The organism is Microcoleus sp. S1D4 (assembly GCF_036700765.1).
GTDB lineage: Bacteria > Cyanobacteriota > Cyanobacteriia > Cyanobacteriales > Microcoleaceae > Microcoleus.
This window is the reverse complement of record NZ_JAUBPP010000002.1, coordinates 288,357-383,359: the sequence shown is the minus strand read 5'-3', so window position 1 is coordinate 383,359 and position 95,003 is coordinate 288,357. Positions and strand designations below refer to the sequence as shown.

The 95,003-nt window shown below is 45.5% G+C and carries 93 protein-coding genes and 3 pseudogenes (1 of these 96 only partly in view); 38 read left to right on the top strand and 58 right to left on the bottom strand.

Going from position 1 to position 95,003, the window contains the following annotated elements; genetic code table 11:
- A pseudogene (locus QT998_RS03990) lies at positions 1-196 on the top strand (IS701 family transposase); the annotation flags it as partial.
- Between the two features lie 34 nt (positions 197-230).
- Here QT998_RS03990 and QT998_RS03985 read toward each other — a convergent pair.
- On the bottom strand, positions 231-455 hold the full coding sequence (locus tag QT998_RS03985) for a type II toxin-antitoxin system HicB family antitoxin (RefSeq protein WP_333114267.1): 225 nt from the start codon (positions 453-455) through the stop codon (positions 231-233).
- 206 nt (positions 456-661) lie between these two features.
- Here QT998_RS03985 and QT998_RS03980 point away from each other — a divergent pair, with 206 nt between their 5' ends.
- A complete protein-coding gene (locus QT998_RS03980; RefSeq protein WP_333114265.1) occupies positions 662-1,855 on the top strand; it encodes a DNA cytosine methyltransferase in 1,194 nt (397 codons plus the stop codon).
- On the opposite strand, the gene QT998_RS03975 is transcribed toward QT998_RS03980, so the two are convergent.
- Together QT998_RS03975 and QT998_RS03970 are read right to left on the bottom strand one after the other, a co-directional pair.
- Positions 1,818-2,549: a restriction endonuclease gene (locus tag QT998_RS03975; protein WP_333114263.1), complete on the bottom strand. Its 732-nt coding sequence runs from the start codon at positions 2,547-2,549 to the stop codon at positions 1,818-1,820. The genes QT998_RS03980 and QT998_RS03975 overlap by 38 nt on opposite strands.
- Complete coding sequence (locus tag QT998_RS03970; protein ID WP_333093261.1) at positions 2,546-2,794, bottom strand: helix-turn-helix domain-containing protein; 249 nt, start codon at positions 2,792-2,794, stop codon at positions 2,546-2,548. The genes QT998_RS03975 and QT998_RS03970 overlap by 4 nt, the downstream gene beginning before the upstream one ends.
- A gap of 140 nt (positions 2,795-2,934) precedes the next feature.
- Here QT998_RS03970 and purB point away from each other — a divergent pair, with 140 nt between their 5' ends.
- Both purB and QT998_RS03960 read left to right on the top strand, forming a co-directional pair.
- Complete coding sequence (gene purB, locus QT998_RS03965; protein WP_333114290.1) at positions 2,935-4,230, top strand: adenylosuccinate lyase; 1,296 nt, start codon at positions 2,935-2,937, stop codon at positions 4,228-4,230.
- Between the two features lie 183 nt (positions 4,231-4,413).
- Complete coding sequence (locus QT998_RS03960) at positions 4,414-5,139, top strand: M15 family metallopeptidase (RefSeq protein WP_333114261.1); 726 nt, start codon at positions 4,414-4,416, stop codon at positions 5,137-5,139.
- A gap of 123 nt (positions 5,140-5,262) precedes the next feature.
- Here the strand turns inward: QT998_RS03960 and QT998_RS03955 are convergent, their stop codons facing one another.
- Positions 5,263-6,105, bottom strand: a complete 843-nt coding sequence (locus QT998_RS03955; RefSeq protein WP_333114259.1) for an SH3 domain-containing protein — start codon at positions 6,103-6,105, stop codon at positions 5,263-5,265.
- A gap of 241 nt (positions 6,106-6,346) precedes the next feature.
- Here QT998_RS03955 and QT998_RS03950 point away from each other — a divergent pair, with 241 nt between their 5' ends.
- Positions 6,347-7,714, top strand: a complete 1,368-nt coding sequence (locus tag QT998_RS03950) for an NACHT domain-containing protein (RefSeq protein WP_333093264.1) — start codon at positions 6,347-6,349, stop codon at positions 7,712-7,714.
- Positions 7,715-7,878: 164 nt separating this feature from the next.
- On the opposite strand, the gene QT998_RS03945 is transcribed toward QT998_RS03950, so the two are convergent.
- Both QT998_RS03945 and QT998_RS03940 read right to left on the bottom strand, forming a co-directional pair.
- Entirely contained in the window at positions 7,879-8,412 is a 534-nt protein-coding gene (locus tag QT998_RS03945) for a Uma2 family endonuclease (protein ID WP_333093265.1), read from the bottom strand.
- A gap of 15 nt (positions 8,413-8,427) precedes the next feature.
- Positions 8,428-8,577, bottom strand: coding sequence for a hypothetical protein (locus QT998_RS03940; RefSeq protein ID WP_333093266.1), 150 nt, complete (start codon positions 8,575-8,577; stop codon positions 8,428-8,430).
- A gap of 211 nt (positions 8,578-8,788) precedes the next feature.
- On the opposite strand from QT998_RS03940, the gene QT998_RS03935 reads away from it, so the two are divergent.
- Together QT998_RS03935 and secD are read left to right on the top strand one after the other, a co-directional pair.
- Positions 8,789-9,772: an alpha-ketoacid dehydrogenase subunit beta gene (locus tag QT998_RS03935; RefSeq protein ID WP_333114257.1), complete on the top strand. Its 984-nt coding sequence runs from the start codon at positions 8,789-8,791 to the stop codon at positions 9,770-9,772.
- A gap of 148 nt (positions 9,773-9,920) precedes the next feature.
- Positions 9,921-11,312: a protein translocase subunit SecD gene (gene secD / locus QT998_RS03930; RefSeq protein WP_333114254.1), complete on the top strand. Its 1,392-nt coding sequence runs from the start codon at positions 9,921-9,923 to the stop codon at positions 11,310-11,312.
- A gap of 73 nt (positions 11,313-11,385) precedes the next feature.
- Here secD and QT998_RS03925 read toward each other — a convergent pair whose 3' ends face one another.
- Positions 11,386-11,538 carry a hypothetical protein gene (locus QT998_RS03925; RefSeq protein ID WP_333093269.1) on the bottom strand — a complete coding sequence of 51 codons (153 nt, stop codon included), beginning with the start codon at positions 11,536-11,538 and terminating at the stop codon, positions 11,386-11,388.
- 3 nt (positions 11,539-11,541) lie between these two features.
- Here QT998_RS03925 and secF point away from each other — a divergent pair, with 3 nt between their 5' ends.
- Together secF and QT998_RS03915 are read left to right on the top strand one after the other, a co-directional pair.
- Complete coding sequence (gene secF, locus QT998_RS03920; RefSeq protein WP_333114252.1) at positions 11,542-12,510, top strand: protein translocase subunit SecF; 969 nt, start codon at positions 11,542-11,544, stop codon at positions 12,508-12,510.
- 151 nt (positions 12,511-12,661) lie between these two features.
- Complete coding sequence (locus QT998_RS03915) at positions 12,662-13,048, top strand: hypothetical protein (RefSeq protein ID WP_333114251.1); 387 nt, start codon at positions 12,662-12,664, stop codon at positions 13,046-13,048.
- 363 nt (positions 13,049-13,411) lie between these two features.
- On the opposite strand, the gene QT998_RS03910 is transcribed toward QT998_RS03915, so the two are convergent.
- The 4 genes from QT998_RS03910 to QT998_RS03895 form a co-directional block, all read right to left on the bottom strand.
- Entirely contained in the window at positions 13,412-14,959 is a 1,548-nt protein-coding gene (locus tag QT998_RS03910) for a sensor histidine kinase (protein ID WP_333114249.1), read from the bottom strand.
- A gap of 588 nt (positions 14,960-15,547) precedes the next feature.
- Entirely contained in the window at positions 15,548-15,691 is a 144-nt protein-coding gene (locus QT998_RS03905) for a hypothetical protein (protein ID WP_333114246.1), read from the bottom strand.
- A 24-nt stretch (positions 15,692-15,715) separates the two neighbouring features.
- Positions 15,716-16,048, bottom strand: coding sequence for an AAA-like domain-containing protein (locus tag QT998_RS03900; protein ID WP_333114244.1), 333 nt, complete (start codon positions 16,046-16,048; stop codon positions 15,716-15,718).
- Positions 16,049-16,328: 280 nt separating this feature from the next.
- Positions 16,329-16,454, bottom strand: coding sequence for a hypothetical protein (locus QT998_RS03895; protein WP_333093276.1), 126 nt, complete (start codon positions 16,452-16,454; stop codon positions 16,329-16,331).
- Positions 16,455-16,894: 440 nt separating this feature from the next.
- On the opposite strand from QT998_RS03895, the gene QT998_RS03890 reads away from it, so the two are divergent.
- Positions 16,895-17,293: a DUF4342 domain-containing protein gene (locus QT998_RS03890; RefSeq protein WP_194010291.1), complete on the top strand. Its 399-nt coding sequence runs from the start codon at positions 16,895-16,897 to the stop codon at positions 17,291-17,293.
- Between the two features lie 87 nt (positions 17,294-17,380).
- On the opposite strand, the gene QT998_RS03885 is transcribed toward QT998_RS03890, so the two are convergent.
- The 7 genes from QT998_RS03885 to QT998_RS03855 all read right to left on the bottom strand — a co-directional run bounded on the left by QT998_RS03885 (position 17,381) and on the right by QT998_RS03855 (position 26,099).
- The gene (locus QT998_RS03885) at positions 17,381-18,766 is read right to left on the bottom strand and encodes a hypothetical protein (protein ID WP_333114242.1); all 1,386 of its coding nucleotides are present in this window, start codon (positions 18,764-18,766) and stop codon (positions 17,381-17,383) included.
- Between the two features lie 330 nt (positions 18,767-19,096).
- Positions 19,097-22,261, bottom strand: coding sequence for a type I restriction endonuclease subunit R (locus tag QT998_RS03880; protein WP_333114239.1), 3,165 nt, complete (start codon positions 22,259-22,261; stop codon positions 19,097-19,099).
- Positions 22,258-23,457, bottom strand: a complete 1,200-nt coding sequence (locus QT998_RS03875; RefSeq protein WP_333114235.1) for a restriction endonuclease subunit S — start codon at positions 23,455-23,457, stop codon at positions 22,258-22,260. The genes QT998_RS03880 and QT998_RS03875 overlap by 4 nt, the downstream gene beginning before the upstream one ends.
- A 182-nt stretch (positions 23,458-23,639) precedes the next feature.
- Positions 23,640-23,945 (bottom strand): type II toxin-antitoxin system RelE/ParE family toxin, encoded by a 306-nt coding sequence (locus QT998_RS03870; RefSeq protein WP_333114233.1) that lies wholly within the window; start codon positions 23,943-23,945, stop codon positions 23,640-23,642.
- An 8-nt stretch (positions 23,946-23,953) separates the two neighbouring features.
- Positions 23,954-24,211 carry a ribbon-helix-helix domain-containing protein gene (locus tag QT998_RS03865; RefSeq protein WP_333114231.1) on the bottom strand — a complete coding sequence of 86 codons (258 nt, stop codon included), beginning with the start codon at positions 24,209-24,211 and terminating at the stop codon, positions 23,954-23,956.
- 50 nt (positions 24,212-24,261) lie between these two features.
- Entirely contained in the window at positions 24,262-24,528 is a 267-nt protein-coding gene (locus QT998_RS03860; protein WP_333114229.1) for a ribbon-helix-helix domain-containing protein, read from the bottom strand.
- A gap of 8 nt (positions 24,529-24,536) precedes the next feature.
- Positions 24,537-26,099: a type I restriction-modification system subunit M gene (locus tag QT998_RS03855; protein ID WP_333114228.1), complete on the bottom strand. Its 1,563-nt coding sequence runs from the start codon at positions 26,097-26,099 to the stop codon at positions 24,537-24,539.
- Between the two features lie 27 nt (positions 26,100-26,126).
- Here QT998_RS03855 and QT998_RS03850 point away from each other — a divergent pair, with 27 nt between their 5' ends.
- The 4 genes from QT998_RS03850 (at position 26,127) to QT998_RS03835 (ending at position 30,324) form a co-directional block, all read left to right on the top strand.
- Positions 26,127-26,438 (top strand): hypothetical protein, encoded by a 312-nt coding sequence (locus QT998_RS03850; RefSeq protein ID WP_333114224.1) that lies wholly within the window; start codon positions 26,127-26,129, stop codon positions 26,436-26,438.
- Positions 26,439-26,568: 130 nt separating this feature from the next.
- The gene (locus tag QT998_RS03845) at positions 26,569-28,122 is read left to right on the top strand and encodes a metallophosphoesterase family protein (protein WP_333114222.1); all 1,554 of its coding nucleotides are present in this window, start codon (positions 26,569-26,571) and stop codon (positions 28,120-28,122) included.
- Positions 28,123-28,220: 98 nt separating this feature from the next.
- The gene (locus QT998_RS03840; protein WP_333217925.1) at positions 28,221-29,063 is read left to right on the top strand and encodes a DUF3891 family protein; all 843 of its coding nucleotides are present in this window, start codon (positions 28,221-28,223) and stop codon (positions 29,061-29,063) included.
- A 301-nt stretch (positions 29,064-29,364) separates the two neighbouring features.
- A complete protein-coding gene (locus tag QT998_RS03835) occupies positions 29,365-30,324 on the top strand; it encodes a YegS/Rv2252/BmrU family lipid kinase (protein WP_333114218.1) in 960 nt (319 codons plus the stop codon).
- A gap of 577 nt (positions 30,325-30,901) precedes the next feature.
- Here QT998_RS03835 and QT998_RS03830 read toward each other — a convergent pair.
- From QT998_RS03830 to QT998_RS03810, 5 genes and pseudogenes are all read right to left on the bottom strand, one after another.
- Positions 30,902-31,099, bottom strand: coding sequence for a hypothetical protein (locus QT998_RS03830; protein WP_333114215.1), 198 nt, complete (start codon positions 31,097-31,099; stop codon positions 30,902-30,904).
- Positions 31,100-31,380: 281 nt separating this feature from the next.
- Positions 31,381-31,554, bottom strand: a complete 174-nt coding sequence (locus tag QT998_RS03825; protein ID WP_333114213.1) for a hypothetical protein — start codon at positions 31,552-31,554, stop codon at positions 31,381-31,383.
- Entirely contained in the window at positions 31,555-31,839 is a 285-nt protein-coding gene (locus tag QT998_RS03820) for a hypothetical protein (protein WP_333114210.1), read from the bottom strand.
- Positions 31,836-32,240, bottom strand: a pseudogene (locus QT998_RS03815) (DUF4277 domain-containing protein). The gene QT998_RS03820 and the pseudogene QT998_RS03815 overlap by 4 nt, the downstream one beginning before the upstream one ends.
- A gap of 348 nt (positions 32,241-32,588) precedes the next feature.
- Positions 32,589-34,442: a polysaccharide biosynthesis/export family protein gene (locus QT998_RS03810; protein WP_333093100.1), complete on the bottom strand. Its 1,854-nt coding sequence runs from the start codon at positions 34,440-34,442 to the stop codon at positions 32,589-32,591.
- Positions 34,443-34,775: 333 nt separating this feature from the next.
- Here QT998_RS03810 and QT998_RS03805 point away from each other — a divergent pair, with 333 nt between their 5' ends.
- A complete protein-coding gene (locus QT998_RS03805) occupies positions 34,776-35,459 on the top strand; it encodes a class I SAM-dependent methyltransferase (protein ID WP_333093099.1) in 684 nt (227 codons plus the stop codon).
- Between the two features lie 39 nt (positions 35,460-35,498).
- On the opposite strand, the gene QT998_RS03800 is transcribed toward QT998_RS03805, so the two are convergent.
- Together QT998_RS03800 and QT998_RS03795 are read right to left on the bottom strand one after the other, a co-directional pair.
- Positions 35,499-35,789, bottom strand: a complete 291-nt coding sequence (locus tag QT998_RS03800; protein WP_333093098.1) for a type II toxin-antitoxin system RelE/ParE family toxin — start codon at positions 35,787-35,789, stop codon at positions 35,499-35,501.
- On the bottom strand, positions 35,777-36,112 hold the full coding sequence (locus QT998_RS03795) for a hypothetical protein (RefSeq protein WP_333093097.1): 336 nt from the start codon (positions 36,110-36,112) through the stop codon (positions 35,777-35,779). Before QT998_RS03795 ends, QT998_RS03800 begins: the two co-directional genes overlap by 13 nt.
- Before the next feature lie 130 nt (positions 36,113-36,242).
- On the opposite strand from QT998_RS03795, the gene QT998_RS03790 reads away from it, so the two are divergent.
- The 3 genes from QT998_RS03790 to QT998_RS03780 all read left to right on the top strand — a co-directional run bounded on the left by QT998_RS03790 (position 36,243) and on the right by QT998_RS03780 (position 39,971).
- Entirely contained in the window at positions 36,243-36,881 is a 639-nt protein-coding gene (locus QT998_RS03790; protein ID WP_333114206.1) for a histidine phosphatase family protein, read from the top strand.
- Positions 36,882-36,996: 115 nt separating this feature from the next.
- A complete protein-coding gene (locus QT998_RS03785) occupies positions 36,997-37,764 on the top strand; it encodes a YebC/PmpR family DNA-binding transcriptional regulator (protein ID WP_333093095.1) in 768 nt (255 codons plus the stop codon).
- Between the two features lie 122 nt (positions 37,765-37,886).
- Positions 37,887-39,971 carry a restriction endonuclease gene (locus tag QT998_RS03780; protein WP_333114203.1) on the top strand — a complete coding sequence of 695 codons (2,085 nt, stop codon included), beginning with the start codon at positions 37,887-37,889 and terminating at the stop codon, positions 39,969-39,971.
- A gap of 115 nt (positions 39,972-40,086) precedes the next feature.
- Here the strand turns inward: QT998_RS03780 and QT998_RS03775 are convergent, their stop codons facing one another.
- The 5 genes from QT998_RS03775 to QT998_RS03755 all read right to left on the bottom strand — a co-directional run bounded on the left by QT998_RS03775 (position 40,087) and on the right by QT998_RS03755 (position 49,855).
- Positions 40,087-41,955 (bottom strand): adenylate/guanylate cyclase domain-containing protein, encoded by a 1,869-nt coding sequence (locus tag QT998_RS03775; protein WP_333093093.1) that lies wholly within the window; start codon positions 41,953-41,955, stop codon positions 40,087-40,089.
- A gap of 158 nt (positions 41,956-42,113) precedes the next feature.
- A complete protein-coding gene (locus QT998_RS03770; protein ID WP_333114200.1) occupies positions 42,114-45,422 on the bottom strand; it encodes a PAS domain-containing sensor histidine kinase in 3,309 nt (1,102 codons plus the stop codon).
- A 639-nt stretch (positions 45,423-46,061) separates the two neighbouring features.
- The gene (locus tag QT998_RS03765) at positions 46,062-49,181 is read right to left on the bottom strand and encodes an AAA family ATPase (protein ID WP_333114197.1); all 3,120 of its coding nucleotides are present in this window, start codon (positions 49,179-49,181) and stop codon (positions 46,062-46,064) included.
- 64 nt (positions 49,182-49,245) lie between these two features.
- Positions 49,246-49,587: a type II toxin-antitoxin system PemK/MazF family toxin gene (locus QT998_RS03760; RefSeq protein WP_333093090.1), complete on the bottom strand. Its 342-nt coding sequence runs from the start codon at positions 49,585-49,587 to the stop codon at positions 49,246-49,248.
- Positions 49,580-49,855, bottom strand: a complete 276-nt coding sequence (locus QT998_RS03755; RefSeq protein ID WP_333093089.1) for a hypothetical protein — start codon at positions 49,853-49,855, stop codon at positions 49,580-49,582. Before QT998_RS03755 ends, QT998_RS03760 begins: the two co-directional genes overlap by 8 nt.
- 11 nt (positions 49,856-49,866) lie before the next feature.
- Between QT998_RS03755 and QT998_RS03750 the strand changes: the two genes are divergently transcribed.
- Positions 49,867-50,019: a hypothetical protein gene (locus QT998_RS03750; protein ID WP_333114194.1), complete on the top strand. Its 153-nt coding sequence runs from the start codon at positions 49,867-49,869 to the stop codon at positions 50,017-50,019.
- Here QT998_RS03750 and QT998_RS03745 read toward each other — a convergent pair.
- The 4 genes from QT998_RS03745 to QT998_RS03730 all read right to left on the bottom strand — a co-directional run bounded on the left by QT998_RS03745 (position 50,010) and on the right by QT998_RS03730 (position 51,945).
- Entirely contained in the window at positions 50,010-50,198 is a 189-nt protein-coding gene (locus tag QT998_RS03745) for a hypothetical protein (protein ID WP_333114192.1), read from the bottom strand. The two genes, QT998_RS03750 and QT998_RS03745, sit on opposite strands and share 10 nt — an antisense overlap.
- A 36-nt stretch (positions 50,199-50,234) precedes the next feature.
- Entirely contained in the window at positions 50,235-50,474 is a 240-nt protein-coding gene (locus tag QT998_RS03740) for a type II toxin-antitoxin system VapC family toxin (protein WP_333114189.1), read from the bottom strand.
- Entirely contained in the window at positions 50,475-50,738 is a 264-nt protein-coding gene (locus tag QT998_RS03735) for a hypothetical protein (protein WP_333093085.1), read from the bottom strand.
- 187 nt (positions 50,739-50,925) lie between these two features.
- Positions 50,926-51,945 (bottom strand): outer membrane protein, encoded by a 1,020-nt coding sequence (locus tag QT998_RS03730; RefSeq protein ID WP_333093084.1) that lies wholly within the window; start codon positions 51,943-51,945, stop codon positions 50,926-50,928.
- Between the two features lie 723 nt (positions 51,946-52,668).
- Here QT998_RS03730 and QT998_RS03725 point away from each other — a divergent pair.
- On the top strand, positions 52,669-53,211 hold the full coding sequence (locus QT998_RS03725) for a cyclic nucleotide-binding domain-containing protein (RefSeq protein ID WP_333093083.1): 543 nt from the start codon (positions 52,669-52,671) through the stop codon (positions 53,209-53,211).
- A 106-nt stretch (positions 53,212-53,317) separates the two neighbouring features.
- Here the strand turns inward: QT998_RS03725 and QT998_RS03720 are convergent, their stop codons facing one another.
- On the bottom strand, positions 53,318-53,731 hold the full coding sequence (locus tag QT998_RS03720; protein WP_333114185.1) for a hypothetical protein: 414 nt from the start codon (positions 53,729-53,731) through the stop codon (positions 53,318-53,320).
- Positions 53,732-53,974: 243 nt separating this feature from the next.
- A complete protein-coding gene (locus QT998_RS03715) occupies positions 53,975-54,835 on the bottom strand; it encodes an FAD-binding domain-containing protein (protein WP_333114183.1) in 861 nt (286 codons plus the stop codon).
- A gap of 187 nt (positions 54,836-55,022) precedes the next feature.
- Between QT998_RS03715 and ribD the strand changes: the two genes are divergently transcribed.
- Together ribD and QT998_RS03705 are read left to right on the top strand one after the other, a co-directional pair.
- Positions 55,023-56,198, top strand: coding sequence for a bifunctional diaminohydroxyphosphoribosylaminopyrimidine deaminase/5-amino-6-(5-phosphoribosylamino)uracil reductase RibD (gene ribD / locus QT998_RS03710; RefSeq protein WP_333114181.1), 1,176 nt, complete (start codon positions 55,023-55,025; stop codon positions 56,196-56,198).
- Positions 56,199-56,250: 52 nt separating this feature from the next.
- Positions 56,251-56,847, top strand: coding sequence for a hypothetical protein (locus QT998_RS03705; RefSeq protein ID WP_333093079.1), 597 nt, complete (start codon positions 56,251-56,253; stop codon positions 56,845-56,847).
- A 199-nt stretch (positions 56,848-57,046) separates the two neighbouring features.
- Here the strand turns inward: QT998_RS03705 and QT998_RS03700 are convergent, their stop codons facing one another.
- The gene (locus QT998_RS03700) at positions 57,047-57,961 is read right to left on the bottom strand and encodes a PPC domain-containing protein (RefSeq protein ID WP_333114177.1); all 915 of its coding nucleotides are present in this window, start codon (positions 57,959-57,961) and stop codon (positions 57,047-57,049) included.
- A 93-nt stretch (positions 57,962-58,054) separates the two neighbouring features.
- Here QT998_RS03700 and QT998_RS03695 point away from each other — a divergent pair, with 93 nt between their 5' ends.
- The gene (locus QT998_RS03695) at positions 58,055-59,758 is read left to right on the top strand and encodes a flavin monoamine oxidase family protein (RefSeq protein ID WP_333114176.1); all 1,704 of its coding nucleotides are present in this window, start codon (positions 58,055-58,057) and stop codon (positions 59,756-59,758) included.
- A gap of 58 nt (positions 59,759-59,816) precedes the next feature.
- Here the strand turns inward: QT998_RS03695 and QT998_RS03690 are convergent, their stop codons facing one another.
- Positions 59,817-60,572, bottom strand: a complete 756-nt coding sequence (locus QT998_RS03690; RefSeq protein WP_333114174.1) for a Uma2 family endonuclease — start codon at positions 60,570-60,572, stop codon at positions 59,817-59,819.
- A 171-nt stretch (positions 60,573-60,743) separates the two neighbouring features.
- Here QT998_RS03690 and QT998_RS03685 point away from each other — a divergent pair, with 171 nt between their 5' ends.
- Entirely contained in the window at positions 60,744-61,226 is a 483-nt protein-coding gene (locus QT998_RS03685; RefSeq protein ID WP_333114172.1) for an FxLYD domain-containing protein, read from the top strand.
- A gap of 311 nt (positions 61,227-61,537) precedes the next feature.
- Positions 61,538-63,265 carry an ABC transporter ATP-binding protein gene (locus tag QT998_RS03680; protein WP_333114168.1) on the top strand — a complete coding sequence of 576 codons (1,728 nt, stop codon included), beginning with the start codon at positions 61,538-61,540 and terminating at the stop codon, positions 63,263-63,265.
- Between the two features lie 211 nt (positions 63,266-63,476).
- On the opposite strand, the gene QT998_RS03675 is transcribed toward QT998_RS03680, so the two are convergent.
- The 3 genes from QT998_RS03675 to QT998_RS03665 are packed head-to-tail and all read right to left on the bottom strand — an operon-like array spanning position 63,477 to position 68,663.
- The gene (locus QT998_RS03675; protein ID WP_333093073.1) at positions 63,477-63,920 is read right to left on the bottom strand and encodes a type II toxin-antitoxin system VapC family toxin; all 444 of its coding nucleotides are present in this window, start codon (positions 63,918-63,920) and stop codon (positions 63,477-63,479) included.
- Positions 63,908-64,147, bottom strand: a complete 240-nt coding sequence (locus tag QT998_RS03670; protein WP_332974168.1) for a hypothetical protein — start codon at positions 64,145-64,147, stop codon at positions 63,908-63,910. The genes QT998_RS03675 and QT998_RS03670 overlap by 13 nt, the downstream gene beginning before the upstream one ends.
- Positions 64,148-64,166: 19 nt before the next feature.
- Positions 64,167-68,663: an NACHT domain-containing protein gene (locus tag QT998_RS03665; RefSeq protein WP_333114165.1), complete on the bottom strand. Its 4,497-nt coding sequence runs from the start codon at positions 68,661-68,663 to the stop codon at positions 64,167-64,169.
- Positions 68,664-69,042: 379 nt separating this feature from the next.
- Between QT998_RS03665 and QT998_RS03660 the strand changes: the two genes are divergently transcribed.
- The 3 genes and pseudogenes from QT998_RS03660 (at position 69,043) to QT998_RS03650 (ending at position 70,764) form a co-directional block, all read left to right on the top strand.
- A complete protein-coding gene (locus QT998_RS03660) occupies positions 69,043-69,390 on the top strand; it encodes a hypothetical protein (RefSeq protein ID WP_333114160.1) in 348 nt (115 codons plus the stop codon).
- Positions 69,391-69,574: 184 nt separating this feature from the next.
- Positions 69,575-69,979: pseudogene (locus QT998_RS03655) on the top strand (DUF4277 domain-containing protein).
- The gene (locus QT998_RS03650) at positions 69,976-70,764 is read left to right on the top strand and encodes an IS1634 family transposase (RefSeq protein WP_442921935.1); all 789 of its coding nucleotides are present in this window, start codon (positions 69,976-69,978) and stop codon (positions 70,762-70,764) included. Before QT998_RS03655 ends, QT998_RS03650 begins: the two are co-directional and overlap by 4 nt.
- A gap of 503 nt (positions 70,765-71,267) precedes the next feature.
- Here the strand turns inward: QT998_RS03650 and QT998_RS03640 are convergent.
- The 6 genes from QT998_RS03640 to fraC form a co-directional block, all read right to left on the bottom strand.
- Positions 71,268-72,002 (bottom strand): SGNH/GDSL hydrolase family protein, encoded by a 735-nt coding sequence (locus tag QT998_RS03640; RefSeq protein WP_333091859.1) that lies wholly within the window; start codon positions 72,000-72,002, stop codon positions 71,268-71,270.
- A 181-nt stretch (positions 72,003-72,183) separates the two neighbouring features.
- Positions 72,184-73,011, bottom strand: coding sequence for an ATP-dependent sacrificial sulfur transferase LarE (larE, locus tag QT998_RS03635; RefSeq protein ID WP_333114155.1), 828 nt, complete (start codon positions 73,009-73,011; stop codon positions 72,184-72,186).
- Positions 73,012-73,227: 216 nt separating this feature from the next.
- Positions 73,228-73,965, bottom strand: coding sequence for a Uma2 family endonuclease (locus tag QT998_RS03630; protein ID WP_333114154.1), 738 nt, complete (start codon positions 73,963-73,965; stop codon positions 73,228-73,230).
- A 160-nt stretch (positions 73,966-74,125) separates the two neighbouring features.
- Complete coding sequence (locus tag QT998_RS03625) at positions 74,126-74,899, bottom strand: ABC transporter permease (protein ID WP_333091864.1); 774 nt, start codon at positions 74,897-74,899, stop codon at positions 74,126-74,128.
- 350 nt (positions 74,900-75,249) lie between these two features.
- Positions 75,250-76,248 (bottom strand): DUF5357 family protein, encoded by a 999-nt coding sequence (locus tag QT998_RS03620; protein ID WP_333091866.1) that lies wholly within the window; start codon positions 76,246-76,248, stop codon positions 75,250-75,252.
- A 5-nt stretch (positions 76,249-76,253) separates the two neighbouring features.
- Positions 76,254-76,775, bottom strand: a complete 522-nt coding sequence (fraC, locus tag QT998_RS03615) for a filament integrity protein FraC (RefSeq protein ID WP_333091868.1) — start codon at positions 76,773-76,775, stop codon at positions 76,254-76,256.
- Between the two features lie 415 nt (positions 76,776-77,190).
- Here fraC and QT998_RS03610 point away from each other — a divergent pair, with 415 nt between their 5' ends.
- Both QT998_RS03610 and QT998_RS03605 read left to right on the top strand, forming a co-directional pair.
- A complete protein-coding gene (locus tag QT998_RS03610) occupies positions 77,191-77,415 on the top strand; it encodes a cob(I)yrinic acid a,c-diamide adenosyltransferase (RefSeq protein ID WP_333114286.1) in 225 nt (74 codons plus the stop codon).
- Positions 77,416-78,041: 626 nt separating this feature from the next.
- On the top strand, positions 78,042-79,985 hold the full coding sequence (locus QT998_RS03605; protein ID WP_333114153.1) for a calcium-binding protein: 1,944 nt from the start codon (positions 78,042-78,044) through the stop codon (positions 79,983-79,985).
- 559 nt (positions 79,986-80,544) lie between these two features.
- On the opposite strand, the gene QT998_RS03600 is transcribed toward QT998_RS03605, so the two are convergent.
- Together QT998_RS03600 and petN are read right to left on the bottom strand one after the other, a co-directional pair.
- Positions 80,545-80,733, bottom strand: a complete 189-nt coding sequence (locus QT998_RS03600) for a CsbD family protein (protein WP_194066876.1) — start codon at positions 80,731-80,733, stop codon at positions 80,545-80,547.
- Between the two features lie 152 nt (positions 80,734-80,885).
- On the bottom strand, positions 80,886-80,975 hold the full coding sequence (gene petN, locus QT998_RS03595) for a cytochrome b6-f complex subunit PetN (RefSeq protein WP_071883976.1): 90 nt from the start codon (positions 80,973-80,975) through the stop codon (positions 80,886-80,888).
- 447 nt (positions 80,976-81,422) lie between these two features.
- Between petN and QT998_RS03590 the strand changes: the two genes are divergently transcribed.
- Entirely contained in the window at positions 81,423-81,926 is a 504-nt protein-coding gene (locus tag QT998_RS03590; protein ID WP_333114150.1) for a hypothetical protein, read from the top strand.
- A 113-nt stretch (positions 81,927-82,039) separates the two neighbouring features.
- Here the strand turns inward: QT998_RS03590 and QT998_RS03585 are convergent, their stop codons facing one another.
- The 6 genes from QT998_RS03585 to QT998_RS27390 form a co-directional block, all read right to left on the bottom strand.
- Entirely contained in the window at positions 82,040-82,717 is a 678-nt protein-coding gene (locus QT998_RS03585; RefSeq protein WP_333114148.1) for an SDR family oxidoreductase, read from the bottom strand.
- A 153-nt stretch (positions 82,718-82,870) separates the two neighbouring features.
- Positions 82,871-83,488, bottom strand: coding sequence for a class I SAM-dependent methyltransferase (locus QT998_RS03580; protein WP_333114146.1), 618 nt, complete (start codon positions 83,486-83,488; stop codon positions 82,871-82,873).
- A gap of 135 nt (positions 83,489-83,623) precedes the next feature.
- Positions 83,624-84,667: a biotin synthase BioB gene (gene bioB / locus QT998_RS03575; RefSeq protein WP_333114144.1), complete on the bottom strand. Its 1,044-nt coding sequence runs from the start codon at positions 84,665-84,667 to the stop codon at positions 83,624-83,626.
- A gap of 17 nt (positions 84,668-84,684) precedes the next feature.
- On the bottom strand, positions 84,685-85,989 hold the full coding sequence (bioA, locus tag QT998_RS03570) for an adenosylmethionine--8-amino-7-oxononanoate transaminase (RefSeq protein ID WP_333114283.1): 1,305 nt from the start codon (positions 85,987-85,989) through the stop codon (positions 84,685-84,687).
- Positions 85,990-86,181: 192 nt separating this feature from the next.
- Entirely contained in the window at positions 86,182-87,594 is a 1,413-nt protein-coding gene (locus QT998_RS03565) for an adenylate/guanylate cyclase domain-containing protein (protein ID WP_333114142.1), read from the bottom strand.
- 284 nt (positions 87,595-87,878) lie between these two features.
- Positions 87,879-89,345: an adenylate/guanylate cyclase domain-containing protein gene (locus QT998_RS27390; RefSeq protein WP_442921563.1), complete on the bottom strand. Its 1,467-nt coding sequence runs from the start codon at positions 89,343-89,345 to the stop codon at positions 87,879-87,881.
- 304 nt (positions 89,346-89,649) lie between these two features.
- On the opposite strand from QT998_RS27390, the gene QT998_RS03550 reads away from it, so the two are divergent.
- Positions 89,650-90,399 carry a class I SAM-dependent methyltransferase gene (locus tag QT998_RS03550; RefSeq protein ID WP_333114140.1) on the top strand — a complete coding sequence of 250 codons (750 nt, stop codon included), beginning with the start codon at positions 89,650-89,652 and terminating at the stop codon, positions 90,397-90,399.
- Positions 90,400-90,750: 351 nt separating this feature from the next.
- Here QT998_RS03550 and QT998_RS03545 read toward each other — a convergent pair whose 3' ends face one another.
- Positions 90,751-91,140 carry a hypothetical protein gene (locus QT998_RS03545; protein WP_333091889.1) on the bottom strand — a complete coding sequence of 130 codons (390 nt, stop codon included), beginning with the start codon at positions 91,138-91,140 and terminating at the stop codon, positions 90,751-90,753.
- 216 nt (positions 91,141-91,356) lie between these two features.
- Positions 91,357-92,247 (bottom strand): ABC transporter permease, encoded by an 891-nt coding sequence (locus tag QT998_RS03540; protein WP_333114137.1) that lies wholly within the window; start codon positions 92,245-92,247, stop codon positions 91,357-91,359.
- Between the two features lie 203 nt (positions 92,248-92,450).
- Here QT998_RS03540 and QT998_RS03535 point away from each other — a divergent pair, with 203 nt between their 5' ends.
- From QT998_RS03535 to QT998_RS03510, 6 genes are all read left to right on the top strand, one after another.
- A complete protein-coding gene (locus QT998_RS03535) occupies positions 92,451-92,813 on the top strand; it encodes a hypothetical protein (RefSeq protein ID WP_333114281.1) in 363 nt (120 codons plus the stop codon).
- The gene (locus tag QT998_RS03530) at positions 92,803-92,916 is read left to right on the top strand and encodes a type II toxin-antitoxin system PemK/MazF family toxin (RefSeq protein ID WP_333114134.1); all 114 of its coding nucleotides are present in this window, start codon (positions 92,803-92,805) and stop codon (positions 92,914-92,916) included. Before QT998_RS03535 ends, QT998_RS03530 begins: the two co-directional genes overlap by 11 nt.
- 65 nt (positions 92,917-92,981) lie before the next feature.
- Complete coding sequence (locus QT998_RS03525) at positions 92,982-93,182, top strand: hypothetical protein (protein ID WP_333091894.1); 201 nt, start codon at positions 92,982-92,984, stop codon at positions 93,180-93,182.
- Positions 93,173-93,583 carry a type II toxin-antitoxin system VapC family toxin gene (locus QT998_RS03520; protein WP_333114132.1) on the top strand — a complete coding sequence of 137 codons (411 nt, stop codon included), beginning with the start codon at positions 93,173-93,175 and terminating at the stop codon, positions 93,581-93,583. The genes QT998_RS03525 and QT998_RS03520 overlap by 10 nt, the downstream gene beginning before the upstream one ends.
- Positions 93,584-93,770: 187 nt before the next feature.
- On the top strand, positions 93,771-94,250 hold the full coding sequence (locus QT998_RS03515; protein WP_333091898.1) for a DUF433 domain-containing protein: 480 nt from the start codon (positions 93,771-93,773) through the stop codon (positions 94,248-94,250).
- A complete protein-coding gene (locus tag QT998_RS03510; protein ID WP_333091900.1) occupies positions 94,240-94,602 on the top strand; it encodes a type II toxin-antitoxin system PemK/MazF family toxin in 363 nt (120 codons plus the stop codon). Before QT998_RS03515 ends, QT998_RS03510 begins: the two co-directional genes overlap by 11 nt.
- A gap of 58 nt (positions 94,603-94,660) precedes the next feature.
- On the opposite strand, the gene QT998_RS03505 is transcribed toward QT998_RS03510, so the two are convergent.
- Positions 94,661-95,003: the 3' portion of a GUN4 domain-containing protein gene (locus QT998_RS03505; RefSeq protein ID WP_333091902.1), read on the bottom strand. Its footprint extends 116 nt past the window's final position; only the last 343 of its 459 coding nucleotides appear in the window; its start codon lies off the right edge, out of view — the gene reads right to left on this strand; its stop codon occupies positions 94,661-94,663.

The window sequence follows — 95,003 nt, the reverse complement described above, 5'->3', positions numbered from 1 at the left end:
CTTTCTCGCCTTCTGGGCATATCTAGCATCGGGAAAAACTACCTTGCCATATTGGGGAGAGGCGGCGCTACTGGCGAAAGAAACTTTGTTGGCATCTCTAGTAGTTTTGGGGCTGTTAATTAATATCGATCGCACCCAGAGTTTAGCTCGTCAGCAAGGTTTTGACATCACTGTTAGTGGTTGGCAGTATGGCTAATTGAGAATGGTGCAAGATCTCAGTTTAAACAAATTCATGCCACCTGAAATAATCGTTCTAGCTTCTTAGTTGCTGGCAAGGGTTTACCTTCAGCTTGACAGCTTTCGATTAGTAACTCTATTACCTCTCGCGCATTGTAGATAGCTTCTTCATAAGAAGCTCCGTGAGTTACCGGCTGCATTACATCCTCAAATTCAGGCAAAAACACGACAAAGCACCGATCGCCTTCTGACCATTGGATAACAACTGTATATTTCATGGTTCTGTCTCCTCTGCTTCGATTTGCCTAAGCACATCAATTGTTTTGTTGACTAATTTATCTAAATATAGTTTAGCATCATTGTCTTGCATCCCCTCGCAGATGTACAATGGTTGGATCGCACCCCTTGACTAACAACCACAATAAAGCCATACACTCGATCCAAAACAAGCAACATCAGATAGAATTCAGTAAAAAACTAGAAAATGGAAGCAATACAACTGTCTTTGTTCTCAAAAGAGTCAGAATTAATTCCTGCCAAAAAGCAGAAAAAAGCAAAATTAGGGCGTTACGAACGCATCCAACGCGAACTAGAAGCCAATGACTGCGACCCGTACAAGATATTCATTGATATTGAATCTCAGTCGCTGCCCAAATCAGACTATACATTTGTCGATATTTTCTGCGGTGCGGGCGGCATGACCCAAGGTTTATTGCAAGCAGGTTTCCGACCAGTAGCAAGTGTTGAAATTAATCCCATCGCCTCGGCAACTCATACAAAAAACTTTCCCGATTGCCATCACTTGTGCGACGATATAAAAAACTTAAATCCCCAACAGTTGCTCGCTGAAATTGGTTCGCCAGAAGTTCATGTTGTTGCAGGTGGCCCGCCATGTCAAGGCTTCTCAGTAGCCGGGAAACGCGACCCCAACGACCCTCGAAATCGCTTATTTAGAGAGTTTGTCCGCGTTGTCTCTGAAATACGTCCTTGGTATGTTGTCATGGAAAACGTACCAGGAATATTGACTATACAAAAAGGAGCTGTTAAGCAAGCGATTTGCGAGGCTTTTGAGGAAATTGGCTATCCCCACGTTTCCGTTGCGGTGCTGGAATCAGCCGCCTATGGAGTTCCGCAAATCAGGCCGCGAGCTATTTTTATTGCTAACAGATTTGGGATGCAAAATCCCTATCCGAAGCCGCAATTTTTGCCCGAACAATACAAAGCAATTGAGTCAGCAATTGATGATTTGCCAGAGTATACTCGCATACCAGAAATTAATCACGAGTGGACTCGTCATTCTGCTGAGTATATGGAAAGACTTGCTAAAGTTCCGCCTGGAGGTTCTTTGTATGCAAGCTATGCAGATGCTTTCAAGCGACAGTATCCAGGAAAACCGAGCATGACTGTGAAAGAAAATCACGGCGGCACTCATATTCATCCTTATCTGAATCGCGTTATTTCAGCCCGTGAAATGGCTAGATTGCAAACTTTCCCGGATTCATTTATTTTTGAAGGTTCGATGAAAAAGGCAATGTGGCAAATTGGAAATGCCGTGCCGCCGCGCTTAGCAGAGTGTATCGGTTTTGCACTTATTCCATACTTGACTGATATTGCTTTGAACAAGTCTAGCAAAATTACTCTTAACCATCGGAAGCAGATTCAGCTAGTTTTTGATTGAGAACTTTTCTCCAAGTTTCAAAATCATACCAGCCACATCCCACGCAGCCTTCCTCAGCTTCTGCACCGCGCTGATGTATGGAAGGCCAGTCTTCCCCTCCTTCATACCAAAAGCTGATACCGAAAGGTTCGCCCCTTTTTCCTGTTTTGATGCAGCGTTCGCAACTTCGAGATTTTAGAAGATTGTGATTGCCTGAAGCATCCTTCTTGAGCAACTGAAATTTTTTATTTATTTGAGATTCGCTCATAGATGTCAGGTGTGGCGGCTCATTTTCTCCCCAGCGTTCCATCGGGAATCTATGGTCAATTACTAATTCATGGGCTGCTCGTTTCCTCTGTTCGATTACATCTGTATAACCAGAAACTTCGAGTATTTTTTTTACTAGAGTATCGGGTATGTTAGCAGCAGAATTTGCTGATTTTATCTCTCCTGTCCAGCGATCGCCCAAGCGCATTCCCTGACAAGTTTGACAGTACCTCTTTTCTCTTTCAATAACCAGACCGGGGCGCTTCCTGGTTCCGCGCTGCAATCCCTGAATCCCTCCGCCACCAGCATATTGACCTGATGCTATCTGTTTTCCTTCGCACTCCCGACAGTGCCATTGTTGGTCTGAAAGGAGATTCAAGACTTTTAATTGCGTTGAGTCTTGTTTTAATTGAGCTTTAATTGTGGTTGCTAAATCTTGATTGCTCACTCTATATTTTCGGCTTCTATTTCTAGTTTTTCGAGAAGATTGGAAACTGTTGTGCCTAAGCCGCTAGCCAGACTTACAATTGCAGTTATGGACGGATTTCTGACTCCGCGTTCTACTCCAGATATATAAGTGCGGTCTAAGTTAGCGCGCATTCCGAGCTCCTCTTGCGAAATTCCTAACACTGTTCTGCGTTGCCTGACGAGATCACCTAAAGCACGCAGAATTTTCCGTTTCGATCGACTCATTTGCCAATTTTCAGTCTCTGCGGACTATCCGTCTACGGACGATGTGTCACATTTCGGGGAAGTTCGCCCCCGCCAACCAGACCTATCCCCAGTGCCACACAGATGTACAATGGTGGGATCGCATTCCCCAATTCCCAACCGTGATAGAGCGCTACACCTTGCCCGAAATGGGCAACATCTGGACTGAAACCGCCAAACTCAAAAGCTGGCTGCAAGTAGAAATCGCTGTCTGCGAAGCTCAAGCCGAACTCGGCTACATCCCCGCCGCCGCAGTCGAAGAAATCAAAGCTAAGGCTAATTTTGACCCGAAACGAGTCCTCGAAATTGAAGCCGAAGTCCGCCACGACATGATCGCCTTCTTGACAAATGTCAACGAATATGTGGGCGATGCCGGCCGCTACATTCACCTCGGTTTAACCAGTTCCGATGTGCTCGATACTGCTTTGGCGCTGCAATTAGTCGCTAGTGTCGATATTTTGTTAGAACGTGTCGAAGATTTGAGCCAAGCTATTCGCTATCAGGCCCAACAACACCGCAATACTGTGATGGTTGGCCGATCGCACGGAATTCACGCCGAACCCATCACCTTTGGCTTTAAACTAGCAGGATGGCTGGCGGAAGTGTTTCGCAACCGTGAAAGATTAGTCAACTTGCGATCGTCCATTGCAGTCGGCAAAATCTCCGGCGCAGTCGGCACCTATGCTAATATCGATCCGCGAATTGAAGCCATAGCCTGTCAAAACCTCGGACTCGAACCCGATTGTGCATCGACTCAAGTCATTTCGCGCGATCGACACGCCGAATACGTCCAAACCTTAGCACTGTTAGCAGCATCGATCGAGCGTTTCGCAGTAGAAATCCGCAACCTCCAACGCACCGACGTGCTCGAAGTCGAAGAATTCTTTTCCAAAGGGCAAAAAGGCTCATCCGCCATGCCCCACAAACGCAACCCAATTCGCTCCGAAAGACTGACAGGAATGGCAAGAATTGTCCGCGCCAACGCCGTCGCAGCCTTAGAAAACGTGGCGCTTTGGCACGAAAGAGACATCTCTCACAGTTCCGTAGAACGGATGATTTTACCCGACAGTTCTACAGTAACTCACTTCATGTTAGTAGAAGCCACAGACTTAGTAAAACACCTGCTAGTCTATCCCGAAAACATGAAGCGAAACATGAACCTTTACGGCGGAGTAATCTTCAGCCAGCGCGTGATGTTAGCCTTAGTAGAAAAAGGCACGAGTCGCGAAGACGCATACACAATTGTCCAATCTTGCGCTCACGAAGCCTGGAACAAGCCAGGGGGCGATTTCTACAATTTGATTGCTAAGGACGATCGCGTTACTGCTAAAATGACGAGCAAAGAAATTGATGATTGCTTCGATCCGCAGTATCAATTGAGGCATTTAGATTTAGTGTATCAGCGCTTGGGAATTTGAGGAAAATTAACAACTACAAGAGAGCGATCGTTCTCGCGCTTGTCGGATAGTCTGACAGTCGAAGATTCCGCCGGGGGTTTCAACCCCTGTCGGTATGGCGGGCAGGAAAACAGCACGAAAAGTGTGAAAATTCCCCAAGATATGAAATGTAAAAACTCTATTAAATATGCACTGAACCGAGTTATGAAATTAAACCGATTTACCAAATATTTAATTGTATTCGCTATAACATTACTATCTACAACCGCACTCAATTATACAATATTTGTCCGCGCCCAGGAGCCGCCAGAAGTGCAATCTCCCCAATCAGAAGCAAGCCCAGTAGCGCCTGAAAGCATTTTCATGAGTCAACTTCCCAGTTGGGCGCGCCTTGTTGACATCCGCAAAGTAAATCCCAACATTCGCCTCGATATCCGCTACGCCACGGCGAACAATTTCTTGAAACGAAAGCTTTACTCTCAAGCCAAATGCGCTTTGAGAAGTTCTGTCGCTCAAAAATTAGCGCTAGTTCAAACAGATTTAGAAAAAATTGGATTGGGTTTGAAAGTTTACGATTGCTACAGGCCTTTTTCTGTGACTGAGCAAATGTGGAAAGTTATGCCCGATCCGCGCTATGTTGCTAATCCTGCTAGGGGTTCGCGGCACAATCGCGGTGCTGCTATAGATTTGACTTTAGTCGATCGCACCGGCAAAGAATTAGAAATGCCCACACCTTACGATGATTTTACCGAAAAAGCTCACGGAGATTATCAAGGCGGCAGCGCCCAATCTCGGAAAAATCGTCAAGTGCTTAAGGATGCGATGAAAAAACACGGATTTATCGGTATTACAACAGAATGGTGGCACTTTGATTCGGAAGATTGGCAGAAATTTGCAATTCTTGATATCTCGCTTGGAACAATTCCTTGATTAGCTAAGCATCAAGACCAAAGAAACCGGGTTTTTTAGTGAATCTGTGGTTTACTGCGAAAATACTTCGCAAAAAACCCGGTTTCTCGCCACCCGTACATCAAGGACTATAAACGGCGAACTTTATCGGACTCGCACATAAAATTCGTATTCATATCCCCGGAAATTTGAGTTTAGTTCAAATGTGTAATTGCCAGTAGCAGGGATTTTTCCAGTCCACTCTGTTTCATTGCCTGTATAATTATCTCCCGTCAAATCTTTGCCATTAGAAGTCAGAATTAGTGGAAAAACACCTCTCCGATTCTTAACAGTCATTGTTTGATTCTTGGCGGCTCGAATCTGGTAAGAGTGACTGCCACCGCCAATAATTCGACCTTTAACAATGGCTTCATTTCCCCCAGGCAGAAAATTAATTTGCTGGTTCACATTCACACAACTGCTTTCGGTGCGATTTTTGGCAATCCAACCGGGCGGTTCGGTAATTCGCAGCCAACCGTTTTGTTCTTCGGCGACTGAAACAAAGGTATTATTTTTGAGTTTTCCTACTATGTTGCTGCCCCTTACTTGTGGGCGCGATCGTACATTTAGCGGTGGATTCGGATCGCTGACTACAGCCTGAGTAATTTTACACCCGGAATTGGGAGGTGTGACAACTACTGGGCGAACTTTTTGCGGAGAAACTGCGACGATTTGCGGTGGTTGAAGTGCGGGGCTTTGGGCTGGTTGAGATGGATATGGGGGAGATTCTGCAACCTGGGTTTCGGCTTGCAGGGGTTCTGGTTGCAGAGATTGGGGGTTGTTCGCCGACAGCGCTGCAATGGGGTTTCCGGTTGCTGCTGGCGATTCTGCAACGGGAGGAGGGGATTGTTTCATCGCGCCAGACTGTATAGTTGCAGCAGCGACTCCCACCGCTGTTGCAAGTCCTGCTAAGCTGACTGTGATGATTTGACTGTTGGTAAATGACATAATTGACCTCTCTGTATTTATACTAATAATTTTTGTTTCGGAGTTGGGGCGATCGCCAGTTTATTTATAGTGGAAATACCTAGTGCGAGCCGCTGGGTCAGGATTTTTATCTAAAATTTCAGATGGATAATTGCCGCAATAATTTCCGTCAATATATACTGGATGCCTTTACTGATGGTAATCTTGCTTGTCATTTGCGCGCAAATCTGGCAAGGTAAGTGTTCAGCACGAGGTGTATAAAATGTCAAGATTGATTCCTCTGAGATTACAACCGCCCCGCGATCGATTGTTGGAGGAGGTGAAGCAGGAAGTTGTCGCCGCGATCGCGCAGTCTTTGCACGCTGCTGTGCTGGCTAACTTCAGCCCAGACTCGCAGCCTCTGGGTGCTAGCCGCTGTTGGGATGTGGAAGTGAAAGCCGGCAACCGTCCGAGTTTTCGCCTTCCTCCCAAAGCTAGCATTTCTAAAGTGTTCGATCGCAGCGGTGGCAAATTGGTCATTTTGGGAGCGACGGGTTCCGGCAAAACCACGACCCTGCTAGAATTGGCTCTGGTGTTAGTTTCCCGCGCCCAAAAAGATGCTAGTTTGCCTCTACCAGTGTTGTTTGAACTCGGATCGTGGAAAGCCGAATCCGGGGCGATCGCCGATTGGTTAATTGCTCAACTTCAGTACAAATATGGCATCTCTCCCGCTGCGGGCAAAAAATGGCTCGCCGAACAAAAATTGTTACCTCTCCTCGACGGTTTAGACGAAGTAGAAACCCATCGCCAAAACTTGTGCATTCAAGCAATCAATCAGTTTCTTGAAAGCGAAATTAAACCAAAACATTTAGTAGCTTGCAGCAGTTTTGAAGTTTACAAAAACTGCCAAACTCGATTTAAACTCCAAGCAGCAGTTTTGCTAAAACCTCTGACAGAAATTCAAATTCAAAATTATCTGCAAGCAGCCAGAAGCCGCGAACTTTGGTACAGCATCGAGAAGGAACCAGAATTGTTGAAACTGGCAAAAGTTCCCTTATTATTGAGCATGATGGCTTTGGCTTACGACGATATTTTAATCGAAGCTTGGAAGCGCATAACTTCAGCAGAAGAACAGCGCAAATATCTGTTAACTGCCTATATTCGCCACCAAATTAGCCGGGAAGTCAAGCAGTATCCGAGAAACAAGGAACTGCGGCCCGAACAAATTCGCCACTGGCTGGGATGGTTGGCCAGAAGGATGGAACAGCAAGGACTTCAAGAATTTTACCTCGATCGCATACCGTCTGGCTGGCTGCAAACAGGCGAGGAACGGCGCAAGTATCAGTTTGGAGTTAAGTTGCTTGGCGGGCTGATTTGGGTGATTTTGGGATTAATTTTTACCCTAGTCTCCGGGTCGATTTGGGGGTTGATTGCGGGTGCTGTTGTGGCGGTAATTAGTGTTTTCTTGCCGGGAATTCCGGGGATTGAAAGTTTTATTTTGCACCTTGTACTGTGGTCTAGCGGTCATATTCCTTGGGATTACCAGCGTTTTTTGGATGCTGCGGGCGATCGCCTGCTGCTGCAAAAAACTGGCGATCGGCGCTATCGATTTATCCACGATTTGTTACAAAAACATTTTGCTGAAATATAAATGCTTAGGTAAATCCACTGAATTTAGCATAAAACATAGATTGCTGCTAAAAAGCTTGCTGTGTATTTGTTCTTGCCTTCTTCGTTCTTTGTTCTTCCTTACTGTACTGTATCGATCGCCCGTACTTGAAACAGCATAACGAGCGATCGAATTACTGACTGTAATTAGTTTATATTTTCTGGTTCTACTCCCAAAGCCTGCAATTGTTGAGCTAATTGTTCGACACGTTGAGCTAATTGTTGGGCGCGTTGCGATTCCTGTTTCACCTGTTCTTCTGGTGTCAGATAGCGTTTGCCATCGCTGTCATACCAATACAACCACTCTCTTGTCACCCCAGAATAATTTCCCCTTTCACAACCAATTACCAAACCAATTTCTGGCATCCAAACTGGACTTTCTGACTGTAATTCATATTTGCCATTGACTAACTTGTGTACTTCCAAATGAGGTTTACGGCGGCGGCGGGAAGAATAAATAATGTAATAAAGTACACCTAAAGCTTGATAGTCCTCCAATTTGGTGCTGTATTCCTTGCGATAATTTGGAGAAACAACTTCCAGTACAAACAGCGGCAGGACATTTTCATCCCAGAGCACGTAACTGGGACGCAATTCTTCGTCGTAAAACCTTTCTACTCCTAAACTTAAGAAGGCATCAGGGACGATGGGCGGTGTTTCTGGGTGATAGTAAATACCCATATCAATTCCAAAAAACTAGTCCATTCGTTCCGACCAGAGTATCAACAAGATTGCTTTTAACAACCCCGGTATTAGTTCTTGCAGTTCATTATCCACAGGCGTTTCATCAGAATCTAACAGTTCGTCGGGTGAGGGCAAGTTCCTCGGTAAGTTGTAATGTAACATTGTGGCTTTCCTCAAAACTAATTCATATTATAGAAACACAAATTACTATTGAACAATGGAATATTTTTCAAAAGATTTGACAAAAAGAGCGAAAGATGATAGATGAGAGATTTTATACTATCCAAGTGCAAACTGTACGATCGCATCCTCATCCGCACCCCAAAAGGTTAAGATTCTAATCTGACCTCCTGCAATCATTGCTTCACCTCCTATGGCAGAAACCTTACTGTTCAACGCCCTCCGCGAGGCGTTAGACGAAGAAATGGCCCGCGACTCAGCCGTATTCGTACTCGGCGAAGACGTAGGCCAATACGGCGGTTCCTATAAAGTCACCAAAGACCTCTACGAGAAATACGGCGAACTCCGAGTGCTCGACACCCCGATCGCCGAAAATAGCTTTACAGGCATGGCAGTCGGCGCAGCAATGACCGGATTGCGGCCGGTCATCGAAGGCATGAACATGGGCTTTTTGCTGCTGGCGTTCAACCAAATATCCAACAACGCCGGAATGCTGCGCTACACCTCCGGCGGCAACTTCAAAATGCCGATGGTGATTCGCGGCCCCGGCGGCGTGGGCCGACAACTCGGCGCGGAACACTCCCAGCGTCTAGAAGCCTATTTCCAAGCAGTACCGGGTTTGAAAATAGTCGCCTGTTCGACTCCCTACAACGCCAAAGGACTCTTAAAATCAGCCATCCGCGACGATAACCCCGTTCTGTTCTTCGAGCACGTCTTGCTGTACAACCTCAAGGAAAATTTGCCAGAAACAGAATATTTAGTGCCGTTAGACAAAGCGGAAATTGTGCGATCGGGCAAAGATGTCACCATCTTGACATATTCCAGAATGCGGCACCACGTCCTGCAAGCCGTGCCCGCACTGCTAAAAGAAGGTTACGATCCCGAAGTAATCGACCTAATTTCTCTCAAACCCCTGGATATGGAGACAATTGGCGAATCCATTCGCAAAACCCACAAAGTAATTATTGTGGAGGAATGTATGAAAACCGGAGGCATCGGTGCCGAACTAATTGCTTCGATTAGCGATCGATTTTTTGACGAACTCGACGCACCAGTTTTGCGCCTGTCTTCGCAAGATATTCCCACACCTTACAACGGTAATTTGGAAAGACTGACAATTGTCCAGCCCAACCAAATTGTCGAAGCCGTCCAAAAAATGGTAGCTTTGCGAGTATAAATAGTTATTGGTAATTTGTAATTTGTTGTTGGTTATTTGTTATTTGTTATTTGAAGACCGAAAAAAAGCTCGGGACGAACTAATAACCAATAACCAACAACCAATAGCCAATAACTAATAACCAATAACCAATAACCAATAATTAAATATGCAAAAACAGCGTTCAATATTAGCCCTAATTTTTGTTTTGATCGTGGCAGCCATTACTGTAATAGTAACAATACCGACGCGGTTGGGATTAGACTTGCAAGGAGGGTCGCAACTCACGATTCAGGTAAAAACTACCCCCACAATTCCCAAAATTGAGCCGGGAATGTTAGAAGCAGTGCGGCGGATCGTCGAAAACCGCGTCAACGGTTTGGGCGTTTCCGAAGCATTAGTCCAAACAGTAGGAGAAGACCAAATTCTCGTGCAGTTGCCGGGAGTAAATGACCCGCAGCAAGCAGAACGAGTTTTGGGCGGCACCGCCAAGCTAGACTTTCGGGAACAACTGCCGGGAACAGAAGCGCAATTAGGCATTGAAAGGCAGTTGCAGCAAGAATTGCTGGCAAAGCAAAAAGAATTGAGAAACAGCAAAAATGAGGCGGCAATTAAAGAAAATCAGGCTGCTTTGAAAAGAAGCAATGAGGCGATCGCCAAACTCTACAAAAGTAGCGGACTCGGCGGCGAAAACCTCAAAGATGCTCAAGCTCAACCCACTGGTAACGAGTGGAATGTCGCTCTCCGTTTCGATACTAAAGGAGGCGAATTATTTGGGGAACTCACTAAAAATTTAGCAGGAACCGGACGGACTCTCGGCATTTTTCTAGACGAAAGAATGATCAGTTCTCCTGTCGTAGGTGTTGAATTTGCCCAAACAGGAATTACTGGCGGCAATGCCGTAATTCAAGGTCGGTTTACAGCGCAAGAAGCGAATGATTTAGGAGTGCAATTGCGGGGCGGTGCTTTACCTGTGCCGGTGGAAATTGTCGAAAACCGCACCATCGGTGCCAGCTTGGGACGAGATAGCATTCAAAGCAGTATTAATGCGGGTATCGGCGGCTTAATTTTAGTCTTGATGTTCATGGTTGCCTACTATCGACTACCAGGCGTAATTGCCAATATTGCTCTGTTAATTTATGCTTTGTTAACTTGGGCCGCTTTTGTGCTGTTGGGGGTGACATTAACCCTGCCTGGAATTGCTGGTTTTGTACTCAGCATCGGGATGGCGGTAGATGCTAACGTGCTGATTTTTGAGCGCACCCGCGAAGAGTTGCGGGCGGGGAAGACGCTTTATCGATCGGTCGAATCGGGTTTTTACCGAGCTTTTTCCAGCATTTTAGACGGCAACGTCACCACAGTTATTGCTTGTGCTGCTTTGTTCTGGTTGGGCGCTGGTTTAGTTAAAGGGTTTGCTGTAACTCTGGCATTGGGCGTGGTAGTGAGTATGTTTACTGCTATTACTTGCAGCCGCACTCTACTTTTGGTAGTGTTGGGCTTTCCGGCGCTGCGAAAACCTCAGTGGTTCTGTCCCGGTTTGTCTAAAACTGCTAATAGTTAACTGTTAACGGTTGACAGTTGACAGTTAACTGTTAACGGTTAACTGTTAACGGTTGGCAGTTGGCAGTTAACTATTAGCAGTTGACAGTTGGCAGTTGACAGTTAACTTCTTCCCTCTTCCCTCTTCCCTCTTCCTTCTTCCTTCTTCCTTCTTCCTTCTTCCATCCATCCGTTACATCCGTTACATCCGTTACAGAATCCGTTGCCGAACTTTCCTCTTCCTTCAAATTATGAAATTCAGTGTAATCAAATATCGATCGCTCTGGTGGAGTATTTCCGCCGCGATCATCCTTGCAGGTATAGTATCGATGGCGATTTCTTGGACTCGTCCCGACATCCGCGCACCGCTGCGCCCCAGTTTAGACTTTATCGGCGGCACTCGCCTGCAATTTGAACTCGACTGCACGAAACCGGAAAATTGTAAACCCATCGATCTTGCTGCTGTCCGCCAAGTCCTCGATACCCAAGGTTTAGCTGGTAGCAGCATTCAAGTTATCGGCAAAGAACAGCGCGGTTTGTCGCTGCGGACAAAAACTTTGGATGTCGAAAAGCGGACTGAGTTGCAAAAAGCTTTGAGCGAAAAACTAGGCGCTTTTGCTCCTCAATCTATTCAAATAGATACGGTTGGGCCTACCCTCGGCAAACAGTTGTTTACTTCTGGTTTGCTGGCTTTGTTGCTTTCCTTTGCAGGCATTACTCTTTATCTGACATTCCGATTTCAGTTAGATTATGCCTTTTTTGCCTTCGTTGCTCTGTTTCACGACGTGTTAATTACTGTTGGTGTTTTCTCGTTTTTGGGTTTAGTTCTAGGGGTAGAAGTAGACAGTTTATTTGTGGTCGCGCTCTTGACAATTATCGGTTTTTCTGTTAACGATACAGTGGTAATTTACGATCGCGTGCGGGAAGTAATTAAGCTAAATCCCGGACTGTCGATCGATCAAATTGTCGATGATGCGGTCATGCAGACGCTGGGAAGGTCAATTAACACGACGATGACAACGCTGCTGACATTGTTTTCAATCTTTTTGTTTGGCGGCGAAACCCTCAAATACTTTGCTTTAGCTTTGATTGTCGGCTTTATTGCGGGTGCGTATTCGAGTATTTTCATTGCCAGCACGCTGCTAGCTTGGTGGCGCAGTCGCACGGGCAACTCCATCCCCCTCCCCGCAGAAGGAATCAACCCATCAGAAGAAGTTTAACGATTGTTGGTCATCAGTCATTAGCGATCGGGCTGCTGACTACTGTTATAGCAACCGTGCAAAGACGGTTAGGAAGTTCTTATTGCACTTTCCCCATGCAGTCGATTGCAACTTCGGTCTTCCTTCTTCCTTTTTCCTTCTTCCTTCTGCTATGACTAATGAAAGCGACCCAATTTTTCAAAGAGAAGTCCAAAGGCTTCACAAACTAACAGTTTACGGCCGCTGGTTAACTGTGATATTGCTATGGATTAGCGTCGGTTCTTTCAGCATTTGGAGTTTGCGTCGCGAAATCGGTTTGTGGTTAGAACACTTCACTTGGGCCGCGGTGTACTACGGTTTATACTTTCACCGCTGGCCGACTCTCGGCCTCGGTTTGTGCTTAGGAATGACTTTAGCAGTGATAACTTGGCAAACTCGCAATGCGTTGCGAGGATTGCCCCTGCAGGAAAAACAGGGTTTAGAAAAACAAGTGCGCCGCATCCGCCAACAGGGGCCGAGTCATCCTTTGTGGAAGTGGGTTTGCAAAAATTCGCAGTAGGCGGCGGGCTTGATTTTTTAGTCTCAAGCAAGAGAAACGAAAGTTTGACAAGAAGCGGTTTAAACTGCCGAATCCCTAACTTTTATTGCTTCTTCCTTCTTCCTTGTTCCTGATGAAGTTGGACGGAAAGATCGGGGGGGGACAGCACTAATGACTAATGACTAACAACTAACAATTAACAACTAACAAATGAGGGCGGACACGCACCATCCACCGCCCCTACCAACTAACAACCAATAACTAACAATTAACAAATAACAACTAAGAGGGCGGGCACGCACCATCCACCGCCCCTACCAACTAACAACCAATAACAACTAACAACTAACAACTAACAACTAATGACTAATGACTTCTTATGTATCAAGCAAAGCGAGGCAAAATCTGTGCTGGCGAAGACTGTTGAAGCGGAATCTCGATCGCAAATTCGGTTCCTTTTCCCGGTTCCGAAACGCACTTCAATTCGCCGCCGTGTTGGTTGACAACAACTTCATAGCTAATGGATAGTCCCAAACCAGTTCCTTTACCGACCGGCTTCGTAGTAAAGAAAGGGTCAAACAACCGCTTCCGAACAGCTTCTGTCATTCCCGGGCCGTTGTCAAAAATTCTAATTATTACCTTTTTTCCCTCGGTTAATTCCGTGCATATCCGAATAGTAGGAGTCAGGTAAGTAGAGTTATTAATTGAGGATGTAGTGTTTGTTTTGTAATGACTTTGCTCGCATATTTGCGAAGAGTGAGGGCTTTTGTTTTCAAAAATTTCGTGTTTATTACACTCAACTATGGCGTAAATAGCATTAACTAAAATATTCATAAATACCTGATTTAGCTGTCCGGGATAGCACTGCACCAGCGGCAAATCGCTGTATTCTTTATGAATGGCGATCGCCTCCTGGCCCGGTTTGCCTTTAAGCTGGCTTTGCAAAAGCATAATCGTGTTGTTGATACCGTCGTGAATGTTGACCAGCTTCATTTCGGCTTCGTCTAACCGGCAAAAATTCCGCAGCGACAAAACGATATCGCGCACTCTTTCTGCACCTTGCTGCATGGAATTTAATACTTTCGGCAAATCTTCCAGCAAATAATCGAGTTCGATTTTTGCTGATTCCGCTTCAATGGCTGGGATAGATTCGGAACTGTGCTGCTGGTAGAGATAAAGCATCCGTATCAAACATTCAGTATACTCTTTCGCATGGTGTACATTGCTGTAGATAAAGCCGATAGGATTGTTGATTTCGTGAGCTACTCCTGCTACCAACTGCCCCAAAGAAGACATTTTTTCTGTTTGAATTAGCTGAGTTTGAGTGCGCTGAAGTTCCAGCAGAGCAAGTTCAAGCTGTTGGGCTTGATGCCTCAATTGTGCTTGGGATTCGCGCATCGCTACGGTTGCTAACTCGTGAATTTGCAACTGAGAAAGCAGCAATTCGTGCACGTCTAAAAGTTTGTAATTTTCCGGCTCTACCTGCACTACAATGGGTTCGTGGATTAGTTGTGGCGATCGCTCCAAAGACTGCCGCACTGCCGTCATAATTGAGGTTTCGCGATCGAGAACCAACATATCAGTTTTAGTAAAGCGGTAGAGTATCAACAAAGGCTGTTGAGAAAATAACTCCAAACTGTAGGGGCGGCTCATATGTTCAAAAAAACGCCGGCGCGAAATCATCCCTATAAACTTTCCTTGCTGAGTGATGATAATGCCGGGAAGTAAAGGGTTTGCTTGAAAAATTTGAGAAACTTCGTCACCCACACAGTCAGACTCTAGAAGAAAATCGTACAGGGTTAATTCTTGTAGAGTCGATCGCAAACCAAGCGGCGATTTAAGGGGACTCAACCCGTCAGTTTCATACACTGCTCCCTCCTTTGGTAATTGGCAGTTGTGGTTGGCTGCTGGAGTATTGCGTACTATTTGCACTGCATTTTATACTCTTTTTATAGTTAGGCAATCAACTCTACTCGGCTCGATCGCATATAGTTAATTCAGCAAGATTTTTTTTTGCTTAAATCGCGCTAATTTCACCCGAAACGATATTGCAGGTTAGATTAATTTAACAGCAGACACCCCTTTGAAACCTGACTGTAGCAATTCTAAATCAATTTAAATAACTGTTTCCCAGGAAGAGCCAGGGAACTGATGTCACTCGCTGCATTGCCTCGGGACGCAATTGGGTAGGCTTTTCCTCGCTCCAGAAGCGTTACTTTCGCTCGAACTGGTAACGAGTAGTCCTACAAATCCTGCAAAGATTACTATATTTAGTAAATTTCATCTATCCAAGATTCGACTAACCAGAATATAGCAATTATAACTACCTTTAATTTTTCATATAGTTAAAGGTAGTTCAGATTGATAGACATCCGCGACCTGAGCCCGAAAATTGCCTATTACCCCTTACTGAAAATTATATGACAATCAGACAAGAGAAGCGATAAATCGGGAGCCGATCGCCCGCCGTGACAATTCAAGCAAAACCCGTTGCGGAGAATTGCCAAGAAATATCAACAGTCATTTGGTTTCGCACAAATGCCGATCGCTCTCACCACCGGGATTGTATCGCAGGTAGTCTTCCAGCCAGCCACAGCCGACTGCGACCAATTTGTCAAGTTCCACAGATTCTACTTTAGCAGACTCAAGACTCCAAAGCTTCACCGACGCACCTTTGCGATTAAAGCTCTAGCTGGAGAAGTTGAGGGAGAAGTTGAGGGAGAGAATGCTGTCAATTTCGTCGATAAAAATGACGATCGGACGATCGCTCGCAGGAAGCAATACTTGTTCGATAAATTCATTTAATCGGAGGACTGGCGGCAAATGTTCTCGCTCGCGCCACCAATTCCTGACATTCATTTTTATTTTAAAGCTGTTGGCGAGATTGGCTGTAAAGCCCGCATACCACTGGAGGGGAGTTATTTCGGCAGTGCCAATTCCCGTGATGTCAACAAGTGAGCAGGCGGTGTTTTCGGCTTGCAAGCGACGTGCTGTTTGCACCCGCAAACTCGATTTTCCCATTTGCCGCCCGGTGAGCACGTCAAAATTCGCCGGCTTTTAATGCGTCGTAAAGTTCGCGATCTGCCGCTCTCGTGACGTAAGTAGGAGCATTCGCCGGCAAACTTCCGCCAACTTGATATTCAAATTCTGTAGCTGTCAAATCGGACAAGGCCAATAAAGGGGAAGCAGAAGCAATTAATTGTATTTTACCTAACTTTTCCTCAAGTTCAACTTCTCTTTGAGGAATTTGATTTTTTTGGGATAATTTGGCGGTGATAATTACTTCTTTTTTCCCTTGATTTTAGGCAATTCTCATGAGAAACTCTAAGATATTCATGGGATGAATGTCTGGGGGCTGGGTTTTGTTTGGTATCGCCCGCTTGCTAGAGAGAAAGGACATTTGAGGAAAGTAAGCGAGGGTTTCCATGTGCGGTTTGCCAAACGAGATGTGTTAAGTATATAAACGGTGGGCCGATCGCACTTTCAGTACAATGTCACTATTTCAACCTGTACATCCGCTGACTCTCTAACTCTGAGTGGGTGAATATCTCTACAATCCTTTGGCTGTCTGGGTTAGGAGTGTTTTAATATAGGGGCGCGCCGGCCGGCGATCTGCAGACAGTTAGCGTATTGGCACAAGCAAAGCGAAGCGGGGGAGAGTTTGTTGCTTGTTGCTCCTTCCCTCTTGGGAGAATCGAGCCACCGGAGGACAAATTTTGGGATTTCGCCCTCAAAGATGAAGAGAAAAAATAGAGCCAGCCGCAGCAATATCAACCAAAAGAATGATTCACAGACAAAAAGTTGCGTGTTATCTTTACGAGATACTTCATATACAAAAAAATTTTTTAGCTAAAAGGAGAGCAAAAAATGGAAACACCTACAGATCGCATACAAGAACCGGTGGGGACAAGAGAACTCGAATCAACACCTGTATCTAAAACAGTTTCGGCCCAAAAAGTGGCTGAGGTTAACTTTGAAACGACTCCTTTAGAAACACCTGCTTATGCTCAGCAGAAAGTTACCGTCGAAGAGTTGAAGATTAACGGCAACGATTTGGTTGCTAAGGTTAAAGAACTGATTCACGAAGGCAATATCCGCCGCATCATTATCAAAAATGAAGAAGAACGGATATTAGTAGAAGTCCCTCTGACTGTGGGAGTAGTCGGCGGAGTAATCGGTGCGGCTTTGTTTCCTGTGATTGCAGCAGTAGGTGCGATCGGTGCATTAGTCGCTCACTTGACTATCATCATTGAAAGAACGGATTAAAAAAAATCAGCGGTGAGAAGACCGGGCGGTTTCAACCGCCGTCTTCCTTTGATAAAATTTGGTTGAAGCCGCCGTCTGATCTATACCCTAAGAAACAGCTTGGTGAGCTAACTTAACTTTCCCTAAAGCCATCTTCCTGCTGTCAAAGAGTTTCATAACTCCCGAAGAAATGGTGTCGATGACATCAGGAGCACAGTAAGACAGAAACTCTTCCGACGTAATACGCTCTGCAAAAAAATCTTGAGCTTTCTTCAGGAAGTTTTCAGTTTCAGCAAAGCCGATAGATTTGATAATAAAGGTAGCTACGGGGGAGTTTTTAATATCATAGGGAGATTCTTGATTGCGTCCTATTGCTAACAAATCTAAAACCTCTTTTTCTAACTGACTTTCTAAGGGGTAGGCGATTTGTCTGTTGGGCAAATAATCCTCTAGAACCGATGTTTTAAAGCCGGGTGCGCGCAATTCTCCCATCATCGTTGAAAGGGGAATGTCGCGGCCCAAACGGTAGGAAAGAGCTTCTAAGATGGCGATGGTAATTAGTTTGATTCCGAGATAAAGTTTGGCAGCGGCGATATTTTTTCGTGTTTGGGCAATCATGTAAGTGTAGGTTTCATCGTCCGGTTCTTGCATGAACTGCTGGAAAACGAGTTCGGGTTTGAGAAAGTTTAAAAATCCTTCCATTTTTTGCAGAGATTCGCGGTATCCGCCAACAGTATAGGAATTGACATTGCTCAATTCGTGGTTGGTTTCCGGCATTAAGTTCCAGGTATTGTCTAAGAAATCAGAGGAATTTGGAGAGGCAAAATTCTCTACATCCCGATTTGATAGCCTTACAGAACGCTTGACAATTTCTACAGTTTCGGCATCAGTCCATCCGAAATCAAAATCGCGATTTATAATTACTAACCGCTGGTGCAAAAGTTCGATCGCGCTGAAACCCGAGGGCGACACCGGACGAAAAGGAATAGTAGCTTCGATGCAGGCGGAAATTTCGGCGATCGTACTAGCTGGCAAAAAAGGCTCTAAAGATTTGGCAGCAATCACAGCGCTCAAAAATTCGTTTTGGCCGCCAAAGGGCGAGAGAGCCTTACCGGGAAGGAACCCAAAGACACTGGCCACGAGCTGATACATGGTATCGTCGGGCAGTTCGGTTTCATCTTTAATAATTAACTGCGATCGCACTTCTTTGAGAAAAGGACAAAGGGCGCTGCTAATATTGAAACTTACGCCCTGATCGACTTGCACGTACACGAGGTCGTGAAATAGCGCAGCCAGCACCTCGATCGGATCGACTGACCCCCCAACCTCAAAAATGTGTTCCGACGTGTGAAAGAAGCGCCAAGGCCCTCTCATCGTTTGAATGATTAACTCAGCTATCTGTTCGAGCTTGGGAATGTCTGCTCGACCTCCCAATTGCTCGATCGACGTGACTAAGCAATCCAAACACCGTTTTTGTTCTCCCAAAAGCTCCATTTACGCACCTCCAGTGCATTCCCTGATTGTCTTGGACGCTTATTGCATGGTATCAAAACACGCTGCGATCGTGCCATGATTCGTGACTCAAAAATTGCAAATTTTAGGGTGAAAGAGGGGAGGGGGAGAGGGAAAGAGGGAGACGGGGCGAGGGGGAGAGAGGGAGAGGTAGGAAAAGGGAGCTCGGGAAATTAAATATTAAAAATTCCGCATTTGTGGCGATCGGCGGCAATTGGGCGGTTGGTATCATAAATTACAGTAAAGCTAATAAAAATTGGTAAAGTTTTGATGAAATTTTGATACAAGCTGTGGGTTGCTGACTATTCAGGTTTAAGCTGCTGCGGTGTAAATGCTGCGTCCGGCCTCAGCATAAGACTCGTAAACGTGCTGGTAAATTTCTTGACATTTGCGCTGGTACGCTGCGGTTGAGTAGCTTTCGGGCAGTTTATCTAACATTTCCTCGATCGCCACTTTAACCGCTGCCTTGGTTTGCTGTCGCCTGCGCCAATCTAACACTAATTTTTCTTGTTTGAGGGTTGACAAAAGTTCCTTGGCTACCTTCTTAACTTCCAGCTTTTCCTTCTCGGTTAAGGTGATATCTGGTTTAGTCAACAAATCAAAAATCGCCAGTTCTTCCTCTGATAAATTCTCGCCAATTGCACGTTTATCCTCAATATTTAGTTCCTGGGCAAACTCAACTAACTCGGCAAACAATGTTTCCACATTACCAGAACCAGCGTTGTATTCATCAATCATTTGCTGAAACTTATCGAGATAATTCATCCGGCTTTTGTTGAGGCGCAGCATTTGGGTTAGTTGGCTGCTAATTATGCCTTTGAGTTTCTCTGTTTCGGTGTGTTTGTAACCGGATGCAAACTGGGCTTTGAGGGATTCAAAGTCAATTTTGCTGAGGTCAATTGGTTGATTTGATGCGGGAATGATATAATTTGAAGTGCCGATGGATTTGTCCAAAATTTCCTCAACAGCGGCTTTGACTTCGGCAATATCCACCTGTGGGGTTAGACTTTTGATGCGCTTGGTAATTTCAGCAAAAGCATACAAACTAGGATTGAAGTCGCCAGATGCTGGGTCTGGGAGAATCGCTTTGTAGAGTTTGTTAACGTTCTGAGTTAGTGCTAGATATCGCTGTTTGGAATCGTCGTTTATCAGGATAAGTTCGACAGCATCATTCCACAGCTTGGTAAGGGCGAAAGCTTCGGTGGCGGCTTGGATTTTGTTAAAATTGATGCCGCGTTGGGTGCAGAATTGTAGGGTAAGATCGATCGCACTTCTCAATTCATCGACTAAGGCGGCTTTCGATTGTACCGGCGTGTCGCCTTCGGAGACATCACCGCCGGATGCGGAACCATAAATTGCTAGGGCTTTTTGCAAGTCGCGGAAAACGCCGATATAGTCTACAATCAGCCCGTTTGTCTTTTCCCCAAATACGCGGTTCGCCCTGGCGATGGTTTGCATGAGGGTGTGGTTTCGCATCGGTTTGTCGAGGTAGATAGTGGAACAACTGGGCGCGTCAAATCCTGTCATCCACATCGCGCAGACAAAGACGATTCGCAGGGGGTGATTCGCATCTTTGAATTTATCGTCTAATCCTGGTTTTTCCTTGGCGAGGCGTTGGCGGTGGGGTTTGATAGTTAAGCCTTTTTTGTTAAAGATTTCTTCCTCATTTTGGGAAGAAGAAATGATTACCGCCATGTCGGTTTCGGCGATGTATTGAATCTGGGCGGTTAGGTTTTCGTGTTCGGTGGTGTTGGCGGTGATGAGTTGGTTTTGTAATTCGGTTAAATACTGTTGCCAATAGTGCTGGACTTTGTTATACATTTTAACAGCAGTAAAGCGATCGATGGAGACAACCATTGCTTTACCTTGGTAGCCGCGCCCTAAAAAGTGGGCGACTATATCTTGGGCGATTTCGTCTAAGCGTTCATCTCGCGTTATTAGGTGCAATTCCCGCGCAAATTCGCGATCGACTTTATTCTCTTGGGCCTCATCTAAATCTGCTGATTCTATCGCATCGGCTATCTCTTCATTGAGTTCGCTATTGGTGAGTTCTAGTTGCGGGATACGGTTTTCGTAGAACAGGGGAACTGTTGCGCCGTCTGCGATGGATTGGCGGAAGTTGTAGATGCTGATGTAGTCGCCAAATTCGCGCCTGGTGGCTTCTTCTCCGACGAGTAAGGGTGTGCCGGTGAAGCCGATAAATCCGGCGTTTGGTAATGCCGTTCTCATGTTGGCGGCGTAGCTGTCGTATTGCGAACGGTGGGCTTCGTCGGCGATGACTATGATATTATGGCGATCGGAAAGTTGGGGGTAGGTTTCGCCTTTTTGGGTGCGGAATTTTTGAATTAATGTGAATACATAGCGGTGGTCTTCTGTCAATAGTTGTTTGAGATGTTCGCCGCTGTTCGCCCTGACTGTTTTTTCGGGTTCGGTGACTGCGCCGGTTTTGGCAAAGTTTTTATATATTTGGTTGTCTAAGTCGTCGCGATCGGTGATAATTATAAATGTCCAGTTTCCGGTAATTGTGCGGTGGATTTTCTGGGAAAAGAACTGCATCGAGAAGCTTTTGCCGCTGCCTTGGGTGTGCCAGAAAACGCCGAGTTTGCCTTGATTTTCGCGGATGTTTTCTACGGCTTCCAGGCAATTGTTCACGCCGAGATATTGATGATTTTTGGCTACGAGTTTGATTAGATTGCCTTGTTCTTCGCTAAATATGGTGAAGTTTTCGACAATATCTAAGAGTTTGGTTTTGTCGCAAGTGCCGCGAATTATGGTTTCGAGGGAGATGATGCCTTGTTCGCCTTCGCTGTTGATTTTTTTCCAGTCTGAGAAATACTCCCAGGTGGCGGTGAGGCTGCCGATTTTGCTGATGCTACCGTTGGAGAGGATAACGATGCTGTTGTACCAAAATAATTGGGGAATTTCTTTTCGGTAGTCGCAGAAGTTATTTTTATAGGCTAGTTCGACTCTTTCTCTGGAGGCTTTGAGTTCGATAAATATCAGGGGAATGCCGTTTATGAAACCGATTAAATCGGTGCGGCGGGTGTACATTTCCCCGGCAATCCAGAATTGGGAAGCGAGGAAAAAGTCGTTGTTTGTGGGGTTTTTCCAGTCGATGACGGTGACATTTTCGGTGATTTCTTCGCCGTCGTCGTTGCGGTAGGTGACAGTTACTCTATCTTTGAGGAGGTGGTAAATTTCGCGGTTGGCGTTGGCGAGGGTGAGGGCGTTTCTGTCGCGGATTAGTTGTTCGATGGCGAGGTTAATTGCTGGTTTGGGGAGGTGAGGATTGAGTTTTTCTAAAGCTGGTTGTAGTTTGGAGATGAGGACAACTTCGCTTCTGGTTTCTCGCCCTAGGTTGCTGGTGCCGCTATTCCATTCGCTGTAGCAGTTGGCGGTGGTGTAGCCGAGTTTTTCAAAGAGGGCGACGGTTTCGAGTTCTAGGGCTGCTTCTGAGTTGGGGTGGGGTTGAGTCATGCGGCTATTTCTCCGGTTTTGATGTCGAGGTTTTCTACGTCGATTTCGCCTGAGATGAGTCTTGGAAGGAGTAAGTCGCGGGTTTGGCGGAGGTTATCACTCCTTTTTAATAGATTCTTCTTGAGGACAAGTAGCGGTTTAACAAACAGATTCAAATGTTCTAATATTTTCTGAGGTGGTATAACTACTGGCCGACCATGAATATCATTCCTATTTAGTGTTGGAACTGCTGCACCAGAGTTATATTGTTCTAGCTTCAAATCACTCAATAAATAGAAGGCATAAAGCGGTGTAACCCGACGAAATTCTTTTACCCACAGGGTTGTATTTAGAGGCCAAAAATCCTTATCAATATAAATTACAGTTCCTAGAGAACCACTTCGCCCAGTTACTACACCAGGCGCTTTTACTTTAGCTTCGTTATGAGTTCCGGTAACTCCCGTTGAGGCATAAATTGGAATATTACCCTCTTTACGCTGTTGAGTTGGCAAGTCGAACCCTCTCTGGAGAATTAGCGCGTCATCTAATCTGCCAACCTCCCAGCCTTCAGGAATCAGCCCTAATTCTGAATCTACCATCTGCACCTGTTCGTGGCCGGGAAAGCGGAATTTGACGAACCACTCGCGGTAGATCGATCGCGCCATCTCCTCCAATATCTCAATCCGCCGTGTGTTATTCTCGATTAGGCGATCGTACCCTGACAGAATCGCAGCAATTTTCCGCTGGATCGGGAGTTCATGCACTTCAATTTCAAGATTTCCAAAACTGCTTTTATTTACATTTTCACGGCCAGAAGCAGAGCCTGCGTTTAAATGTTTAACATGAGTAATATATGTTTTCAGTAAATAGTAAATATATATTGGCTCGTATAGAGATTGGTCAACAATAATGCTGTTAAGTTGCTGATTTGTAAAACTAGGTTTACTCGTAAAGCACATTTTTCCTATTGTTCCGATACAAACGACACAGATAGAATTTTTAGGTAGCAACTTTCGTTTCTGGTAGTCACACCCTTCATCAGATAAGGTCATTTCAGTTTTAAAAATGTATCGTTGATCGGGACTTATATCTGATGGTTTGATAAAAGGATATTTACCACCAAAATATTCTTTTTGTTGAGTAGGCGGTGTTGTTCCAGTTACGACTTCTCCTAAATCTTTAATTTTTACTGTTTGTCTTGTGTGTTCTAACATCATACTTAAATTTGCTCCAACAATATCATTACATTCTCACCAATTGTTTCCTCCAACCCCCGCGCCTCAACATTCAAAATTTCCAACTCCTCATTAAACTCCTCCAACCGTTCCACAAAATCAAAATCATCCGCCTTTGGTATTTGCTCTAAAAACGCGAAGTTAATTCATAATATCATACCTTTTTATTCCTCATCCAACTCTGAAAACAGCGATTCTAAGTCCCGATATCCACTCACGACACGAGCAATATCAATTCCATCTTCCCTGGAATAATAAAAAATGATATAATCGTCAACAATAAACCCTCGTAAACTAGGAGATAGCTGGCTATATTTTTTTCCCATATTAGGAAAACCAGCCACAACTTTACATCGCTCTCTAATTCTATCAAAAAGCTGACTAGCAGCACTGGAATTATTCCGAGCAATATATTCGCAAATTTCATTTAAATCTCGAATCGCATCATCAGAGAAAGAATAGGTACTCATAGTTGCGACTAAAAATCAGAGCGAATTTTCTCCTGCAACCGGGCAAAAACTACCTCGCCATCAGTTACTTGTCCTCTGGCGATTTGCTCAGTACCACTAGCAATTTTTAGCCTCAATTCTTCTAAACGCTTCTGTTCGGAAGCGCGATTTTGCTTTTCTAGCAATTGCAATGCTTCACTAATCAACTGCTCAATACTGTTATATTTCCCCCCTTCTAGTTGCGATTTAACATAGTTTTCCTGTTCAGTTGTTAAGGTTATATTCATTGTCTAAGTGCCTCCAAAAATCCTTAAATTAGGTGAAATCAGATAACGACTCATTTTCTATTTTGACGTGCTTGTTTAAATTTCTCTCGCATCCTCGCAACAACAGCTTCCCCATCTAATCCTTCCCCTCTATCGAGTTCTGCAATCCCTATATCAATCTTCTCCCGCGTTTCCTTTATCCATTGTTCGTACTCACCCTGAAGCTTTTCTAACAAGCGAAAAGCCGTATCAATCACTTCCTCCCGATTGGCAAATTTCCCACTCGCCACTTGAGACTGAATAAATTGTTCGTGTTCGGGTTTTAAACTAATACTCATGGTAACTCCTACAAGTTCAATAATTGCGCCACATTCTCACCAATTGTTTCCTCCAATCCCCGCGCCTCAACATTCAATATTTCCAACTCCTCATTCAACTCTTCCAACCGCGCGGCAAAATCAAAATCCTCCGCCTCCTGACGTTGGGCCACCCCCACATAACGCCCAGGATTGAGACTCCATCCCTGCGCCTCAATCTCAGCTAATGTTGCTATTTTACACAACCCCGCCACATCCTGATAAACCTTGTCTGGGAAAGTTTCAATCAGCATTTCGGCATCAGCCGTCAACTCTGCTTTTTCCCCTCGGTACAGCCGCACAATATTTGAGATAAACTCAATCTGTGCTTCGCTAAACTCCCGATGGGCGCGGTCAATTTGCCTGTAAATATGCCGCGCATCCACAAACAATACTTTATCTTTGCGAGGGCTTTTCACCTTCCGCCTGTCAAAAAACCACAGCGTACAAGGTAAAGTCACCGTATAAAAGAAATTAGAACCGATCGCAATCATCACATCCACCGCCCCGGTTTCTATCAACTGGCGGCGAATCTCCAACTCCGAGCCCCGCGCATCCGATGCCGAGTTTGCCATCACAAACCCCGCCCGTCCGTTCCCATTCAAAGCAGTATAAAATAGCTGAATCCAGAGATAATTTGCATTGTCGGTAGTCGGCGCGCCAAAGGGATAATGAGGGTCGCCCTTAATCTTTTCTCTGTCAACTCCATTCACATTAAACGGCGGATTCGCCATCACAAAATCAAACTCACCCACGCTGCTGTGAATATCTTGATAATAAGTGTTACCTTCCCGGATATTTCGCAAACCAGAAACCCCGTGAACTGCCAAGTTCATCTGGCATAGTTTCACAGTTCCGTCTACCTTTTCCTGACCGTAAACACTAATAACTTGATTCGGGTCAAATCCTAACTTATTCCTCACCCGAATTGCACTCTGTACCAGCATTCCCCCAGCACCGCAGGCAGGGTCTAAAATTCGCCCGCAATTCGGCTCTATGACCTCGACAATCAGCTTTACTAGGGAAATTGGAGTAAAAAACTCTCCGCCTTTCTGCCCTTCTTTCTGAGCAAAATTTCCCAGGAAATACTGATAAATTTCCCCAAAGGCATCCTCAGTAATATTTGCTCTGGGAATCCGATTTAAGATTTTCAACAACTCCCGCAGAATCGGTTTTTCCAAGCTGTTGTAATTTCTAGGCAAAGCGCCGCCCAGTTCTTCGTTCTCATCGGCGATCGCCTTCATGGCCGCATTAATCGCCCCGCCAATATCCTCTGCTTCCGGGCGATCGAGCAAATAATCAAAACGCGCCGTTTCCGGCAAATAAAGCGCTCCTTTTGCCTGGTAATCCGCCTTACCCACGGTGCGCCGCCTGCTGCTGGTGCCGGCTGCAATTTGCTGTGAAACCAGGGCAAATTTATAGTCAGCGTAGAGCAGAAAAACCAACCCCAAAACGGGGACGGAATATTCCGAAGGCTTGAGTTTGGAGTTGGCCCTGAGTTCGTCGGCTGCTTCCCAAAGGCGTTTTTCGAGTTCGGTATAGTTGGCTGGCATTGTTGGCGTTATTTTCCCAAGTTCTTGATGGATTTCCTCGTCTTCGGCAACAACAAACAGCACCGCCTCGTACAAACTCTTATTTTAGTTGAGAGATGGGGCGATCGCATCAAAGCTTTGAGCATCGGAATTAATATTACCCGAAATCAGGAGACGGCCCCGAAATCAGGAGACGGCCCCGAAATCAGGAGACGGCAATGCCGTTTCCCTACAATATTATTTTGGGGTAGGGACACGGCATTGCCGTTTCCCGAAAAGTCACGGCTGGTACACGGCATTGCCGTTTCCCGAAAAGTCACGGCTGGGACACGGCATTGCCGTTTCCCGAAAAGTAAATGAATTTTCAGCTTTTAGAGAGATGCAAAAAGTCGCCCGATCGCTACACTATTAACTAGGAACTCAGCAATTTGGGAGACTAGGCGGCGTGAAATTCGTGTCCGACCCGCGAATAACAGTCAAAATCAGCAAAATGAACGAGCGGGTGCGGTGGCAAGAACAGGCGATAGTCGATCGGGCGATCGACCAAACTCGGATTGTTTTAGAAACTCAAACCAGCGACTCTCCAGAGTTTTCATTTTTAGTCGCAGGCGACAGCGGCACGAGCAACCACCGCGGCCACAACCCGCAGCGGCAGATTGCCCAGCAAATGCTCTCGCAGCGGGAAACTTGCCGTTTCGTCCTCCACACGGGGGATGTAGTTTATCTCGTCGGTTCCAGCGAATATTACTTGCAAAACTTTATTCGCCCCTACCGAGAATTTATCGTCGGCGGCGAGCATCCTTCTCGGATTGCTTACGATCGCATGGTGTTTAACTTTCCGTTTTTGCCAGTACCGGGAAACCACGACTATTACGACTTGCCCGTAGTCTACGGCCTGCTGTCGGCAACAGCTTTGCCGCTGCGGAAGCTGTTGGGCACCAAGTTGGATCTCGATGTTGGCTGGCACGGTTCCGATCGCGGAAATGCCTACGCTAAAGCATTTCTCGACTACCTGAGGGCTCACAAATTGCCGGGAGAACTCGATCGCCACCTAGACACCCACTACACCGCCAGCACCAGCACAGGCCGCTGCATCCGCTACCAACCCGGAAGCTTTACCCGCTTACCCAACCGCTATTACACCTTCCGCAGCGGCGGCATCGACTTCTTCGCCCTCGACTCCAACACCTTCAACGAACCCTTGCCGCTGCCGAAAACCAAACAAGGCGACATTCGCCGCCGGAATTTGGAAATCGAGCGCCAGCAGTTGGAACAAGAAAAATTGGCAATGCTGGAAATGTGCGATCGGCTAAACCCCGAAATTCCAGAACAAGCCGAACAGCTAGACGACTTGGGCGCCAAATTAGCGCAAGTTGACGAAATGCTGATGGATATTGACAAACAACTGTCCTCCGACAAAACAGCCACCGACGTGGAACAGCTCGAATGGCTCGAAAGGCGACTGATTGACTCTTGGCGCGATTCAGACGTGCGGGGGCGGGTAATTTACCTGCACCATCCCCCCTACGTAACCGAGGCGACAAAGTGGAATCAAGCTCAAACTTTGGCCGTGCGGTTGCGGTTGCGCGAGGTACTCGACGGGGTGCGCGATGCAGTTGGAGAAGTGGCGGGCGGGCGATCGCTAGTAGATTTGGTGCTGACCGGCCACGCCCACTGTCTGGAACACCTGAAGACTGGGGATACCGGACACGGCGACTCTGGGATTAATTGGATTGTTTGCGGGGGAAGCGGTCACAGCCTGCGCCGCCAGCGCCCGGAAGGGCCGGTGTTGGAGGAACCATCAAGTCCTGAAGCTTATCGGTTGGGGCGCGAACCGGGTGTCAAAACAGCCGGCCGGCGGGTAGCGGAATCTTTGCTATTTGTCGGCCGCAGCGGTCAAGGTTCCCACAAACGCCGTCCTTATTCGTGTTTGCGGATTGATGTTCTTGACGGGACTCCCCCCAAGTTCCGAGTCACACCTTTGGTTGTCGAACGATTTGAGGGCAAATGGCAGGATATCGCGATCGAACCTTTTGTGATTTAACTTTGTTTCTACGTTCGATGGTTCCGACTTGGGCGATCGGACTTTTATGAAAAACTGAGTCCGAACGATCGAACTAATTGCATTGTTGGCGATCGGGATTGAGTTTTGCCGAAGCAAAAAGCTTAATTCCTAAGTTTGAAACTCTCAAAATTCTGTCTCGCACTGGAAAAATTTTAATCTTTGCACTCAACTTAATTCAGGAGAAAAATTCAATGATTGCCAACTTAACCGCCACCGGTTGGGAAATTATTTATCACCGCGCCCACGCTTTGCTGGCCGCCCAACTTGGCGGACAGTGGAAGCGCTCGAAATCTCCGATTCGCCTCTACGAAACCATAGCCGCGATTTCCCACCACGACGATTTAGAAAAAGAGTGGGAAGAGCATATTTTGACTGAAGCCGGCGCGCCCTTTGATTTTACCTTGGACACAGAAACTTCAGTGCCTAAAATGAAAGGATTGACGGAGACTTCTATATATCGGGGGCGGTGGGTAGCAATGTTGACTTCCATGCACATGAGCTATCTTAATGAAGGAAAGCGGGGAGAGTCGAAGGAACTAAACGATTTTTTGGACGAACAACTCGCCAACCAAAAAAAATGGCGCGAGGAGTTGAAAATTTCTAAAGAAGAGGCAGAATCAGCTTATGCTTTTTTCCAGTGGTGCGATCGGCTATCATTAATTCTGTGCAGCCGCGAGTTGCCCGCCGGAGAACGATCTTTAGAAATTAGTGTCGGCCCCGACGGAAAGCGCTACGATATTCTACAGCACAGCAACGAACTCGTAACTGTAACTCCTTGGCCTTTTGAAGACGATAAGTTTACGGTGAACGTCGAAGCGTGCCGCTTAGATAAAGTCAAGTTTGACAGCAATGAGGAAATCAAAGAAGCGCTGGCAAAAGCTCCGCGCGAAGTGTTAGAGTGGACTTTTGTCAAGTCTTAATCAAACCTTTGAAAAATAGGTGAGGTTTGTTTTCGGAGTTGCTCGTTACCAGGTTGCTCGTTACCAGGCATTGCTCGTTACCAGGCATTGCTCGTTACCAGGCTCTGCCTGGTAATGCAGATCCGGAGGCTCTGCCTCCTTCTTTCTTGCAACTTACAAAAGAGAAGACTGTAGTAGTTGTTTAAGTTATTAAGTTTTCGCTCCCAAGAGCGATTTATGGGGTCGAAACTTCGATACAAACGGAAAAAAATCGATGATTTCAATTCAGCCATTACCTATTACCAATTACCGATTATCAACTATGAAACGTTCAGCCTGCCTAATCTTTAATCCCGTCGCCGGCAACAGAGACCCAGACCAAGACTTGGCGATAATTCAGGATATTTTAGAGCCGTTTATTGACTTAGATATTGTGCTGACAACGCCAGAAATAGACGCAGATCAACTCGCCCACGAAGCAGTTGCTAGGGGAGTTGACGAAATTATTGCTTCTGGGGGCGACGGCACACTATCAGCAGTTGCTGGGGCGATTGTCGGCACAAATATTCCTTTAGGAATTATTTCGCGGGGAACAGCAAATGCTTTTGCTAATGCTTTAGAGCTTCCGAATACAGTTGAAGCCGCCTGCGAAACTATTTTGGGAGGGTTGAGGCGGGTGGTGGATGCGGCGACTTGCAACGGTAAAATGCCGATGGTTTTGTTAGCTGGCGTGGGTTTTGAGGCGGAAACTGTCGAATTAGCCGATCGCGACATGAAGAATCGCTGGGGAATGCTGGCTTACATTCTGTCGGGAATTAAACAGTTAAACAATCTAGAAAGATTTGAAGCAGAAATCGAGACAGAAGATAAAATCGTCAGCGTTACTGCTGTAGCCGTCACGGTGGCGAATGCAGCGCCGCCTACTTCGATTTTAGCTCAAGGCCCGGCGGGGATTATTTTTGATGACGGCTTGCTGGATGTGACGCTGGTTGCGCCTGAAAATCAAGCTGGGGCGATCGCAGTTTCTTATCACCTATTGCAAACAGCTTTGACTGGCAATCCGAGCGATCGCGACGACATAGGTTATTTTCGCGCCAAAAAAGTAAAAATTAGTGCCGATCCGCCTCAGAAAGTAGTTGTAGACGGTGAAATATTCGGCATGACTCCGATTACTATTGAGTGCGTTCCCGGAGGTTTAACTATTTTTGTACCGCGAGTTGAAGAAGAGCAAGCAGTGGAAAAACTCACCGGTTTAGCAGATATCGAAATTACATTGAAGTAGAATTATAGTATTTCGAGTTCTCATATGAGGTGCTGTCGGGCATAGGGCATAGGCCTCCGTGGGCATACCTCACAACGCGATCGAACCGCTATAGCTTTTAGACAAATCCATAATAAGGTTTGTAGTGAGGACTTCAGTCCTCAGAACTCAAGTGTTAGCGAAGAAGGACTAGAGTCCTCACTACGAACCTTAATTTTTATGCTTCTAAAATTTGGCGAATTCGGCGCTCTAAACCCACATTCAGCAGATGTGATTCATCTTACTGGTATTTTTGAAAAATCAAAGCCAGCATTTTTTTAGTCTAACCTTTTTAAGTTTAATTTCTATTTTGTGTGAAAATTAGTAGACAATATCTCAAGTTAAATCCAGGTGTTTTTCTGTGACAATGACTTGCTCAATTTATCAGACAATACCTTCCAATAAATCCAGAGGTTTTTCGACCATAATTATTATGTTGATAAAGTTGATTGGCTAGACAAGTATCTCAATTTGACTTCAAATCCCCCTGATTAAATAATCAGATAATATTAACGACAGACTGTCCCTAAACAAGAGAGAATTTTTCGATGTTCTACCGTTAAATTGCTTCTACTCTCTGAGGATTTTTTACGAAGACACTTGAAGTAAAAAACAACGGATCTTTCAGCAATTTAAATCCTATTTCTGTAGATTGTTGGGCTTTGTATTCTTTGAGTACGCTCTCCTTACTCAATTCATTCTTGTCAATAATGTTTGTTGCTAAAATAAATCTTCCTGCCCAGTTTTTCAGATTCACTTACTTCTAATTTAGTCTCTAATTCACCTGTTATTCGATAATTTATTTGAGTAGTTATGACCAATTTACTGGGTCTACCTGATTGCTCATATTCGGCTATTTTTTGATAAATAATATGGTTAATTTTATGATATTTGAATGAATTTGATAATTTTTCGAGAGCCATTTTAGCATTCGGTTCACAAGCAACATTTGGCTGGGATAGCTTGCGTATAGAGGTTGATGCTTTTTGTTTTTCTACTTGCTTATTTACTTGTTCAATACTAGATTTTTTCCTCGCTTCACTTTCTACGATTAACCATTAACCATCTTTGCTTGACTTCTCCATAATCACTTTCTTTTTCGACCATTTTATATCCTGATATTTCACTCTCTGTCCATTGGTGAGCTGCGATATTTAATATTGCCTCCTGAGCCATTTTTATAGTTAAAGGAACTCTAGTTTTCCATTTCATTTATCTCATAGCGATGATATTATCTTTGGTATACAAGGCACTATCTGCTACATTTACTCCTTCAAAATTCCAGGACTTTTTGAATTCTTTTAATCGCTCTACAAATACACTTTTGTCATCGATATTTCCTGAGTCTATTTTTAAATATAATGGTACATCTCCATCTCCTGTACAAATCATGTCAACAATAAATTGCTTGAGGTCTGGTCGATGCTCCCTCGAATATCCATGTTTGAGTTCTATGGTTTTCATCTCTGATTCATGCGATGATTCTTGAATTTTCACTTCTGACTCAATCTTAACGGCTTATTGACTCCTTTTTCTGACGGCTTTGCGTACTCCCCATGTACATACATTGAAGTTCCATCCAAATGAATGCTCTTCATTTTTACTTGAAATTTTTCGGCAGCTTTTATAGCGATTGTTGTAAATAGTTGTGTTGTGCCTGCTGCATAATATTTGTCTAAGGCTCTGGCTAATTGGTCATCATTTAAATCTGATGGTAATACTCCTTCTCCAATCAGATGTGATGTTGCTTTGCCGACAAAAAATTGTTCAAATAAGTATCAAGGGGCGCTCAAAAATCCTAATCCATTCAAAATCATTGCTTTCATTACTTGTCCGGGAGTTAGGAGTTCTTTTTCTTTGATACCGATTTGTTTATTCACTAATTCTACCAGTTCCATTTCATCGATAATTTAGGCTATTATTCCTAAACGATCTATGTTGAGGACTTTTATTTCGACTGGGGGCTGATTCCTGATTTTTTACACCTGTGTTCCTGACTCTATTATATACTTTTGGAAATACTTGATACCGTTGCTATATGTTGATTTCATGGCTTTATGCCGACAAATTTAAAACTATTAAATTTGTCTAAATATCTGCAAAATGTGGGTTTTAAAGTCCGCAGGCGCGGACTTTCTTATTCGGGTACCCGAAATTCAAAACCACAATCAAATTCAAATTAGTTTGTAGCGAAGACTTCAGTCCTCAAAAGTTTACAAACTTAGGTCATTTTACCGAAGATGATATCAAGGAGTAGTGGTCGTAGTTTGTGGCTGCATTTGCTGTAGCTGAAGTTGTTGCTGCTGAAGTTGAAGTTGCTGATTTTCAACATTTATTTGTCGCTGTCTGTCTTCAAGTTGCAAGCGTCTGTCTTCAGCTTGCTGCTGTCTGTCTTCAGCTTGCTGCTGTCTATCTTCAGCTTGTCTTTGTCTCTCTAGCTGTCTGTCTTCACGTTGCTCTTGTCTGTCTTGACGTTGTTCGCGAAGCTGTCTGAGTTGATTTTTTCGCTCAAAATCTCCTCCCAAAAATAAGTTTTGAAAAGCGTTGATGGTTGCTTGAAACCCAGTAAAAACTCCGCTAACAGCGTTGATCCCTGTTGCAACTCCTATCACTGGCTGCAAGAAACTGTTGATATTGTCTCCTACCCTGGTATAGCCCGATCGCGCTACGAGAATCACATCATTGTTGCGGAGAACTGGGTTATTGTCAGGATTCAACCCTTGAGCAAAATCCACATCGATAGTGCGGCGAGTAACAGTACCGTTGGGGTTCAAACGCAACAGTTCCACCTTGTCTTTTTTCGCCCGCAATTGATTGAAACTGCCTGCAGTCAGCAAAGCTTGGTGCAGGGATGTACTGGGTTTAACCAGTAAAGCTCCAGGCCTGATTACTTCCCCCACAACATTGATGCTAATCGCGTTTGGAGAGAAACTCGTACTTCCGATTTGGGAAACTTCAGTCAAGTCTACAGTAGATGCTGTCGGGATAATTACGCTATCACCTTCTTGCAGCAAAATATCTTGAGTAGAGTCGCCTTTTTGCAGCAAATCCCACAGATTTACCATGATGGTTTGTTCGTTGCCGCCTTTGACTTGGCGGCGGATTTGCACGCGACGGATATCGGCTTCTGTAGTGATACCGCCGGCAATTTTGAGGGCTCTAGTTATTGTTGGCAAGCCCACAACCGCCCCTTGCTGCTGGTCGATAGATACAAAACTCAACTCTGTTTGTTGGTTGGTCGATCGCACATCGGAAGCAAATACAGTATAAGGCCCTGGCCGGTTCACTTCTCCAACAATTACCACACCAATTGGTTTAGTAATATCAGCGGAAAAATTAGCACTGGCTCTTTGACGGACTTCTTGAGTATTGAGGGCACTTGCTGTCGGTACAAAAATTGTATCGCCATCTCGGATCGTGACATCTTGGCTCAAATTTCCCGTGTCTAAAAAATCCTGCAAATTCACAGTAGTAACTTGCTCAGCACCTCCTGTGCGGGAACGGCGAATTTGGACGTTTCGCATATCTCCTGCTGACGTCACCCCTTTTGCAAGTTGCAGCATTTCCATCAAAGTCGGAAATTTTACTCCTCCTCCGCTTCCTTCTCTGGCGGGATTAATTTTGTAGGAACCGGGGCGAGTAACTTCACCTGCAATACCTATATTTAGGGGGCGAGCGAGCATCAGAGTCACGGTGACAACGGGAACATTAATGAAGGGTTCGTAGCGCTTGGTAATGACGTTAGCGGCTTGTTGCAGCGTCAATCCTTGAATTGAGACGCTGCCAATGATTGGCAAATTGAGCGTCCCGTCAACTAACACTTGATATTCTTTGCTGAATTCTGGAACGCCGAAGATATCTAAAGCAATGCGATCGCCCGAGCCTAAAGTATAAGCTGCTTCTTGTGTCAGCGCACCCGAATTGCCTAAAGGCAAACTCGAACCCGGAGGTGGTGGAGGCGGTACTCTCGGTTGGTTTGGGTTCCTAGCGGGCGCAGGATTTCTGACGGCAGGCAACTGAGCTATACTGGGCAGCGAACTCAATAGCACCAGGAGTGCTGACAAACTCAGACTTGTAGCGGTTTGAATGGTATGTTTCATCTTTCTTTCCTGGTTGCAGCCTGCCATTGAACAAGAGCAATTTAGCTAGTGGATTTTAGTTTATTTTCCCTGCTGTCCAGTGTAGCCTCGCTTCGCTGCAAAATCCACAAGTGCAAGCATAAAAATTGTACTATCGCACTTAACTATTTTGCCCCTTTTTTGTAAAGAAAGTGTAAAGCCCGCCCACTGTTCTCAGGATTAGGATCTCGTTTGAGCAAAATTTTTCATACATAACTCGCGATACAAATCAACCCGCCACAGAAAGGGGATAGGAAAAAACCACCCTGATTTGAGGTAAAATGTTAAATAATTCTCTCTGCAGGACAAAGACAAGTGTCACTAAAATTGGATAAAGTAATTCCTTGGGGACGCTGCTTGGATGAATACATAGGAATGTTTAGCCTGACATCAACCGATCTCAAGCTAGCAATTCTGGATTGTGCGGGCGGCCCGGCGAGTTTTAATGCCGAAATGACTCGCCAAGGTAAAAAGGTAATTTCTTGCGATCCAGTTTATCAGTTTACGGCGGTGGAAATTGGCGATCGCATCCAAGAAACATATCAAACTGTGATTGACGGTGTTAAGGCCAATTTAGACGGCTATTTGTGGAACAATTTTGAATCGCCGTACCAGCTAGGCGAAGTGCGGATGAAGGCGATGCAGGAATTTTTAGCAGATTTTCCCTCTGGTTTGGAGCAAGGCCGCTACATAAATGCTGAATTGCCAGTTTTACCTTTCGAGAACGGTCAATTTGATTTAGCTTTGTGCAGCCATTTCTTATTTGCTTATTCTCATCTGCTTTCGGAAGAGTTTCATATAGAAGCAATTACAGAAATGTGTCGGGTTGCAAAGGAAGTGCGGGTATTTCCGCTGTTGCAGAGTTTTAGCGGGGAGGAATCCGAGCACTTAAATCCAATTATTGCCGAATTGAAAAATAGAAGTTTTCGTGTGGAAGTTCAAGAGGCTCCCTATGAGTTTCAAAAAGGCGGAAATAAGATGCTGCGAGTTACCAAGTGACTGCTAAATCGCGTCTTTATAAACTTTCGTCTGCACAACTCAGGTTGGACGCTGTTGTCGTCCGTGATAAATTTGCAAAATTAGGACTTCATCGTTTAGGATAGCGTAATGTAGAACAAAACCCACTTTCCCAAAGGTCACAATTAGTTTGCGCAGACCAGGGGCTTGTTCAACGATCGCACCTCTTTGTGGATATGTCTGCAAACTTTCTGCCACCTCTACAATCTTTTGAATCGCTTTAACCGCAAGATTGGGGTCAGTTTCGGCCAGGAATTGGCGATGCCGATCGAGTGCTGCTAGGGCTGGGGGTGTCCAAATTACTGAGGGCATGGCAATTCGCGATCGCTTCCTAAACTATCGGCCCATTCCTTAACCCGATCGCCAGAAACACCTATCTTGCTAGTCTGGTAATCTTCCAAGACGGAGAGACTGCTTGCGATGGTTTGTTCTTCGCTAAGGGGGTGAAACTGGTTTGCTGTATCAATTTCTCCCCACTGATATCCCTCATTTTCCTCCACAATTTCTGCGATTAAGCGTTCAAAGTCGCTGAGATTAGCGTTGGACAGATTCAGCCATGAAAGCACGATCGCCTTAACTGCATCGCTAGGCATGACCTGAATTTGGGCGTGGAGTTGCTTTATAGATTGAGCCATTGGATCATAGAGAGTGACTGATTCAATTCTAGCGCAATGTCAAATAGTTGCGATGATTATAACGCACAGTACGGTAAAATAAATTAAAGACTTTAATAGAAATCGCCCGCAGCCAACTTAACAAGAACTAATGCCACAAACAGTCTGGATCGCACGCCACGGAAACCGCATCGACTTCGTTAACCCCGACTGGTTTCTCACCGCAGAACACCGCTACGATCCGCACCTTTCCGAAGACGGTCACGTTCAAGCAAAACAACTCGCCAATCGCCTCAAAGGTGAAGGAATTTCTCACATTTTTGCTTCCCCTTTTCTGCGTACTGTCCAAACAGCAAATCACGTGGCCAACGCCCTCGATTTGTCAATTAAACTAGAATGGGGACTGTGCGAATGGCTGAATCCCGAATGGATGACGGAAATGCCGGAAACCCTCTCCGTCGAGGCTTTGTGCTCGCGTTTCCCCAGAATTGACCCCTCCTACAAACGCGGCATTCCCAACTATCCAGAAACAGCCGAATATTGCCTAAACAGGGCTGGGGAAACTGCCAAACGCCTCGCCGCTGAGTTTCCCGAGGATATGTTATTAGTAGGTCACGGTGCGTCGGTTTTGGGAAGTGCGATCGGGCTGGCGGGCGGTGTTGAAACGGAAATTAACGCTTCTCTGTGCTGTTTGGTGAAAGTGGTGCGCGGTGAGGGCGAATGGTCGATCGCACTTAATGGCGATACTTCCCACCTCACCGACACTCAAGCTGTTGTTCGCTTTAATTAAAGTTGAAATTCGTGCAAAAAATCGCATTTTATGCTATGTGTGTAAGGTGCACACTCCGCACCTTAGGTTTATTTGATCTCGATCGCACATTTTAAATTCAAAATCTTAAATCAGTATGTCTGGACACAGTAAATGGGCGACTATTAAACGCCAAAAAGCGAGAGTTGATTCCGCTAAAGGCAAGGTTTTTGCTAGAATATCTCGCGAAATAATTGTCGCCGCCCGCAGCGGAGTTCCCGATCCCGCTGGTAATTTTCAACTGCGGACTGCTATTGAAAAAGCCAAGGCGGCTGATATTCCTAGTGAAAACATAGAAAGGGCGATCGCCAAAGGTGCCGGTTTAGCCGGGGGAAGTTCGGAATTAGAAGCTATTCGCTACGAAGGTTACGGTATTGGCGGAGTTGCGATTCTGATTGAAGCGCTGACAGACAACCGCAACCGCACAGCGGCTGACTTGCGAGAAGCTTTTACTAAAAATGGCGGAAACTTGGGCGAAACAGGTTGTGTGGGCTGGATGTTTGACAACAAAGGAGTTTGTACGGTACGCGGCCCGATTGATGAGGAACAATTGTTTGAAGCGTCGCTAGAGGCGGCTGCGGAATCTTATGATTTGATATTAATTGATGAGGATACTGAAGGTGCAGAGGTATTTACAAGCGTGGGTAATTTGGAACAGTTGGCTGATGTTTTGAAACAAAAAAGTTTTGCAGTTTTACAGTCGGAAACTCGCTGGATTCCCAGCAATACAGTGGAAATAGATACTCCTGAAAAAGCTCGATCGCTCCTTAAGTTAATGGATGCACTGGAAGATTTGGACGACGTGCAAAGCGTGACGGCTAATTTTGAAATGAGCGATGAATTGATGTCTTCGGTCATGGTTTAATGGTTGAAAGATGAGGGATCGGGAGCGTCCTGCTGGCACTGCAAAAGACGAAAAATCGCCAGCGGGACGATCGCGCTGCACTATTACCAGGAAACGCATCCCCATCTGTAGGCGAGGGGGGAGTGTCAATCCAACGCATTGCTGAAAAAGCTGCATTGAAAATCTCAACCCACACTAAAGCCATGCTAGATAACAACGAAAGCAAAAGAGACAGCACCCACTCAGAAGAAGTTCTGTCAGCAACCGAAGTATCAGAAACCAAGGATCGATCCGAATCGGAGGTGCAGGCTAAACCAGGGGATAAATCCAATTGGTTCGGTTCCGTTTTCGGAGCCGTCTCTGCAAGGGCGAGTGCGGTAGGGAATGCGGTAGGGAATGCCGGAAGTGCGATTGTTAATACCGCGAGTGCGGTAGGGAATGCAGCAGGCACTGCTGGAAGTGCGATTGTTGATACCGCGAGTGCGGTGGGGAATGCAGCCGGCACTGCTGGAAGTGCGATTTTTGTTAATACCGCGAGTGCGGTGGGGAATGCAGCGGCGAGTGCGGGAAGTGCAGCAATGCAAGTTCCCAATTTTTTTGGTTCATCCCTAGTTTTTATTTCGCAGAGTCCTATCCTGAAAAAACTGACCCAAAAGTTCAAAATCGACTGGTTAGTTAATGCTATAGATGCTGTTGATGTCGTAAATGCCGAGGCGCAAGTTCGAGAGTTGCAGCGCCAATATCCTCACGATAAACCTCAAGAAATCGCACATCGCTTAATGGTGGAAAAAGCCTTGCTAGCGGCAGGAAGTGGCTTGGTTAGCAGTTTAGTTCCGGGCGCAGCTTTGGCATTTGCTGGCATGGATTTAGCGGCAATGACGGCGTTATCTGCCGAGTTGGTTTATCAAATTGCTGCCGCCTATGGAAAGGATTTGCAATCGAGCGATCGCCAAAAAGAAGTTGTCGCTATTTTCGGTTTATCCTTGGGTAGCAATTTAGCGATCGAAGCTGGAGTTACCCTTGTCAGCAATATTCCCTTGGCGGGTGCCGTGATTAATGCTAGCGCCAGTGCAGCAATGATTTACGCGCTGGGATACGGTGCTTGTCGGTTTTATGAGGCGCATCTCGATTCCTCGAAAATCGAAACTAAGCTGGGAGATTTACGAGAGGTATTGCAAGCGGAAAGTGAGCAATATTTAGAAAAAGCGATCGCACAACAAACCGTAATGGATTGGATTTTGGTGTATGTCGTCTATGCCAGCCAAAAATTTACCCGATGGGATCAGTTATTACCGGAATTACAAGCAACGAATTTAAATCCCAGGACTTTAGCTGAGATTGAAGCTGTGACAAATAAGTCTAAATTGCTTCCCAAGTTGGATATTTTACTCGCACAACTCGAACTTGACTTTGCCGAACCACTTTTAAAGCGATGCACTGAGATCATCGAGGCTGACGGTGAAATTAATCAACAAGAGGGGAAAATTTTGCTGACAATTCAACGGGCTGTTTTGAGCAAAAGAAAGCAAGCGAAAAAACAAGCCCCGCCAACTTTGATCGAGGATGCGGTATCGCCACCCACTGAAGCACAAACTGAAGTCCAAGCTGCATCACAAATTCCCTTTTTATCTTCTGATTCTCCTTCTACTAATAAGTTGAGTTCGAGTCTGCTGCAAAATTTCCAAAAAATCATAAAAGTTGCTGGGCGATTAGACGTGCCAAAGATTGCGAATTTAATAGATACTGAATCACAAGCTCCCCCCTTATCTTCTCATTCTCCTTCTACTAAGTTGAGTGCAATTCTGCTGAAAAAATTCAAGCAGATTTTAGCAGGTTCTACGCGGTTAGAAGTGGCAGAGATTGGGTATTTAATCGATCAGGTCGATCGCATGACGGGAGAAGAGTTTGAGGAATTTTTAGCCTGCTGTTTCCGCAATCTCGGTTATGCGGTCGAAATGACACCGAAAACGGGGGATTTTGGTGCGGACTTGATTCTCTCTAAAGCCCGCAAGAAAACCGTTGTCCAGGCAAAACGCTATCAAGGAAAAGTGGGAAATTCCGCCGTGCAAGAAGTGGTTAGTGCGGTTAAGTATTACGGGGCCCAGGATGCGATAGTTATTACAAACAGTATGTTTACATCCAATGCTCATAAACTGGCTCAAGCGAATGGGGTACAACTCTGGGGAAGAGAACAGTTAATTGATTTAGTGATTCGAGCTAAAAAATAACGGATAAAGGATTTACGCATAAAGGCAAAGAAACCGGGTTTTTACCGAGGCTGCGGGCAGAAACTCGTTTTTTGGTGAAAAAAACCCGGTTTCTGACTGCCCGTGCGTCCATAAATTATTTTTTTCCTGTCAGCAAATAAGTAACCATATATCCCTTTCCCTTGATTTGAATTGCGCCGCGCTTCTGAAATGTATATTTATCTTTTAATATTTCGTAGGTTTCGGCGGTGACTTGAATGCAGCCGGTTATGCCGTGGGATTCCATGCGCGAAGCAATATTTACTGTGTCGCCCCAAAGGTCGTAAATAAACTTTTTTAGGCCGATGACGCCAGCAACTACAGGGCCACTGCTAATGCCGATCCGAATACTGAAAGGTTCCGAATGCTCTAAACTCAGCAGCCTAATTTCATGCAGCATATCGATCGCCATATTGGCGATCGCCTCGGCATGATCTTCTCGCGGCGTAGGTAAACCGCCGACAACCATGTAAGCATCACCAATAGTCTTAATTTTCTCTAAACCGTGGCGATCGGCCAAATGGTCAAAAGCCGAAAAAATATCGTTGAGAACTTCCACCACCGCAGTCGCCGAAATTCTCGACGAAAGCTCTGTAAACCCCACAATGTCGGCAAACATCACAGTTACTTCCGCAAAACTTTCGGCGATATTGTGTTCGTTGTCCTTCAAACGCAGGGCGATGGCTGCCGGCAAAATGTTCAACAGCAATTCCTCGGACTTACCTTGTTCGAGTTCCAACTGTTGGTAAGCAGTCTGCAACTTTTCGGCTTGGCTAATTCTTTCTCGGGCTAGCTTTTCGATTTGGGCGGTGCGACTCAAAGCTGTCAGCATATATGTCACTGGAATCAGAGTCCACAGCATCCCCATCGTCAGAGTTCCCCAAGAGCGCCAGTGCTTGCGAATCTTGCGAATTTCCGCAGTTGCTGACACGTACACAGACCACTGGCGGCCGCTAATTTTTACCAGCCTTTGGCAGGCTTTGCGATCCAAGTCTCGATCGTCTTGAATCGGGCAGTTTGACCGGAGATCGCGTTCTGCAGCGGCCGATGCGGTCAGCACTTGTTGGCTGTCTGGCTGGAAAATCAACCCAAAATGCTGAATTTGGCTCAAAGCCGCCTGATTTTTGACAACTCGGTTCCCCCTTAGCGGTAACAGCGACCGTGCTTCTTGCTTGTCTGAAGCCTCGTTGCCGAGATAAATGGTGAGGTATTCGGTATTGCGTCCTTTTAAAGAAGCTTGAAAAATATCTTTGCCTCGAAATATGCCCAGAACAAATCCTTGCAGCAGTTGGCGGCGGGATTCGAGGGTAGTCGGTTTAGCGCTGTTTTGGTAAATCGGAACCATTACCAAAAGACCGGGTTCCGGGAAATTCTCCTCACTTAGGCCGATGTAGCTGGTGACAGTCATTTCTCCGGTATCGCGCGATCGATCGAGAACCGCGCTGATTTTTGGGGCCGAGGCTAGGTCAAAGCCCAATGTTGTCTCGTTTCCGGCTGTTGGTTCGACGTAGAAAGCCGGAAAGTATTCGGAACGCTGGCTGGCCTTACGCAGTTCTCCTCGGGGGCTGCGCTCTGTAATCTCGAAGCTGGAGTCGGTTTCGGTTCTGGCTTTGGCTTCGTAGTTTTGCCGCTCGGAATTGGGGACGCGGGGCACCCAAGCCAACAGTTGCAGGCTGGGGTGGACGGATAGGGGACGGCCGACAAAGCTGGCAAAAGATGAGCGCTCGACGGCGCTGAAGGCTTTCATGTAGTCGCTGAGGGCGAGCACTGTGTCTAAGTCGGAGTTTAGCTGGCGTTCGATGCCGATCGAAATATCGTCTATGCGGCGGTTCATTTCGTAGTCGCGGCGCTTGTCTTCCCAGTCCCAAACCAAGGCAAACGCTAGGGCAGACATTCCCACACCCAAAACGAGCGTCAACCCGGCTGGAATGTAGCGAGACCAGGAGAAAGGTAGTTTTTTCAGCATAATTGCCTAGTAAATAAGGGCAGCAGATGGGCGCACCGCTGAATGCGATTAATTTTGGCCTCTGAGTGTTGTTAATTCAAAACCCCGATAACTCAAGCACCGACGGCAATTGGGCATTAAAAGTTAGATATTTAAACTTTTAGCTAAATTTCCATCCTTTACACCGGAATTTCAATCCAAAATTCCGCTCCCTGTCCGGGTCGAGAGATACACTGCAAACTTCCCCTATGTTTTTCTACCACAATCTGATGGCTGATGGACAACCCCAAGCCTGTGCCAGACCCGACCGCTTTGGTCGTAAAAAACGGGTCAAACAGCCGCTTGCGAACCTCTTCGGTCATTCCCGGGCCGCTGTCGGCGATGCAAATGACAAGGCGATCGCACTCACTCAGCTTGCTTTGATTGTGGCTTGTCAATCCGGCTTTTTTCATTTCTGTGCGAATCACGATCGTCCGGGGTTGCGGTTGGTTTTCTAGAGCCTCGATCGCATTGCCGATAATATTTAGAAATACCTGGTTCAACTGCACCGCACAACAGTCAATCTTTGAGATTTTTCCGTAATCTTTAATAATTTCAATCCGGCTTTTGGGATTTTCTTGATGCAATTTATGCTGCAAAATTAATATTGTGCTATCAATGCCTTCATGAATGTCTACCAACTTCATTTCTGATTCATCCAGTCGCGAAAAATTTCTGAGCGACAACACAATTTTACTAATTCTTTCTATCCCTACTCTCATGGAATGTAACATTTTTGGCAAATCTTCCTTGAGAAAATTTAAGTCTAACTCCTTAAGCTTTTCAACAATTTGAGGATCTGGGTACGGGTAGGATTCCTGGTAGAGATTCAAGATTTCTATTAAATCGTTAAAATAGTTCTGGGTGTGAGAAATATTGCCGTGAATAAAAGTTGCAGGATTGTTTATTTCGTGGGCAATCCCGGCCATCATTTGACCGAGACTCGACATTTTTTCAGATTGAACTAATTGGATTTGAGCGTATTGGAGTTGTTCGTAGGCTTCTTGCAATTGAGTTGCTTGTTTTCTCAATTGAGATTCGGAAGCTTGGAGTGCTGCTGCAGAAATTTTGCGGTTGGTAATATTTTCAATCATCCCTAATTTGTAAAGAGGTTTTCCTTCGCCATCTCGAATCAGAGTAGATGTCACGTTTACCCAAACAATTTTACCTGTCGCCGCAATCTGGCGGATTTCGATTTGATAGCTGGCAATTTCTCCCCGATACAGAGCAGCAGCCACTTGGATTTTTTGGGCTCTATCTTCGGGATGTCCAATTTCTATAAATGTTTTACCTAACAATTCGGCAGCGGAAGAACCCAGCATTTGGCAGAAATTTTTATTAACTCGCACTAATTGGTTATTCTCTAAATTGGCTAAGTATATCCCTATGGGTGCATCTTCAAAAATTTTGCGAAATAGTTCCTCGCTACCCCGGACTTGAGCTTGCAGGGAAAGCCTGTCGGTGATGTCTTCAAAGGTAGACAAAATCCCGACTACATTGTCGTAATTGTCGTGTAAAGGTATTTTATTTGTATCCACCCAGCCCTGGGTGCCGTCGGCTTGCAGTTGCGGCTGGATAATGTGATATTCTGGGGTGTTGGTTGCCATGATGCGTTGGTCGCAGGATCGAACAAATTCTGTTTCTTCTGGCTTCCAAGGCATATCGTAGTCGGTGAGACCGACGATTTCACTGGGATGATTGAAACCTGCGATTTTGGCAAAGTTTTTGTTACCTCCCAAGTAAACTGAATCTCGATTTTTCCAGGTGATTAACTGAGGGATGTTGTCTATCACCAACCACAGCATTTTTTGCGAGGCGTGCAAGGCTTCTGTGCGCTGTAGGACGCGCTTTTCTAGTTCTTGATTGGCTTGTTGTAAAGCGATTTTTGACTCGCCTAGGGCGATTTCTGCTAGCTTGCGATCGCTAATATCGATGGTTACTCCCTCCCAAAGCAGATCGCCGCCCGGTTGCAGTTCGGGGCGGGCAATGGCGCGAATCCATTTTAATTTTCCTGACTTGGTGACGATCCGCCCTTCATATGTCCAAGGTTGTAAATTGTCCCCGGAAATAGCTAGGGATTCTAACAAAGGTTTTATGTCGTCTGGATGCACCAACGACCACATAAAAGTTGAGTTTTTTTTCAGTTTTTCCGGTTCTAATTCGTAGAGTTCCCAACAGCCGGAACTGACATAAGTGAATTGATTAGAACCGTCGGCACGCAACAAGTATTGATAAATCATTCCGGGCACGTTGGCGGCCATTTTTTGAAATCTGGCTTCGCTGTGCCACAGTGCTGATTCTGTTTGTTTGCTATCGCTAATGTCGATCAACAACCCATCCCAAATAATGTCACCTTTTTTGCCGATTTCTGGTCGGGAAGCCCCGCTAATCCACTTGATGCGATCGCCCGGAAAAACTAATCTGCCTTCCCAGCGCCAAGGTTCTAATGTTTTAGCTGAGACAGCCAGAGATTCGTGGAAGCTTGGCGCGTCGTCTGGATGAAGCATTTCGATTGCGCTAATAGCAGAATTTTGGAGCACCTCTGGTTCTAATTCGTAGAGTTCGCGGCAGCCGGAACTGAGGTAGGGAAATGACACAGTTCCGTCTGCTGCTAGCTTAAATTGATAAATCATGCCGGGAACGTTGGCGGCTAATTTTTGAAATCTCGCTTCGCTGACTCTGAGTGCTGTTTCTGCTTCTACGCGATCGGTAATATCGTAAAATGCCGATAAAATTGCCGCTTCACCGTTAAAATTAATCGATCGCATCGACATTTTTACCCAAAACAAACTGCCGTTTGCTTTTTTGAGGCAGATTTGTTGACCGTCGCTAAACCCCTTTTCTTTGACTAATTCTAGCAATTTATGGCGATCGTTCGCGTCGGCATAAAAATCGCTCTTTTTGCTGCCGATAAACTTTTCGGAGTTCAAACCAAAAGTTTCGCCTAGGGCGGGATTTGCGTACAATATTGTGCTGTCTGACTGACAGGTTATTAGGATAGGAACGGGAGTTGCAGTGGCGATCGCCCGCAATCTTTCCTCGCTTTCTTGCAGGGCTGTTTCGGCTATAATTCTTTTGGTAATATCATTTTGAACTCCGATAAAATGAGTTAATTTCCCCTCGCCATCTAGAACGGGGGAAACGGTTAATTCGTTCCAAAAAGGAGTTTTGTCTTTGCGGTAATTTTTGAGAACAACCTTAATTTCTGTTCCCGATCGCACACTGCTGCGGAGTTTGTCTAATTCGGCGCGATCGGTATCGGCACCTTGCAAAAATCTGCAGTTGCGTCCAATAACTTCTTCGGTACTGTAACCCGTCAGTTTCTCAAAAGCCTGATTGCAGTAAATAATAGGTGTATCAGGGCTGTTAGCATCTGCAATCAGGATGCTGTTGCTCGACGCGGCGATCGCCCGTTCTAGGAGAGACAGGTGGAAAGAGTCTGTTATCATGAGTGGTAATACCCAAACTCCGAAGGAGTGGACAGAACTATAAAAAAGTTTAAAGAGATTGAAGTATTCTTATTTTATAGTCTTATTTTTAGTTTAACCTAACAAACTCAGCAGCCCCTAGAAGCCGACGGGGAAATGAAGCGCGGGCGAATGGAAGAGCGTGCACACAACAATACGGTTCAGTTAAGCCCGGAGATCCCCCCGAATTTTTGCCTCCTACTCGACCCCTACTGCCCTTAAGCAGGGCGATGTGATATCAATTCCGGTTGCACTCATACATGATGTTAACAGTCAACAGCGAATTTACTATTCCGATGAAGAGAGGATTTGATAGGAGGTGGATCTCCGGGAAATAATACCATTTAGAAAAAATGTTGCAACAATAAAATTGTTGGGCGGAGTGAAACGGAGGGTTGTTTCGTTCACCCAATGTATAAGGTGCGTCCCTATTAGATTGTCACTCTTTTTTAGAGATTGTCGATGTATCCACACCCTACATATACTGTTGCATCAATTTGGAAAATCGGTATAAATAGCGCTAACTGAACTTTATTTACCTATACAAAGCAAACGAAAATGCTGCCCGGTATTCTTTAATCTTCGATGCAAAAATCAAAAAACGAAAATGATATAACCATTCTAAACCGACAAGTTAATGCAAGAACCCTGAGCAGTTTTGCTTACTTCAATCCTGGCTTGAAAAACTTCTTTGAGCTGCGCCATGTGGGTGACGGTGAGGATACAGGCGAAATCAGGAGCGATCGCATTAATTGCAGCAATCAGCCGATCGCACCCTTCCGCATCTTGAGTCCCAAATCCCTCATCAATAATCAACATTTGCAAAGCCGTACCCGCCCGCTGAGACAACAATCTCGCCAGCGCCAGCCGAATCGCAAAATTAATCCGAAAAGCTTCACCGCCAGAGTAAGTTTCATAGGGGCGAGTACCGCGAGCATCAGCAATTAAAATGTCTAAAGTATCAATCAACTTAGTTGCTTTTTTAGAAGCAGCCGCCCGCTGAGTAATAAATTGAACGTGCAACTGATTCGCGCTCAATCTCGACAAAATATGATTAGTTTCCGCTTCTAGTTGAGGCAAAACATTTTCAATCATTAAAGCTTGAATGCCGTTTTTGCCAAAAGCTTGACCCAACTCTTGATAAACTCGATATTGGCGCTTGGTAACTTGCATTTGCTCTTTTTGAGCTACTAGCTGAACTTGCAGAGATTCCAAATTTTGCTGTTGCTGCTGGAGTCTTCCGAGACTTCCCAAATGTTGGTCTAACTGCTGACGGCGGCGGCTTATTTGCTGTTCTACAGCGCTGATGCGAACAGTTGGATCGGGATGTTCTTGTAACTGCTGGTTCATCGCGGAAGTTTGAGCACTGACAGCTTGCAAATCTCGATCGCGCACGGCGATGGAATTAGCAATTTCATTAATCCGCCGCTGCACTTGCGGGTACTGCACAGTTGCCGATCGCAATTTTTCGGCCCTAGCGATCCAAAATTGCGTCCGGCGCATTTCGCTGCGGACGTGTTCGTGCTGTTCCAAATTATAGCCAACTTCCGCAATGTATCTATCTAAAGACAGAATTTGCTGCTGAATTTCCGAGCTATTTTTTTGCTGTTCTAACTGTTGTTGTACGGCGGCTAATTGAGTTTGCAAATCCGGGCGGCGGGTATTAATTTTATCCAGTTTTTGCTGAGCATCTTTGATTTGAGCTTGCTTAATTTCCGCCCACCGCAAGCGCTTTTCATCGCTGCGGGCGAGGGAGTGACTGCGATCGCTATAATTGAGCTGTTGCAGTTGCTGTTCCACTTGCTGTAGTTCGCCCAAATCATCGGCTGCATACTCGCCGGTACTCAGCAACCGCTCGATTTCCTCCGCATCTTGACGCATACTTTGCAGCCTGTTTTCGTCTTGATCCAGGCCGTCTAATTGTGCTTGCAAATGGCTGCGGCGTTCCCGCAATTCTTGATAGGGCGCTAATTCCTGTTCTAGTTCGCGGTATTCATGTCTGAGGACTTGAATTTCGCGATCGGAAACGGCCAACTGTTCGCGCACAACCCACAGTTGGTTCCAAATTTCTTGCTGTTGGGAGTGGTGTTTTGCGACTACCAAATTCCAGTAGTGTTCGTCTAAAGGTCGATCGCACAAAGGACAATTGCCAAAATTTGCATCCCGCACCATCAAACGCGAATTCGATTGCTCGTTTTCCTCAAAATTCGTGACTGTAGCTTCGCCTGCGCTGGTTTCTCCTTCATTTTTCCGCAGCAGTTGCAGTTTTTGGTCGATTTCGGCGAGTCTGGTTTGATAGTCGCGGCTTTTGGCTTGCAGGTTTTCCAGAAAACTGTGCCTTTCCTGGCCTTTTTCGCGGACTCGTTCTTGATAAACTCGCTTGTTTTCCAACTGCAAAATTTGATTGGCGATGGCGGAGATTTCTTGCTGCAATTGCGGCTGTCGCTGCTGCTGCTGAACTTGCACCTGTCGGTTGATTTCCTCTAAGCGGGCTGTTAAACCGGCGCGGGCGCGATCGAGCTTTTGTTGCTTTTGCTGCTGCTGTTGTAGCAGCGGCGAAACTTGCAATTGCAGTTGGTCGAGTTCGCTGAGGCGCGATCGAACTGCTTGCAACTGTGCGAGTCCTTTGTCAACCTCCGGCTGCTGTTTGAGAACACCTAGAACCTCTTTTTCATCCTGTTCTAAAACATCTAACTGAGCTTGTAACTGCTGAATTTTGTTTTGCAAAAAGCTCAGTTCGTCGCGCTGCTGTTCTTGTAATTGCTGGCGCTGATTTTGGGCTTGTTGGTTAACCTTAAATTTTCCAGCTTGAGCTTCTTCTGTGGCTTGTAAATCATGGAAATAGGCGATTCCCGCTGTTATTTGATTTTCCTGTCCGAGTAGGGCTTGCAGCTCATTTCCCTGCTGTTTGGCCGCAGCGAGTTCTTGCTGCAGGCGGCGGCATTCTTGAGAAATATTGTAGTGCTGTTGCTGGTGGCCGGCGAGGAGTTTTTGCCAAGTTTGGCGGTTGTGGTGCTGGAGTTGCAGTTGCTGCAATTCTGCAGTGTCGGCTTGCTGCTGCTGCTGAAGCAAATCGGTTGCTTGCTGCAATTGAATTTGTTCGTCGCAGATTGCCTCTTTTTGTTGCAGTTGCTCTTGTACGGTTTGCAAACTGTGTTTGAGGACTTCGACTTTGGCTTTAAATTCTCTGGCTTTTTCCTTGGCTTGTTCGGCTAAAGTGTCGTATCGATCGAGTTTGAGGAGGTTGGCTAAAACTTGCTTGCGGTCGATCGGCTTTTTGAGCATAAACTCATCAGCACGCCCCTGCCGCAAATACGCCGAGTTAATAAAAGTATCGTAATCTAATTTGATATGTTCGAGAATTTTCTGCTGAGTATTTCTGAGCCCCTTGTCGGTGAGGGTGCGAAAACAGAGTTCCTCCTGAGTTTCAGCAGCATTCAAGCTAACTTGAAATTCTAAACTTCCCGATTGTCCGCGCCTGCGGTTGCGAATCACCCGGTAGATTTGGCCGCCGGTGGAAAAAGTGAAATCAACGCGCACGTCAGTTTCGCCGATATGAATGATATCGTCTTCTGTATCGCTGCGACAACAGCCCCAAAGCGACCAGGCGATCGCCTCTAGCAGAGAGGATTTGCCAGCACCGTTAGGCCCGCAAATGCAAGCGGTGTGCAGGCCGCGAAAGTCTAAAGCAGCTTCGCGATAACTGAGAAAATTTTTGAGTGTAAGTTGTATAGGAATCATTTAGGCCGTCGCGCCGTACAATCTATCTATAATTAACACTATTTGTGCGCTGTTGGCTAGTTATTCAATCCAGATCCAAAACAATTGTCAGTGCTTCTGCAACTTCTTCGATAATTGTCTCCGAAACAGTTCCGAGTTGTCGGACAAACCTTTGTTGGGAAACGGAACGGACTTGATAACAGTCAGCGGCTGAGACTTTAATTAAGCCATTTTCGCTGCTGGGTTCTAGTCGAACCATCCAATTTCTCTGTGCGTATCGCTCTTTCCAGTCAGTGATAGGGACAATAACTTCCAGCAATAAAATTCCTACCGTCTCATCGCTGACAATTACTACCGGACGGGTTTTGCCTATTTCAGCGCCCACAGTAGGATCGAGTGCAACCAGCCAAATTTCGCCTTTACGCATTGGTTTTTACCCCTGCCTTAAGGTATTCTTCTTCGGACTCAAAATATGGTTCGCTCTCAGGCGACCACAAATCATGTAAAGCACCTCCCGGCATATAATCTGGGACTGCTGCTTCTGCGGCGGCTCTGAGTTTCAGCTTTCTCTCGGCTTTGCGCTGGGCTTTTTGTTCTATGTCGTCGCGCATCATCCGCGAGGCTGTTTCGATGATTTCTAGACGTTCTTCTGCTGTCAGATTTTTGAGTGCTGCTAAGATTTCTGTTTTGGTCATGATTTTTTCGGGTGGTTGGTGAAAAAGTGCGATCGATCCAAGCATCATTATATCTTTCACAAAAATCCCTCTGGGCGATCGCAGTTAATTTTGCACCTCATCCTCCGAATTTCCGCGTTTGGCGAATTGCTTTTTCTTGTACGGGCGATCGACCTTACGGATAGTTGTTAGGATTTTCAACTATCAAACCCTCACTTGTTGCTGCTGCATTTAACTCCCCATCAGCAGATACAAAAGTCATCGCAGGCAAATTGTTAGCTGTGCAGAGGTTATTTATGCTACAGCCTGTTGCTAGCTGCACAGCATCATAGCCTCGCACTCCGTAGGTTTCAGCTAATGCCATTGCAGAGTTAATAATACTTTCGGTGAATTCTACAACTTAATACTCAGATTGCAGGTCACTCCTGAACTGATTGCACGCTGCTGTAGCATCTGTCGCATTGATACTTCGGCCGCGCGACCTTCTGGTAATTGCAGCAACAATTTCCACACTGGTAATACCAGCAATCAAGATATCGTTGTTCAGTGCAGGATCGAACAAATTAAAAACCCATCCCGAACCTATTTCACTAATGTAGCGTTTGACCAGCGCGCTGCTATCTACAAAATAAATTGTCATCTAGCGGCGTTCCTCAATAATTGTCTCAGAAACAGGCTGCCCCTGTACCGGAATTAGTCGCCTTTGTGTTTGCTGAGTCCAAGAAGAATGCTTGATTTTTTTGACTAAACCAGAAGTTAACAGCGCTTGGTGAAATCTTGTGCGTTGAGCAGCTTGTTCTTTCTGAGCCAGAGAGTTCCCAATAGCGCGCTCTAGTTGCTGCAGTTCTAGCACTTCCAGGGTGTCAAGCTGATTGAGGATTTTGTTGAAGATTCCCTGCGACATAGGATTCTATTTTTTAGTAAGGCTAGTTTATCTATTATACAACTAAGTGTTCTCCAAATTGCCATGTTATCCGAATAGCCGTGTTCTCGATTGCTGTTGATTTTCCACCATCAAAAAAGGGCTGACTGTATTCCTACAGTCAACCCCGCGCTTATTTACTTATCGTGCGTTTGCTCAAATAGCAAAACTATCTAGCAATATTCGGGAAGGTATAGCCGACACCGACTAACAATCCCACATCAGTTCCGTCGAGAAAACCCACATTCAGTGCCGCTGTGGCTGTAAAATTCCTTGACAGCGGTACATCTACACCCCCTGTAAGCAGGAAGCCAAAATTACCGTTATCGCCCGTAGAAACGGCTATGCCAGCACCTGCATAAGGAGCAGCAGTAATCACAAAATCATCGCTGACTTCGACAGCTTCTTTCGATACAAAATCGTAGGTAACGGGGACGAGAACAGTTAAGTTATCGCGGAACAAAACACTCGGTCTCACCGAGAAATTGTTAGTCAAACCTATTTTGCTAATAATCGCAAATGAAGTGTCGCCTAGGGCTGAATCTCCGCCAAAACCTATATTACCGCCAATGCCGATGTAGCTCGGCCCAGAACGGGTAGCTCTGCCCGGTCTAATGGTGGGGACTTGAGCTACTTTTTGAGTTGTTTCGGAGACTGCTGCCGGTTTTTCGGCAAGTTTCGGTTGGTTTGTCAGGGTTTTGGCGGAAGTGCTGACAGGATTGCTTAACACTTCTCGTGCTGTTTTGACTTCTTTTTCTTCCTTTGCTGCTGTCAGTTCCAAGTTGGGGCGATCGAGCTTTTCGCCCATCTCCACCTTGGGCTGCACTTTGACGCTATTATCCGCAATTTTAGGTGTTTCTTCGGAGTTTTGTTTCTCGGCAGCAATGGGCGCGTACTCCATTTTTGCTGTTTCTGTCCCAGCAATTTCTGATGTTGTTGCTACAGATTCCGACTGTGCAGCCACAGATGCTGGCAAATTGGCGGCTGGTGCGGAGGCTGCTGTCTCTGCCGGTGTTGTTAGTTCGCTCCAACTGATAGAATCAATTTTTGTATTAGTAGCGATGGTTTCTGCATCGGGTTTAACCGCTGAAGTTGCCACAGGCTCAGAAATTTGGTCAATATTTTGAGCCGTCGCATTTGCTGCTGTACCGACATCGGGCAAGTTTCCAGTTTCAGCTTTTGCTGGCATGATACCGCAACAAACTGCTAAAACTGCAAGATTTATTAGCGCAAAAGTAGACTTGGAAAATAGACTATTCATAGACACTCCTCAAGGAACGGTGTATTAAAAGTGTAAGTGTTGGAGGGCTCCTGTTGAGAGCTTTACTAAAAAATGACACAAATAGCACTTGTCTTGTTCCTAGATTGGCACTCAACCGTTGAACAGTCAACTCTCTAGCTGATTAGATTCAAGAACGGACTGCGGATTGAGATGCTACTTTTAATTTAGAGAGCGAACTGATAAAAATCACTCCAAGGGGGGATTTCACCCCCGCGCTGTGTTGACTTGATGGGTCGATCGCGCGATCGGAGTATTCTACAATTCTGTACTTGGGGCGCACCGACTCGCAGCAACGATCGAAAAATTGGGTTTTTTAGGGCGCACAGACTCAAAACCGAGAGACAGCACGCTTCCAAAATTGTTTTGGGAATCCGGCGGGGCTACAGCAAGGGCTCTTCGCAGCGGGCGATCAACTGCACAGTCTCCGAAAAATGATGTATGATATCACTGATCCAAAAAAGAGTGGTAGATCGAGAGTGTAAAAAATATTAAATATTATAATAATCGTGTAAAATAAAGTGTTTAATTAGTAGAGTTTAGCCTTCGCTTTCGCTCAGGGTATGACCATCTAAAAGCAGTACGCAATTAAACAACTAAAAAATAGAAAGTATTCGATTTCAACCTGACTTTATGAACAAAGTTCTAGTCATATTAGGCGAAATGAGCGATCGCGACATCGATTGGATGATCGCCAACGGTATCCGCACCACAATCCCTAGCGGCATCACCCTCATCACCGAAGGTAAGCCCTTAGAGGCGATGTACATAGTTCTGCATGGAAATTTGAGCGTTAGTGCATTATCTTTGGGCGGCAAAGAAATTGGAACAATCACCTGCGGGGAAGTGTTGGGCGAAATGTCTTTTGTAGACGGGAGGCTTCCTTCTGCTAGCGTCACGTCAATTGATGAGTGCTTCATCCTGTCAATTCCCAGGCGGCTGCTAACAGAAAAATTGGAACAAGATGTAATGTTTGCGCTGAGGTTTTATCGGGCGATTACCAGATTTCTGTCATCAAGACTGCGGGGTACAGTCCAACGTTTCGGCGAAGAGACTGATTCTTTAACATATGAAGACCCCGACGATCGCAAACGGGCGATCGCGCCACACGTCGAAAATCTAGATTTGGCTCAATCGAGATTTGAATGGCTCTTGCAGCGTTTGAAGGCGAGTTGAGGGAAGTAGTCAGTAGTCAGTAGTTAACAGTTAACTGTTAACTGTTGACTGTTGACAGTGAATTCACTATTCCGATAAAGAGAGGATTTGATATCACCATTACCGATTAGAAAACATATTTTTCAGCGACGCGCCAGTAGCGGGAAAAACGCTTCAAATCAATGTAGCCATCGTAGCGGACAAAGGCTTCTGGCGGCAAAACTTCCACAGGAAGCGAACTCCTAATTTCCTGACAAATATCCTGAAACCGAGGACTGGGACTTTCTGTTGTGACTACTTGATTCGCCCCGGATTCTTGAGCAAAAGCGATAACTTCCGCAGCCACATTGCCGCGCCGAATAACTACCGGCAACTCCAGCAAACATTCGTAAATAAACACCATTCGTTTGAGACTCAACTGCCATTCATCGATGAGCGCGTCGTCCCAAACCCAAATTGCCGGTGCGTCTGGGTGTGTTTGAAAAGCGGGGCCTTGGGGACTCAAACAGTCGCCGTGCAGCCAAATAATCGGATTGCTCATAAATTGGTAATCTGTAATTGGTAATTGGTAATTGGTAATTGAGAATTTAAAAATGTTGAATTGTTTTCTGGTGCTACTGCTGCTTCTTCTCTCTTGCTTCTGGCTTATTTCTTCTGATTTATTGAGGCTAATGACTAACGATCGGGTTAGAGAGGGCTGGTTTTGTCCTTTTTTTAGCCATTTGTCTCATAAATCCTTAGCTAAACCCGCCCTACAAAATGCTGGTGACTAATGATTAATGACTTAATTTTTCTTTCCCTTTTGCGGGCGTTGCCAACTTCTCGAACCGCCCGTGCGATCGACCTTTTCGCCATGAGGAAACAACTTGCTTTCTAAATATTCATAAGTTCCCTCAAAATCGCACTGCCCGTAAAAAGGACAATCGCCACAATAAACCCCCTTACTGTAACGCTCCAAATTTTCCCGATTAAAAAAATAAGGTTTGTGACTGAAAGTGCTCGCTACCCACTGCCAAGACAGATTGTTGCTCGCCGGATCTCCATCTAGCAAGTGCTGCAAAAACCAGCGAGCTCCGGCTTGCCAGCGCACGCGCCGCCAGTGTACGAGATAAGCGGCAGTCCACATCCGCTGGTGATTGTGCAAGTAACCAGTTTCTCGCAACTGACGACTGAAACTGTCGATGCAAACGTTACCAGTCGTGCCCTCGACTACATCCAGCGGCAGAGTTTCGCTGTAATCTTTAGCAGTGTAACCAGTTTTGTAGGGTTCCCGGTCTTGCCAAATCCCTTTGCCCAATTCGGCATACAGTCGCTGCCAATAATCCCGCCAACCCAATTCGTTGACAAGTTTGACGGCATCTTCTTGATGCCGCACTTTCGAGAGTACGACATCTCGCACTTCGGCAAGGCTCAAAACGCCGTAGCGCAAATAGGGCGACAACCGCGTTACCGCGCCGTTGAGGAAATTGCGGGTGGAGGCGTATTTGCCGGGATCAATTTGTTGCAGCGCTGTCTCGGCTGCTTTGCGCCCGCCTGGGGTTGCGGGTACGTTACTATCCTGGGCGGCGGCTTCGGGAAACTGTTGGCTGACGTAGGCTATTAATTCGTCGCGGCTGGCAAATTCCCGCTTCATGTCCTGACTCATTGTTTTTTCTCAAGCGCCTGTTAGTTAATATTAAAGCTATTTGCTGGGGTCACAAGCTGCCCGATCGCCCGCTTGTTGCCCTTGACTCCCGATAACGTACAGTGCGCCTAGCAGGAATCGATCCTCGGCGGCCCAAAATTAGCATCAAAGTCACTAAACTTAGGGTTAGATATCATAGCAAAATCTTATGGACACTTTTGGGGCGGACGCTCAATCGATCGCCAATTCAGCTAACCCACAGCAGCAATCTACCAAACAACTGGACAACAGCCAAGTTCAAGAGTTCGATCGAGCCATGATGCGCCGCTGCATAGAATTGGCTCGCCGTGCTCTCGGCAAAACCGCACCCAACCCCCTTGTCGGTTCTGTAATTGTCCGAGACGGCAAGATTGTCGGCGAAGGGTTTCATCCCGGTGCCGGTCAACCTCACGCCGAAGTTTTTGCGCTCCGAGAAGCGGGGGAACTCGCCGAAGGAGCGACCGTCTACGTGAACCTGGAACCCTGCAACCACTACGGCCGGACTCCCCCCTGTTCCCAAGCTTTAGTTAAGGCCAAGGTGGCAAAAGTAGTGGCTGGCATGGTCGATCCGAATCCTTTGGTAGCTGGAAGTGGGCTAGCCCGGTTGCGAGAGGCTGGCATTGAAGTGGTGGCGGGAGTGGAAGGGGAAGCTTGCCAGAAACTCAACGAGGCGTTTGTGCACCGGATTTTGCACCGCCGGCCTTTTGGAATTTTGAAATATGCAATGACTTTGGACGGTAAAATTGCTACCAGTAGCGGCCACAGCGCTTGGGTGACAGGCGAGGAGGCTCGGAGCGAGGTACACCGGGTGCGCGTCGGCTGCGATGCTGTGATTGTTGGGGGAAATACGGTGCGTCTGGACAATCCCCTACTGACGAGTCACAAGCCTGATAGGAATAATCCTCTGCGGGTGGTGATGAGCCGCACTCTGGATTTGCCGAAGTCTGCTTGGTTGTGGGAAACCTCTGTGGCGGCTACTTTGGTGCTGACTGAGCCTGGGGTTAACCCGGAATTTCAGGAATTTTTGATTGCCAAAGGGGTGGAAGTTGTGGAGCTCTCGCCTCTGACACCGACTAATGTTATGGCTTATTTGTACGATCGATCTTTTCTTTCTGTACTCTGGGAGTGCGGTGGCACTTTGGCGGCTCAGGCAATTACTGAGGGTGCAGTTCAAAAAATTATGGCTTTTATTGCTCCTAAAATTGTCGGTGGCCAAGGAGCTCCAACTCCTGTGGGAGATTTGGGCTTTTCGGCAATGACTGAGGCTTTGACTTTAGAGCGGGTTTCTTGGCGCGCGGTGGGTGCAGATTGTGTGGTAGAAGGCTATTTAAAAATTAAAGATTGAAAGTTAAAAGCGAGTCTTTTGAGTTTTTGATTTTTAACTTTTAACTCCTTTTATGGTGGAAATTCTGATTTGGAGTTTGATGATTGGCAGTCTCGGCTTGGAGACTGCGCTTGTGGGTCTTTTGGTGAGCCACGAGCAATGGGATGCGGGGCAAAAATGCGATGAGGAGGAGGAAGTTTTGACTAGGTACGAATCTCAAGAGGATAATTTTAATGCGCCTGAAAATGCGCCTGCCAAGGGCAATCCTAAATCCGATCACAATTCTGATGATTTGGCGGTTTGGGAGTACAAGATTGTGCGGGCTAGCAACGATTTGTTCCGCAATCCTGCGATTTTTCACAAGCTATGCCGGGAAGAGGCGGAAGTTGGCTGGATTTTGCTCGAAAAGCTAGACGACAGGCGGGTGCGGTTCAAACGTCCGATCGCGCTGCGGGACGCGCCGAGGCCTAATTTACCAACCTTTGACCCTTACCGCACTCATTACGGCCCGATCTCGAATACGATGAGTTGGGCGGTGACGATCGTGTTTCTGAGTGCGATCGTCCTTCCTGCTATTTTGGGCTATGCTTTGGTGTCTACTACTCTCACCAGAAGTCGCTCTAATTGGCCTCCGACACCTGTTCAATCTTTGCCCTCTCCCAGGGGGTAAGAAACTAATAAGTGAAACCTGGGCAAATTGTCGATCGCCCTTTTGGCAGTCTGTTTTATAGCAAGTCTAAATCATTTGGGAACCAGATGTTTTTTTACGAACCGCGAAGGCGCAAAGACCGCGAAGGAAGAGAGGAGAAGAGAGGAGAAGTCTAGGTTTGTTTGACTGATTTAGGCTTGCTATATAGGTTATTTTGATTTTATAATTGGGGCGGTATTACTGAAGGAGCGGCTAGCAATCTCAAGTCATAATTTGTATCGCCTTGAAATTGAGAAACACGCACAAAATAAGTCCCCGCAGGCAAAGCGCCATTACTCACAATCTGTTCCGAAGCCGTGCCTAAATTATTAGACGAAGCAATAAGATCGTCTAATCCAAGTGCGCCGTTGCCGTTGATATCTTGAATTAATTCAACATCAACATCTGCGCTCAAGCCGTCAACAGTTACGCTGAAAAGGCTCGGAGTATTGAGGATGAAACTGTAAATGTCGGCTGGTTCATCATCTCCCACAAAATCGCTGGCAGTTTGAATTTCTGTGAGAATGCCCAGGCTTTTTGCTGCGTTCAAATTGTCTGAGGGATCGGGGAGAGTGCTCAACAGTCCTTCTTGTAGACCGAATTGAATGTAATGGTCGATCGCACTTTTAACTGCGCCGCTGGTGACTGCTCCTGCTACCAGCGGATATTTTTCTAGATAAAAGCTGGGATCGAAGAAAGCGCTCGGTTTGCGGTTTTCAAGTTGACCGACTTTAAAGTAGTGTTCAAAGGCGGTAAATTGATTTGTCTGGACTGCTGTCTGAACGTCTGGGTTGCTTGCTAGATAGAAACCAACATCGAACAAAGGGTTAGGGTTGCGTCGTTCAAATTGACCGAATTTGATAAAGTGATCTGCCCCAGAAAAGCCGTTGAGTTTGGCTGATGCTGCTACGTCTGTATTGGTGTCTAAATAATAGCTGGCATCGAACAGGGCGTTGGGATCGCGATTTTCAAATTTGCCAATTTTTCGGTAGTGATCGAAGGGACTCGATACCGTGCCTCTGGCAACTGCTACGGCGACATCTGGGTTGTTTTCGAGATAAAATTTGCTGTCGAACAGTGTTCTGAGGGTTAGCATTATTAAAAAAATCTCTCTGGACTTTAGTCTGGAAATTGCACGATCGAGAATCCAGTTTACATCAAAGTTTTGTTTTGTGAGGATGTCTTAACTATGGCTAAGTCTGCACTGATGGCTATGCTGCGCCGCGCTGCTAGTATTGCCCAGAAATCAAGGGAAACGGGCATTCCGGCTGATGAACTGCTGGGGATGCTGACAGATCGCATTCCTAATTCTGCCATATCTCGTCGCCAGTTGCTGCACGGGGGTTTAGCTGCTGCGGGGGCTGCCGCTGCTGCGACTTTTACCAGGGAGGGAGGGGGAGCTTTTGCTCAACAGGGCGGACGATCGCCGATTTTGGTTGTGGGTGCAGGGATTGCGGGTTTGACGGCGGCTTATCGCTTGCGCCAAGCGGGCGTGCGCGCCGATATAATCGAGGCAACGAACCGCGTGGGGGGGCGGATACGCACTATTCCCAAGGTGGCTGGAACGCTTATTCCGGCGGAGTTGGGGGGAGAATATATTGACACCGGTCATACTAATTTAATCTCGCTGGCGACGGAATTGGGTTTGCAGGCGATCGACTTAGCCCAAGTGCAGAGTGGATTGGTGAAGGATACTTTTTTCTTTCAAGGGCGACGATTTCCTCTTGAGCAAATAATCGCGGATTTTGCGCCGCTAGCGAGTAAAATTAATGGAGATTTGGGCGCTATCGGAGATAACATTAGCTATCTCGATTTTACGGAAGCAGCAGAAAGATTGGACAATCTTTCGATCGCTGAATATGTAGACCAAGCTGAGACTAGCACGATTGTCCGGCAGCTACTCCGCATTGCTTACACGACTGAATACGGTCGAGATCCTGAAGAACAGTCGGCGTTAAATCTGCTGTTTTTAATCGGTTCTGAAGCTGGCAGTTTTGAATTGTACGGCAACAGCGATGAGCGTTATCAAATTGACGGCGGCAACAGTCAAATTATCAACCGTTTGGCGGGTCAATTGTCTGGTTCGATCGAGGCGGGGACAGTTTTGGAAGCGATTACTCTTTTGCCGGATGGTCGCTATCGGGTAAATTTGCGATCGGGACTAAGCGCGTTCGATCGCACTTACGAGCGAGTTTTGTTAACTTTGCCGTTCAGCACTCTGCGAGACGTTAAAATTAACGTACCTTTGCCCCAACCGAAGCTTAGGGCGATCGAGCAGTTGGGTTACGGTACTAATTCTAAGTTAATTACTGGCTACCGCAGCCGAATTTGGCGAGAACTTTATCGCTCGACTGCTTCTGTTTATAGTGATTTAGGATTCCAGAGTACCCGGGAAGCTACGCCTTTCGCTCCTACTCCTAACGGTTTAGTTACTAATTTGACAGGAGGAAAGCAGGGTTTGTCGATCGGTGCCGGAACTCCAGAAGACCAAGCACAAAGATTTTTGAACCAATTTGAAAGAGTTTTTCCCGGAGTGAGAAATTTGCGATCGGGCAAAGCTGTGCGTGCTTATTGGCCGGGAGAACGCTTTTCTAAAGGTTCTTATTCCTGCTATTTAGTCGGACAGTGGACGCAAATGTACGGCGTTGAAGGCGAACGAGTTGGGAACTTATTTTTTGCCGGGGAACACACTTCCCTGGAAAATCAAGGTTACATGGAAGGTGGTTGCGAAACTGGACAAAGGGCGGCTGTTGAAATTTTGCAAGATTTGGGTTTGATAGCTCCTGCTGATGCTTTGAATGCTCGAACTGCTAGCAGTTTGAACAGTCGCCGTCCCAGCCGGAAAGTTCCCGGAGCGCAGAATCTTAGGAATAGAAAGCCGAGTATTAGATAATATGGAGTAATTGCGGACACGGCATTGCCGTGTCCCTACAGATAGGGCGTACAACTTATCAAATAATCTCGTCCGGGTTAATTCCCCGATCGCGCAAATATTCAGCCAGTCGTTCGGCCCGTTCACGTTCGCGATCGGCCCGCTGGCGTTCTACTGCTAACTGTTCTACACCCCATAAAAGCAGATTTCCTGCTTCATCCCACCAGCGCAACCAATAGCCTGAACGCTGTTCTTTCTCCCCTCGCCACGTTCCTAAATACAAACCAATATCTGCCACCCAGTGGCGACCTTCCGCATCGGGAAATTCTAATTCGTATTTGCCATTTTGCAAGCGATACACTTCCAGCAAGCCAGTTTCTGGGTCAAAAATGATGTAAGTTGGTACTTGCAGAATTTGTTCGTAAAAAAACCATTTTCCCGGAGGAAAAGTACGTTTGACAGAATATTCCCCACCGTCTGTTTCCGACAAGAATTCCATGACAATAGTCGGGATTTCTCCTTCCAAGTTTGGGGTATAACTTTTGCGGTCTCTTCTCGATTCTGCAGGCAGTACCGACGGTACATAAACCCAATCAGGTGCTTTGATTACTAACTCGCCGTTGACAGTAGCGCAAATGCCAAAGTTGCTGGCTATCAGCATTTGTGGCCCGATAAATCCTCTCAGTTCTAAGATTTCTCGCAGTGCTCCAGCAATTAGCGGTTGACCTGTATTCTCCACAGGTTTTTCTTCTAATTGGAAGTCGTCTGGCAACTTCTCCCAAGTGACGGTCAGTTCTACCGTTTTTTGTTTTGGGTTATCTTGAGTCGCGACCATGACTTTACTTTTTAAAGTTTGATGTCTTATCATAGCACAATGCAACGGGAGCGCGACGCACCCTAAATAGTGGTTGTAAGGTGCGCATTGCGCACCCTACATATAGATATGCTAGCGTAAATCATATGTGGATTATATTGTAAAATTAATTTCAGAAAAAGCCGAAGAAATATGAAACTTTTACATTTAACAGTAGCTTTATCAAGTTTGCTAATCTCGCCGATATCGGCTCGCCCTTTGCTTACAGACTCTACAAATACAATGGCTCAAAACGCACCAGTTGACGAGCCGTTTTGCTACATGAAAACCCCCGACGGCAAAACAGTAGACTTGGGCAAATTGTGCGAGAAACAGCCAGCATCGGGAACTGCCCAAACTTGCATTCCCGGTTCCAACATCGCTGCAAAAGTGTCAATTGCGGCGGCTAATTATGACGGCAACTTTTTCAGCGGTCAAGTGCTCAATCAAGGATGCAAAATAATCAAGAATATCAAAGTCAATTATGAAGTTTTGGACGAGTTAGGGAATTTAATTGACAACGGATTTATCTTCGCTCAACCAGTTACTCTTGCACCCGGACAGTCAGCCGCCTTTCGGGGCGAAGTTGTCGCGGGGGCTCAGGTACTAGCGACTCATGCAGACGCTCAAGAATGATTTTAGATTTTAGATTTTAGATTGAAGAATTGGACAATTAACCCACAGATTAATCCGGGGGCTTTGTATCCCGGATGCTTTTGGTGAAGAATGATTGTTGAGATTTGTCCGATCGCTGTTATCATATTCTGGCTCCAATATCTCTATGACTTACGCAATGAGTGACGCAGAGATCCCCCTAAATCCCCCTTAAGAAGGGGGACTTTGAATAATAATCTTGTCCCCCCCTTATTAAGGGGGGTTAGGGGGGATCGAAGTTTGAATATTCTTGCAGAGATCCCCAAAAACAGAATTTGCGAGGGCAAAATATCTTGAAAACTCGATCGACATACTGGCAAATCTTACCCTACCTCCGTCCCCAAAAACAAACCATCGGTAAAGCATTAGGTTGTACCGTAGTATTTACCATATTTTGGCCGATTATAGCGTGGCTGGTTGGCGAAACAGCCAAATTTATAGGTAAAGGAGATTTACAAGGGTTCGCTCAAATTGCTGCACTCAGCGCCATTATATTTCTAATTCGCGGTACAGCCCAGTACGGTCAAGATACGCTGATGGCAAAAGCTGCTTTGACTATTGCTTTAGAAATTCGCAAAAAAGTCTACTCCCACCTGCAAAAACTCAATATCGGCTACTTTGAAACTGCCAAAACCGGAGACTTATCCTACCGCCTTACCGAAGATATTGACCGCATTGGCGAAGTCGTAAATAAATTTTTTCATCAATTTATCCCTTGTGTTTTGCAGCTAATTGCGGTTTTGGGATATATGATTTATCTCAACTGGCAATTAACTTTAGGTGCATTAATTATTGCACCGCTGATGGCTATTTTAATTGGTTGGTTTGGGGAGAAACTGCTAAGTTACTCGCGGCAAAGTCAAAATCGTATCTCTGATTTATCAGCTTTGCTGACAGAAGTATTCAGCGGCATTCGTTTAATCAAAGCATTTGTGGCTGAAGACTACGAAATTGCCCGCTTTGCAGAAGAAGCAGAACAAAACCGCCGCGCTAAGTATTTGTCAGAAAGAGTAAAAGCACTTCAGTTCGTTGTAGTTGGCTTTCTGGAAGCGATGAGCGTAATTTTGCTCTTTTTCTTGGGAGGTTGGCAAATTTCTCAAGGAAATCTCACAGGTACTCAATTTATCAGTTATATCGCAGGGGTGGCACTTTTAATTGACCCGATCGCTATTACCACTGCTAATTACGGCGATTTCAAGCAGGGAGAGGCTTCTAGCGATCGCATTTTTGAATTATTAGCAATTCAACCAACAGTAGTCGAAAAGCCGGGGGCGATCGAACTTCCCCATGTTACAGGCAAAGTCGAATATCGCAACATTAATTTTGCCTATAACTCAGAGACACCGATTTTACAAAATATGAGTTTGTTGGTGCTTCCCGGAGAAATGATTGCTCTCGTGGGCGCATCGGGTGCGGGTAAAACTACTTTAGTAAACTTGTTACCCAGATTTTACGATCCGCAAGCGGGACAGATTTTAATTGACGGTATTGATATTCAAGATGTCACCTTAAATACTCTGCGGCGGCAAATCGGCATTGTACCGCAAGAAACTATTCTTTTTTCGGGTACGATCGCTCAAAATATCGCTTTCGGTCAATCTTATTATGAACTGAAAGATGTTCAAAAAGCTGCGGAGATTGCCAACGCTCATCAATTTATTAGTCAGTTTCCTGACGGCTATCAAACTTGGGTAGGAGAAAGGGGTGTAAATTTATCTGGGGGACAAAAACAAAGAATTGCGATCGCCCGTGCAGTTTTGCTCGATCCGAGAATATTGATTTTGGATGAGGCTACATCGGCGCTGGATTCGGAATCCGAAGGTTTAGTGCAAGAAGCGCTGGAAAGATTGATGCGCGATCGCACTGTGTTTATTATCGCGCACCGCTTGGCTACTGTGCGGAGAGCCGATCGTATTTTAGTTTTGGAAAAAGGCAGAATTGTCGAATCTGGGACGCACGAGGAGTTGCTGGAAAAGGGCGATCGCTACGCAGGCTACTACGCTCAACAGTTTAGTCAGTAGGCTACGTTAGAAACCGGGTTTTTGGCCGTTTCTGCTGGCCTCAACGAAGTATTCTCGTAAAAAACCCGGTTTCTGACCACCCGTGTGTAAGTCCTATCAGAAATCGTATTTTGTCATCTGCCTTCCCCGAAGTCAACCTGACGGTTGAACAGGTTTTCAGATATATCCAAAGAGAAGAATAGCATTATTTTGGGAATGCGATCGCCTATGATTATGATGCCAAAACATCACTCAGGATGACAACAGATAGATTGGGAACATTACGAAATCCATTGTCATTGGTGAGAAACAGCGTACAACCTTCACTGATGGCTGTTGCAGCATGAATAGCATCAGGGGTTTTGAGATTGGTATTAGCTCTTAAATTAGCTGCTGTTCTCAGTACAGATTGAGTGATGGGAACTAGCTGTATATCTGAGGATAATAAAAGTTGTTCGTAGTCACTGACTAAGATAGTGTTAGCATTTTTCAGAGGGAAAACTAAGGTTTCCAGTAACGTCAATTCACTGGTCATAAGTTCAATCTCACCTGTTTGAAACTTCAGCCACAAGGGTTGGAGAAGCGAATAGTAATTCGGGTGAGCTTCAACGGTGTAAATAATGACTTGTGTATCCAAGTAAATTGTAGCAGAGGATGGTAGGTTTAGTTGTCCCATGAGTTTCTTTCTTCTTCTAGTTCCCGGTCAATTTCTTCAACAGTTCTAGAGACATGACGGCTGCGGATTTCTGTAAGCAATTCCAACACCTTACGCCGCCCGCCTTGCGGCTTTTCTGGTATGATCACAAAAACTTCAACCTCTTCGCCCACCGATCCAGGTGGCACTTGAATTTCAAGTTTATTTCCTGCAAGAACTTTGGTTGTAATCCGTATTGCTGACTGCATAGTTCCTCGTTTGCGATAATTAATTTTCAACAGCCCCTAAAGCTTTGAGCGTGGCTTTTTCAACTTCTGTTAAACCCGTAACTCCTGCAATATTCATGTTTTCATAAGGTCTGTCACTTTTGAGTATTTTGAGGCACTCACCTGTCTCAACATCCCAAAGTCTAATTTTGCCATCACGACTGCAAGCAGCAATAATTTTTCCATTTGAACTGAAGGCAACTGAGTTAATTCTACTGGTATGATCTTGCAAAATTTTTAGACATTCACCTGTACGGATATCCCATATTCTTACCGTTCCATCTACACTTCCACTAGCAACTATTTCACCCGAATAACTAAAGGCAACTGAACGTATCCAATCAGTATGCCCGTGAAAAATATTGAGGCATTCACCGCTGTTGATATCCCATAGTCTTACTGTTTGATCGATACTTCCACTGGCAAGTATTTCACCGTTCTGGCTAAAGGTGATCGCGCGTACCCAATCCGTATGCCCGTGCAATATTTGGAGGCATTCACCAGTATGGATATCCCACAGCCTCACCGTTCCGTCAAAACCTTCACTGGCAAATATCTCGCCCAAAGGACTGAAAGCAGCCGAGTATACATAATTGTTATGTCCGTGCAACGTTTTGATGCATTCGCCAGTACCGATATCCCACAGCCTCACCGTTTGGTCATAACCTGCACTCGCAAGTATTTCACCATTTGGACTGAAGGCGATCGATCGTGTTTCATTGCCAAATTCTGGCAAAGTATGAAGGCATTCACCACTGCGAATATCCCACAGTTTCAGTGTTTGGTCATAACTAGCGCTGGCAAGTATTTGACCCGAAGGATTGAAGGCAACTAAGTTTACCCGATCGAGATGCCCGTGCAAAATTTGGAGGCACTCACCGCTGCTGACATCCCACAGCTTGACAGTTTGTTCGTCATCGCCGCTAGCAAGTATTTTACCGTTTGGACAGAAGGCGATCGATATTACTTGATTGCGATGCCCTTGCAGTGTATTCAAGCATTCACCGCTGTCGATATCCCACAGCCTCAGCGTTTTATCGTAACTACCGCTAACAAGTATTTCACCGTTTGGACTGAAGGCGACTGACCTTACTTGATTGCTATGTCCTTGCAAAGTATTCAAGCATTCACCAGTGCGAATATCCCACAGCTTTGCTGTTCGATCGTGACTTCCACTTGCGAGTATTTCGCCCGAAGGACTGAAGGCTATTGACCGTACTCGATCGCCATGTCCCTCCAAAGTTTTGAGACATTCACCGCTACTGATATCCCACAGTTTCACTGTTTTTTCGCTGCTGCCACTAGCAAGTATTTCACCCGCAGGATGGAAAGCTACTGAAAACACGTTTTTAGTATGACCGTACAAAATTTTGAGGCATTCACCAGTACCGACATTCCACAGCCTTACTGTTGTGTCGCCGCTTCCACTGGCTAACATCTCACCAGCAGGATGGAAAGCCACTGAAAATACAACTTTAGTATGGTCTTGCAAAATTTTGCAGCATTCACCCGTGTGAATATCCCATAACCTGATCGCGCCATCAAAACTCCCGCTAGCGAGTATATTTCCATCAGGATTGAAGGTGACTGACATTACCGATCCGGTATGTCCCTGCAAAACTTTTAAACATTCACCAGTCTTGACATCCCATAACTTGATTATATTTTCATAGCTCCCGCTAGCAAGTATCTTACCGTCAGGACTGAAGGCGACTGACTCCACCACGTTGGTATGTCCTTTACAGGTCAATATTTCTCTGCAACTGCTAGCTTCCCACAAGCGAACTATGCCATCACTATCACCTGTAGCTAACAGTTTGCCATCGGGACTAAATATGACAGATCGCACGCTGCTGAAGATTTTAGTAAAAGCTGAATTAGCCAAATTAGCTTCAGCAAAGTTGACGTGGCGCAGATTAGCATTTGTAAAATCAGCACCTAAAATAACTGCACGAGAAAGGTCTTTTGTTTCTAACGCAGTGCGATCGATTTTCACCAACAGCGTCGCCGCATTCCCTCCCACATAACCCACCTCGCTTTCAGTTTTGCCCCGCGTTGCTTCCAGAATTTCCAATAATTCCTCCGTAGCTGCCCCTACATCAAGGCAGGGCCGGCACGAGGACACCGCCCCTACCATTGGTAACAACAAATCCATCACAGCTTTTGTCAGCGGCGCTTTTCCGAAACTCTGACAAAGTTGCCCTAAATCTTCAGCAGTAAATCCCTGCAAAGGCGCGATAAGTTCACCATTGTTTCTCTTTTGGGCTTGCAATCGACAATAATTAGACCAAGTATATTTTTGAGGCGCTGCATTAGGATCTAAACAAGACTGTTCAGGCGCAACTAATTCGGTAAAATCTGCGGCCAAAACTCCCAATTCCGCCGCAAATTTGTAAGCGACAAAAAACTCTAACAGCGAACGATGCGCTGGAGTATAATCTCCATCTGCATTGCGAATTAGCATCGTTTGACCCATCATGTCGTAGTGCCAGTGGTCTAAGTCTTTTTCCTCCTGCACGACGGAACCAAACAGGCCTCGAATGCGATCGGGAAAACCGCGATAATTGAGACTCATTTGGTTGGTAGACAGCATTTCCCAAGACAGTTCGCACAAAAAGTAAAGCTTATCTGCTACTGAAGTAAAAGTACGTTCAGCTTTGATATCTCTCTCTATCTTCCGCCGCACCGCATACAGATAAATCCGCGACATATCGACTGGTTTTCCAGCTTCAATATCGGGCAATGCTTCCAAAATTAACTCGGTCATCACCGGGCGACGCGCTAAATCCAATAGCTGCGGGTTTCCCATCACTTTTTCGACAGTAGCAGCTTCGGTTTGAAATGACAGCGCTTGCCCAATTTGCTCGTCGTTAAATTTCTCTAATTCTAAGACTTCAAATTGGGGAGTTTCGCCTGTTAAAATGGTTGTTGATGCTTGCAGTTCTGCATTGAACAATGCCCGTCCTTCCTTGCCTTCAGGAAAGTGTTCGGTACGGCAAGTCAGGATGACTTTTGCGCCGGGAACGACGGCTTTTGCTAATTCCCAGAAGTTGTTGATGGTTTCTTGCCGATCGCACTTAGCGGCCATTTCATCAAAACCATCGAAAATCAACAGAAACTTACCCATGCGATTCAGTTGTTCAAAGGCCGAATAACCCGCCAAAGGTATCTCGTGTTTCCGAAAGAAAAACTCGGAAAATAGCGACTCCACACTAACGGCTTTCGCGTAATCTCGCAGCGGAATTACTAACGGCAACCTCGGACGTTGCAAGCCGCCCTTTTGAGCTTTTTTGTAGCGTTGCAGCGCCATCCAAGCATAGTGCATTGCAAACCAAGTTTTCCCCGTCCCAAATTCTCCTAAAACTGAAATATGTTCTTTTACGGGGTCATCCAACCACAGGTCAATATAACCTTCAATCCAGCCATCTCCTTCGCCATAATGACTCACTCCTATTTTGCGGTGAGTATCGGGGTCAATTTCTTCTTTTGTACAAGCTAGTGGCACGTATTTTGTATTAATTTTCCGGCTGGTAATTTCAGTTTCTAGCCAATCCAGATAAGCGGTAAAATCGGCATCTTGGTCGAGCAATTCATCGAAAGTATAGCAAGCTAAATCGCGATTTTCATCTTTTTTTACTTCATCCCGCGCGGCGCTACTGATGCGGCGGGCGGTGACTAACCAGCCTTCATCGGTGCGCTGTTTTTCCACCGACTCGCGCAAGGCCGAAATGTCCTTAAGTCCGGCTTCTCCGGCTATTCCGCGCACTAAAATGCGATCGTACCGATTGCGTCTGACGGGAACATTGATAATCCATTCAAAATAGTTATCTTCCGAGATGTGATAGGTTTCAAACTTATAACTTAATGTTTCAAACCAACCACGAACTTGCTGTGATAAAATAAAAGCTTGAGACTTTTGAATATTAGTTGATGCTGCGGCGGCGGGAAGTGCGGGATAATCTTCAGCTTCCAGTCGTGCAAACTCGGTGCGAATTCCTTCGATAGTGGGCAGGCGTTCGATGCGATCCATTACCAAAGATAGGCGTTTTTGCAAAGATGCGATCGAATTTCCCACCATCACGTCGTTGATCGATCTCGTCCGCTTTGCTACCTCCATAAACACGGCCGCAAAAGCCATGAATTCCCGTCTGGGGTCAATCCCTAAATTTCGGAGTTCCCGACCCAAAGCAGACTCGCTGAGAAACTCATCGCCTGCTTGAATTAAAATGGCTGGGCTATCGGACTCGAAGGCTTTGCGAAATGCTGATTCAATCTCTTTTTGGCGAAACAGTTCTAAAATTTGTTTGGGTTTGCCAGCGCCGTACTCGACTAAAGTATAAACGTAAACTCCGCTAAAATCTGCGGGCGGAGCATCAGGATCGAGGTTAAATTTTTTTAAGATTTTGATGACTCTTTCGTTGCGCTGAAGCTTGTCTTGTAGGGTGCCGAAGGGAATTGTCGTCAGGAGACTGATAACTAAGTCGAGACTAATTAGCATGATTTAGGCTTTCCTGTTTTTCTGTGGAAGTAATGCTCAAATCTAGAATCGGTAGGCTGTGTCCCTGAAATGCGCTGCGGGCGATGATCGCAAACAGCTCTAATTTTATGGTAACAGGATTTACGCGCCCCGACCAAAGAAACTGGGTTTTTACGGAATCTGCTGGTAGGAGCGCGTCTTTTCCTAAAAAACCCGGTTTCTGACCCACCGTTGGTAAGTTATATTCAGTTAATTAACTTAGCATTTTTTAGGAAATTTTACAACTATAAAACACACTAAAAACCGAAATAAATTGTAGCAATAATAGCTCTAATGGAGTTGTTATATACGATATTTAAAAGTTAAAATATAGATAACTAACAAATAAAATTTGCTATCTATGAAAATACAATCTTCTGTCTTAGTCCACCTTGGATTTGGCAAATATGTACGCTCCGATCGAGTAACAGCAGTAATACCAATTGAAGAAGAACGCGGACCCGGTCGGCGCACTTTTGTGCACGTAGATGGCGAAGCAGACCCGATCGTGGCTTCGCGCGCGGAAGATACAATTGTTCGCGATTTGGTGCAGGAACCGCGCGAAATAACTCAAGCTCGGCAGCAACAAGAAATCCTGCAAGATTTGCTGGCAGATTTGAGCAATGTTAACGTCACCGTGCGCCGCATCAGCCGCGATGAAGGCGGACTCGATCTCGAACGTTTAGACCCATATTCCGCAGATATTTAGACAAATTTAATAGTTTTAAATTTGTCGGCATAAAGCCATGAAATCAACATACGGTATCAAGTATTTCCAAAAGTATATAATAGAGTCAGGAACACAGGTGTAAAAAATCAGGAATCAGCCCCCAGTCGAAATAAAAGTCCTCAACATAGATCGTTTAGGAATAATAGCCTAAATTATCGATGAAATGGAACTGGTAGAATTAGTGAATAAACAAATCGGTATCAAAGAAAAAGAACTCCTAACTCCCGGACAAGTAATGAAAGCAATGATTTTGAATGGATTAGAATTTTTGAGCGCCCCTTGATACTTATTTGAACAATTTTTTGTCGGCAAAGCAACATCACATCTGATTGGAGAAGGAGTATTACCATCACATTTAAATGATGACCAATTAGCCAGAGCATTAGACAAATATTATGCAGCAGGCACAACACAACTATTTACAACAATCGCTATAAAAGCTGCCGAAAAATTTCAAGTAAAAATGAAGAGCATTCATTTGGATGGAACTTCAATGTATGTACATGGGGAGTACGCAAAGCCGTCAGAAAAAGGAGTCAATAAGCCGTTAAGATTGAGTCATAAGTGAAAATTCAAGAATCATCGCATGAATCAGAGATGAAAACCATAGAACTCAAACATGGATATTCGAGGGAGCATCGACCAGACCTCAAGCAATTTATTGTTGACATGATTTGTACAGGAGATGGAGATGTACCATTATATTTAAAAATAGACTCAGGAAATATCGATGACAAAAGTGTATTTGTAGAGCGATTAAAAGAATTCAAAAAGTCCTGGAATTTTGAAGGAGTAAATGTAGCAGATAGTGCCTTGTATACCAAAGATAATATCATCGCTATGAGAGAAATGAAATGGAAAACTAGAGTTCCTTTAACTATAAAAATGGCTCAGGAGGCAATATTAAATATCGCAGCTCACCAATGGACATACAGTGAAATATCAGGATATAAAATGGTCGAAAAAGTAAGTGATTATGGAGAAGTCAAGCAAAGATGGTTAATCGTAGAAAGTGAAGCGAGGAAAAAATCTAGTATTGAACAAGTAAATAAGCAAGTAGAAAAACAAAAAAAAGCATCAACCTCTATACGCAAGCTATCCCAGCCAAGTTTTGCTTGTGAACCGAATGCTAAAATGGCTCTCGAAAAATTATCAAATTCATTCAAATATCATAAAATTAACCATATTATTTATCAAAAAATAGCCGAATATGAGCAATCAGGTAGACCCAGTAAATTGGTCATAACTACTCAAATAAATTATCGAATAACAGGTGAATTAGAGACTAAATTAGAAGTAAGTGAATCTGAAAAACTGGGCAGGAAGATTTATTTTAGCAACAAACATTATTGACAAGAATGAATTGAGTAAGGAGAGCGTACTCAAAGAATACAAAGCCCAACAATCTACAGAAATAGGATTTAAATTCCTGAAAGATCCGTTGTTTTTTACTTCAAGTGTCTTCGTAAAAAATCCTCAGAGAGTAGAAGCAATTTAACGGTAGAACATCGAAAAATTCTCTCTTGTTTAGGGACAGTCTGTCGTTAATATTATCTGATTATTTAATCAGGGGGATTTGAAGTCAAATTGAGATACTTGTCTAGCCAATCAACTTTATCAACATAATAATTATGGTCGAAAAACCTCTGGATTTATTGGAATGTATTGTCTGATAAATTGAGCAAGTCATTGTCACAGAAAAACACCTGGATTTAACTTGAGATATTGTCTACTAATTTTCACACAAAATAGAAATTAAACTTAAAAAAGTTAGACTAAAAAAATGCTGGCTTTGATTTTTCAAAAATACCAGTAAGATGAATCACATCTGCTGAATGTGGGTTAAAAGTAATAACTCAAACAGATTTTCTATCAAAAAATTTGCGGGTTGTTAAGGGAGGAGTTAAAATATCTAACAAAACTTTTCTATATATATCTAAACCTTTGGCATTGAGGTGAACGCCATCAATTGTTAAATCTGTATTTAGAGCTTTGTCCTTAAATAAGGCTTGTATGCCGCTAGATTCCACGGTTATATTTTCTTCGGCTGCTACTTTATTGATGAGAACATTGATTTCGTCAACTCTAGCAATTGTTCCTGCAAATTTAGGATTGTGGCTGGCGACAAGAGTTGAATAAAAAGCAGGAATTAGAATAATCTGTTTGCTGCCGATCGAGCGCATAATTGCGATCGCCTCTTTCAAATTTCTGACAAACTGCTCGTCGCCAATGCCATACATAGCATCATTTGTGCCGATCGCCAAAATCGATTTTTTGCAGGTAAAGCCCTGTGGCACTACCAATTTTAGCTGTTCTAGCAGCGAAACAGAGCTCATGCCGCCGATCGCAAAATTAAAGTTTTTTTCTCCCAAAGAATCGCCCAGGGCTGAAGAAATAGAATCGCCCCACACGCAACCTTCATATTGCTGCTCTTTAATTTGCTGCACCTGATTGTAAACCGAAGCTTGCCACCAGAGTGCAGAACTAACAGTGTCCCCCGAAGGTTGCGGGTTAGCCAACCCCCGAAAAGGGATGTACGCCGACAACAACAAAGCCAAGACGGCCGAGATTAATTTAAATTTAACTTTCATACAAATTGCTGCTACTTTTGCTGCTACTTTAGTTTATGCCATTGCTTTAACCAGCAGTCAGGATTTCTGCAAATTTAGCGAAATGGTGATGCGACTGTTGCGGTTAATATTTGTAGGGCAAGTTTCACCAACAATCTGTCAGCTACCTCCCGAATATTTGTCAACCCGCCCCACATCTTAATTAACCTTTCGCCGCCAACAATTCAGGTTGTAAAACCTGATTTAATTTGCCGCTGCGAAACCCCTCCAAATCCAAAGTCGCGTACACAAAACCAAACTCCTGAAACACCGCCACCAATGCAGGCAAATCCGCATTTATCACAAACTCCTGAATCTCCGCCGCCGGCAGTTCAATTCGCGCCGTATCTCCATCCGATCGCACTCGCAAATTCTTTAGCCCCAACTGCCGCAAATACCGTTCGGCGCGCCCCACTCTTTGCAACTTGGCAACAGTAATTTCTTCGCCGTAAGGAAAGCGCGAACTCAAACAAGGTTGAGCCGGTTTGTCCCACCAAGGCAAACCCAATTCTTTTGCTAACTGCCGCACTTCAAATTTAGTCATGCCGACTTCTGCTAAAGGCGATCGCGCGCCGCGTTCCTTCGCAGCCTGAATTCCGGGACGGTAATCCTTTAAATCGTCTGCATTCACCCCATCCACCACATAAGGATAACCCTTTTCTAGTGCTAGCGGTTTCAAAGTATCGTGCAGTTCGCTTTTGCAGAAATAGCAGCGATTAACCGGATTAGAAGTGTAATTGGGATTTGCCATTTCCTGAGTTTCGACTTCCTCGTGGGCGATGCCAATTTCTGCTGCTTGAATGCGCGCATCTTCTAAATCTTCTGGCAGTATAGACGGGGAAACTGCAGTCACGGCCAAAGCGCGATCGCCCAAAACGTCCCAAGCAATTTTTGCTACCAAAGTGCTGTCAATTCCGCCAGAGTAGGCAATCAGCGCCCGTTCCATCTGCGCGAAAATATCTTTTAATTGTTCTAATTTTTGAGCTAACATAATTTCAACTTTTTGTTACATTATAAACACAGGAGCAAAAAACCCGACTAAACAAAAAGATATCAACAAAGCCGATCGCGATCTGTTACCTTCTTGACATCCGTTACATCTGCTGCCGAACTTCCTTCTCGTGCTATTCTGGATCGATACCGAGGGCTGCCAATCTCGCCAAAAGTTCTTGATTTCGCTGTCTTTCTTGTTCCAGCAGCGTCTGGGCTAACTCTTTGTCTTGCTGTTGGCGATCGGCCCGCTGACGTTCGTTTTTCGCCCGCTGGCGTTCGTTTTCCGCCCGCTGGCGTTCGTTTTCCGCCCGTTCTTCCGGCCACAAAAGAACTCTCCTCCCGCATTCCACCGGCGCAGCCAAGATCCCGTTCTACCTTCGCGAGTTCCCTCCCAAACCCCCAAAAATAGATCTAATCCAGGTATTAAATAACGCCCGTTTTCATCTGGATTTTGATTGTCGTAACGCTCGGATTCTAGCGCATAAACTTCTATTCTGCCCGTATGCGGTCGAAAAATCACATAGCGAGGAACTTTGATTACTTGTTGGTAAAAAAACCATTTTCCGATTTCTTCTGTGTGTTCGACAGAATATTCATCGCCGTAAGTAGCTGACAGAAATTCCATCACTACAAAGGGAACTGTTCCTTCGGTATGAGGCGTGTAACTGCGGCGCGGATAACTGTGGGGCCAAGGTTGCACTGGCCCCACGTACATCCAGTCTGGGGCTTTGCAAATAGTGCGATCGTCCACAGCCGCACACAAAGTAAAATTAGAAACTATTAGTGCGTCTTGGATTAGTTCCGGGGAATCCACTACAGACTGGCGCAAACCGTGAGCTAGCAAGGGATGGTCTGTATCGTCTACAGGGTCATCTGGTAGGATAAAATCATCGGCCAGCAGGGGCCAAGTAATCTTTAGCTGCGATATCGGTTTTTGAATTACAGCACTCATAAGTCACCTCATTTTACCAATAAAAATTTGAGTTTTAGTGGAAATTGCCGATCGACAACCTTCTCTATATCTTAGCGCGCTAATTCGAGCGCAAAATAGGTTTGCAGTCAGAACTTTACTCCTCGCTGCAAACCATTCCCGGCGGTGCCCAATGCACGTTTTAAAATTCCCGGCGGGAAAATATGGCGATCGCAACTGACAGCAGCACCACCACATACAGCAAACCGTAGCCAGCATCTGTAATCAAACCCGCCAAGTAAGGAACTTGTCCGTAAACAGCATCATTTTTTAAATTGAATCTGGCTAAATCCGGCAAAACCAGATAAAGTCCCATCATCAATTGTTCAATGCCAGGATTTTTAGTTAACTTACCTACAGCCACCAAATCCCGCGTCGAATGTCCCATCAAATAAACGCCAAATGTCAGTAAAGCTGCCAGCAGCGAACTGCTAAACACCCCAAATAAAATCCCGACACCAGCCATGAGACACAGCTCAAACCAAATAAACAGCGAAGCAATTAAAATGCTTTCCAAAGGGTAAGGAATCCGGCTAAAACTCAAAATAACCAGATAGACAACAGTCATGGCCGCTACAAGCGCAAATAGCACCGCCGACAGCCCTAAGTGCTTGCCTACAATTAACTCAGCCCGACTTATCGGCTTAGCAACTAATAGGTAAACAGTCCGCTTTTCAATTTCTTTGTTGACCAGTTCGGTAGCCACAAACACTGTGGCAATTAGACCGAGAATGCTCATACCAGCCAAACCGATATCTAAGATAATTTTTTTCTCGGTTGTCGCGGCCAATTCGGGTATCAAGCGTACCGCTGCTCCCATCAAGAGAGCAAAAATAATAATTATGTAAAGGATGCGATCGCGAATTACTTCCCAAAATACATTAATTGCGACTGTCAATATTCTTCTCAAATTCATCTAGTTATAAACCCGCTGGAAACTTTCGTCATATTTTAGTTGAAGGAAGAAGTCATTAGTCATTAGTCATTTGTTATTAGTTATTTGTTCTTTGTTATTGGTAACAACTGACAACTGACAACTGACAACTGACAACTGACAACTGACAACTGGCAACTGCTTTCCGTCCAACGTCATCAGGAAGAAGGAAGAAGGCTTGGGAGCATCTCATTTTTGTAAAAAGCATCTTTTTTATTATAGTGCGAGTTCTTAAGCTCGCACTATAATTAAACGCAAAACACCAGATGCTCCCGAAGCTTGGCTTCGGCTTGCGGGTCAATCTCCCCATCTCCCAACCGCCAGAGACTGGCTCAAACTTGAGCGTCTCCGGCAGTTCCATCTTTTTTGAGTCCGGGTTTTGAGCGTTTGATAGCGTCGCAGGTTACAGTCGCCCGATTGGCTGTATCGAACACCTCGCAAGACTTGGTAAACGAATATATTTCCGGTCGAAAAACCAGCCCCATCCAGGTTGCTTGCATCTCTAACTGATAGCGCGACTGTCCTTGAACGATCGAAGTTTTGACATCCCAGCTACCATCTTCTGGGACTGTCCCAATTGTTCCTAATGCTTTATTTTTGAGAAAAAATCGCTCATTGTCAATATCTATTAACATTTGTTCAACCTGCGGCCACGGTTTGGTGCGGGCTTCATTTTTTACGTATCGCTCCATTGCATTGAGGATGACAACTCCTCGGGAACGATTAATAGTTGGCTGTTGAAATGTCACCACATAATCGCTTTTTCTCAAATCCTGCGATAAAATGCTCGGATACTGTTGTATCCAACTTTGAACTAAAAAATGAAATGTAAACCAACAGGAAAATGTCACATGAATTAGAGCAATCATCAAAAACTGAGGGCGCATCAACTCTCTGATACTTTCCCGTTTTGAATCGCTCTTCCAAACCCTGATTATTGCAAGAACTACTACTGCTATAATCGGCCCGGATATCCAGGCTATTTCCTTCTTGTCCGACGGCAATCTGATCAGCAACCACAATCCAATTAAGATGCTTGTCACCCACGGACTCAGGCTTACTCCTTTAATCACAAAAGGTGCTTGGCTGGTCAGCAAACCCATTGAAAGTATAAAAAATAACCAGCTCATATCAAACATCAGAGTTCTTGTCTGCCAGTCAGTGATTGCTGCCACTGCCAGCAAACCTAAAAAGATGCTGAGCAGTAAAGGAGTTTTCCAGTGGACAACTCTAGGCGGAATTATCGCCTTTTGAACTTTTTTATTGGCTTCCCACAGGTTGTTCGTCACCTTAGTGAGTTGCTGAGTGACATCCAAAAATTGCTTCATCATATATTTCAATTATTGACGCTTTCCACAAACAACACTGTTAAAATAACGATATTACTAACAGTATGGGCAATTAAAACTGCTCCAAACTGGGTAGTTACTTGAAAAGTTTTTTTGAGAGGACGGCGGGTGAGAGTCGGGGGCCCTAAAAACTGAGGCTTGGAAGCTTTTTTATTACCTGAAACCCAGTTTTCTATAATTTGTAAACTCTGCCATTTCGCTAAAAAAGTGATCGCCAATAATAATACGGCAATCATAGTTAGGGTAGGGTAAAGACTCGGATTTCCGCCTAATAACATATAACCGATTAGCTCTTCCCGCAAATCTTTGGGAAGAATGCTTTCTATGCCGAAGAAAACTAACCAACCTACGCAAGTGCAAGCGAGATTGAGGATGGCTGTATATTCAACGCTGGTTTTGGGGCCGAGTTTCAGTAGTTTTTGCAGAAACCACGATTCGATCGCGATCGCCAAAAATATAATTAAAACTTGCACCAAAACAATCCGAAATGGGAAAACATTTGCAATCATAAGCTTTCAGGTATATCATCCCGGGTGAGATTTTAATTGTACAGCACCAGCGGAATCATCAAGAGCTGCTGGTCTTAGCCCTCAAGATCCTTCGATCGATCGCCCTTTTGAACATCAGGTGGTTTAGCACTTATCCTATAATCTTTTGAGATCCGCCTGCACAATGGAAACATTCAACATTCAAGGCGCGCGATCGAAGTACCCACCCCAGTACCCACCCCGAGAAAGACTCAAATAACAGAAGATGCGGCGATCGCCAGCGGTACGGCCAAGTTAGCTGCCGTTAGTAGATCGCCAGCGGTGCGGCGCAGATGCTATAGTTTGGCGGGGACAACAGCAAGAGCTAGACTGCATAGAAGCAGAACGCGGCTGGGAAATTGCTACAATGGCGATCGCCAGCGGCTAGTATAAAACTATCGTTCTCGACGAACTCAATCCCACAGTAGACTTAGAACTGCTGTCGGTAGAGCCGATCGTCCAAGCCCTACTGCAGAAGCCCCGCGATACTGAAATCATTATCACCGGGCGCTGTCACAAACCCCACGCTGACCATGACTTGGCCAGCGTACACTCCGAGGTATACTGTCACAAACACTACGGCGATCGGGGCGTAGAATTCAAACGGGGTGTAGACTTTTAAACCCCAAAGTGGCTCGGATTGAACTCCGCGCCAGTTATTTAAAAGCCAATACGCTTGAGTTAACAGGGTTTGTTTCCAAAGAGAGCCCTACTCGACCCCTACTCCCCAAAAAAAAGGGGAAGCAAGAGAAAACTCTTGTCACCCCATTTTGAACGGAAGCTAGGGAACAAGCTAAGGAGCGATCTTAATGAAACCGTATTGATTTAAAAACGGCCCTGCCTGAAAAACCGGAAATTGCCACAAAGCCTTGTTACTAAGTAACCAATCCCTGACTTTTCATTGTCTGGCGATCGCAGCGATCGACCTATCTTAATCTTGAATTTCCTTCCCTGGAGGCGATCCCCGACCGCAAATCCAGAATGGAACATTAATAAAATGAGGTGCGTCTTCTTGAGCGTGAGCATCAGAGACAGCCCACAAGGATTATTCAAGGGTGAAGACATTGAAAATAAAAGCTTACAAGCAAAAAGTCGGGGAGGGAGAAAGTCTAGACACGGTTAACGCCAGTAGGCTAGACTTGCGGCTGGCAAACAGGTTAAACTACAGCGGCATCCAAACATTCGGTGTTCTAGGCAGTGTCTGTAGTCGCGAAAGCGATGACCAACAAGTATGAGGAGTGAAGCTGTATGACAACTTTAAGTGACGATCCTAATCAATTAGATTTAAACCTTCCCGGACTAGGGCCCGATACAATATTCGCCGGAGCCGGAGCGGATTTCGTAAGAACTTCCACCCTCGGCGGCAGTTTAATATTTGGTCAAGGCGATAACGATACCTTGGTTTCCGTCGGCCCGAACGATACCATATACGGCGGCGAAGACGAAGATTCCATCAGATCCCAGCGCACTCCCGCCTTGCTGTTTGGCGACGGAGGCTCAGACACCATAGTTGCTGAAGCCCGCGCTACCGTGTACGGCGGTGCGGGAGAAGACTTCCTGCAAGGTACTGTCGAAGCTAACCTCATATTTGGTAATGAGGACGCGGATACGATCTTGGGAGGAGCGCAGAGAAGAGACTCGCTCTACGGCGGCAAGGGCAATGACGCGATCGGCTTCTTCATCGCAGGGGGCGGCAACAACCTTTCTTTACCCGGTGGCTTGGCTATTGGCTTCGCTGGCAACGAAGGCAGCAACTACTTGCGGGGCGATTTGGGCGACGACTTGGTTGTAGGTATCAATCAGAGAGACAGTCTCTTCGGCGGTAAAGGTAACGACACCCTGACAGGTGTCGCCAGCAGCAGCTACTTGTCGGGCGATCTTGACAACGATACTTTAGTTATTACCAACACTACCCAAACAAGCCCGTTTGCTTCCAACGTCATCACGATCGGCATTGAGAAAACCACCTTGATCGGCGGTGGGGGCAACGATTCCCTCTACGGCGCGATCGGCGACTTTGGCACCGGCAGAAACTTCTATGACGGCGGCGACGGCAACGACACGATCAAGGTTTTTGCTACGCAGGATACCGCGCTGGGAGGTGCAGGCGACGACTTCATTACGTCTGCGACGGTGACTGTGCTTTCGAGCGTAGGCGCGCAGAGTTCATTTCCAGGCTTTGCGGGTCGGAACTTGCTCGACGGCGGCGAGGGCAACGATACCATCGTGGCAGCTTTTTCGACTGACACAATGATCGGTGGCGGTGGCAATGACACCTTGAGTGGCTTCTTTGCTCAAGCCTTCGGTGGAGATGGCGACGATACGATCGATGCCTCTTCTGCCCGTAATACTGGGCGGATTAGTCTCGATGGCGGCCTGGGCAATGATTTCTTAATTGGCAACAGCACCTCCGGTGTCACCAACTTCATGAACGGCGGTGAAGGAAATGACAACATCATTTTTGGTGGCACGGGCGATCGATTAATTGGCTCATTTGGCGGTAACGACACCATCTCCTACGCTGTCGGTGTCAACTTTAGCGGTATCACAACCACAAACGTGATTACCGATAACTTAGGCAGCAACTTCATCACCGGCGGCAACGGCAATGATTCGATTACTACCGGTGCTGGCGACGACATACTGTTCGGCGGCCCCACCAATCTTGTTACCGCAGGAATTGACGGGAACGATACCTTAAATGCTGGTGGTGGAAACGACACGCTGTTGGGCGGCTTTGGAGACGACTATTTGATCGGAGGAGACGGCAACGACTCTCTCGGCGGCGGGCCCGGTGCAGACACGCTGATTGGCGGCTTCGGCAGTGACAGCTTCTACTACCAAAACGGCACCGAGGGCTTCAGCGGTACTAACGCAGACCAGATCGGTGATTTTACTGCCGGCGTAGACAAAATAGTCTTGGATAGCAATGCCTTCGGCTTGGGTACAGTGAATGGACCGAGCCGACCTGGTTCCCAACAGTTCTTAGTGATTGACGAAGGGGAATACAACGGTCAGGGCGGGCTAAATGGGCAATCACCACTCCTGATCTATGAAAATCGACTGAACGTAAACGACAACACAGGTCGCTTGCTGTACGACCCTGACGGTTCAGGAGCGCTGCCAGCCGTTACACTGGCAAACCTCAACGGCAAACCGGGCTTGACGGTGACTGATATTCAGCTAATTTAATTTAGGTGGCAGCGGGTAAGGTGGGTTTGGAAAAAGCTATCGCCCGCGCCAACTCTAAAAACTAATTGTGCTATGTTTCGAGCTAGGGATATCAATCCCTAGCTTTTTTATTGGCAGCGATTTTGAGGGACTCGGCGGGTGTGTTAGTTTCTTGGTGTAGCGAGGTGTTTCCCTGACATTTGTGTCAACAAACACGTCTTATGTAGTAGCGGTCTACTGTTTGACTATTAGGCCAGATCCCCCCTAACGCCCCTTAGGTCGGGGGGGACAAGAGCATTTTGCGTCTCCGTCACCCCCACATAGTCGCGGAAGAGCATCTTGCGTCTCTCGTGACCCCCATCACAGTCGCGGGGACAGGATTCTCCTCAAAGTCCCCCTTCTTAAGGGGGATTTAGGGGGATCTGGCCTCAGCCAAAAGCGAGATTTATGAATGGTTTGACCTGTTTATTGACACTAATTCCCCTTCAACCATCCTACAAGTTTGGGCGAGCAAAAAAAAGCCAGCAAACAATATGTTTGCTGGATTGAGTAGGCAGGAAAAATTTAGCAAATACTGTGACTAAGCCTTATCTACAATCTCTTTTGCTTTATCTTTGAGGTCTTCTTTCAGGTGCATGGCTGAGGCTTGATCCTGCTTGGCTTGACCCTCTAATTTATCTTTTTGATCCCCTGTAACTTCGCTTACAGCTTCTTGGATTTTGCCTTCAATATTCTTAGCTGTAGCTTCCACTCTGTTTTCAATGTTCATGATTTTTTATATAAACTCTACAATTACCAATATAGAATTTTAAAGTTGAGTCTGTATCTGTCTTGAGATAGATTTGCGGTTAATGCCTGGGGTGGAAAAGGCGAGCATTTCTAGGTGCAGACGCGGTTCCAACCGCCGTCTGCATTTGGAATCTAGAAACCGTTGCGGCCCCAAATTACCATTGAAATTGAGAAGGAGAACAGAACTAGCACCGAAACCCAACCGAGTGACAAAATATCCATAGCTATTTATTGAACTAACTGTACAAAGTGACTTCAACCCTTTTGACATCCACCCCGCCCGGTCGGTACGGGGATTCCCAAACCTCACGATTTGAATTTCTGCTTCGAATGCAACTGCCTCCACCCTCAAAGAGATTTGGTCTTATGTTCGCTCCACAGACTAACCCCGCAAGCCCTGCGGTTTTTACGTGTCGAATACCAAACGGAATTCTTCGTACTTTTGATTCTAGGGATGTTTACCATTGCCCTATCCTCTTTTCCCGGTCTACCTATTTTTCTTTCCCGTTGCGGTTGTCGCAAACTTATTAATTAGGGTTTATGTTCACATAGTCGCGAGTGGGTCATTGACCAATTATATTGTAATATAAAGCCGTCCTAAAAGGACGGGGTTTCTACCCAATTTTCTGATGATAAGTCAATTTGAGCCATTTTTGAAATGAGGGTGTTGTGAAGGACTCGTCAAATTTTAGTTTCGCTGAACGGGTAGAATCTTTGAAAGCAGGGACTGTTGCTGCTTTGTCTTGTTTTTTTGGTTTTGGGGCGATCGCCCTGGTTAACAGCTTAATCCTAGCCCGCTGGTGGGATTCTCTGACGAGCTTGCAGGTAATAGCCGTTGACCTAAATTTTGCCTTCAGAGGAGTGATGGTGCTTTTGGGCGGTTTCTTATTCGGCGTTACCTACCGCTACGCTATCCGGCGCGATACTAACCCGCACCTTAAATCTGGCGTGGTGTTGGCTTTTGGGCTGGTGCGGGCTTTTGGACAGTTGGATGCGGGACTTTCTTTTGAGGCGGGGAAAATACCGGGTTTGCTGGAGTTATTGCCGTTTGCGGTTGGTGCGGTGGAAAGCGTACTATTGTTTGCGATCGCGCGTTTGGTGTTGGATTGGGCGATCCTCTTCCAGGGCTTCGCTAACGGGCGATCGTTGATTCAACCATTCGGGCGATCGTAGACAATATAATATCCGGTTGAGCGATCGCAAAAACAGTTCGATCGATCGCGCGTGCGGACTTTAATCCGCTCCAATTTGGGGACTAAAGTCCGCACTACGAACTAATAGCCTTTTTATTTCAAACCTAATACCTCATATTCTAAATTGCCGTAAACCATTTGCTTGTCTACCGCCGACAAAACCTTATTGTTAGCAGCATCAGAAACTAAACACTGACAAACTAAATCCGCTACATCCGCCCGGTGAATCGTTCCCGCCACCCGACAATCTTCCGTTAAAACACCGTTCCCCGTCGCAGGTTCCGATTTCAATCCGCCCGGACGAATCACAGTATAAATCATCCCGCTTGCTATCAAATGATTTTCTGCTTTTTCCTTTTCAATTAACACCGGGCGCAAAGTTTCTAAAGCTTGCGGTGGCAAAGCAGAGGCAGTGTTACCGCTTCCGATGGATGAAACTAAAATAAATTTTTGTACGCCTGCTTTAACGGCCGCATCAATCAAGTTTTTGTTGCCCAAATAATCGGCTCTTTCCCCATCCTTTGGCAAGCCGCCAACGGTGCTGATTACGGCATGAATTGGTTCGCCTCCAGCCATCGCAGCTTCTACAGCCGCAGCGTCCAAAGCGTCGCCACTCACGACTTTGATGCCCATTGTTTCTAATTCGGTGCGGTGGTTGGGCGATCGCAAAAGTGCAGTTACTTGCATCTTTTGTGCTACGAGACATTTTGCGATTTCTAAGCCAACACCTCGGCTAGCACCTGCTAAAAAAACGTGGAAATTTTCTGTCATATAAGTTTGGTTTTAATTTGTGCAGAAATTGGTGTATTTGACTGGGGAGTATTATACAGCAATTCTCTGTGCATTTTTGAATTCGTTTTTTTTTAACCGCAGAGGGCGCAGAGGGCGCAGAGGAAGAGAGGGGAAAGATTGGCAATTGCTGATTTATATTAGATTTTTTTTGCCCACGATTACTACCCAAGATTGAGCTTCGCGCGGTAAGCCGGGGGGGCGGTAGTAGTGGTTGAATATTGCAAATCCTGCTTGTTCTAAACAAGGTGCTAAAGTTTCGTATTCCCATCCTGCAGTATAGCGTTTTCCCGTCGGTCGCTCGTCGTAGCCTTCCCAATTTCCCCGGCACATTGACATGACAATTGCACCGTTAACAACTAAGGCTTTGTGCAAATTTTGCAACACTTTCACCATCTCGTCGCTGGGAACGTGAATCAGGGAAGCATTGGCGAAAATACCGTCAAATTCTGCCTTTGGTAAGTCGAGATTCAGAAAAGATTGCTGCCAAACTTCGCAGCCGGATAACTTTTTTGCTGTTTCTACAAAAGCCGGGGTTGCATCTAAGCCTACAACTGTGTGTCCTTGGCTTTTAAACGCTACTAAATCTCGTCCTGGGCCGCATCCTATATCTAGAATTTTACCCGGATTGCGGGGCATGACAGCGGTCAGTGCGGATCGATTTTGAGATACGTCGTGATGCCATGTTCCTTGCAGGAAAGATTCGGCGGTTGCTTGGTATTCTGCGATCGTAATTTCTTCGCGTTTGTCCACAATTTCTCCCTCTTGTAGGATTTTAGATTTGAGATTGAAGAATCTCAACCGTAGGGACACGGCACTGCCGTGTCCTATTCTATTTAATCTGCCATTTCCTACTGTATTTCATCCGATTGAAAACTGCTATAATAGTTAAACAACCAGGGTTTTTTGTTCGGATTTGGTAACTGCTGAATCAACTTCTAAGAGAGAATCTTCGGGAGATTCGATCGCAAATCCCGCATCTCGAATCATATCCCAATCTTGATGTGCAGCTTGTCCGGGAGTAGTCAGATAATCGCCCACAAAGATAGAATTAGCCGCGTAAAGTCCGAGGGGTTGCAAGGATCGCAAATGCACCTCTCGTCCCCCAGCAATCCGAATTTCTTGGCTGGGAAGCAAAAATCGGAACATACAGAGAATTCGCAAACATTGGCGGGGATTTAATGTGTTTAAACCTGCAAAGGGCGTACCGGGAATCGGAATGAAAAAGTTGACCGGCACGCTAGTAACGCCCAATTTTCGCAGGGAAAGCGCTAAGTCTATCGCATCATCATCCGATTCGCCCATCCCCAAAATTCCGCCGGAACAAGTGGTGATTCCCGCTGCTTTTACGTTTTCGACGGTTTCCAGGCGATCGCCAAAAGTGTGAGTGGTGCAGATGTCCGTGTGGTACGATTCGGAAGTATTGAGATTGTGATTTACGCGATCGACTCCAGCTTTAGCCAAACGGTGAGTTTGTTCCTCGCTCAACAATCCCAAACAAGCGCAAATTTTTAGGTTATAATTTGCCTTCACAGTCTCGACAGCATCCAAAACGCGATCGAAAGTAGATGCGTTGGGTTGGCGGCCAGAAATTACCAAACAAAACGTACCAGCTTTTAAATCTGCCGCGCGCCCGGCCGCCTCCAGAATTTTTTCCTTAGCTAAAAGCGGATATTTTTCTATTTCCGCAGTCGAGATTTTGGACTGAGAACAATAATGGCAATCTTCAGGACAAAGGCCGCTTTGAGCGTTTAGCAAATAGTGCAATCTGACGCGGTTTCCCCAGTAATGGCGGCGCACCCGATAAGCTGCGTTTAGTTGTTCCAGCAAAACCTCATCCGGTGCACGCAATACGGCTAAAGATTGCTCGCGAGAGATACATTTGCCCGCCAGCGCGTCGTCAGCCAAATCGTTCCAATTGGGTAAATTCATCACTAAAATTAAAGAGTTTACAAAGTATCCAGAACCTGACGAATCACCCGATAAATCGATTCTAATTCATCAGGAGAAATGCAGTAAGGAGGCATCAAGTAAAGCGTATTTCCCAAGGGGCGGAGCAAAAAGCCCGCTTCGAGAAATTTGGCTTTCAACATAGGAGCGATGTCATTAAAATAACCGGAACTGCTTTCGGTTTTGACATCCATTGCTGCAATGGTGCCGCAAGTCCGAATCCGTTCTAGTTTAGGATGATTGATCAGCCATTGATTCAGGTATTTGCGGTGGAGTTTTTCCATCCCTTGGTACACATTTGGGTTTTGCTCCAAAAGCTCCAAAGATGCTACACCCACCGCACAAGCTAAAGGATTTCCAGTGTAAGAATGACCGTGATAAAAAGCTTTGTCCGATTCATCTCGCCAGAAAGCTTGATAAATATCCTCCGATGCCATTGTGACAGAAAGTGGCAAGCAACCGCCAGACAATCCCTTAGACAAACACATGATATCCGGTGCAGTTCCAGATTTAACCGAGGCAAACAGTTCGCCCGTGCGGCCAAAACCAGTCATCACTTCATCGTAAATCAACAATACATTATACTGACGGGCCATTTGTGCGATCGCCCGCAAAAACTCAGGGCGGCACATTCGCATTCCCCCAGCACCTTGCACCAAAGGCTCAATAAAAATGCCCGCATAGCCACCCTGCTGCAACAAAAACTCCAATTTCTCCAAACTCTCCGCCTCCTTGCTTTCCACCTCCGCATCCCCGTCAAAAGTCGCCGGAAAAGGCACAACATCCCCAGGAAACATTAAAGGCGCAAAAGGTTCCCACCACAGCGAACTTCTGCCAGCAGACATCGCGCCCACAGTATCGCCGTGATAACCTCCCTCAAAACTAATAAAGCTAGTGCGGTTAGTTTCTCCGACATTTAGCCAATATTGAAAAGCCATTTTCAGAGCAACTTCAACAGCAGTCGAACCGTTATCCGAAAAAAAGATTCGCGTCAAAGAATCAGGCGTGTGACTTATCAATTTATCAGCAATTTTCTGTGCCGGTTCGTGAGTAAAACCCGCAAAAATTACGTGTTCTAAAGTTTGAGCTTGTTTGTAAAGAGCCTCAGCCAGAACCGGATGGCTGTGTCCGTGAATCGTCACCCACCAACTAGAAATACAGTCGAGAATTTGCCGCCCGTCTGCTAATTCCAGCAGCGCTCCTTTACCGCGAACCACCTTCAGCGGCGCAGGAGCAGTTTTCATTTGCGTGAAGGGCTGCCAAATCGGTGAACTCGAAGAAATATGCTCCTGATTAGCCGTCATCTTTACCATCTAACTAACATCAACTCCCCTTGTAATATAGCAACTTTCACTCACTTATAAAATTTTTATTCTGTCTTCCTTCTTCTTCTCTTCCTTAGCGTCCTTTGCGTCTTCGCGGTTCGTTAAAAAAAATTAGTTTGTTGGAAATAGCTGGGCTGCAACCTTTCCAGCCATACCGCCTGCGGGCGACAGTTACAATTTTCTGCCCTTAAGCAAATAAGTCGTCATTGCCCCTTTACCTTTAACATTAATTTTACCGCGCTTTTCCAACAAATACTTATCGCACAGCAACTTATAAGTTGAACTGCTAACTTGAATTTTACCGGGAACCCCCTGAGATTCCATGCGGCTTGCCGTATTCACAGCATCTCCCCACAAATCGTAAATAAACTTTTTAGTGCCGATGACACCTGCTACAACAGGCCCAGTATTAATGCCAATGCGGATATTAAGAGGTTTGTCGCATTCGTCGCGGAATTTCATAATTTCTTGCTGCATTTCTAGGGCCATTTCCGCAATAGATTCGGCGTGATTTGTACAGGGCAGTGGCAAACCGCCTGCTACCATATAATTGTCGCCGATGGTCTTAATTTTTTCTAAGCCGTATTTTTCGCTCAAACAATCGAAAGCTGAAAATATTTTGTTAAGCAATTTGACTAATTCTTCAGGAGACGTGCGGGAGGATATTTCGGTAAAGCCTACAATATCGGCAAATAGTACCGTCACCTCGGCAAATCCGTCTGCAATATTTATCTGGCCTTGTTTTAGGCGATCGGCAATCATTTCGGGTAAGATATTTAGTAATAAACGTTCCGACTTTTCTTGTTCGGCGCGCAATATTTCCTCAGCTTGTTTCCGCTGTGCAATTTCCTGGTAGACTCGGTGAAACATTTGATTAAAAGCGACCATGACTTCTCCCAATTCGTCATCGCGCTTGACAGACAGAGAGTAGAAATCAGGTTTTTCTCGATCTTTGCTCAAAGCGTCTCCAGCAGCGAGCAAGTCATCGCGCAATCTCAAGATTGGTGCAATTACTGTCAACCCTAAAAAAAACATAGTTACAGAAGTAACAAAAGCTGATATAATGATTACTAAAATAGCAATTCGCCCGATAAATGCGTAAAGTTCAGGTTGAACGGTGGACGCATCGTGACGAACAATTAAGATGTAATCTCCTCCCAAATGTCGCTCAGTCCAAGCCACATCGTAGCGATTGCGATCGAAATTGTGCTTGTGAACTATACGAGCCATTTTCAGTTCATTTAAACTGATTTGAGGCTGTTCGCCAAGTGTATATATTAATTCACCGTTAGCTTGATAAATAGATAGTCCTAAGACTACTTGAGAATCCTTAGTAATATTTTTTACTTCTTCTTGAAATAAAGTGCGATCGGAAACATCTTGTGCTAGCACAAATTCGAGGGAATCAACAGTTGTCCGAGATAGCTGTTCCAGTTGAGTTAAAAGTTCATTTTCGCGCCGAAAATAAGAGGGGACTAAAATAATTCCCTCTATGACAAGAATGCTAGCAAATATCCACAAAGCTATTTGTCTGGACAAACGAGATTTGAAAAAATCCAAAAATGATAAAATGCGCGCTAACATAAAATTTAGTATTCTGCCAATGGCTAATTTAGGATATAGGAAAACAAACCCGGTTTATCGCCATAAATTTTGGGTTTTTCGACGAAGATAAGACGGCGGTTGAAACCGCTTCTTGTCAAACGAAGTCCGCCTCCGCGGACTGAAGAAAGAAGATAACGTAATTTTAATCGCCCGCTCTTCAACCCGCGCACCATCCAGGTTTTGCTTGTGTAGAAGCGGTTTCAACCGCCCGGTCTTCTGATCCCAAGCGTATTGGCTAGCCCCTGAATAATATAATAAACAAATTAAACCAAAACTGCGCTGACTAACCTGCCTGCAAGCAGATAAGTATTCATATCGCCTTTGCCTTTGACGTGGATAATTCCTCTGTCTTCAAACAGGTACTTATTTTGCAAGATATTGTAAGTTGATTGTGTGACTTGAATCGCGCCAGGAATTCCGTGGGATTCCATGCGGGCTGCTGTATTGACGGCATCGCCCCAGAGGTCGTAAATAAATTTTTTGGTGCCAATAACTCCCGCAATGGCAGGCCCGGTATTGATGCCGATGCGAATGTTAATTCCTGCATGATGTTTGACATTAAATTTTGCTAGTTCCTCCTGCATATCTAAGGCCATTTCTGCAATTTTTTCGGCGTGGTTGGTGCTGGGATTTGGCAAGCCTCCGACTACCATGTAAGCATCTCCAATTGTTTTGATTTTTTCCAATCCGTACTTTTCTGTCAGCCCATCGAAGGCTGAAAAAATTTCGTTAAGAAAAACGAGCAATTCTTCGGGAGATATTTGTGCTGATAGCACGGTAAAGCCCACGATATCCGCAAACAAAATCGTGACTTCTGCGAAGCCGTCCGCAATACTGCTTTGACCGTCTTTTAACCTAGCAGCAATGGATTCGGGTAAAATATTGAGCAGCAGGCGATCGCTCTTTTCTTGTTCTTTCAACAATTCTACATTAGTTTCTTGCAATTGTGCCGTGCGTTCCCTGACACGCTGTTCTAATTTTTTAGCATTTTGGCGCAACCTGCTGATTGATAAAGTTAATCCTGCGATGCCTAAAACTGAAAGTCCTGCTAATAGTAAAAACAGATTTTTTAGTCCGTTGTGAGTTTTTTGAGTTAGGGTTTCCAGAGGTTGAGTAATTTCTAATATCCCTCGGACATCTCCAATTTTCCAGTCAGTTTTAGGACTATTTGGGCTAGTGTTGTGACAGTTGATGCAGCTAGGAGTGAGAATATCGGCTTCGGCATATCGAAATGCTGGTTTGCCGCGAAATTCCTCTGTTCTAAAAAATTGTTTATTGGAATTTTGGGTTAAATAGGTAATAGCTTGACGTTCAAACTCGTCTCTAACTCCGCCTTCTTTTCGCCAGGGAAACGGGTAGTCGCTGTAGAGGCGAACTGAGACTTCGGGATTTTTGTTGGTGATATGGTTGCCCAGTTCTATTAAGAAGGTGGCTGGGACTGGAACTGTTACTTTGGTCGGGTTGTTATCGTAGGTAAAGTTAATCGCTTTAGCGGTTTTTAGAGGATTAACAACATCGGAACTGTAAAGAGTACGGGCTTCTTTAATAGCTTGGGCGTAGAGGGTGGCATTTTGGAGGGCTTGCGATTCGATGAGGTTGGAAGAAAGGCGAGACATATCTGCCATCGCTACTCCTACACCTACACAAAATAAAATTGTCACCGCAAGGAGAATTCGCTTGTAAATTAATTGGCTGATGGCAGCCAAACTGCGAGAGATTAACTGGCGCATGGTATCCTCAAGTGTGAGGTTGAATCTTGATTTGATTTTATGCACTACTAAGATAACACTGCTTGTTCAGAGTGTTTTGCTGGCGTCAGGGGTAAAGCCAGACTCTCTGAGTGCAAAGGATGGTTAATTATTGTTTACCGCGAGTGTTTCGCTTATCCGTAAGAATACGCATAACTTGATAGTGGTTTTCTGTTGAGTGAAGTATAGATGATCGAGTAAGCACAAGGCAGTACCGTGTCCCTAGTTCACGCATTTTTTGTTCTATCTCGGTTAGGATAGCAATTGTAGTCTATGGTTGGCGATCGTGAATTCTGACTCTACTGTCTCACCTACTAACAAGGAAATTTTTCCGGGAGAAGTTTTCGTCAATACTGCGGATTTTGATACGGGCATTCGGCGGCTTTTACCGAAATATGACGAAATGCTGGATGTATTAGTAGCCTGCATTGCTAACACAAACCAGCGGATTTTAGAACTCGGCTGCGGTACGGGGGAACTGAGTTTAAAAGTTCTCCAACGCTACCCGTCTGCGGAAATTGTTGCTGTGGATTATTCGCCGCGAATGCTGGATTTTGCCCGCGCCAAAATAGAGTCGGCAGGATATGCAGCCCGGTGGACTGGGATAGAATTGGATTTTGGAGAATGGGCGAACAATCCAAATTTTTCAGGTTTGGGCGATAAGTTTAATGCTGGCATTTCATCTCTGGCAATTCACCATCTTGAGGATGAGATGAAGCTGAAATTGTTTCAACGGATTGGCGAAAGTTTAACTGCTGGCGGTTGTTTTTGGAATGCCGATCCTGTGGTGGCAGAATCGTCAGCAATGAAGGATATTTATGGAGTGGCGCGAGAAGATTGGGTGCTAAATCAGGGGGAAACTTTAGCACAAATTCGGGCAAAGGTGGGGACGAGTGTTTCTTACGGGTATTCTAATCCCGATCGCCTAGCTACACTGGCGGCACAATTGGAAATGCTGGCAAACGCGGGATTTGAGACTGTGGCGGTTCCTTGGAAGTATTACGGTATGGCGGTGTTTGGGGGATTTGTTAATTAAGCTAGAATGACTAATTTTGGCGGTTTAAACTGCTGCTATAACGACTAATTTTGGCGGTTTAAACCGCTGCTACATAAACGAAGTCCGAGCAGAGGGGGACTAAGAAATTAAGATTAATTTTGGCGGTTTAAACCGCTGCTACATAAACGAAGTCCGAGCAGAGGGGGACTAAGAAATTAAGACTAATTTTGGCGGTTTAAACTGTTGCTATAACGACTAATTTTGGCGGTTTAAACCGCTGCTACATAAACGAAGTCCGAGCAGAGGGGGACTAAGAAATTAAGACTAATTTTGGCGGTTTAAACTGTTGCTACATAAACGAAGTCCGCCTACGCGGACTAAGAAATCAATTTAAGGGGCGGGGGCGGTAATTTCTGTAGGTGCGATCGCCCCTGGTGTAGGTGCTGTTGGTTTTTCCAGTAGTTGGCGCTGTTTGTTCCGAAATTCTGTGGCGGCATCGTTCAAATTTTGGCGCTGTTCGGTATTGAATTCTTCCATGCTGCGGCCGCCTCCCAATCGGGATCTGTGAATTAAATCAAATATTCCGCTGCCACTGCTGCGGCCGGAAAAAGGGTCGGTGTTGTCTTGAGTTTGAAAGTCTTGCAGTGGTTGGGCGTTATTATTATTTAAATTGCTGGCTTGAGCGAAGGTTGCTTGAGGCGATAAAATAGCACAGGTGGCGATCGCGCTGGCGGCAATTTGAATCATCGCTTTGGCGGATTTAGAAGTTTTGGTGTTCATAATTTATTAGTTCAACTTTCAAAAAAACAATTGTATCTCAACAATATTCTGACTGACAGCTAATAAACGAAGACGGCGGTTGAAACCGCGTCTACACAGACAAAACCCGGATGGTGCGCGGGTTGAAGAAGACCAGGCAGTTGAAATTACGTTATTTTTTTCAGTCCGCGGAGGCGGACTTGGTTTTTGTAGACGCGGTTTCAACCGCCGTGCGCCCTAAGTAAACCGACGGCGCAGCAGGGGTTGAATGCTCAGCAGCGCTACGACATCAAAGGCTAGCAAGACTAACAGCGCTCCTCCAAAGGTAACATTACCCCAAGGAGCGTGCATGACGACGCTAGCTAGCGACCAATCGCTGTGCAGGTACAAATAGCGGATGGGTTCGATCGCGTAACTCAGAGGATTGAGAGTGACGACAACTTGCAGCCACTGTGGCATAAACGACAGCGGCGCGAGGGCGGTGCTGGCAAATAATAGGGGCAGGTTGGTAACAAAAATAACTGCGATTAATTCTACGTGGCCGGGGAGGGCGAAGGCTAAACCGAGACTGATGCCGGTGACTCCCAAAACTAACAGCAGGACTATTAGGGCGATCGCCCCGAGTCCGGCCATTCCGGGGAATCCCGAACCCAAAAATGCTCCCGCCGTAACGATTGCGCCTGTTTGGATAAAGCTGAGGGTGACGATGAAAATAGCCGAAGCTAGGACGATCGAGAATCTGGAAGCTAGGGGCGCGACTAACAGGCGGTTGAGAAATCCGAATTCGCGATCGAACATGATCGGTAAACCGGCATTCAGCGCCCCTGCAAATGCAGTAAAAACAATCACGCCTGCGCCGAGAAATTGTCCGTAATTCTGGCTTTCGCCGAACAAGCCGGCGGGTGCATTTTTAAACAGAGCTCCGAATAAAACCAACCACATCAGTGGCTGAATAATACCTGCAACTAGCGTCGAGGGGCGGCGCTGCAATTGAATAAACAGGCGTTTGGTTAAGGCGAGGGTTTCTTGGATGAAGTCGCCCAGCAGGGAACTCGAAGTGTCAGCGGATGGGGTGGCGAGTGGCCGCTGCTGGTTGAGGTTGTTGGGGGATGTAACAGTACCGCTCATAATTGCTTGTTGATTAAATCTAACTATCTTTAGGGTAGCAAGTCTGGAGGTATTGGTGTGGTTGGGGGGGCGATCGGGCTTACAATTGAGAATAAGCTCATCAAATATGCTAAATAAAAACTTGATTTATTAGGAGGATAAAGCTATCTCATCAAGGGCGCGCGTGCGTAGCTATCCCGTAGGGAATCGCCACTTTGGTCAAAATGATGGAATCTTTGTCGGAAACTCTTCAAGATAGAGTTGTTGAACATTTGCGAGACTATCTTGAAGACTTGAGGGATGAAGAACAGTGGAATGTATCTTTTCAGAACACACAACAATCTCTGATTGTGGCTGCAAAACGCGCCAAACAGGAAATATCTGCAGGAAAAGCACAGCCATTAGATATTGATATAGCTTTAGAAATACCAACAATAGCCAACTATCCCAGCCGCCGAGAATTTATGCAATTGTCGCTAGAAGAGAGGCGAAATATTCTAGCAAAACAAGCTGAGGTAATGTTGCAACATTACCAGGAAGATAGAGAATGGCAAGAATTAGAAGCGGGAGATTTAATTGACTATTAACTCTCCTTCTCCTAAACGGGGTGATATTTGGTTGGCTAATTTCAACCCAACACTGGGAGCCGAAATCAAAAAAATTCGTCCGGCTGTAGTAGAGTATGAGTAGTTACTTATTAAGGGCGATCGCAGTAGCTCGATCGATTAACCAGCAACTATCGGAGTGTTTGATTTATGCTAATTGAGAAGATCGTTCAAGAACTACAAGACATTCCCGAAGACAAACTTGCAGAAATCTATGACTTGATTCACTACTTTCGCCTCGGATTAGGACGAGAACAGCCACAGCCTCGCAGGCCTGGTTTACTGACAGGAAAACTGGGTGATACTTTTTTTGAGCCCCTACCAGAAGAGGAACTCGAACAATGGGAATAAGCTATCTCATTGACACCCATATCCTGTTGTGGTGGCTCTTTGACGACCCCAAACTCAATGCCAAATGCCGCGACATCATTCGCAACCCGGATTTTAATATCATTGTCAGCACTGCTTCAGCCTGGGAAATAGCCACCAAATATCGCATGGGTAAACTTCCCGAAGCCAAACAGATTGTCGGGGAATATTCGCAAATCCTCCACCGATCGCAATTTATCGAACTAGCTATAACTTCAGCCCATGCCCTTCGCGCTGGCAGCCTGCCTATTGCCCACCGCGATCCGTTTGACCGGATGATTATGGCACAAGCTGAACTCGAAAATTTACCAGTTATTACCTACGATACAGCTTTTCATACGGGACTAATTGAAGTTATTCCTGCCGCCCAATCAAAAGCATGAGAATGGAAAGGGCGATCGCACTTTTGGGAATAAGGGCGAGCTCACTTTTTAGCGATCGCATACGAAAGAGAGTTAATGGGGATGGGATAAGGGCGATCGCACTTCAGGAAAATAAGGGCGATCGCTCTTGCTGTGACAGTGTTATCCTAGATAAGAGAGCGATCGGAAATTGGCGGGGAAAAAAATCTTGTCAACTATCACAGATATAGGAACTTTAATTAGCCGCAATCCTGACATACATGGTGGCTGTCCAATTATTGCCGGAACGGGTGTTACAGTCCGGCGCATTGCTATTTGGTACAAGCAAGGTTTGAATGCAGAAGAAATTGGCGATCGCATCGGGCATTTAACTCTCACTCAAGTCTATGCAGCTTTGACTTATTATCATGCTAACCGAGAGGAAATTGATGCTGACATTGCAGCGGAAGCAGCCGAAAGCGATCGAATAGAAGCATTGAGTTGCGATCGTCAGATTCAAAAGCAGTCGAGCGATATAGCTTTAGAAATACCAACACTAGGGAACTATCCCAGTCGCAGAGAATTTATGCAATTGCCATTAGAAGAGAGACGAAATATTTTAGAAAGACAAGCTGAGGTAATGTTGCAACATTACCAGGAAGATAGAGAATGGCAAGAATTAGAAGCAGGAGATTTAATTGACTACTAACTCTCCTTCTCCTAAACGGGGTGATATTTGGTTGGCTAATTTTGACCCAACAGTGGGAGCAGAAATCAAAAAAATCCGTCCCGCTGTAGTGGTAAGTTCTGATAGTGTTGGTAAATTACCACTGAAATTGGCTGCACCTATCACAGATTGGAAAGAATATTATGCTGGTAATATCTGGCACATTAAGATTGACTCAGATATTGCTAATGGTTTAACGAAAATTTCGGCAGTGGACGTGTTGCAATTGCGGGGTATGGATGTACAAAGATTCATTCGTAAAATAGGAGAACTTTCGACTACTGATAGGGAGGAAATTGCCAGGGCGATCGCCGCTGTAGTAGAGTATCAGTAGTTATTTATCAAGAGCGATCGCTATTGTTTGATTCGAGATTATTTGCCTTAATTGCACTCTATATACCACAGTCTTTTAGTCGCTGCCAAACATATAGCATATATGAATTAAAAATCTTCGTACCATTATCATAAACGGGGAGATGACCTTTTGGAGCCCCTATACTGTATTTGAGCTTAGAAGGATCCACGGCACACATAAAACTGTATGTCTCCTCAGTAGGGTAACAACGAGTAATCCACCCCAAGCGTTCCCGAAGCATTACCACTTCAACTGGATCGGCGAGTGGAACTAAGGACCCGGAAAGTTTCACGAAATGCTCTTGAACATGACCACACATACCGCGATCAAATTCCTTTACTTCTTTTTTTTTCCAATCATCCGCTTTTTTACATTCTTCC

Excerpts from the sequence above, each read along its gene's own strand:
- QT998_RS03985 (WP_333114267.1), bottom strand. The coding sequence starts at position 455 with ATGAAATATACAGTTGTTATCCAATGGTCAGAAGGCGATCGGTGCTTT.
- QT998_RS03980 (WP_333114265.1), top strand. The coding sequence starts at position 662 with ATGGAAGCAATACAACTGTCTTTGTTCTCAAAAGAGTCAGAATTAATT.
- QT998_RS03970 (WP_333093261.1), bottom strand. The coding sequence starts at position 2,794 with ATGAGTCGATCGAAACGGAAAATTCTGCGTGCTTTAGGTGATCTCGTC.
- QT998_RS03960 (WP_333114261.1), top strand. The coding sequence starts at position 4,414 with ATGAAATTAAACCGATTTACCAAATATTTAATTGTATTCGCTATAACA.
- QT998_RS03955 (WP_333114259.1), bottom strand. The coding sequence starts at position 6,105 with ATGTCATTTACCAACAGTCAAATCATCACAGTCAGCTTAGCAGGACTT.
- QT998_RS03950 (WP_333093264.1), top strand. The coding sequence starts at position 6,347 with ATGTCAAGATTGATTCCTCTGAGATTACAACCGCCCCGCGATCGATTG.
- QT998_RS03945 (WP_333093265.1), bottom strand. The coding sequence starts at position 8,412 with ATGGGTATTTACTATCACCCAGAAACACCGCCCATCGTCCCTGATGCC.
- QT998_RS03940 (WP_333093266.1), bottom strand. The coding sequence starts at position 8,577 with ATGTTACATTACAACTTACCGAGGAACTTGCCCTCACCCGACGAACTG.
- QT998_RS03935 (WP_333114257.1), top strand. The coding sequence starts at position 8,789 with ATGGCAGAAACCTTACTGTTCAACGCCCTCCGCGAGGCGTTAGACGAA.
- secD (WP_333114254.1), top strand. The coding sequence starts at position 9,921 with ATGCAAAAACAGCGTTCAATATTAGCCCTAATTTTTGTTTTGATCGTG.
- secF (WP_333114252.1), top strand. The coding sequence starts at position 11,542 with ATGAAATTCAGTGTAATCAAATATCGATCGCTCTGGTGGAGTATTTCC.
- QT998_RS03915 (WP_333114251.1), top strand. The coding sequence starts at position 12,662 with ATGACTAATGAAAGCGACCCAATTTTTCAAAGAGAAGTCCAAAGGCTT.
- QT998_RS03900 (WP_333114244.1), bottom strand. The coding sequence starts at position 16,048 with ATGGGAAAATCGAGTTTGCGGGTGCAAACAGCACGTCGCTTGCAAGCC.
- QT998_RS03895 (WP_333093276.1), bottom strand. The coding sequence starts at position 16,454 with ATGGAAACCCTCGCTTACTTTCCTCAAATGTCCTTTCTCTCTAGCAAG.
- QT998_RS03890 (WP_194010291.1), top strand. The coding sequence starts at position 16,895 with ATGGAAACACCTACAGATCGCATACAAGAACCGGTGGGGACAAGAGAA.
- QT998_RS03885 (WP_333114242.1), bottom strand. The coding sequence starts at position 18,766 with ATGGAGCTTTTGGGAGAACAAAAACGGTGTTTGGATTGCTTAGTCACG.
- QT998_RS03880 (WP_333114239.1), bottom strand. The coding sequence starts at position 22,261 with ATGACTCAACCCCACCCCAACTCAGAAGCAGCCCTAGAACTCGAAACC.
- QT998_RS03875 (WP_333114235.1), bottom strand. The coding sequence starts at position 23,457 with ATGATGTTAGAACACACAAGACAAACAGTAAAAATTAAAGATTTAGGA.
- QT998_RS03870 (WP_333114233.1), bottom strand. The coding sequence starts at position 23,945 with ATGAGTACCTATTCTTTCTCTGATGATGCGATTCGAGATTTAAATGAA.
- QT998_RS03865 (WP_333114231.1), bottom strand. The coding sequence starts at position 24,211 with ATGAATATAACCTTAACAACTGAACAGGAAAACTATGTTAAATCGCAA.
- QT998_RS03860 (WP_333114229.1), bottom strand. The coding sequence starts at position 24,528 with ATGAGTATTAGTTTAAAACCCGAACACGAACAATTTATTCAGTCTCAA.
- QT998_RS03855 (WP_333114228.1), bottom strand. The coding sequence starts at position 26,099 with ATGCCAGCCAACTATACCGAACTCGAAAAACGCCTTTGGGAAGCAGCC.
- QT998_RS03850 (WP_333114224.1), top strand. The coding sequence starts at position 26,127 with ATGGATTTCCTCGTCTTCGGCAACAACAAACAGCACCGCCTCGTACAA.
- QT998_RS03845 (WP_333114222.1), top strand. The coding sequence starts at position 26,569 with ATGAACGAGCGGGTGCGGTGGCAAGAACAGGCGATAGTCGATCGGGCG.
- QT998_RS03835 (WP_333114218.1), top strand. The coding sequence starts at position 29,365 with ATGAAACGTTCAGCCTGCCTAATCTTTAATCCCGTCGCCGGCAACAGA.
- QT998_RS03825 (WP_333114213.1), bottom strand. The coding sequence starts at position 31,554 with ATGAAATGGAAAACTAGAGTTCCTTTAACTATAAAAATGGCTCAGGAG.
- QT998_RS03810 (WP_333093100.1), bottom strand. The coding sequence starts at position 34,442 with ATGAAACATACCATTCAAACCGCTACAAGTCTGAGTTTGTCAGCACTC.
- QT998_RS03800 (WP_333093098.1), bottom strand. The coding sequence starts at position 35,789 with ATGCCCTCAGTAATTTGGACACCCCCAGCCCTAGCAGCACTCGATCGG.
- QT998_RS03795 (WP_333093097.1), bottom strand. The coding sequence starts at position 36,112 with ATGGCTCAATCTATAAAGCAACTCCACGCCCAAATTCAGGTCATGCCT.
- QT998_RS03790 (WP_333114206.1), top strand. The coding sequence starts at position 36,243 with ATGCCACAAACAGTCTGGATCGCACGCCACGGAAACCGCATCGACTTC.
- QT998_RS03785 (WP_333093095.1), top strand. The coding sequence starts at position 36,997 with ATGTCTGGACACAGTAAATGGGCGACTATTAAACGCCAAAAAGCGAGA.
- QT998_RS03775 (WP_333093093.1), bottom strand. The coding sequence starts at position 41,955 with ATGCTGAAAAAACTACCTTTCTCCTGGTCTCGCTACATTCCAGCCGGG.
- QT998_RS03770 (WP_333114200.1), bottom strand. The coding sequence starts at position 45,422 with ATGATAACAGACTCTTTCCACCTGTCTCTCCTAGAACGGGCGATCGCC.
- QT998_RS03765 (WP_333114197.1), bottom strand. The coding sequence starts at position 49,181 with ATGATTCCTATACAACTTACACTCAAAAATTTTCTCAGTTATCGCGAA.
- QT998_RS03760 (WP_333093090.1), bottom strand. The coding sequence starts at position 49,587 with ATGCGTAAAGGCGAAATTTGGCTGGTTGCACTCGATCCTACTGTGGGC.
- QT998_RS03755 (WP_333093089.1), bottom strand. The coding sequence starts at position 49,855 with ATGACCAAAACAGAAATCTTAGCAGCACTCAAAAATCTGACAGCAGAA.
- QT998_RS03745 (WP_333114192.1), bottom strand. The coding sequence starts at position 50,198 with ATGGCATTAGCTGAAACCTACGGAGTGCGAGGCTATGATGCTGTGCAG.
- QT998_RS03740 (WP_333114189.1), bottom strand. The coding sequence starts at position 50,474 with ATGACAATTTATTTTGTAGATAGCAGCGCGCTGGTCAAACGCTACATT.
- QT998_RS03735 (WP_333093085.1), bottom strand. The coding sequence starts at position 50,738 with ATGTCGCAGGGAATCTTCAACAAAATCCTCAATCAGCTTGACACCCTG.
- QT998_RS03730 (WP_333093084.1), bottom strand. The coding sequence starts at position 51,945 with ATGCCAGCAAAAGCTGAAACTGGAAACTTGCCCGATGTCGGTACAGCA.
- QT998_RS03725 (WP_333093083.1), top strand. The coding sequence starts at position 52,669 with ATGAACAAAGTTCTAGTCATATTAGGCGAAATGAGCGATCGCGACATC.
- QT998_RS03720 (WP_333114185.1), bottom strand. The coding sequence starts at position 53,731 with ATGAGCAATCCGATTATTTGGCTGCACGGCGACTGTTTGAGTCCCCAA.
- QT998_RS03715 (WP_333114183.1), bottom strand. The coding sequence starts at position 54,835 with ATGAGTCAGGACATGAAGCGGGAATTTGCCAGCCGCGACGAATTAATA.
- ribD (WP_333114181.1), top strand. The coding sequence starts at position 55,023 with ATGGACACTTTTGGGGCGGACGCTCAATCGATCGCCAATTCAGCTAAC.
- QT998_RS03705 (WP_333093079.1), top strand. The coding sequence starts at position 56,251 with ATGGTGGAAATTCTGATTTGGAGTTTGATGATTGGCAGTCTCGGCTTG.
- QT998_RS03700 (WP_333114177.1), bottom strand. The coding sequence starts at position 57,961 with ATGCTAACCCTCAGAACACTGTTCGACAGCAAATTTTATCTCGAAAAC.
- QT998_RS03695 (WP_333114176.1), top strand. The coding sequence starts at position 58,055 with ATGGCTAAGTCTGCACTGATGGCTATGCTGCGCCGCGCTGCTAGTATT.
- QT998_RS03690 (WP_333114174.1), bottom strand. The coding sequence starts at position 60,572 with ATGGTCGCGACTCAAGATAACCCAAAACAAAAAACGGTAGAACTGACC.
- QT998_RS03685 (WP_333114172.1), top strand. The coding sequence starts at position 60,744 with ATGAAACTTTTACATTTAACAGTAGCTTTATCAAGTTTGCTAATCTCG.
- QT998_RS03675 (WP_333093073.1), bottom strand. The coding sequence starts at position 63,920 with ATGGGACAACTAAACCTACCATCCTCTGCTACAATTTACTTGGATACA.
- QT998_RS03670 (WP_332974168.1), bottom strand. The coding sequence starts at position 64,147 with ATGCAGTCAGCAATACGGATTACAACCAAAGTTCTTGCAGGAAATAAA.
- QT998_RS03665 (WP_333114165.1), bottom strand. The coding sequence starts at position 68,663 with ATGCTAATTAGTCTCGACTTAGTTATCAGTCTCCTGACGACAATTCCC.
- QT998_RS03660 (WP_333114160.1), top strand. The coding sequence starts at position 69,043 with ATGAAAATACAATCTTCTGTCTTAGTCCACCTTGGATTTGGCAAATAT.
- QT998_RS03640 (WP_333091859.1), bottom strand. The coding sequence starts at position 72,002 with ATGAAAGTTAAATTTAAATTAATCTCGGCCGTCTTGGCTTTGTTGTTG.
- larE (WP_333114155.1), bottom strand. The coding sequence starts at position 73,011 with ATGTTAGCTCAAAAATTAGAACAATTAAAAGATATTTTCGCGCAGATG.
- QT998_RS03630 (WP_333114154.1), bottom strand. The coding sequence starts at position 73,965 with ATGAGTGCTGTAATTCAAAAACCGATATCGCAGCTAAAGATTACTTGG.
- QT998_RS03625 (WP_333091864.1), bottom strand. The coding sequence starts at position 74,899 with ATGAATTTGAGAAGAATATTGACAGTCGCAATTAATGTATTTTGGGAA.
- QT998_RS03620 (WP_333091866.1), bottom strand. The coding sequence starts at position 76,248 with ATGATGAAGCAATTTTTGGATGTCACTCAGCAACTCACTAAGGTGACG.
- fraC (WP_333091868.1), bottom strand. The coding sequence starts at position 76,775 with ATGATTGCAAATGTTTTCCCATTTCGGATTGTTTTGGTGCAAGTTTTA.
- QT998_RS03605 (WP_333114153.1), top strand. The coding sequence starts at position 78,042 with ATGACAACTTTAAGTGACGATCCTAATCAATTAGATTTAAACCTTCCC.
- QT998_RS03600 (WP_194066876.1), bottom strand. The coding sequence starts at position 80,733 with ATGAACATTGAAAACAGAGTGGAAGCTACAGCTAAGAATATTGAAGGC.
- petN (WP_071883976.1), bottom strand. The coding sequence starts at position 80,975 with ATGGATATTTTGTCACTCGGTTGGGTTTCGGTGCTAGTTCTGTTCTCC.
- QT998_RS03585 (WP_333114148.1), bottom strand. The coding sequence starts at position 82,717 with ATGACAGAAAATTTCCACGTTTTTTTAGCAGGTGCTAGCCGAGGTGTT.
- bioB (WP_333114144.1), bottom strand. The coding sequence starts at position 84,667 with ATGAATTTACCCAATTGGAACGATTTGGCTGACGACGCGCTGGCGGGC.
- bioA (WP_333114283.1), bottom strand. The coding sequence starts at position 85,989 with ATGACGGCTAATCAGGAGCATATTTCTTCGAGTTCACCGATTTGGCAG.
- QT998_RS03565 (WP_333114142.1), bottom strand. The coding sequence starts at position 87,594 with ATGTTAGCGCGCATTTTATCATTTTTGGATTTTTTCAAATCTCGTTTG.
- QT998_RS27390 (WP_442921563.1), bottom strand. The coding sequence starts at position 89,345 with ATGCGCCAGTTAATCTCTCGCAGTTTGGCTGCCATCAGCCAATTAATT.
- QT998_RS03545 (WP_333091889.1), bottom strand. The coding sequence starts at position 91,140 with ATGAACACCAAAACTTCTAAATCCGCCAAAGCGATGATTCAAATTGCC.
- QT998_RS03540 (WP_333114137.1), bottom strand. The coding sequence starts at position 92,247 with ATGAGCGGTACTGTTACATCCCCCAACAACCTCAACCAGCAGCGGCCA.
- QT998_RS03535 (WP_333114281.1), top strand. The coding sequence starts at position 92,451 with ATGATGGAATCTTTGTCGGAAACTCTTCAAGATAGAGTTGTTGAACAT.
- QT998_RS03525 (WP_333091894.1), top strand. The coding sequence starts at position 92,982 with ATGCTAATTGAGAAGATCGTTCAAGAACTACAAGACATTCCCGAAGAC.
- QT998_RS03520 (WP_333114132.1), top strand. The coding sequence starts at position 93,173 with ATGGGAATAAGCTATCTCATTGACACCCATATCCTGTTGTGGTGGCTC.